The sequence below is a fragment of the Bacillus sp. SN32 genome (assembly GCF_002837495.1).
In the GTDB taxonomy this organism is placed as follows: domain Bacteria; phylum Bacillota; class Bacilli; order Bacillales; family Bacillaceae; genus Bacillus; species Bacillus subtilis.
The window spans coordinates 1-115,343 of sequence record NZ_PJCT01000006.1; the positions used below are offsets into that span (position 1 = coordinate 1).

General features: G+C 46.5%; 108 protein-coding genes and 8 pseudogenes (1 of these 116 running past the window's edge). 84 read left to right on the top strand and 32 right to left on the bottom strand.

What is annotated here, in order from left to right; translation table 11 throughout:
- The first annotated feature begins 869 nt into the window (after positions 1 to 869).
- Together CW370_RS18220 and CW370_RS18225 are read left to right on the top strand one after the other, a co-directional pair.
- The gene (locus tag CW370_RS18220; RefSeq protein ID WP_024572639.1) at positions 870 to 1,514 is read left to right on the top strand and encodes an ATP-binding cassette domain-containing protein; all 645 of its coding nucleotides are present in this window, start codon (positions 870 to 872) and stop codon (positions 1,512 to 1,514) included.
- A complete protein-coding gene (locus CW370_RS18225; RefSeq protein WP_024572640.1) occupies positions 1,514 to 2,215 on the top strand; it encodes a hypothetical protein in 702 nt (233 codons plus the stop codon). Before CW370_RS18220 ends, CW370_RS18225 begins: the two co-directional genes overlap by 1 nt.
- Positions 2,216 to 2,320: 105 nt before the next feature.
- On the opposite strand, the pseudogene CW370_RS18230 reads toward CW370_RS18225, so the two are convergent.
- A pseudogene (locus CW370_RS18230) lies at positions 2,321 to 3,364 on the bottom strand (ribonuclease YeeF family protein); the annotation flags it as partial.
- A 165-nt stretch (positions 3,365 to 3,529) separates the two neighbouring features.
- On the opposite strand from CW370_RS18230, the gene CW370_RS18235 reads away from it, so the two are divergent.
- The 36 genes from CW370_RS18235 (at position 3,530) to CW370_RS18410 (ending at position 40,392) form a co-directional block, all read left to right on the top strand.
- Positions 3,530 to 3,868, top strand: a complete 339-nt coding sequence (locus CW370_RS18235; RefSeq protein ID WP_024571793.1) for a hypothetical protein — start codon at positions 3,530 to 3,532, stop codon at positions 3,866 to 3,868.
- A 12-nt stretch (positions 3,869 to 3,880) separates the two neighbouring features.
- Positions 3,881 to 4,801, top strand: coding sequence for a DUF5655 domain-containing protein (locus tag CW370_RS18240; RefSeq protein ID WP_024571794.1), 921 nt, complete (start codon positions 3,881 to 3,883; stop codon positions 4,799 to 4,801).
- A gap of 156 nt (positions 4,802 to 4,957) precedes the next feature.
- A complete protein-coding gene (locus CW370_RS18245; RefSeq protein WP_024571795.1) occupies positions 4,958 to 6,118 on the top strand; it encodes a lysozyme inhibitor LprI family protein in 1,161 nt (386 codons plus the stop codon).
- Between the two features lie 148 nt (positions 6,119 to 6,266).
- The gene (rapH, locus tag CW370_RS18250; RefSeq protein WP_101169894.1) at positions 6,267 to 7,397 is read left to right on the top strand and encodes a response regulator aspartate phosphatase RapH; all 1,131 of its coding nucleotides are present in this window, start codon (positions 6,267 to 6,269) and stop codon (positions 7,395 to 7,397) included.
- A complete protein-coding gene (gene phrH, locus CW370_RS18255; protein ID WP_024571797.1) occupies positions 7,387 to 7,560 on the top strand; it encodes a phosphatase RapH inhibitor PhrH in 174 nt (57 codons plus the stop codon). Before rapH ends, phrH begins: the two co-directional genes overlap by 11 nt.
- A 159-nt stretch (positions 7,561 to 7,719) precedes the next feature.
- Entirely contained in the window at positions 7,720 to 8,439 is a 720-nt protein-coding gene (locus tag CW370_RS18260; RefSeq protein WP_003242611.1) for a YebC/PmpR family DNA-binding transcriptional regulator, read from the top strand.
- A gap of 133 nt (positions 8,440 to 8,572) precedes the next feature.
- Positions 8,573 to 9,010, top strand: coding sequence for a spore coat protein YeeK (yeeK, locus tag CW370_RS18265; protein WP_024571798.1), 438 nt, complete (start codon positions 8,573 to 8,575; stop codon positions 9,008 to 9,010).
- Between the two features lie 115 nt (positions 9,011 to 9,125).
- Positions 9,126 to 9,710: a TetR/AcrR family transcriptional regulator gene (locus tag CW370_RS18270; protein WP_024571799.1), complete on the top strand. Its 585-nt coding sequence runs from the start codon at positions 9,126 to 9,128 to the stop codon at positions 9,708 to 9,710.
- Between the two features lie 78 nt (positions 9,711 to 9,788).
- Positions 9,789 to 10,235 carry a nuclear transport factor 2 family protein gene (locus tag CW370_RS18275; RefSeq protein ID WP_024571800.1) on the top strand — a complete coding sequence of 149 codons (447 nt, stop codon included), beginning with the start codon at positions 9,789 to 9,791 and terminating at the stop codon, positions 10,233 to 10,235.
- The gene (locus CW370_RS18280) at positions 10,232 to 11,077 is read left to right on the top strand and encodes an NmrA family NAD(P)-binding protein (protein ID WP_024571801.1); all 846 of its coding nucleotides are present in this window, start codon (positions 10,232 to 10,234) and stop codon (positions 11,075 to 11,077) included. Before CW370_RS18275 ends, CW370_RS18280 begins: the two co-directional genes overlap by 4 nt.
- Before the next feature lie 153 nt (positions 11,078 to 11,230).
- Positions 11,231 to 11,479: a spore coat-associated protein CotJA gene (gene cotJA, locus CW370_RS18285; RefSeq protein WP_003219489.1), complete on the top strand. Its 249-nt coding sequence runs from the start codon at positions 11,231 to 11,233 to the stop codon at positions 11,477 to 11,479.
- Positions 11,463 to 11,726: a spore coat protein CotJB gene (gene cotJB / locus CW370_RS18290; protein WP_003219491.1), complete on the top strand. Its 264-nt coding sequence runs from the start codon at positions 11,463 to 11,465 to the stop codon at positions 11,724 to 11,726. Before cotJA ends, cotJB begins: the two co-directional genes overlap by 17 nt.
- Positions 11,727 to 11,740: 14 nt before the next feature.
- Entirely contained in the window at positions 11,741 to 12,310 is a 570-nt protein-coding gene (cotJC, locus tag CW370_RS18295) for a spore coat protein CotJC (protein WP_003233850.1), read from the top strand.
- Between the two features lie 124 nt (positions 12,311 to 12,434).
- Entirely contained in the window at positions 12,435 to 12,977 is a 543-nt protein-coding gene (locus CW370_RS18300) for a GNAT family N-acetyltransferase (RefSeq protein ID WP_014479097.1), read from the top strand.
- Positions 12,978 to 12,998: 21 nt separating this feature from the next.
- Positions 12,999 to 13,301, top strand: a complete 303-nt coding sequence (locus CW370_RS18305; protein ID WP_029878379.1) for a YesK-like family protein — start codon at positions 12,999 to 13,001, stop codon at positions 13,299 to 13,301.
- A gap of 114 nt (positions 13,302 to 13,415) precedes the next feature.
- The gene (locus CW370_RS18310; protein ID WP_077671623.1) at positions 13,416 to 14,045 is read left to right on the top strand and encodes a YesL family protein; all 630 of its coding nucleotides are present in this window, start codon (positions 13,416 to 13,418) and stop codon (positions 14,043 to 14,045) included.
- Positions 14,042 to 15,775 (top strand): two-component system sensor histidine kinase YesM, encoded by a 1,734-nt coding sequence (gene yesM / locus CW370_RS18315; RefSeq protein ID WP_024572019.1) that lies wholly within the window; start codon positions 14,042 to 14,044, stop codon positions 15,773 to 15,775. Before CW370_RS18310 ends, yesM begins: the two co-directional genes overlap by 4 nt.
- The gene (gene yesN, locus CW370_RS18320; protein WP_024572018.1) at positions 15,775 to 16,881 is read left to right on the top strand and encodes a two-component system response regulator YesN; all 1,107 of its coding nucleotides are present in this window, start codon (positions 15,775 to 15,777) and stop codon (positions 16,879 to 16,881) included. Before yesM ends, yesN begins: the two co-directional genes overlap by 1 nt.
- A 103-nt stretch (positions 16,882 to 16,984) precedes the next feature.
- Positions 16,985 to 18,268 carry an ABC transporter substrate-binding protein gene (locus tag CW370_RS18325; RefSeq protein WP_029946041.1) on the top strand — a complete coding sequence of 428 codons (1,284 nt, stop codon included), beginning with the start codon at positions 16,985 to 16,987 and terminating at the stop codon, positions 18,266 to 18,268.
- Positions 18,265 to 19,194 carry a carbohydrate ABC transporter permease gene (locus tag CW370_RS18330; RefSeq protein ID WP_003233835.1) on the top strand — a complete coding sequence of 310 codons (930 nt, stop codon included), beginning with the start codon at positions 18,265 to 18,267 and terminating at the stop codon, positions 19,192 to 19,194. Before CW370_RS18325 ends, CW370_RS18330 begins: the two co-directional genes overlap by 4 nt.
- Positions 19,195 to 19,197: 3 nt before the next feature.
- Entirely contained in the window at positions 19,198 to 20,088 is an 891-nt protein-coding gene (locus CW370_RS18335) for a carbohydrate ABC transporter permease (protein ID WP_015252615.1), read from the top strand.
- A gap of 15 nt (positions 20,089 to 20,103) precedes the next feature.
- On the top strand, positions 20,104 to 21,138 hold the full coding sequence (gene yesR, locus CW370_RS18340) for a rhamnogalacturonyl hydrolase YesR (protein ID WP_029946042.1): 1,035 nt from the start codon (positions 20,104 to 20,106) through the stop codon (positions 21,136 to 21,138).
- Positions 21,139 to 21,160: 22 nt separating this feature from the next.
- Positions 21,161 to 23,446: a transcriptional regulator YesS gene (gene yesS / locus CW370_RS18345; protein WP_029946043.1), complete on the top strand. Its 2,286-nt coding sequence runs from the start codon at positions 21,161 to 21,163 to the stop codon at positions 23,444 to 23,446.
- A gap of 13 nt (positions 23,447 to 23,459) precedes the next feature.
- Positions 23,460 to 24,158 (top strand): rhamnogalacturonan acetylesterase, encoded by a 699-nt coding sequence (rhgT, locus tag CW370_RS18350; protein WP_080262673.1) that lies wholly within the window; start codon positions 23,460 to 23,462, stop codon positions 24,156 to 24,158.
- A complete protein-coding gene (locus tag CW370_RS18355) occupies positions 24,151 to 24,813 on the top strand; it encodes a YesU family protein (protein ID WP_024573233.1) in 663 nt (220 codons plus the stop codon). The genes rhgT and CW370_RS18355 overlap by 8 nt, the downstream gene beginning before the upstream one ends.
- On the top strand, positions 24,810 to 25,436 hold the full coding sequence (locus CW370_RS18360; RefSeq protein WP_024573232.1) for a YesL family protein: 627 nt from the start codon (positions 24,810 to 24,812) through the stop codon (positions 25,434 to 25,436). The genes CW370_RS18355 and CW370_RS18360 overlap by 4 nt, the downstream gene beginning before the upstream one ends.
- Before the next feature lie 138 nt (positions 25,437 to 25,574).
- Entirely contained in the window at positions 25,575 to 27,419 is a 1,845-nt protein-coding gene (rhgW, locus tag CW370_RS18365; protein WP_029946044.1) for a rhamnogalacturonan lyase, read from the top strand.
- Positions 27,420 to 27,465: 46 nt separating this feature from the next.
- On the top strand, positions 27,466 to 29,304 hold the full coding sequence (gene rhgX / locus CW370_RS18370; protein WP_101169895.1) for a rhamnogalacturonan exolyase: 1,839 nt from the start codon (positions 27,466 to 27,468) through the stop codon (positions 29,302 to 29,304).
- Between the two features lie 157 nt (positions 29,305 to 29,461).
- Positions 29,462 to 30,115, top strand: a complete 654-nt coding sequence (locus CW370_RS18375) for a rhamnogalacturonan acetylesterase (protein WP_101169896.1) — start codon at positions 29,462 to 29,464, stop codon at positions 30,113 to 30,115.
- A gap of 7 nt (positions 30,116 to 30,122) precedes the next feature.
- On the top strand, positions 30,123 to 32,114 hold the full coding sequence (yesZ, locus tag CW370_RS18380; RefSeq protein WP_101169897.1) for a beta-galactosidase YesZ: 1,992 nt from the start codon (positions 30,123 to 30,125) through the stop codon (positions 32,112 to 32,114).
- 43 nt (positions 32,115 to 32,157) lie between these two features.
- A complete protein-coding gene (locus CW370_RS18385; protein ID WP_101169898.1) occupies positions 32,158 to 34,731 on the top strand; it encodes an exo-rhamnogalacturonan lyase family protein in 2,574 nt (857 codons plus the stop codon).
- Between the two features lie 121 nt (positions 34,732 to 34,852).
- A complete protein-coding gene (locus tag CW370_RS18390) occupies positions 34,853 to 36,361 on the top strand; it encodes an extracellular solute-binding protein (RefSeq protein ID WP_029317444.1) in 1,509 nt (502 codons plus the stop codon).
- Positions 36,362 to 36,415: 54 nt separating this feature from the next.
- Positions 36,416 to 37,372 (top strand): ABC transporter permease, encoded by a 957-nt coding sequence (locus CW370_RS18395; protein ID WP_014479122.1) that lies wholly within the window; start codon positions 36,416 to 36,418, stop codon positions 37,370 to 37,372.
- 13 nt (positions 37,373 to 37,385) lie between these two features.
- Complete coding sequence (locus tag CW370_RS18400) at positions 37,386 to 38,273, top strand: carbohydrate ABC transporter permease (RefSeq protein ID WP_003242715.1); 888 nt, start codon at positions 37,386 to 37,388, stop codon at positions 38,271 to 38,273.
- A gap of 8 nt (positions 38,274 to 38,281) precedes the next feature.
- A complete protein-coding gene (gene lplD / locus CW370_RS18405) occupies positions 38,282 to 39,622 on the top strand; it encodes an alpha-galacturonidase LplD (protein ID WP_046664331.1) in 1,341 nt (446 codons plus the stop codon).
- A 74-nt stretch (positions 39,623 to 39,696) separates the two neighbouring features.
- Positions 39,697 to 40,392 carry a DUF421 domain-containing protein gene (locus CW370_RS18410; protein ID WP_014479125.1) on the top strand — a complete coding sequence of 232 codons (696 nt, stop codon included), beginning with the start codon at positions 39,697 to 39,699 and terminating at the stop codon, positions 40,390 to 40,392.
- Positions 40,393 to 40,428: 36 nt separating this feature from the next.
- On the opposite strand, the gene hmoA is transcribed toward CW370_RS18410, so the two are convergent.
- From hmoA to CW370_RS18425, 3 genes are all read right to left on the bottom strand, one after another.
- Positions 40,429 to 40,755: a heme-degrading oxygenase HmoA gene (gene hmoA, locus CW370_RS18415; RefSeq protein WP_124059987.1), complete on the bottom strand. Its 327-nt coding sequence runs from the start codon at positions 40,753 to 40,755 to the stop codon at positions 40,429 to 40,431.
- 103 nt (positions 40,756 to 40,858) lie between these two features.
- Positions 40,859 to 41,221, bottom strand: coding sequence for a VOC family protein (locus tag CW370_RS18420; RefSeq protein ID WP_101169899.1), 363 nt, complete (start codon positions 41,219 to 41,221; stop codon positions 40,859 to 40,861).
- Positions 41,222 to 41,312: 91 nt separating this feature from the next.
- The gene (locus tag CW370_RS18425) at positions 41,313 to 41,855 is read right to left on the bottom strand and encodes a hypothetical protein (protein ID WP_101169900.1); all 543 of its coding nucleotides are present in this window, start codon (positions 41,853 to 41,855) and stop codon (positions 41,313 to 41,315) included.
- 197 nt (positions 41,856 to 42,052) lie between these two features.
- Between CW370_RS18425 and CW370_RS18430 the strand changes: the two genes are divergently transcribed.
- From CW370_RS18430 to CW370_RS18445, 4 genes and pseudogenes are all read left to right on the top strand, one after another.
- Positions 42,053 to 42,925 (top strand): STAS domain-containing protein, encoded by an 873-nt coding sequence (locus CW370_RS18430; protein ID WP_014479128.1) that lies wholly within the window; start codon positions 42,053 to 42,055, stop codon positions 42,923 to 42,925.
- 154 nt (positions 42,926 to 43,079) lie between these two features.
- Entirely contained in the window at positions 43,080 to 43,247 is a 168-nt protein-coding gene (locus tag CW370_RS18435) for a YezD family protein (RefSeq protein ID WP_003244522.1), read from the top strand.
- Between the two features lie 109 nt (positions 43,248 to 43,356).
- Entirely contained in the window at positions 43,357 to 44,001 is a 645-nt protein-coding gene (locus tag CW370_RS18440) for a Bax inhibitor-1/YccA family protein (protein WP_024572819.1), read from the top strand.
- 63 nt (positions 44,002 to 44,064) lie between these two features.
- Positions 44,065 to 44,206 (top strand): annotated as a pseudogene (locus CW370_RS18445) (DMT family transporter); the annotation flags it as partial.
- Positions 44,207 to 44,229: 23 nt separating this feature from the next.
- On the opposite strand, the pseudogene yetL reads toward CW370_RS18445, so the two are convergent.
- A pseudogene (gene yetL / locus CW370_RS18450) lies at positions 44,230 to 44,559 on the bottom strand (transcriptional regulator YetL); the annotation flags it as partial.
- Between yetL and CW370_RS18455 the strand changes: the two are divergent.
- Positions 44,554 to 44,763: pseudogene (locus CW370_RS18455) on the top strand (oxidoreductase); the annotation flags it as partial. The pseudogenes yetL and CW370_RS18455 overlap by 6 nt on opposite strands.
- Before the next feature lie 34 nt (positions 44,764 to 44,797).
- On the opposite strand, the gene CW370_RS18460 reads toward CW370_RS18455, so the two are convergent.
- Complete coding sequence (locus CW370_RS18460) at positions 44,798 to 45,868, bottom strand: DUF3900 domain-containing protein (protein ID WP_003233793.1); 1,071 nt, start codon at positions 45,866 to 45,868, stop codon at positions 44,798 to 44,800.
- A gap of 149 nt (positions 45,869 to 46,017) precedes the next feature.
- Between CW370_RS18460 and cypD the strand changes: the two genes are divergently transcribed.
- The 7 genes from cypD to CW370_RS18505 all read left to right on the top strand — a co-directional run bounded on the left by cypD (position 46,018) and on the right by CW370_RS18505 (position 56,879).
- Positions 46,018 to 49,203, top strand: coding sequence for a bifunctional P-450/NADPH--P450 reductase (gene cypD / locus CW370_RS18465; RefSeq protein WP_024572816.1), 3,186 nt, complete (start codon positions 46,018 to 46,020; stop codon positions 49,201 to 49,203).
- Positions 49,204 to 49,904: 701 nt separating this feature from the next.
- Positions 49,905 to 51,824, top strand: a complete 1,920-nt coding sequence (gene ltaS1, locus CW370_RS18480; RefSeq protein WP_024572622.1) for a lipoteichoic acid synthase LtaS1 — start codon at positions 49,905 to 49,907, stop codon at positions 51,822 to 51,824.
- 237 nt (positions 51,825 to 52,061) lie between these two features.
- The gene (locus CW370_RS18485) at positions 52,062 to 52,826 is read left to right on the top strand and encodes a glucose-1-phosphate cytidylyltransferase (protein WP_101169901.1); all 765 of its coding nucleotides are present in this window, start codon (positions 52,062 to 52,064) and stop codon (positions 52,824 to 52,826) included.
- Positions 52,827 to 52,832: 6 nt separating this feature from the next.
- On the top strand, positions 52,833 to 53,801 hold the full coding sequence (locus tag CW370_RS18490) for a GDP-mannose 4,6-dehydratase (protein WP_003244102.1): 969 nt from the start codon (positions 52,833 to 52,835) through the stop codon (positions 53,799 to 53,801).
- 23 nt (positions 53,802 to 53,824) lie between these two features.
- Positions 53,825 to 54,736 (top strand): putative nucleotide-diphospho-sugar transferase, encoded by a 912-nt coding sequence (locus CW370_RS18495; RefSeq protein WP_017695588.1) that lies wholly within the window; start codon positions 53,825 to 53,827, stop codon positions 54,734 to 54,736.
- A gap of 28 nt (positions 54,737 to 54,764) precedes the next feature.
- The gene (locus CW370_RS18500) at positions 54,765 to 55,943 is read left to right on the top strand and encodes a glycosyltransferase family 2 protein (RefSeq protein WP_003233779.1); all 1,179 of its coding nucleotides are present in this window, start codon (positions 54,765 to 54,767) and stop codon (positions 55,941 to 55,943) included.
- Positions 55,944 to 56,879 (top strand): putative nucleotide-diphospho-sugar transferase, encoded by a 936-nt coding sequence (locus CW370_RS18505; protein WP_015482937.1) that lies wholly within the window; start codon positions 55,944 to 55,946, stop codon positions 56,877 to 56,879.
- A 29-nt stretch (positions 56,880 to 56,908) separates the two neighbouring features.
- On the opposite strand, the gene CW370_RS18510 is transcribed toward CW370_RS18505, so the two are convergent.
- The 3 genes from CW370_RS18510 to CW370_RS18520 form a co-directional block, all read right to left on the bottom strand.
- Positions 56,909 to 58,138, bottom strand: a complete 1,230-nt coding sequence (locus CW370_RS18510; RefSeq protein WP_101169902.1) for an MFS transporter — start codon at positions 58,136 to 58,138, stop codon at positions 56,909 to 56,911.
- A 111-nt stretch (positions 58,139 to 58,249) separates the two neighbouring features.
- Positions 58,250 to 58,957, bottom strand: a complete 708-nt coding sequence (locus CW370_RS18515; protein ID WP_024573306.1) for a YjjG family noncanonical pyrimidine nucleotidase — start codon at positions 58,955 to 58,957, stop codon at positions 58,250 to 58,252.
- A gap of 92 nt (positions 58,958 to 59,049) precedes the next feature.
- Positions 59,050 to 60,435: an amino acid permease gene (locus CW370_RS18520; protein WP_029946523.1), complete on the bottom strand. Its 1,386-nt coding sequence runs from the start codon at positions 60,433 to 60,435 to the stop codon at positions 59,050 to 59,052.
- Positions 60,436 to 60,684: 249 nt separating this feature from the next.
- Here CW370_RS18520 and yfmT point away from each other — a divergent pair, with 249 nt between their 5' ends.
- The 6 genes from yfmT to CW370_RS18550 all read left to right on the top strand — a co-directional run bounded on the left by yfmT (position 60,685) and on the right by CW370_RS18550 (position 67,412).
- Positions 60,685 to 62,142, top strand: a complete 1,458-nt coding sequence (gene yfmT / locus CW370_RS18525; protein WP_014479141.1) for a benzaldehyde dehydrogenase — start codon at positions 60,685 to 60,687, stop codon at positions 62,140 to 62,142.
- A gap of 469 nt (positions 62,143 to 62,611) precedes the next feature.
- A complete protein-coding gene (locus tag CW370_RS21855; RefSeq protein WP_369888597.1) occupies positions 62,612 to 63,016 on the top strand; it encodes a methyl-accepting chemotaxis protein in 405 nt (134 codons plus the stop codon).
- A gap of 134 nt (positions 63,017 to 63,150) precedes the next feature.
- Complete coding sequence (locus CW370_RS18535; protein WP_029946247.1) at positions 63,151 to 65,040, top strand: ABC-F family ATP-binding cassette domain-containing protein; 1,890 nt, start codon at positions 63,151 to 63,153, stop codon at positions 65,038 to 65,040.
- A gap of 122 nt (positions 65,041 to 65,162) precedes the next feature.
- Entirely contained in the window at positions 65,163 to 65,609 is a 447-nt protein-coding gene (locus CW370_RS18540; RefSeq protein ID WP_003243426.1) for a YfmQ family protein, read from the top strand.
- A 124-nt stretch (positions 65,610 to 65,733) separates the two neighbouring features.
- Positions 65,734 to 66,156: a MerR family transcriptional regulator gene (locus tag CW370_RS18545; protein ID WP_014476107.1), complete on the top strand. Its 423-nt coding sequence runs from the start codon at positions 65,734 to 65,736 to the stop codon at positions 66,154 to 66,156.
- A gap of 65 nt (positions 66,157 to 66,221) precedes the next feature.
- A complete protein-coding gene (locus CW370_RS18550) occupies positions 66,222 to 67,412 on the top strand; it encodes an MFS transporter (RefSeq protein ID WP_015252583.1) in 1,191 nt (396 codons plus the stop codon).
- Positions 67,413 to 67,446: 34 nt separating this feature from the next.
- On the opposite strand, the pseudogene CW370_RS21625 reads toward CW370_RS18550, so the two are convergent.
- Positions 67,447 to 67,609: pseudogene (locus CW370_RS21625) on the bottom strand (GNAT family N-acetyltransferase); the annotation flags it as partial.
- Positions 67,610 to 67,706: 97 nt separating this feature from the next.
- On the opposite strand from CW370_RS21625, the gene CW370_RS18560 reads away from it, so the two are divergent.
- Positions 67,707 to 67,862 carry a hypothetical protein gene (locus tag CW370_RS18560; RefSeq protein ID WP_080262654.1) on the top strand — a complete coding sequence of 52 codons (156 nt, stop codon included), beginning with the start codon at positions 67,707 to 67,709 and terminating at the stop codon, positions 67,860 to 67,862.
- A 118-nt stretch (positions 67,863 to 67,980) separates the two neighbouring features.
- Here CW370_RS18560 and CW370_RS18565 read toward each other — a convergent pair whose 3' ends face one another.
- Positions 67,981 to 69,537 (bottom strand): ABC-F family ATP-binding cassette domain-containing protein, encoded by a 1,557-nt coding sequence (locus CW370_RS18565; RefSeq protein ID WP_014476110.1) that lies wholly within the window; start codon positions 69,535 to 69,537, stop codon positions 67,981 to 67,983.
- A 172-nt stretch (positions 69,538 to 69,709) separates the two neighbouring features.
- Here CW370_RS18565 and CW370_RS18570 point away from each other — a divergent pair, with 172 nt between their 5' ends.
- Together CW370_RS18570 and CW370_RS18575 are read left to right on the top strand one after the other, a co-directional pair.
- Positions 69,710 to 70,840 (top strand): DEAD/DEAH box helicase, encoded by a 1,131-nt coding sequence (locus CW370_RS18570; RefSeq protein WP_015715493.1) that lies wholly within the window; start codon positions 69,710 to 69,712, stop codon positions 70,838 to 70,840.
- A 68-nt stretch (positions 70,841 to 70,908) separates the two neighbouring features.
- The gene (locus tag CW370_RS18575; RefSeq protein ID WP_024572932.1) at positions 70,909 to 71,355 is read left to right on the top strand and encodes a GNAT family N-acetyltransferase; all 447 of its coding nucleotides are present in this window, start codon (positions 70,909 to 70,911) and stop codon (positions 71,353 to 71,355) included.
- Between the two features lie 48 nt (positions 71,356 to 71,403).
- Here CW370_RS18575 and CW370_RS18580 read toward each other — a convergent pair whose 3' ends face one another.
- The 6 genes from CW370_RS18580 to CW370_RS18605 all read right to left on the bottom strand — a co-directional run bounded on the left by CW370_RS18580 (position 71,404) and on the right by CW370_RS18605 (position 76,838).
- The gene (locus tag CW370_RS18580) at positions 71,404 to 72,423 is read right to left on the bottom strand and encodes an NADP-dependent oxidoreductase (RefSeq protein WP_101169903.1); all 1,020 of its coding nucleotides are present in this window, start codon (positions 72,421 to 72,423) and stop codon (positions 71,404 to 71,406) included.
- 104 nt (positions 72,424 to 72,527) lie between these two features.
- Positions 72,528 to 73,328 (bottom strand): Fe(3+)-citrate ABC transporter ATP-binding protein YfmF, encoded by an 801-nt coding sequence (gene yfmF / locus CW370_RS18585; RefSeq protein ID WP_003233737.1) that lies wholly within the window; start codon positions 73,326 to 73,328, stop codon positions 72,528 to 72,530.
- A gap of 12 nt (positions 73,329 to 73,340) precedes the next feature.
- On the bottom strand, positions 73,341 to 74,342 hold the full coding sequence (gene yfmE, locus CW370_RS18590) for a Fe(3+)-citrate ABC transporter permease YfmE (RefSeq protein WP_003243506.1): 1,002 nt from the start codon (positions 74,340 to 74,342) through the stop codon (positions 73,341 to 73,343).
- A complete protein-coding gene (gene fecD / locus CW370_RS18595) occupies positions 74,339 to 75,340 on the bottom strand; it encodes a Fe(3+) dicitrate ABC transporter permease FecD (RefSeq protein WP_015482945.1) in 1,002 nt (333 codons plus the stop codon). Before fecD ends, yfmE begins: the two co-directional genes overlap by 4 nt.
- Before the next feature lie 72 nt (positions 75,341 to 75,412).
- Positions 75,413 to 76,360 carry a Fe(3+)-citrate ABC transporter substrate-binding protein YfmC gene (yfmC, locus tag CW370_RS18600; RefSeq protein WP_024572848.1) on the bottom strand — a complete coding sequence of 316 codons (948 nt, stop codon included), beginning with the start codon at positions 76,358 to 76,360 and terminating at the stop codon, positions 75,413 to 75,415.
- Between the two features lie 109 nt (positions 76,361 to 76,469).
- The gene (locus tag CW370_RS18605) at positions 76,470 to 76,838 is read right to left on the bottom strand and encodes a YfmB family protein (RefSeq protein ID WP_003233730.1); all 369 of its coding nucleotides are present in this window, start codon (positions 76,836 to 76,838) and stop codon (positions 76,470 to 76,472) included.
- A gap of 242 nt (positions 76,839 to 77,080) precedes the next feature.
- Here CW370_RS18605 and CW370_RS18615 point away from each other — a divergent pair, with 242 nt between their 5' ends.
- The 10 genes from CW370_RS18615 to nosA all read left to right on the top strand — a co-directional run bounded on the left by CW370_RS18615 (position 77,081) and on the right by nosA (position 87,370).
- Positions 77,081 to 77,428 carry a general stress protein gene (locus CW370_RS18615; protein ID WP_003233729.1) on the top strand — a complete coding sequence of 116 codons (348 nt, stop codon included), beginning with the start codon at positions 77,081 to 77,083 and terminating at the stop codon, positions 77,426 to 77,428.
- Positions 77,429 to 77,619: 191 nt separating this feature from the next.
- A complete protein-coding gene (locus tag CW370_RS18620; protein WP_003244025.1) occupies positions 77,620 to 78,882 on the top strand; it encodes a pectate lyase in 1,263 nt (420 codons plus the stop codon).
- Positions 78,883 to 79,008: 126 nt separating this feature from the next.
- Positions 79,009 to 80,445 (top strand): anion permease, encoded by a 1,437-nt coding sequence (locus tag CW370_RS18625; protein WP_024572847.1) that lies wholly within the window; start codon positions 79,009 to 79,011, stop codon positions 80,443 to 80,445.
- Between the two features lie 126 nt (positions 80,446 to 80,571).
- Positions 80,572 to 82,200, top strand: a complete 1,629-nt coding sequence (yflR, locus tag CW370_RS18630; protein ID WP_024572846.1) for a two-component sensor histidine kinase CitS — start codon at positions 80,572 to 80,574, stop codon at positions 82,198 to 82,200.
- Complete coding sequence (citT, locus tag CW370_RS18635; protein WP_038427522.1) at positions 82,172 to 82,852, top strand: two-component response regulator CitT; 681 nt, start codon at positions 82,172 to 82,174, stop codon at positions 82,850 to 82,852. Before yflR ends, citT begins: the two co-directional genes overlap by 29 nt.
- A 2-nt stretch (positions 82,853 to 82,854) precedes the next feature.
- Complete coding sequence (locus CW370_RS18640; RefSeq protein ID WP_029946126.1) at positions 82,855 to 83,814, top strand: tripartite tricarboxylate transporter substrate binding protein; 960 nt, start codon at positions 82,855 to 82,857, stop codon at positions 83,812 to 83,814.
- Between the two features lie 26 nt (positions 83,815 to 83,840).
- Positions 83,841 to 83,966 carry a hypothetical protein gene (locus CW370_RS21735; protein ID WP_003233716.1) on the top strand — a complete coding sequence of 42 codons (126 nt, stop codon included), beginning with the start codon at positions 83,841 to 83,843 and terminating at the stop codon, positions 83,964 to 83,966.
- A 43-nt stretch (positions 83,967 to 84,009) separates the two neighbouring features.
- Positions 84,010 to 85,311 carry a citrate transporter CitM gene (citM, locus tag CW370_RS18645; RefSeq protein ID WP_003242978.1) on the top strand — a complete coding sequence of 434 codons (1,302 nt, stop codon included), beginning with the start codon at positions 84,010 to 84,012 and terminating at the stop codon, positions 85,309 to 85,311.
- Between the two features lie 54 nt (positions 85,312 to 85,365).
- Positions 85,366 to 86,160 carry an MBL fold metallo-hydrolase gene (locus CW370_RS18650; protein ID WP_101169904.1) on the top strand — a complete coding sequence of 265 codons (795 nt, stop codon included), beginning with the start codon at positions 85,366 to 85,368 and terminating at the stop codon, positions 86,158 to 86,160.
- A 118-nt stretch (positions 86,161 to 86,278) separates the two neighbouring features.
- The gene (gene nosA / locus CW370_RS18655; RefSeq protein WP_029946129.1) at positions 86,279 to 87,370 is read left to right on the top strand and encodes a nitric oxide synthase; all 1,092 of its coding nucleotides are present in this window, start codon (positions 86,279 to 86,281) and stop codon (positions 87,368 to 87,370) included.
- On the opposite strand, the gene CW370_RS18660 is transcribed toward nosA, so the two are convergent.
- Positions 87,361 to 87,636: an acylphosphatase gene (locus CW370_RS18660; protein ID WP_003243829.1), complete on the bottom strand. Its 276-nt coding sequence runs from the start codon at positions 87,634 to 87,636 to the stop codon at positions 87,361 to 87,363. The two genes, nosA and CW370_RS18660, sit on opposite strands and share 10 nt — an antisense overlap.
- 66 nt (positions 87,637 to 87,702) lie before the next feature.
- On the opposite strand from CW370_RS18660, the gene CW370_RS18665 reads away from it, so the two are divergent.
- A complete protein-coding gene (locus tag CW370_RS18665) occupies positions 87,703 to 88,368 on the top strand; it encodes an MOSC domain-containing protein (protein WP_024572946.1) in 666 nt (221 codons plus the stop codon).
- A gap of 40 nt (positions 88,369 to 88,408) precedes the next feature.
- Here the strand turns inward: CW370_RS18665 and CW370_RS18670 are convergent, their stop codons facing one another.
- From CW370_RS18670 to map, 4 genes are all read right to left on the bottom strand, one after another.
- Entirely contained in the window at positions 88,409 to 88,546 is a 138-nt protein-coding gene (locus tag CW370_RS18670) for a YflJ family protein (protein WP_003233704.1), read from the bottom strand.
- A 156-nt stretch (positions 88,547 to 88,702) separates the two neighbouring features.
- Positions 88,703 to 88,858 (bottom strand): hypothetical protein, encoded by a 156-nt coding sequence (locus tag CW370_RS18675; RefSeq protein ID WP_003244572.1) that lies wholly within the window; start codon positions 88,856 to 88,858, stop codon positions 88,703 to 88,705.
- Between the two features lie 106 nt (positions 88,859 to 88,964).
- Positions 88,965 to 89,279: a DUF3243 domain-containing protein gene (locus CW370_RS18680; protein WP_003242951.1), complete on the bottom strand. Its 315-nt coding sequence runs from the start codon at positions 89,277 to 89,279 to the stop codon at positions 88,965 to 88,967.
- An 81-nt stretch (positions 89,280 to 89,360) separates the two neighbouring features.
- A complete protein-coding gene (map, locus tag CW370_RS18685) occupies positions 89,361 to 90,110 on the bottom strand; it encodes a type I methionyl aminopeptidase (protein WP_003233698.1) in 750 nt (249 codons plus the stop codon).
- Positions 90,111 to 90,281: 171 nt separating this feature from the next.
- Here map and nagE point away from each other — a divergent pair, with 171 nt between their 5' ends.
- Positions 90,282 to 91,640 (top strand): N-acetylglucosamine-specific PTS transporter subunit IIBC, encoded by a 1,359-nt coding sequence (gene nagE / locus CW370_RS18690; protein WP_014479158.1) that lies wholly within the window; start codon positions 90,282 to 90,284, stop codon positions 91,638 to 91,640.
- Between the two features lie 33 nt (positions 91,641 to 91,673).
- On the opposite strand, the gene ltaS is transcribed toward nagE, so the two are convergent.
- Positions 91,674 to 93,623: a lipoteichoic acid synthase gene (gene ltaS / locus CW370_RS18695; protein WP_003233694.1), complete on the bottom strand. Its 1,950-nt coding sequence runs from the start codon at positions 93,621 to 93,623 to the stop codon at positions 91,674 to 91,676.
- A gap of 100 nt (positions 93,624 to 93,723) precedes the next feature.
- Here ltaS and CW370_RS18700 point away from each other — a divergent pair, with 100 nt between their 5' ends.
- From CW370_RS18700 to CW370_RS18710, 3 genes are all read left to right on the top strand, one after another.
- The gene (locus CW370_RS18700; RefSeq protein ID WP_080262685.1) at positions 93,724 to 93,861 is read left to right on the top strand and encodes a hypothetical protein; all 138 of its coding nucleotides are present in this window, start codon (positions 93,724 to 93,726) and stop codon (positions 93,859 to 93,861) included.
- An 18-nt stretch (positions 93,862 to 93,879) separates the two neighbouring features.
- The gene (locus CW370_RS18705) at positions 93,880 to 94,272 is read left to right on the top strand and encodes a J-domain-containing protein (RefSeq protein ID WP_024573400.1); all 393 of its coding nucleotides are present in this window, start codon (positions 93,880 to 93,882) and stop codon (positions 94,270 to 94,272) included.
- 124 nt (positions 94,273 to 94,396) lie between these two features.
- Complete coding sequence (locus CW370_RS18710; protein ID WP_015252561.1) at positions 94,397 to 95,812, top strand: alanine/glycine:cation symporter family protein; 1,416 nt, start codon at positions 94,397 to 94,399, stop codon at positions 95,810 to 95,812.
- On the opposite strand, the pseudogene CW370_RS18715 reads toward CW370_RS18710, so the two are convergent.
- The 3 pseudogenes from CW370_RS18715 to CW370_RS18720 all read right to left on the bottom strand — a co-directional run.
- Positions 95,809 to 96,082, bottom strand: a pseudogene (locus tag CW370_RS18715) (endospore germination permease); the annotation flags it as partial. The gene CW370_RS18710 and the pseudogene CW370_RS18715 sit on opposite strands and share 4 nt — an antisense overlap.
- A 48-nt stretch (positions 96,083 to 96,130) precedes the next feature.
- Positions 96,131 to 96,211 (bottom strand): annotated as a pseudogene (locus CW370_RS21370) (spore germination protein); the annotation flags it as partial.
- A 126-nt stretch (positions 96,212 to 96,337) separates the two neighbouring features.
- A pseudogene (locus tag CW370_RS18720) lies at positions 96,338 to 96,523 on the bottom strand (spore germination protein); the annotation flags it as partial.
- Positions 96,524 to 96,715: 192 nt separating this feature from the next.
- Between CW370_RS18720 and treP the strand changes: the two are divergent.
- The 4 genes from treP (at position 96,716) to CW370_RS18740 (ending at position 101,429) form a co-directional block, all read left to right on the top strand.
- Positions 96,716 to 98,128: a PTS system trehalose-specific EIIBC component gene (gene treP, locus CW370_RS18725; RefSeq protein WP_003233682.1), complete on the top strand. Its 1,413-nt coding sequence runs from the start codon at positions 96,716 to 96,718 to the stop codon at positions 98,126 to 98,128.
- Between the two features lie 70 nt (positions 98,129 to 98,198).
- Entirely contained in the window at positions 98,199 to 99,887 is a 1,689-nt protein-coding gene (gene treC / locus CW370_RS18730) for an alpha,alpha-phosphotrehalase (RefSeq protein ID WP_029946130.1), read from the top strand.
- A 20-nt stretch (positions 99,888 to 99,907) separates the two neighbouring features.
- The gene (gene treR / locus CW370_RS18735; RefSeq protein ID WP_003233679.1) at positions 99,908 to 100,624 is read left to right on the top strand and encodes a trehalose operon repressor; all 717 of its coding nucleotides are present in this window, start codon (positions 99,908 to 99,910) and stop codon (positions 100,622 to 100,624) included.
- Between the two features lie 139 nt (positions 100,625 to 100,763).
- Positions 100,764 to 101,429: an NAD(P)H-dependent oxidoreductase gene (locus CW370_RS18740; protein WP_014476144.1), complete on the top strand. Its 666-nt coding sequence runs from the start codon at positions 100,764 to 100,766 to the stop codon at positions 101,427 to 101,429.
- Between the two features lie 36 nt (positions 101,430 to 101,465).
- Here the strand turns inward: CW370_RS18740 and CW370_RS18745 are convergent, their stop codons facing one another.
- A complete protein-coding gene (locus CW370_RS18745; protein ID WP_101169905.1) occupies positions 101,466 to 105,839 on the bottom strand; it encodes a multifunctional 2',3'-cyclic-nucleotide 2'-phosphodiesterase/3'-nucleotidase/5'-nucleotidase in 4,374 nt (1,457 codons plus the stop codon).
- Between the two features lie 243 nt (positions 105,840 to 106,082).
- On the opposite strand from CW370_RS18745, the gene yfkM reads away from it, so the two are divergent.
- Positions 106,083 to 106,601, top strand: a complete 519-nt coding sequence (yfkM, locus tag CW370_RS18750; RefSeq protein ID WP_029946134.1) for a general stress protein 18 — start codon at positions 106,083 to 106,085, stop codon at positions 106,599 to 106,601.
- Positions 106,602 to 106,638: 37 nt separating this feature from the next.
- Here the strand turns inward: yfkM and CW370_RS18755 are convergent, their stop codons facing one another.
- Complete coding sequence (locus CW370_RS18755; protein WP_029946135.1) at positions 106,639 to 107,841, bottom strand: MFS transporter; 1,203 nt, start codon at positions 107,839 to 107,841, stop codon at positions 106,639 to 106,641.
- A gap of 92 nt (positions 107,842 to 107,933) precedes the next feature.
- A complete protein-coding gene (locus CW370_RS18760; RefSeq protein ID WP_010330293.1) occupies positions 107,934 to 108,149 on the bottom strand; it encodes a DUF1128 domain-containing protein in 216 nt (71 codons plus the stop codon).
- 202 nt (positions 108,150 to 108,351) lie between these two features.
- Between CW370_RS18760 and yfkJ the strand changes: the two genes are divergently transcribed.
- The 3 genes from yfkJ to CW370_RS18775 are packed head-to-tail and all read left to right on the top strand — an operon-like array spanning position 108,352 to position 110,011.
- Complete coding sequence (gene yfkJ / locus CW370_RS18765; protein WP_101169906.1) at positions 108,352 to 108,822, top strand: protein-tyrosine-phosphatase; 471 nt, start codon at positions 108,352 to 108,354, stop codon at positions 108,820 to 108,822.
- A 17-nt stretch (positions 108,823 to 108,839) separates the two neighbouring features.
- On the top strand, positions 108,840 to 109,160 hold the full coding sequence (locus CW370_RS18770) for a hypothetical protein (RefSeq protein ID WP_003233665.1): 321 nt from the start codon (positions 108,840 to 108,842) through the stop codon (positions 109,158 to 109,160).
- 23 nt (positions 109,161 to 109,183) lie between these two features.
- Complete coding sequence (locus CW370_RS18775; RefSeq protein WP_003242564.1) at positions 109,184 to 110,011, top strand: YihY family inner membrane protein; 828 nt, start codon at positions 109,184 to 109,186, stop codon at positions 110,009 to 110,011.
- 198 nt (positions 110,012 to 110,209) lie between these two features.
- On the opposite strand, the gene CW370_RS18780 is transcribed toward CW370_RS18775, so the two are convergent.
- Positions 110,210 to 111,385, bottom strand: a complete 1,176-nt coding sequence (locus tag CW370_RS18780; protein WP_029946136.1) for an MFS transporter — start codon at positions 111,383 to 111,385, stop codon at positions 110,210 to 110,212.
- 167 nt (positions 111,386 to 111,552) lie between these two features.
- Between CW370_RS18780 and cax the strand changes: the two genes are divergently transcribed.
- Positions 111,553 to 112,608 carry a calcium/proton exchanger gene (gene cax, locus CW370_RS18785; protein ID WP_101169907.1) on the top strand — a complete coding sequence of 352 codons (1,056 nt, stop codon included), beginning with the start codon at positions 111,553 to 111,555 and terminating at the stop codon, positions 112,606 to 112,608.
- 70 nt (positions 112,609 to 112,678) lie between these two features.
- On the top strand, positions 112,679 to 113,473 hold the full coding sequence (locus tag CW370_RS18790; protein WP_003233657.1) for a YfkD famly protein: 795 nt from the start codon (positions 112,679 to 112,681) through the stop codon (positions 113,471 to 113,473).
- Positions 113,474 to 113,511: 38 nt separating this feature from the next.
- On the opposite strand, the gene mscC is transcribed toward CW370_RS18790, so the two are convergent.
- Positions 113,512 to 114,354 carry a mechanosensitive ion channel protein MscC gene (gene mscC / locus CW370_RS18795; protein WP_080262689.1) on the bottom strand — a complete coding sequence of 281 codons (843 nt, stop codon included), beginning with the start codon at positions 114,352 to 114,354 and terminating at the stop codon, positions 113,512 to 113,514.
- A protein-coding gene (yfkAB, locus tag CW370_RS18800; RefSeq protein ID WP_003233655.1) for a radical SAM/CxCxxxxC motif protein YfkAB crosses the window boundary here: on the bottom strand, positions 114,355 to 115,343 show its 3' portion. Its footprint extends 133 nt past the window's final position; the window shows 989 of its 1,122 coding nt (coding positions 134–1,122); its start codon lies beyond the right edge, outside the window; the stop codon is at positions 114,355 to 114,357.

The following is a 115,343-nucleotide window of genomic DNA, read 5'->3' on the forward strand; positions in this document are numbered from 1 at the left end:
TATTAGATTTATAGTTTATATTTTTGATAAAAAGAGAGATTTAATGAGATAGAAGGTGACCTAATATTAATGTTCCTTATAAAAATATATTTATGATACTTATTCTAAGTATACTAGTTAATCTATATCAATTGAATAGCTATCAATTTTATAGTTCTACAACCAAAGACGTTGGTTTTTGGGTGTTATTAACATTCGGGTATTTAGAGCCGGATAACTTGCTAGAGATTATCCCTCTATTAGCTTGGTTTCTTCCTCAATTATTTTTGATCCTTAAACTTGGCAATTATATTGATCTTGAAATGAATAGAAATGCTGTATACATATTCACAAGAACTAACAATAAAGTTGGTTGGCTTATAAAAAGGCATGTAGAAATATTTATATATACTACTTTTTATTACTTTCTATTTTATTTATTTACTATTTTATTTAGCTTATCTATGCATTTGAATATACACCTGAATGATTTTGTTGTTATTTTGTTTGTATTCATTATGCAAATAATAACTATTTATTTCATTCTTGTAATTGTAAATACAATAACAGTATATCTTCCGACCAATTTGAGTTATGTGGTTTTTTTAGGAGGATATTTTATTCATATTTTATTAATTGGAACAGTTATCAATAAAATGCAAAATAAATTCTTTATCTCGAATATTTCACCTTTTATTAACTCGATGGTTGGTTGGCAAAACAATAGTATCATACATGACATACAAATAAAAAATTCTTTCTTTATTTTAAGAAGTTCAAATTCAGCTATTTTATTATTAATTATAGCAATTTTAAGTATAATTATAATTTTAATAAGTGCTTTATTATTTAGGCGTAAAGATATACTTTAAAATGAAGGAGTACTTAAATTGATTGAGTTAAATAATGTAAATAAAATTGTGAAAAAAAATAAAGTTTTAGATAATATTAATTTAAAAATTGAAAGTAATAAAATATACGGATTTTTAGGGAGTAATGGATCGGGAAAAACTATGCTATTCAGAGCTATATGTGGTCTTATACGTCCTACTACAGGCGAAGTTAAGATTAATAATAAAATTCTGCATAAAGATATAGAAATTCCTGAAGATTTAGGCGTTATAATTGAAACAGTTGGTTTTTGGGATAACTTAACTGGTTTTGAAAACTTGAAATTATTATCAAAGATAAAAAATAAGATAAATGATACTGAAATAAAAAGTGCACTAACAAGAGTGGGGCTTAATAGTGAAGATATAAGAACATATAAAAAATATTCCTTAGGGATGAAACAAAGATTAGCTGTTGCGCAGGCTATTATGGAAAAACCTAAATTATTAGTGTTAGACGAGCCTACCAATGCTTTAGATGAAGACGGTGTGGAACTAATAAGAAACATTATACTACAAGAGAAAGAAAGGGGAGCAACAGTTTTAATTGCAAGTCATAATAAAGATGATATTAATTTACTTTCAGACAAAAAGTTCAGAGTGAAAGATGGACGATTAACTGAAATGGAAGGAAACATAAGTTAATGAAAACAGGTATTAAGATTTTATATTTATTTACTACTCTTTTGTTTGTTTCCAGTATTATATTCGGTTTAATTATGAAAAGTTCTTTAATTGATAATGTTAATATAAAAAAAGATTTACGTGAGTTTGATGGATATACTGTGTCCCTAAATTATACACCTGAATATACAAATATATATTTTGATAATAATATCAAAAATTTAAAAGAACTAATATCAAAATCTGATTTAGTAGTAGTAGGTACAGTCGGCGAAAATAGACAAAATTATAATCAAGCGCTCAAATCAAATTTTAAAGTTGAAAAAACAATAAAATCAAAGAGTAAAGATAATTTAAAGAATGTCGTGATATATGAACCGAGCAACTTTTCCTCTGGAACTTACAACGTTGAATCTGGATATAATGTTATGGAACCAAATAAAAAATATTTATTATTCCTAAAACACCTTAAAATTCCAAGCGGTTATAAATATAAAAATAATGAGGCATTGACATATATGCCTGTCTCAAGTTTTTATGGAAAGTATACTGTGAATGAAAATAAAGAACATACTAAACTAATTGATATTAATACAATTGAAACTAAAACTTATCATAATATAAAAGAATACGAGATCTTAACTGATGATAAAAATATTTTACAGAGGTTAAATGATTTAAAAGCTGAGATTAGTAAAGAAAAATTTCAGAGTAAGAATTGAAGTCTCTCATATTATCGAAAAGGGCTCTTAGGCTGTCAAGGAATATTTGACAGCCTATTTGAATTAATGTTAATTTTTATAGTTACTTTTTTGTGCGTGCTATACTTTTTGGTATAATTCTTCGATTGCCGCTGAAATGGCTTCATACGTTTTGATCGGGTGAGCCACAGCCCCTGTAATCGCTTCAACAGTTCCGCCCGGATCTGTGATCATATCCCATAGTCCTACGACCGCGTCTTTCCCGGAATCATAAAGGCCGACGGCAACCCCTTTGAAGGCTGCTTCAAGCTCATGCGTGTTTTCAATCTGGGTGAAGTATCTCTGCTGTTCTGCTGTCAGATTTTCATAGCCGATCGTTTTTGCCATTTCGTAGAATTCATCGGCATCTGCATAATCGTAGTTTTTCAGTCTTTCTTTCAGTTTCTCAATCTCGCGTTCCTTCGCTTCCTCTTTCTTAATCTTCAAGTAAGCCTCAGCCCGCTTTTCAATGTCGTCTTTTTTCTTATGTATGTCACTCTCACGGTACGCCTTGGCGTTGTAGTGGATGGGTGTGGCGTTTTTGCCTTTGCCCGTTGCTTCTTGGAGCTTTTGGAAGTCGGATTTGATAAATTGTTCGTTTGGTTCTGACAGGGCGTATTCTGTTTTCAGGTCTTCGTCCAAGGCGTCCAATTTATCCAGTGTTTTTTTGCGTTTGTCGTTGGCATCGGCCAGCTCGTCTTTGAAGGTTTCTGTTGAAAACAGATCGAGCGGGAGGATGTCGTCGATATCGTTCAGGATGTCTTTCATCGCTTTTTTCTGTTCGGACATGATGGATTTTGATTTTTTATGGGCATTTGCCAGTTCGTGCTCCAGGAAGGATTCTTCGATGTATGCGTCTGAGAGGCCTTTGTCTTCGGCGGCTCCGGCGATGCTGTTGAAAAATGCGATTTTCATGTCGATGTAGTCGATCCATTGGTCGGTGACGCCGACGTGGTCGTGATAGAAGGCTTTGATGTTGCTGGCGCCTTTTCCTGAAAATTCGCTGTCACTGAGATCAGCTACGCTTTTTAACGCTTTTCTCAAATTTACCATTTGCGTTCTTAGTTCTTTATACTCTTTTGCACGGTCTGTCGCTTCCGAAAGCAGTGTTTTCGCTTCAAATACTTTCATGACCATTTCCCTTCTTTTGTTCACTCAATATCAAAATTTTACCACGGGGTGGGATGAGGGTGGGGTGAGAACGTGTTTTGGTGGAAAAATGAGTCATTTGGCATGTGTCTAAGTACACGGTTTTGATATGATGATGATAGATCAATTAAAAGGGGAAGAGCTCATTTGGATAAAGATTTCTTAATCATAAAGATCAAGGATATTCAAAAAGGCGACACGCTAACGAACCGCGCCTGCGGGAACTGGGATATGAAATTGTCCAGAGCAAAAGAATGTAAACTGGCAATTGTTGTTCGGAGCGGTGTGATTTTAAATGTTTACAAGATCGTTGACGCTTGGGAATCAGATGAACCCGCCAAGCTCACTAAAACGAATAATAGAGTTCGGTTTCAATTGGCAGAGTGCCGTGACTATTCTTATATGATTGGCGGTACGCTGAAAACGAAAACGCAAAATCCGGTTTCGAGTCTATCCTTAGAAACCTTAATGGAACTAGTAAAATAAAAGGAGCCCGGCATGTATCTCTATAAAGTAAACAGCCAAAACCAAATCGAAGATATTCGCGAGAAACCGTTTAAAAAAGAAAAAGAGATTCAGGATTTATGTGAAATCAATCTTCAGCGGATGTTGGGGCTCAGGTTTGTGAAATCTGAATTCAGGATCAGCAATTTCCGCATTGATACGTTAGCGTTTGATGATGAGACAAATGCTTTCGTGATTATCGAGTATAAAAATACGAAAAACTTCAGTGTTGTTGACCAGGGCTACGCCTACTTAGCGGCAATGCTCAATCATAAAGCAGATTTCATTCTTGAGTACAATGAGAATCATGATCTTCCGTTAAAGCGGGATGATGTGGATTGGTCGCAGTCGAAGGTCATTTTTATTTCACCTGTTTTTACGGTGTATCAAAAGCAATCCATCCATTTTAAAGACCTGCCAATTGAATTATGGGAGATTAAAAGGTACGAAAATGATCTGATCCAGTTGAATCAAATGAAGGCTGATGGCGTCTCCGAGTCGATTAAGACCATTTCGCAGCAAAGTGAGACCATTCAAGAGGTTAGCAAAGAAATAAAAGTGTTTACTGAAGAGGATCACCTTGCAGATAAGCCGTTTGACATCATAGAGCTTTATCAGAAGCTAAAGGAATTCATTTTTAATTTGGACGATCATATTTCAATCAAACCGACCAAGCTTTATATTGCGTTTACATCTAGTAAGCGAAACTTCGTTGATATTCTACTTTTAAAAAGCGGACTTAAGGTGTGGGTGAATATGAAAAAGGGAGAATTGCATGATCCCGAGGAGAAAATGCGCGATGTCTCTGAGACCGGTCACTGGGGAAATGGAGACTATGAGATTTTCATAAAAGATGACGAACACATTGAATATATTATGGGGTTGATCAAACAATCCTATGAGAAAAATAAGTGAGAACTTCCATTGAGAAGTTCTTTTTTATTGTGGCATAGCTAAAGAAGAATTCATTTCAGTCTCTTTCTGCCTATGTAAAAATCAAATGTACAAACCTACAAAAGACCTATAAAATAAGAAAGCTACCATGAGAGAGCAGAAGGGTGAGAAGAGACAATGAGTTATAAATTGGGTGCGCTGCTTTTATCTATTTTATTCCTATTATCGGCGTGTTCTGATAGCGGAGCTTCTGATAAGGATCAGGAAAAGCAAGCAGTGAAGAAAGCGAGCGTTGCGATGCTGACGGAGCAGGAAGTAAAATCAGCTTTGAAAAACGATATAGATTCGATCTTCAATGCATTTGATAAAGCGGGAACAGAAAACGGCTGGAGCACGGCGAATAAGGCTGATTTCAGCAAGCTGCGGCCTAGTCTGTTGCCTTATGCAACAGAGACGTTTGCAGATCAGACCTTAAAGGATTTGGCTGGGGAGTACTTTTGCGAGTGTGATGCTCCTTTTCAACCCGGCACTGATTTTGATGTGCGTTTTACATATGAACAGAACAAGAATAAGATAGATTCTACATCAATAGATCCGGCAACAGAATTAAACAACATGGGCACGTTATGGACGTTTGAATTGGTGAAGGAAGATGGCGATTGGAAGATCAACAAATGGGACAGCAAGTCGCTTCAAGGGGATGATATCAAGCTGACAAAAGAAGAAGCGAAAACGATTCTGTCTAGAAACGGTGAAACGGCGGAATTTGTGAAGTCCTATGAATCGAAGGCTGCCGGCGGAACAGCTTATCTTTTCAATGTGAAAAGTTCAAATGGGGAAAGACAGGCGGCGATCAGCTCAAAGGATACCAGTATAGTGAGTGATAATGAAGACGAGACTGAGGCTCCGGAGCAAGAAAAAGTTCAAACGGCTGAGGAAACCGAGTCATCAGATAACGCGGATACACAGAGCAGTGAGCAGGAAAAGAGAAACACAAAAGCAGATTATGCTGCCAAATTGTCAGCGACAGAACAGAAAGAAAAGCACAATGACTATCAAAGTGATTATCAGATGATTGAGGATTACGGTTACAATTATCAAATGTGGGACGGATTGCTGAACGAGATATACGGCGTGCTGCAAAAACAGCTTCCTGCTTCAGACATGGCGGCATTAAAAGTGAAACAGCGCCAATGGATAAAGGATAGGGATGCTGCGGCCCAGAAACGATATGATGAGGAGGGCGGCGGTTCATTATCCCGAGTCGTCCAAACGGAAGAGCTTGCCAAACAGACGAAAGAGCGCTGTTACGAGCTGGTGAATACGTATATGAAATAAGATTGAGATGGGACCCTTGCATAAAGGGTTCTTTTTTGCGGAGAAAAACAAATTGACAGAATGAAAAAACAATTTCTTCCTTCTATATTGTTTTCAAAATTTGGGATTGATAGAATATGACATATCTCATAGAGAAGGAGGGAAGCCGTTGAGTCAAGCCATACCGTCTTCGCGTGTCGGTGTTAAGATTAATGAATGGTACAAGATGATTCGCCAGTTTAGTGTTCCGGATGCTGAGGTTCTGAAAGCGGAGGTGGAGCAGGACATTCAGCAGATGGAAGAAGACCAGGATTTGCTGATCTATTATTCTCTGATGTGTTTTCGGCACCAGCTGATGCTTGATTATTTGGAGCCGGGACAAACATACGGGAATCGCCCTACAGTGACAGAGCTTCTTGAAACGATTGAGACCCCTCAGAAAAAACTCACAGGCCTTTTGAAATACTACTCTTTGTTTTTCCGCGGCATGTATGAATTTGACCAAAAAGAATATGTGGAAGCGATCGGATATTATCGCGAGGCGGAGAAAGAACTGCCGGTTGTGTCAGATGATATTGAGAAAGCCGAATTCCATTTTAAAGTGGCAGAAGCGTATTATCACATGAAGCAAACCCATGTGTCGATGCATCATATTCTTCAAGCCTTGGACATTTATCAAAACCATCCTCTATACAGCATTAGAACGATACAAAGCTTGTTTGTGATCGCCGGCAACTATGATGATTTCAAACATTATGATAAAGCGCTCCCGCATTTAGAGGCGGCGCTGGATTTGGCAATGGACATTCAAAATGACAGGTTTATCGCCATTTCTCTATTGAACATTGCAAACAGCTATGACAGATCAGGAGACGATCAGATGGCTGTAGAACATTTCCAAAAAGCGGCGAAAGTAAGCAGAGAGAAAGTGCCTGATCTGCTTCCGAAAGTCTTGTTTGGATTAAGCTGGACATTATGTAAGACAGGCCAAACACAGCGGGCGTTTCAGTTCATAGAGGAAGGATTAGACCGTATCACAGCACGTTCTCACAAATTTTATAAAGAATTGTTTCTGTTCTTGCAGGCCGTGTACAAGGAGACTGTTGATGAACGAAAAATTCATGATCTTTTAAGCTATTTCGAAAAAAAGAACTTGCACGCTTACATTGAAGCATGTGCCCGGAGTGCTGCCGCTGTTTTTGAAAGCAGCTGTCACTTTGAACAAGCCGCTGCGTTTTATCGGAAAGTGCTGAAAGCCCAAGAAGATATTCTAAAAGGAGAGTGTTTATATGCCTATTAAGAAAAAAGTGATGATGTGCCTGGCTGTTACTCTATTATTGGGAAGCATGTCGTTTCCAACCCTGACAAACTCCGGCGGATTTAAGGAATCAACAGATCGAAATACGACGTATATCGATCATTCCCCTTACAAACTCAGTGATCAGAAGAAAGCCCTTAGCTAGGGCTTTTTCTTGCTTTACGGAAGACGTTCCATTTTCCACATCGCGGCATTCCTTCTATTTCTAATGCAAGACACTCGAAACAACCAAACCATTTGAGGTATAATGGATAAAGTGAATAACAGTATTTAGATTGATATATATGAAAGAGAGTGGAACATCATGGGCCGTAAGTGGAACAATATTAAAGAGAAGAAGGCGTCTAAGGACGCAAATACGAGTCGGATTTATGCGAAGTTTGGCCGTGAGATTTATGTGGCGGCGAAACAGGGCGAGCCTGATCCGGAATCCAACCAGGCGCTGAAGGTTGTGCTTGAGCGTGCGAAGACTTACAGCGTGCCGAAAAACATCATTGAACGTGCGATCGAGAAGGCGAAGGGCGGAGCGGAAGAGAATTACGATGAGCTTCGTTATGAGGGCTTCGGGCCGAACGGATCAATGATTATCGTTGATGCGCTGACGAATAATGTAAACCGTACGGCGCCGGAAGTGCGTGCGGCGTTCGGGAAAAACGGCGGAAACATGGGTGTGAGCGGATCTGTTGCTTACATGTTTGACGCGACGGCTGTAATCGGTGTGGAAGGCAAAACGGCTGACGAAGCGCTTGAAATCCTGATGGAAGCGGATGTTGATGTACGTGACATTTTAGAAGAGGATGACAGCGCGATCGTGTATGCCGAGCCTGATCAATTCCATGCGGTGCAAGAGGCGTTTAAAAACGCGGGTGTCGAGGAATTTACAGTAGCGGAGCTGACAATGCTTGCGCAAAGTGAGGTAACGCTTCCGGATGATGCAAAGGAACAGTTTGAAAAATTGATTGATGCATTAGAAGATTTGGAAGATGTTCAGCAGGTATATCATAACGTTGATTTAGGTGAGTAAGGAGTGAGCAGGCTGTTATGGCCTGCTTTTTTTGTCCCGGAAATTGTTTTAGCTGTATGTAGGCGGACGCCTATACGATCTATAAGATATTCTCATACTCTGGACTGTAACCTATGTGAAGGAGAGAGTGAATATGACTGATACAAGACATATGTATGGCGGACCTGGTTTTGGTCATTATCAGGGCTTTGGTATTGGCCACCCGGGCTATGGCATGCAAAGCACAGGCTATCCGGGCTATGGCATGTATGGAGGCCACCCGGGCTATGGCATGCAAGGCTACCCAGATCACGGCATACATGGAGGAGTCGGCGGCTATCCGGGATATGGTGGGTACGGCGGTTACCCAAGCGGCGGCTATGGAGGCTCTCCGGGAGCTGGAAGCTATCCGAGCATGCACCATGAAAATGATGGACATCACCACTATTATCACCATCATCATGATGGAAAAGATAATCTTCATCACCATCATCACCATGTTGGAAAGGATAATCATCACCATCATCATGATGGTCATTATGGCCACCATCACCACCATATGGGCCACTGGGGAAAAGACGGTTATAAATAAAGAAGATGATGATAAAAAGAGGACACTCTTGCAGATCAAGAGTGTTTTTTTAACTTTTTTTCTTGACTGTTCAGTCTGGAAACTGGTAACATTTGTTTCAGGAGGTGATAGTCTTTTGGGGAGGAATAAAGAATTTGATACGGCGCTTGTTCTTCACAGGGCGATAGAGGTCTTCGGAGAGTATGGCTACGAAGGAACGTCTCTTCAGGATCTGCTCTCTCATTTAGGCATTGCGCGCCAAAGTTTGTATGATACGTATGGCACGAAGCGTGATTTGTTTTTGTCCGCTGTGAAAACGTATCTTGAAGGGAAAAACACTGCCGTTATGGAAAGGCTTGAAGCGCCAGGATCTGTAAAGGAAGCCATTCGTGATATTTTTCAAGAAGGTGTCAATGCCCTGAGGGATCCTGAACGGGCGAAGGCGTGCTATATCATTAACAGCGCGATTGAACAGATTCCGCATGACCCTGAGCTTGCCCGGTATTTTGACAGACAATCCAAGCAGCTTGAAGACGCTTTTTATCAGGCGCTTTTAAGGGCGAAGGATCAAGGAGAATTGAATGGCGAAGATACTGATATATCTGCGCTTGCCCGGTACCTGAATCAAAGCAGGCTGTCTCTGACATTTGTTGCGAAAGTGACGGCTGATATGGATCGGCTTCAGGACCATGTTGACGTGAGTTTATCAGTGCTTGATTAACATGTGGTAAAGGATTCTTTGCCCATGTATGTACTTTTTGGACTGAATAGTCTAGAAATAAAAATGAGGTGATGATGAATGTTGATGAATGAGTTTGAAAAAGCATGTGAAACATTGAGAAAGTTTATGGCTTATATGCTTGAGAAGGACATGAAGAGCTGGGTGGAGCTTTGGGATGAGAATGCTGTATTTGAGTTTCCTTATGCGCCGGAGGGATCACCAAAAAGAATAGAAGGAAAAGCGGCCATTTACGATTATATTAAGGATTATCCTAAGCAGATCCATCTTTCTTCATTTACCGCTCCGACAGTGTACCGTTCAGCAGATACGAATACGATGATTGCGGAGTTTCAATGTGACGGCCATGTGGTTGAGACTGGGCTGCCTTATCGCCAAAGTTATATCAGTGTCATCGAAACGAGAGATGGCCGCATTGTGCGTTATAAGGATTATTGGAATCCGCTTGTTGTAAAAGAGTCCTTTGGAGGATCATTTTTGCAAACAGAGGAGAGTGGAAAACGATGAAACAGAATCCGATTTTAATCACAGGCGGGACTGGCACAACCGGCAGCCGAATCGCCAGCCGTTTAATAGAGCTGGGGCACAGGGTGCGTATTGCGAGCCGGAAAAAGGGCGCGCTTGCTGATGCTGAGTATGTGTATTTTGATTGGAAGGACGCCTCCAGTTTTACGCCTGCTCTGGAACAGGTAAAACAAATCTATCTTGTTGCTCCGGTCGGTGTATTTGATCCGGCTCCCTATGTGCTCCCCTTTTTAAAGGAGGCAAAGCGTCTCGGTGCAAAGCGTGTAGTGATGCTAAGTGCGTCTGTTGTCCCTGAGAATGGCCCCGTGTTTGGCGCGATTCATCAGGCAGTGCGCGAATTTCCCGAATGGACGGTGCTGCGGCCTTCATACTTTATGCAAAATTTCATCAATGTCCAGCATCGAATGTCGATTCAAACTGAGGGGCGCATCATCACGGCTTCGGGTGAGGGAAAGCTAGGATTCATTGATGCTGATGACATTGCAGAAACAGCCGTGCGTGCTTTGACTGATGCCGTCCCTCATCAGACACATCATATCCTGACAGGACCTGAGGCGCTGAGCTATGCCGAAGCGGCAGAGATTATCGGTACAGCGGCGGGACGCCGGGTGGAGCATGTCATCATTTCTCGTTCCGAGCTGCAGAATCGGATGGAGACAGCTGGTTTGCCGGCTGATTATGCGGGATTTATGGCGGGGCTTGATGAGGCAATCAGCCATGGTGCGGAACATCGGGTAACGGATACAGTGAAGCGTGTGACGGGAAAAGAACCTCGTTCGCTGTCAGAGTTTGCGGCTGCTCATGCTGCGTATTGGAAACACTGATCTCATTCCGGACTAAATAGTCTAGAAAGACCTTCGGCGCTTCCGAAGGTCTTCTTATTAAAGATTGAAAAAGCTAAGTCGTGTTTCAGTCATAATCCTGCCTCCTGCCTCATACCTATTAAGGTCATTGTTTTTGAGAAAGGAGGAGCCGGAATGAAGGATATGCAGCCGTTTACGCCTGTCAAATCATATACGCCCTTTCACAGCCGTTTTGATCCCTGTCCGCCTATAGGGAAGAAATATTACAGAACGCCCCCTAACCTTTATATGACCTTTCAGCCTGAGCACATGGAGCAGTTTTCGCCGATGGAGGCTTTGAGGAAAGGCACCCTTTGGAAGGATCTCTATGATTTTTATGAAAACCCTTATCGAGGGGGAGACGCACATGGCAAAAAAGGTTGACGCCGAATATTATCGTCAGCTTGAGCAAATACAGGCTGCTGATTTTGTGCTTGTTGAGCTGAGTCTTTATTTAAATACACATCCTCATGATGAAGATGCGCTGAAGCAATTCAATCAATATTCCGGCTATTCAAGGCACTTAAAAAGACAGTTCGAATCCTCTTACGGACCGCTTCTGCAGTTCGGCAACAGCCCCGCGGGCAAGGATTGGGATTGGGGAAAAGGGCCATGGCCGTGGCAAGTATAAGGAGGAATGCCTGAATGTGGGTGTATGAAAAGAAGCTGCAATACCCTGTCAAGGTCAGTACGTGCAACCCGACGCTGGCGAAGTATTTGATTGAACAGTATGGCGGAGCGGACGGCGAGCTGGCCGCGGCTCTCCGGTATTTGAACCAGCGTTATACGATTCCTGATAAGGTCATCGGCCTTTTAACAGATATCGGCACGGAGGAGTTTGCCCATTTGGAAATGATTGCGACCATGGTCTATAAGTTAACGAAAGACGCCACACCGGAGCAGCTGCGTGAAGCCGGGCTTGGCGATCATTACGTCAATCACGATAGCGCGCTTTTTTATCATAATGCGGCGGGCGTGCCGTTTACCGCGAGCTATATCCAAGCGAAGGGCGATCCGATTGCCGATTTATACGAAGATATTGCCGCAGAAGAAAAGGCGCGGGCGACGTATCAATGGCTGATTGATATTTCGGATGATCCTGATTTAAACGACTCCCTGCGTTTTTTGCGAGAGCGTGAAATCGTACACTCTATGCGCTTCAGAGAAGCGGTTGAAATTTTAAAAGAAGAACGGGATAAAAAGAAGATTTTCTAATAGGCAGATTGGCCTCTCTTTCATACACCCTTTTACATACAGAGAAAATGGTCTGTTTTTGCAGTTTGGTCTGCATTATAATCAAGGTGTGTGTGCAAGCTTACTTTTTGATTGGGAGGCCTTTATGTCAGCTTTTAAGATTGAGAACGAAACGATTGCAGATGGATTTTACGCGTGTCCGGCCGTCTATGAGGATGCAGAATCGATTACCGGGTTGCTCGTCCGAACAGCTGAATGGCTCCGGGATCGGGGTTCTAACCAATGGAGCGGACTTCTGAAAGGGCAAGATATACATGATATCACGGGGTCAATTGAAAAGGGACATGTGTTTGTGTTTAAAAAAGATGAAGAGCTTGCGGCTGTCGTGATGCTGCTGCCTGAACCGAGCGAGTGGGACCGGACGCTTTGGGGAGACGATGGGCATGAGGAGTCCATTTATTTGCACCGCCTCGCAGTAAGCCGCCGGTTTGCGGGACAGGGGCTTGGAGCCCGCGTCCTTCAGTGGGCGGAGACGGGCATACACTTTCCGGAAAAAACGCGGATCCGGCTTGACTGTGTCGCTGATAGTGACGCCCTGCATTCCTTTTATCGGCGTATGGGATATGAATTCATGGGTGCTGATGCGTCCGGATATCATTTGTTTGAGAAAGAGATTACGGCAGAATAAGCGTCCTTTGCAGGGGCTTTTTTGTCTTTTCTAAAAGGGAGGGCAGGCGATGTGTGGCCAATATTATTTGTGACAGGGATTGTGACGGCTTGTCTGTTTGCTGGCGTATCCGTTTTGATGCGGATGAGATTTCCTGACAAAAGTCGGCCGGAATGGATGTTGGCCGGGCTGATCGTCCTTGGTGTGTTTGCGATCTGGTACAGCCTCGTGTATGTACGCGGCTGGGAAGGGGCTGCGCTCGGAATGCTTGGATTCAATGTCATTTTCGGAGCCATTGCCGGATATTTGATCGATAAGGCCATCCGGCGTTACAGGAAAAGATAAGGCTGCTGCCGTCTCTCATCATGTCGAAATTTTCACAGACCGGCAGGAATTTTCTTTCGAAAGGAGAAATACATATTACTTTAAAATGAAAGCGTTTTCCGAAGCGGGAAGGTGATGTTGATGATACACAGTGTGACAAATGGGCTGAATCGTTTTTGTACGTGGGTGATGAGATTGGCCTATTTGAATGTGCTTTGGATTTTGTTTTCTCTTGCAGGCCTGGTTGTGTTTGGGCTGATGCCCGCTACTGCCGCGATGTTTACAGTGGCGAGAGAATGGGCGAAGGGGAATACAGATGCCCCGGTGTTTTCTGTCTTTTTTCGGACGTTTAAAAAGGAATGGCGGGCATCACAGATCCTCGGGCTTATCGTTGTGACGGCTGCCCTGTTTCTGTTTGCGGATATGCGGATAGCGGCTCAGATGGACCAGCCTGTGCTCGTCAATGTATTCCTGAGCATTAGTTTGATTTTCGCGTTTGTTGTGCTGTATGTGTTCCCGGTATTTTCTCATTTTGACGTAAAAATCAGAGAGGTGCTGAGCATCAGCTTTTTCATTGCCTTCAGCCGTCCGGCGGTGACGCTTTTGATGGCGGCGGGCGCTGTCGGTGTGCTTTGTCTAGTTCTGCTGCATGTCACGTTTCTATTGTTTTTCAGCGGGAGTTTCCTCAGCCTGATCTTAACGAAGCTGTCCTTTAAAGCGTTTCGGTCAATGGATCAGCGGCAGGAGAAAGAAAAGGCGGCATGAAGAAAAGAGTTGCTGGCTGGTACAGGCGGATGAAGATTAAGGATAAGCTGTTTGTGTTTCTATCGTTGATTATGGCCGTATCCTTTCTGTTTGTATACAGCGGGGTCCAGTATGCCTTTCATGTGTATGATGAGCAGATTTACCGCAAGTCCTCGGAGGTGCTTCGGATGTCTTCTGAAAGGATCGAAGACGAGCTGAAGAAGATAGAGGATGTGTCATATGAAATCATTACAGACGAACAGATTCAGCGCATCCTGAGCATGCAAAATCGGGATGATACGTATGATCAATATCAAATGAAGCAGGAGCTTTGGGATCAGCTTGCGGGATATGCCAGCGATGAAAAGTACATCGATTCCATTCATGTGATTGATGCCCGCGGATCAGAGTATTCAGCCGGAAGCAGTTCTTCAGATCTTTTGCAGCAGGAGCAGGAAGAGGTATTTAAGCGAGCGAAAGCGAAAAATGGAAGAAATCTTTGGATGACGCTCGGCGGGTCAGATCCCGTCCTGATTTCAGCACGGCAGATCAGGTCCTATCACCAGCTGAGTCTGAACGGCTTGGGCATGGTGCTGATCCAGGTCAATGTAAAACAGATGATTCGTGATGTGCCGAAGGATTGGGGCGATTCAGTCGGAGACATTATGATTGCTGACCAAGGCGGGAATTTGGTGTATACGGCACATGCATCAGCGCATGTTCCTGAGGCAGCAAAAGAGACGCTGAAGCACCCCGGTTATGACTTGATAAAAAAGAATGGCAAACGTTACTTTATTTCTTATCTTCAATCATCCTACCAAAATTGGAGCTACTATAACGTTATCCCCTTTGATCAGATGTTCGCGAAAATTTCCTTTATGAAAACAGTGATCGGCACATGCTTTCTCCTCTTTTTCTGTGTGGTTTTGCTTTTCGGAAGGAAAATCGCCAACAGCATCACGGAGCCGATTGAACAGCTTGTGACCGCGATGAAGTCGGTACAGCACAGCGGCATTGAAGCAGGTGTGTCGCTTTCTCTGCCGGAACATACACAGGATGAGGCCGGCATGCTGAACCGCCATTTTACTGTCATGATGAAACGGATTAATGAGCTGATGGAAGAAAATGTGGAAAAACAGCTCATTATTAAAGAAACCGAATTGAAAGCACTGCAAGCCCAGATCAATCCGCATTTTTTATATAACACGCTCGAGTCCATCAATTGGCTGGCCAAGGCGAATCAGCAAAAGCAAATCTCAAAAATGGTGGAATCGCTCGGTTTTCTTCTGCGAAACAGCATACATATGAAAAAGGATATCGTGACCATTCAGGAGGAGGCGGACATTGTACGTCACTATATGACCATTCAGCGATTTCGATTTGAAGAGCGCCTGAATTTCACGTTGGATATTGACGATGAGGTGAAGCATTGCCTCATTCCGAAACTGACGCTCCAGCCTCTTGCGGAAAATGCGATTCAATACGCGCTTGAACCCTTTACAAGGCCATGCGCCATCCGGATTCAGGCCAAAAAGGCGAAGGGCTGTGTCTGTATTACGGTCGAAGATAACGGCCCTGGCATGGATGGACGGATTCTTGAATCAACGGGTGGAAGAGGAATCGGACTTTGGAATATTCGAGAGCGCATCAGCCTGACATTCGGAGAGCCATACGGATTGCGGATTCATAGTGAGCATGAAAAGGGGACGAGGATTGTGATCACAATACCGTGCCGAAATGAGGTGGTGTGATGTATAAAATACTGCTGGCTGATGATGAGAGGATTATCCTTGATGGAATGGCGGGAATCATTGAGTGGGAGTCGCTTGGCGCCTCATTGATCGGAAAAGCGCAGAACGGACATGAAGCATATGAAAAGATTGTACATAAGCAGCCGCATATCGTCATCACAGACGTCAAAATGCCCGGCATGGACGGGCTTGAGCTGATCAAAAAGGTGTCAGCCGTCAGCCCGTCGGTGCAATTTATCGTCCTGTCCGGGTTTGGAGAGTTTGAGTACGCAAAGGAAGCCATGAAATATGGGGTGAAGCATTATTTGCTGAAACCCTGCAATGAGCAGCAGATTATCAGCTCGCTGGAGGAAATCATTGCTGAGCTGAAGCGGCAAGATGTGCACAAAAAGAAAACAGCCCATCTAAAACACGAGCTCGACCATATCCGTTCCTTTGCAGCCGATCAATACTTGGAAGGCTTGATCGCCGGTGTGGCCCAGCTTTCTCCGCCGCCTTCACTTGCCGGAAAAAAGATCCGCCTCTTGATCTTAAAAGGGGAACAATCTATTGATGCCGCAGCCAGAGAGGCACTCGGGTCGGCACTGACAGCGGTTTGCAGCAGCGGAGAATGGACCGTACTCGCCGCAGAGGAGAACGCCGCTGAAAAGGTGGCGGAGGTTTTTGCAACCCGCAAGATGGCCATCAGTCAGGCGGGAGAACTCCGGCACGCGGGGCAGCTGTTTCGTGACACAGCTGAAGCGTCTGGTGACCTGCATGGGAGCGCAGTGATTTCAAAAATGATCAGGCTTATTGCCGACGAGCTCGGAAATCCGAATCTGTCCTTAAAATGGGCGGCGAAGGATATGCTGTTTATGAATCCTGATTATCTCGGGAAGTTATTTAAGCAGGAAACAGGCGAGAAATTTTCCCAATATGTTACACGAGTGCGTCTTGAACATGCGATGAAACAGATGAAAATGAGGCGGGATGCGAGTGTATCAGAAATTGCTGAAGAAATCGGGTTTGGCGATAATCCGAAGTATTTCAGTCTTGTTTTTAAAAAATATACCGGTCTGACACCGTCAGAATTCAGAAGAAAACAGGGAGGCGCTTCCGCAGGATAGCCATCTCTGTTTTTTTGACTTTCGCCACTGTTTTTTGAGTGTTTCGCCCTACCCGAACGCTTTAAAATAAAATGTAAGCACTTACATTAAAGGGGGGATTGGTTTGAAGAAGATTTGTTACGTGCTGTTATCGCTTGTCTGCGTCTTTTTTTTTAGCGGATGTTCAGCGGGGGAAGAGGCCTCGGGAAAAAAAGAAGACGTTACACTCAGAATTGCGTGGTGGGGCGGGCAGCCAAGGCATGATTATACAACAAAGGTAATTGAACTTTACGAGAAAAAGAATCCGCACGTCCATATTGAAGCGGAATTTGCAAACTGGGATGACTACTGGAAAAAGCTTGCGCCCATGTCTGCCGCCGGCCAGCTTCCTGATGTCATTCAAATGGATACCGCTTACTTAGCCCAATACGGAAAGAAGAACCAGCTGGAAGATTTAACGCCGTATACAAAGGATGGAACGATTGACGTCAGTTCAATCGACGAAAATATGCTGTCGGGCGGAAAAATCGACAATAAGCTATATGGATTTACGCTAGGTGTCAACGTGCTGTCTGTGATTGCCAATGAAGATTTGCTGAAAAAAGCCGGTGTGTCTATCAATCAGGAAAACTGGAAGTGGGAGGATTACGAGAAGCTGGCGTATGATCTTCAGGAAAAAGCCGGTGTCTACGGTTCCAACGGAATGCATCCGCCTGATATTTTCTTCCCTTATTATTTGCGCACAAAGGGTGAGCGCTTTTATAAAGAAGACGGCACTGGCCTCGCGTATCAAGATGATCAGCTGTTTGTCGATTATTTTGAACGGCAGCTGAGGCTGGTGAAAGCGAAAACGTCCCCAACACCTGATGAAAGCGCACAGATTAAAGGGATGGAGGACGATTTTATCGTCAAAGGCAAATCAGCGATTACATGGAACTACTCCAATCAATATTTGGGCTTTGCCCGGCTGACAGACTCGCCGCTGTCTCTCTATCTGCCGCCGGAGCAAATGAAGGAAAAGGCGCTGACACTGAAGCCGAGTATGCTGTTTTCCATTCCGAAAAGCTCTGAGCATAAAAAAGAGGCAGCGAAATTTATTAATTTCTTCGTGAATAATGAGGAAGCGAACCAGCTGATTAAAGGCGAGCGAGGCGTTCCAGTCTCCGACAAGGTGGCGGATGCGATTAAACCGAAGCTGAATGAGGAAGAAACCAACATCGTGGAGTATGTAGAAACCGCGTCAAAAAACATCAGCAAAGCCGATCCGCCAGAGCCTGTGGGAAGCGCGGAGGTCATCAAGCTGCTGAAGGATACGTCAGATCAGATTCTGTATCAGAAGGTATCGCCGGAAAAAGCCGCCAAAACGTTCCGGAAAAAGGCCAATGAGATATTAGAGAGGAATAATTGACGGGAAATGGGGCAGACGCAATGAAAAAAAGCCGGAGTATAAGAAAAGACAATCTGGCGGGATATGCTTTTATTTCTCCGTTTATCATCGGGTTCCTATGCTTTACGGTGATTCCGATGGGGGCGTCCCTGTTTCTGTCCTTCACGAGCTATGACTTGTTTACGGCGCCGAAATGGATCGGGCTCGACAACTTTAAGGAAATGTTTACGGGTGACGAAAAGTATTGGCAGTCTCTGAAGGTGACGTTTACGTATGTGCTTGCCGGGGTTCCGCTCCGCCTCGGCTTCGCGCTTTTTATCGCTGTCATTTTAAACAATGCAGCAAAAGGAACGGCCATTTACAGAACGCTCTTTTATTTGCCTTCGATCATCGGCGGGAGCGTCGCCGTGGCGATTATGTGGCGCAATATTTTTGGCAATGACGGGGTCATCAATGCGCTACTGTTTTTTGTCGGGATTGATCAAAAAATTCTTTGGTACCAGAATCCGACAAGTGCGCTGTGGACATTGATTCTGCTGTCCGTCTGGCAGTTCGGGTCGTCAATGCTGATTTTTCTGGCCGGGCTGAAAAACATTCCGTCTTCGTATTTGGAAGCGGCAAGTGTGGATGGGGCAAATCGGGTGCAGCGTTTCTTCAAGATCACGCTTCCGATCCTTACACCGATTATTTTCTTTAACCTAGTGATGCAGACGATTTCTGCTTTTATGACATTTACACCTGCCTATATCATTTCGAAGGGCGAGGGCGGGCCGCTTGACGGGACACTTCTCTATTCGCTCTATTTGTTCCAGCGGGCGTTTAACTATTTTCAAATGGGCTACGCATCGGCGATGGCGTGGGTCATGCTTGTCATTGTCGGGCTGATTACGCTCATATTGTTTAAAACATCGTCATATTGGGTTCATTACGAGTCAAAGGAGGAATGACGGATGGAGCCGGTCAACGAGCCTGTCAGAAAAGCCCCGGTTTTAGAAAGAAAAAAAGCCGGGCGCGTCAGTCCCAAACGCATACTGTTCCATGTTTTTACGGCAACGCTGGCGGTGTTACTGCTGTACCCGGTCATTTGGCTGTTTGTCAGCTCGTTTAAAGAAAGCGCCAGTATTTTTACAACCTCACATTCACTCATTCCCGACCCTTTTATTCTCAGTAACTATGCTGAAGGGTGGAAGGGTATCGCGGGACAGCCGTTTCTGACGTTTATTAAAAACTCGGCGATCATTGTCGGACTGTCAACAATCGGTGCCGTCCTGTCATCGGCTGTCATTGCGTACGGATTTGCGCGTATTCCGTTTAAGGGAAAAAAATTTTGGTTTGCGTGCATGATGGGGACGTTAATGCTGCCTCATGAAGTGTTGATGATTCCGCAGTATATTATGTTTGCGAAATTAGACTGGCTGAATTCCTTTAAACCAATTGTCGTTCCGCAATTTTTCGGGCATGCGTTTTTTATCTTTCTGATGATCCAGTTTATCCGGACGATTCCCGAGGAGCTGGATGAAGCCGCGCGAATCGACGGATGTGGGCGCTTTGCCTGCTTTTGGCGGATCATTCTCCCGCTGATTGCCCCCGCGCTTGCGACGTCTGCGATTTTCTCCTTCTATTGGAAATGGGAGGAGCTGATTCAGCCGCTCTTGTATTTGAATAAGCCGGAGCTTTACCCTGTTTCACTTGCGCTGAAGCTTTTTCTCGATACAGAGTCGGCTTCGAACTGGGGCGCGATGTTTGCCATGTCGGCCGTCTCGTTATTGCCTGTGATTCTTGTTTTCTTTTTGTTTCAGAAATATATCGTTCAGGGCATCAGTACGACCGGATTAAAATAAAAAGGAGTGTTGCAGATGGCACAGCTTATCTTTGATGAAGAAAAGGTGACGTCCGTCATTGACCGGATCGTGAAACGGACATTTCAGATGGATTTTGCGTGGGATTGGCCGGGCGGCGTCGCGTTTTACGGTGTGGCGGAGGCCTATGAAGCGACGGAAAACGAGGAATATATCAATCTGTTAAAAACGTGGGTGGATGAACAGCTGGAGGATGGGCTGCCGCCGCTTTCGATCAACGGAGTTTCCATCGGGCATACGCTTTTGTTCCTCCACAAGGTGACGGGTGATGAGGTGTATTTGGAAACAGCGGCCGAGATGGCGGAATATGTGCTGCATAAGGCGCCACGCTTTGGCGAAGGTATCCTTCAGCATACGGTGAATGCGGCAGAATACGTATTCCCTGAACAGGCATGGGCGGATACGCTGATGATGGCTGGGCTGTTTATGCTGAGAATCGGGCGGATCATGGAGCGTGAGGATTATTTTGAAGACGGCCTGCGCCAGTTTCACGGACATGAGGATGTGCTTCAGGACCCTGTCACGAATTTGTACTACCACGCCTGGGACAACAAAGCGCAAAATCATCTGTCTGGGATTTATTGGGGCAGAGCGAACGGCTGGGCGGCACTCACGATGGCAAAGGCGCTCCCCCTTATTGAGGTGACACATCCTTCCTTTATGATCATCGACGGATCGCTCAGAGACCAGCTGAGCGCGCTTGTCCGGCTTCAGGATGAATCAGGGCTGTGGCATACGATTTTGGATGATCCGGATTCTTATCTGGAGGTTTCGGCATCAGCGGGTATTGCTTCTGCTCTGATATCGAGCGGAAAGCTGTATACAAAATATGTGCAGAAATCGCTTGCCGCCATTTTGGATGCGGTGGAAGAGGACGGACGGGTCAGCAAGGTATCGGCCGGGACAGCCGTCATGAAAAATGCCGAAGGATACAAACAGGTGCCTTACAAACGAATACAAGGATGGGGGCAGGGACTTGCGCTGACGTTTCTTGCTGATGTTTTGAAAACGAAAAAACGCGTGTATCAGTAAAGACAGCGGCGGGGGGAAAGGGATGAAAAAACAGCCTCAACAGAAGGAACGGGTTTCTCGCTGGAAGGGAACGTATTTCAAAAGAAACTTTGTCTTCATTTTGCTGATTGCCTGTATTCCCGGATTGCTGACTGGCGGCGCAATCTACTTTCTTTCGATCGACAAGGTGGAGAAAGAGCTGCAAAGGTCGCATGAAACACAGGTGGCGCGTGAGGTCAGCCGAATGGATGAGAAGCTGGGAGTGCTTGAACTGGCTCTCACCCAGATGGCCTACGATTCTTCACTGATGAACGGATTGGCCGAGAGGGATTTGGAGAAAGATTATACGTTCTCCTATCAATTAACGAAAAAGCTGTTTCTTTTGCGGGATCAGCAGCCGCTGATCGAGCAGGCTTCCATCTTTCTGAACAGCCCCCGGCCACTTGTGCTGAGCCCTGAATACAGCGCTTTGACAGAACAGGAGGCGCTTCGCAAGTATCGCTCGCTGCTTGCCTCAGACCACAGCATTTATTGGAAACGGTCGGGAAATCAAGCGATGCTGATCCAGCTCATTCCGGGCGCGGCTGAGAAACCGTTCGGCGCGATCATGCTGGCGGTTGATCCGAAAGAAATGGAATCAATCCTGCAAAGCTTGTCCCCCTATCCTGATGGCAGTGCGCTGCTTTTAGATCAAAATCGAGAGGTGCTGTTTCATGAGGGGGAAAAAGATTTTGAAAAGACTTTACTTCATGAGATAAAAAAACAGCCTGCTGAGAACGGCCATTTTCAGATGGAATGGGAAGGAAAGGTGTATTCTGTCTCCTTTGGAGAAATGAACCGGATGCATCAGCAATGGACCTTTGTGTCAGCGGCGCCTCTTTCAGCTATTACAGCGCCGATGGTGTTTTTATCAAAAGTGATCATCGTGATGCTGGTCATTTGCATCGGTTTGGCGGTGTGCATGACATGGTATGCATCAAAAAAAATCTATCGTCCCATCCAGCATTTGCTTGGCTTGTTTACCGGAGGAGAGAAGAAAACATGGCAGGCGTCCGGGCAGGATGAATTCAAATGGATTGAAAAGAGATGGCAGGATCTATCCCTTGAAAGCCGGAAGCTCCAACAGCAGCTCCTGCGGCAGACGCCCCATATGAAAAAGAGTTTTTTGCAGCATCTCTTACAGGGCGATTTTTACTATGACAACGAGGAAAGCCTCAGATTGCGGATGGAGGAGGCTGGCTGGAACATCGGCGGAAACGCGTTTCATGTGCTTGATCTACAGGTGACAGGGCTCCGTTGTGAAAAAAGCATCTTCCGTGAAGGTGATGAACAGCTTGCCGTGTTTACACTGACTAATATCGCTGAGGAATTGGCGGCTAAACGCGTTTTTCAGCTCTCCATACTTGATATCGGCCGGCTTTCTGTCACCGTTCTTGTGATGAAAACAAACAGCTCTGATCTGAAGGCGTATATAACGGAGCTGGCACGCCAATTTGGAGATGTAACCGGACTATGCCTGACCTCGACATTGAGCAGCAAGACGGAGCGTGTCACGGAAATTCCTTCTTTATTTCAGGATGTGAAATGCGGCAAATCCCGCAGGAAGTTTGCTAACCGGGATCAGGTCATTGATTTGCAGGCCGACTTCCCTCAGGATGAGCAGTTCGCTCCTTATTACCCTTTTGAGCTGGAAAAACAAATTGTTCAGGCCATCCGGCTGGAAAGAAAACAGGAAGCCAAGGAACTTATAGATGGATGTATGAGGGAACTGGCGGAAAAGGCGACCATAGACAGGCATGTGCATTCCGCCCTGATTCAGCTGTTTTCCCGCATTCAGGAGGATATTTTGCATTCCGGGCTCAATCCCAGCGAACTGTTTCAGCATCGGAACCCGTTTCTTGATATTTCAGAATTGCGCGAACCTAATGAAGCGGCGGCCTGGCTGATTGATGTAGTGGTGACGCCTTACCTTTCCAAGCTTGAGGGCAGAAAAAACAGACAGCAAAAGCAGCTGGCAGAACGTGTGATTGCGATGATTCACGAACAGTATATGGCGGACATTTCATTGGAAAGCTGTGCCGATGCGCTTGGCATGAATTCATATACGTTAAGCAAGGCATTTAAGCAAGTGACCGGCATTAATTTTATCGATTATGTGACCCAGATCAGAATCGAAAAGGCGAAAGAACTGCTGGTCAATACGAATAAAAAAATTCATGACGTGTCAGAAGAAGTCGGCTACCGCCACAATTATTTCAATCGGATTTTTAAAAAACAGGTCGGCATGCCGCCGGGTGTCTTCAGGCAAATGTATCAGGAAACGCCGTGAAAGGAGAGAACATGTGATGAAGAAACCGATTCAAGTATTTTTAGCGGGGGATTCCACTGTGAGTGACTGCCCGCCTCATGAAGCGCCGATGGCGGGGTGGGGGCAGGTATTCGGGCAATTGTTTTCTGAAGATGTGCTGGTCCGCAATCATGCCAAAGGAGGAGCGAGCACCAATTCTTTTGTGGAGGAAGGAAGGCTTCAAGCAATTGCCGAGCACATCACACAAGGCGATTATTTGTTGACTCAATTCGGCCACAATGACCAAAAACCGCGGGGGACGAAGCCGTACTCCACATTTCAGCAGTTTCTTACCTTGTTTGCAGATACGGCACGCGAAAAGGGCGCGCATCCTGTGTTCGTCACATCGGTGCAGCGCCGCCGCTTTGATGAAAACGGACGGATCGAGCATACGCTCGGTGAGTATCCCGATGCGATGAAAGCACTGGCGAAGGAGCTCGATGTACCTGTGATTGATCTGCTTGCGAAAACAAAGGTGCTGTATGAAGCATACGGGCCGGAGGAGTCGAAGCGATTGTTCGTTTGGTTTCAGCCGAATGAACATCCGAATTACCCGGACGGCATTGAGGACAATACGCATTTTTCGGAAGAAGGTGCAATGGAGGTTGCGAAGCTTGTGGCAGAAGGCATTGAAGAGCTCGGACTTCCGCTTAAGGACCACCTTGTGAGCCGGGAGGGGAAAGAACATGTATAAGGAAGGCGCGTGCCTGTACCGTAATCCGCTCCGGTCTAAAAGCGATGTGAAGGACTGGCGGATGGAGGGAGGCGGACAGATCTCATTTGACGATCACAGCTTGCACCTGTCACATGTCCAGGACGAAGCGCACTTTGTCTTTTGGTGTCCGGAAACCTTTCCAGACGGCATCATTGTGACATGGGACTTCTCTCCGATCGAGCAGCCTGGACTGTGTATGCTGTTTTTTGCCGCTGCGGGTATTGGAGGCGAGGATTTGTTTGACCCAAGTCTCAGGAAAAGAACGGGAAAATACCCCGAGTATCATTCGGGGGACATCAACGCTCTCCACCTGTCGTATTTCCGCAGAAAATACGCGGAGGAAAGAGCGTTCCGCACCTGCAATTTAAGAAAAAGCCGCGGTTTCCACCTCGCCGCAATGGGGGCCGATCCGCTGCCTTCTCCAGACGACGCTGATTCTCCGTATCGTATGAAGCTGATCAAAGACAAAGGCTATGTGCACTTTTCAATCAATGGTCTGCCCATTCTTGAGTGGATGGACGACGGCAGCACATATGGGCCTGTGTTAACAAAAGGAAAAATCGGGTTCCGGCAGATGGCCCCCATGAAAGCAGCTTACAGGGATTTTGCCGTACATCAAGCGGTGAGAAGATGAAGACGACTGTAACGGACACGCTTTATGCAGGCTGCGAAGCGGTGGTGAAAATAGCATGGCTCAACGGGCTGTGGCTGTTGTTTACACTTTTGGGCGGCGTTCTTTTCGGATGGGCGCCGAGCACAGCTGCGATGTGTGCCGTTATAAGGAAATGGCTGATGGGGCAAAAGGATGTCCCGATATTTTCGTTATTTCTCGATACCTATAAAAAAGAGTTTCTCAAGGTTAATGCGATCGGATTGGCATTTTCGACTCTTTTGCTCATATTGTCTGCCAACTATCATTATTTTTCTGCCAGTACGGATTGGCTGTCCTTTGCCGTAACAAGCTGCACGCTGCTTGCAGGGCTTTTGTATATCATCGCGCTGATGTATGTGTTTCCCCTTTATGTGCATTACCAGCTCCCGCTTCGCAAATATATACCGCAGGCACTGCTGTTTGGCGCCATGAGGCCGCTGACGACCGGCTGTATGCTGATCGGGTGCGGATTTGTCCTTTATTTGCTGTATACGCTTCCTGGCCTGATCCCATTTTACGGCCCGTGTTTATTTGGGCTTGTGTTGATGTTTTTTGCTCTTAGGGGATTTCAAAAGACGGAGGCCCAGCATCATCAAGCCGGGTAACAAAAAAATGACAAATACGCAAAAAAGTGCAGTGTCCGAAATAGGCAGATGCAAAAAAGTGAAATTGAAGACAGCTCACACAGCGCATAAAATCCAATTTAAGTAAGCGCTTACAGATAAATGAGAAGGAGCTGTCTGATGATTACACGAAGGAAACGCATGTTTACCGCTATTACGTTGCTGGTCTTGTTGGTGATGGGAACCTCTGTATGTCCTGTGAAAGCTGAAGGGGCAGCGCGGCAGATGGAAGCGCTGAACCGGGGGCTTGTAGCGGTCAAGACGGACGGGGGCATTTTTGTCAGCTGGCGGTTTCTTGGAACCGAAAACGCATCTGTTTTGTTCAATGTGTACAGAGACGGGCAAAAACTGAATGCTGCGCCTGTCAAAACCACGAACTATGTAGATAAAAACGGTTCGGCGGGCTCAACGTATACGGTTCGGGCTGTTGTAAACGGTACCGAACAGCCGGCTTCTGAAAAAGCCTCCGTATGGGCGCAGCCGTATCATTCCGTCCCGCTGGATAAACCGGCTGGCGGCACGACGCCAAAGGGTGAAGCTTACACGTACAGCGCTAATGACGCAAGTGTTGGCGATGTGGATGGTGACGGGCAATACGAGCTGATCCTGAAATGGGACCCGTCTAACTCAAAAGACAATTCACAGGATGGCTATACGGGTGACGTGCTGATTGACGCGTATAAACTGGATGGCACAAAGTTATGGCGGATCAATCTCGGCAAAAACATCAGAGCGGGCGCGCACTACACCCAGTTTATGGTGTATGACCTTGATGGTGACGGAAAAGCGGAAGTGGCAATGAAAACGGCAGACGGGACAAAAGACGGCACGGGCAAAGTAATTGGAAATGCCAATGCTGATTACAGAAATGAACAGGGGCGTGTGCTTTCAGGCCCTGAATATCTCACTGTGTTTCAAGGTTCAACCGGGAAAGAGCTTGTCACCGCAAATTTTGAACCGGCGCGCGGCAATGTGTCGGATTGGGGAGACAGCTACGGCAACCGTGTTGACCGTTTTCTCGCCGGCATTGCCTACCTTGATGGACAGCGGCCGAGCCTGATCATGACCAGAGGGTATTACGCTAAAACCATGCTAGTTGCCTATAACTTCAGGGATGGAAAGCTGTCAAAGCTTTGGACGCTGGACTCCTCAAAGTCAGGAAATGAAGCGTTTGCCGGACAGGGGAATCACAACCTGAGCATCGCGGACGTTGATGGGGATGGAAAAGATGAGATTATTTTCGGCTCAATGGCTGTTGATCATGACGGGAAAGGCATGTACTCGACCGGCTTAGGCCATGGGGATGCCCTCCATACAGGAGATCTTGATCCGGGCCGGCCGGGGCTTGAGGTGTTTCAAGTACATGAGGACAAAAATGCAAAATACGGCTTATCTTTCCGGGATGCTGCAACCGGAAAAATCCTTTGGGGCGTTTATGCCGGCAAGGATGTAGGCCGGGGAATGGCTGCTGATATTGACCCGCGTTATCCGGGACAGGAGGTGTGGGCAAACGGTTCTCTCTACTCAGCGAAAGGGGTCAAAATCGGAAGCGGGGCTCCGTCCTCGACCAACTTCGGCATCTGGTGGGACGGCGACCTGCTGCGGGAACAGCTGGACAGCAACCGAATTGATAAGTGGGATTATCAAAACGGCGTATCGAAAAATGTGCTGACTGCATCAGGCGCAGCGGCTAACAACGGCACAAAAGCAACACCAACGCTTCAGGCTGATCTGCTCGGTGACTGGCGGGAGGAAGTCGTGTGGAGAGCGGAGGACAGCAGTGCACTGCGCATTTACACGACGACCATTCCGACTGAGCACAGGCTGTATACGCTGATGCACGATCCGGTGTACCGGCTTGGCATCGCCTGGCAAAATGTCGCCTATAACCAGCCGCCGCACACAAGCTTCTTTTTAGGAGACGGCATGGCGGAACAGCCAAAACCAAATATGTATACGCCTTAACTGAAAGGGGGAAGGAACGGGCTGCGCGCAGCCCGTTCCCATTAAAATGAAACCAAAAAAGAGGCAAATGGAATACCTGACCAGAGGTTTGATTGCGGTAAAGACAGAACAGGGCGTGTTTGTCAGCTGGCGTTTTCTCGGCACGGATCATGAGACGACGGCTTTTCACCTTTATCGGGATGGAAAGCGGATCACCCGCGATCCAATCGCTGAAAGCACTAATTTTCTCGATCAAAATGGAACGGCTGACTCTGTTTATCAAGTGGCGGCTGTCAATAAAGGACGGGAAGAAAAGCTTTCCAAGGAAGCTCGTGTTTGGCAGGAAAATGTCCTGGAGGTTCCGCTTGCCAAACCGGAAGGCGGTGTGACGCCGGACGGAAAGCCGTACACTTACAGCGCCAATGATGCCAGTGTCGGGGATATAGACGGGGATGGAGAATATGAAATGATCCTGAAGTGGGACCCATCCAATTCAAAAGACAACGCTCATGACGGTTATACCGGGGAGGTGCTCATAGATGCCTATAAACTGGACGGCACCTTTTTGTGGCGCATCAACCTCGGCAGAAACATCAGAGCGGGTGCTCATTACACGCAATTTATGGTGTATGACCTTGACGGTGACGGAAAAGCAGAAATCGCCATGAAAACAGCTGACGGCACAACAGACGGGAAAGGACATATCATCGGTGATGAGCATGCCGATTTTAGAAACGAACAGGGCAGAATTTTGTCCGGTCCGGAATATTTGACCGTGTTTAAAGGAGAAACCGGTGAGGCACTCACGACCGTGGAATATGAACCGCCCCGCGGCAAGCTGGAGGATTGGGGAGACGGATATGGAAACCGGATGGACCGTTTTCTCGCTGGAATCGCTTATTTGGATGGGGAGCGGCCGAGCCTTGTAATGGCACGCGGCTACTATACGAGAGCCGTGCTCGTGGCATACGATTTCAGAAACGGAAGGCTCAAAAAACGCTGGGTATTTGACTCCAACCATCCGGGACATGAAGCGTACGCAGGACAGGGGAACCACAGCTTAAGCGTGGCGGATGTCGACGGAGACGGAAAAGATGAAATCATATACGGCGCAATGGCTGTCGATCATGACGGAACCGGCCTGTACTCAACGGGGCTCGGGCACGGAGACGCGATGCATGTAGGGGATCTGGACCCGTCACGAAAAGGGCTTGAAGTGTTCCAGGTGCATGAGGACGCCACGAAGCCGTACGGACTGTCACTGCGAGATGCCGGAACCGGTGAGATATTATGGGGCGTCCATGCTGGAACTGACGTTGGCCGGGGCATGGCAGCTCATATTGATCCAAGCTACAAAGGGTCGCTCGTCTGGGGAATTGATCCGCCGGGCAATGATGGCATGTCGTATGGGCTTTTCACGGGCAAAGGCGAAAAAATCAGCGACAAAGCGCCCGCTTCAGCCAATTTCGCCATCTGGTGGGACGGTGATTTGGTCAGAGAACTGCTTGATCATGACTGGGACGGAACGATTGGCAGGCCAAAAATTGAAAAATGGGATGCTGAAACCGGCTGTCTGAAGACGATATTTCAGCCGGCCGGCGTGCTGTCCAACAACGGCACGAAAGGAAACCCGGTTCTTCAGGCCAACCTGTTCGGAGACTGGCGGGAAGAAGTGATATGGAGAACGGAAGACAGCAGCGCGCTCCGTATCTATACAACGACACATCTCACCCGCCACCGCTTTTACACGCTGATGCATGATCCGGTTTACAGGCTCGGCATCGCCTGGCAGAATACCGCCTACAACCAGCCGCCGCACACGAGCTTTTACCTCGGAACGGGAATGAAAAAACCGCCGAAGCCCGCCCTGTACATAGCGGGAAGTAAAGCGGAGGCGCCGCTGTAGGAGGACTAAGGGATAAGACGCAAAGGCTGAACGCTACGACAAGATGATTAACGAACGGGCAGGACGAACCAATGCTCAAGCGCTGTACGCACCGGTCTTTTTCAAGGGAAGAGCTATCCGTGATGGAAGCTGTATAAAAAACGAGGAGGAATGAAAAATGGCAAATCATATTTATCTTGCCGGCGATTCGACTGTTCAAACGTATGGAGACAGCACAAATCAAGGGGGCTGGGGGCAGTTTCTCGGCTCGCATCTGCCGGAGCATATTCAGGTGATCAACAGAGCGATCGGGGGAAGAAGCTCGAGGACATTTGTCGAAGAGGGCAGGCTTCAGGCGATCCTTGATGTGATTGAGCCGGATGATTGGGTGTTCGTGCAGATGGGCCATAATGACGCGTCGAAAAATAAGCCGGAGCGCTATACCGAGCCCTACACGACCTATAAACAATATTTAAAACAGTATATCGCAGGCGCGCGGGAAAAAGGCGCCCATCCGCTTCTCGTCACCCCCGTAGCCCGCTTTCACTACGAAAACGGCGTGTTTTTGAACGATTTTCCTGATTACTGCATTGCCATGAAGCAGACGGCTGAAGAGGAGAATGTCCAGCTCATTGATCTGATGGAGAAAAGTCTCGCTTTCTTTACTGAGAAGGGCGAGGAAAAAGTGTACACCTATTTTATGATTTCAGAAGGGATTAATGATTACACGCATTTTACAAAAAAAGGCGCAAATGAAATGGCGAAACTTGTGGCAAAAGGCATAAAGGAGCTCGGCCTGCCATTGACAGAATCGATCATCAAAGAAAGGTGAAAATGGGATGAGAAAACTGTATCATGGCGCTTGCTATTATCCGGAATTATGGGATGAAGAGACGATTCAGCAGGACATTGACATCATGTGTGAAGTTGGCGTAAATGTTGTGCGGATCGGCGAATTTGCCTGGTCTGTCATGGAACCTGAAGAAGGAAAAATTGACGTCGGTTTTTTCAAAGAAATCATCGCCCGGCTGTATGAAAGCGGGATCGAAACGATTATGTGCACGCCGACGCCTACCCCGCCAATTTGGTTCTCACACGGCCGGCCCGAACGCATGCATGTCAATGAAAAAAGAGAGATCATGGGGCATGGCTCCCGTCAGCATGCCTGTACGAACAACCCGTATTTCCGAAAAAAAGCCGCCCTCATCACCACAGCCATCGCCAAGGAGCTTGGCCGGCTCCCGGGGCTGATCGGATGGCAGCTAGACAATGAGTTTAAATGCCATGTTGCAGAATGCATGTGTGAGACATGTTTGCGCTTATGGCATGACTGGCTCAAAAATCGCTACGGGGTGATTGAGCGCTTGAATGAAGCTTGGGGAACCGATGTGTGGAGCGAAACCTATCAGACGTTTGAGCAAGTCCCGCAGCCGGGACCGGCCCCGTTTCTGCATCACGCTTCCCTAAGCACCATGTATCAGCTGTTTTCGATGGAGATGATCGCTTCGTTTGCGGATGAACAGGCCAAAATCATCCGCTGCTATTCAGATGCGCCGATCACGCATAACGGATCAGTCATGTTCAGCGTGGACAATGAGCAAATGTTTCAGAATCTCGATTTTGCCTCCTATGACACGTACGCTTCGCAGGAAAACGCCTCTGCCTTTTTATTGAACTGTGATTTATGGAGAAATCTGAAACAGGGACGCCCGTTTTGGATTTTGGAAACGAGTCCGTCGTATGCCGCCTCGCTTGAAAGCTCCGCTTACCCGCACGCAGACGGGTATTTGCAGGCCGAAGCCGTATCGTCCTACGCCTTAGGAAGCCAGGGATTTTGCTACTGGCTATGGCGACAGCAGCGTTCAGGCAGCGAGATTTCCCACGGCTCGGTTCTCAGTGCCTGGGGCGAACCCACCATCGGCTATCAAAATGTGCTGGCGGTTGAGCGGGCAAGAAAGGAAATCGAGCCTGTTATTCTATTGACTGAACCCGTTCAAGCCGAGGCGGCGATGACTTACTCTGACAGAGCAAAAGCATTTATTAAAACTGAGCCTCACCGGGGACTCCGGCATCGTTCGCTTGTGACGCATTTTTATGAACGTATTCTCAACACGGGGATTCACCGTGACCTTATTCCGGAAGGCGCTCCACTGGACGGCTATCGCTTGCTGTTTACGCCATTTGTGCCGTATTTGTCTTCTGAATTTATCAAAAAAGCTTCGGCATTCGCTGAAGCGGGCGGCATCTGGATCACCGGGCCGCTGACAGGAGGGCGCACATGCGAGCATACCATTCATACCGATTGCGGACTTGGCGAACTTGAGAAAACGTCAGGGATCAAAACACTTTTTACCTTTCCGATGAATGAGAACGTGAATACAGGAAAAGCGTTTGGCATCACGGCGCCGCTCGGACTGTGGAGCGCGGTGTTTGACACAGATAGCGGAAACACCCTTGGCACGGTTGAAGCAGGACCGGGGGCGGGCCATGCTTTTCTGACGGAACGGAATTACGGCGAGGGGAAAATTGTCATGCTGGGCTCGCTTCCATCCGGGAAAGAAGGGGATGCGATGCTGGAAGCGCTCGTCAGGCATTACGCGGAGGAAGCTGGTATTTCCAGCCGGTCGGATGTTACGCCCGGCACAATCGTTGCCCCGCGCAAAGGCGATAACGGCCTTGTGTGGATCATCGTGAATATGGATGGAAAAGGAGGAAGTGTGACACTGCCGGAAGCGGGAACAGATCTGTTGACGCACCGCTTGGAAAAGGCGGGGAGGCTGGCGGTCGGACCGCATGAATACCGTGTGATTCAATTTGACAATCACAGCTGATTCTTTGCATCGAATCAGCTTTTTTCTATGGAGGGAGAGACCGATGAAAAAGATCAAATGGTTATCAGAACAGCCAAAGTTGACAAGCGGCGTGACGTGGGGCATGCCATGGAAAAAAGGAGAATTAAAAAAAGGAGACCGTCTGGCGCTTATGAATGAAAACGCGGAAACGCGATATGTGCAAAGCGAACCGTCGGCCTATTGGCCGGACGGGAGCATCAAGTGGACGAAGCACGCGGCGGTGTTTGGCGGTCAGGAAAACCAAAGCTTTACAGTGCACAAAAGAGAAGTGCCGCAGCCAACTGAATCGCTCAGTATTCATGAGACAGAGCATGATATCCAAGTGGATACAGGAGCACTCGTTTGTACCATTAATAAAACAGGATCTGATTTCATTCAATCATTGCAGATCAACGGAAAGCCGATCGCCGCAGGCGGGAGGCTCGTTGCCATAAGAGAAACGAGAAAAGAGTCGGCGGTGGAAACGGTTCTATTTCAAGAAGCATCTGTCAGCTTTATCAAACGGGCGACGATTGAGCAGAGTGGTCCTGTCAAAGCAGTAGTCAAAATCGAGGGAGTGCATGTGCTCCATAAAACGAATGAAGAATGGCTGCCGTTTGTCATCCGATTGACGTTTTATGCCGGGCTGTCTGAGCTCGGCCTTGTGCACACGCAGCTGATTGACAGGAGCGGTAAACTAGAATTCGTTAAGGGGCTCGGCATCGAATTCGACCTTTTTTTGGAGGGAGAGCCGTACAACCGCCATTTCCGCTTTGCGGGAGAGAAAGGGATGTATAAAGAACCCGCCCAGCTGTTTGGCACACGTAAATTCAATGAACGATATCCGCTTTATGAAAAACAAATCAATGGCGAAATGCTGTCTCCAGATGAAGAGCATAAGGAATGGTTTGCACATGGCACACAGAATGCGGTTTGGGACGATGTCAAGCTCGTGCAGGATTCAAGCGATCATTACAGCCTGTCAAAACGGACCGGAAAAGATTATGCGTGGATCGGCATGCTGCATGGCTGCCGGGCGAAGGGGCTCTGCTATGCGGGCGGAGAAAATGGCGGTGTGGCTCTCGGCCTGCGGTATTTCTTTGAGAAATACCCTTCAGCACTGGAAATCACAGGTCTTGCCGTCAGCCGCCCCAAAATGACCGTCTGGCTTTGGCCCCCGGACGGCGAAGCGATGGATTTGCGGCATTATACAGGAAACACCCACGTGGCCAGCGCGTATGAAGGCTTTGATGAAATGCGCTCTGATCCGACAGGCATTGCGAACACAAATGAAATCAGCCTGGCGTGCTTTTCGCACATGCCGTCTGACGAAGTCCTCAATGCGCTCGCTGACAAATGGCAGGCGCCGCCGCTCATTGTATGCGAGCCGGACGTCTATTACGAATCAAAAGCACTCGGGGTTTGGAGCATCATTGACACATCCCATCCGCTCAAAAAAGAGCTGGAAGAACAGCTCGATGCGGCCTTTCTGTTTTATAAAAAGGAAGTAGAGCAACGCAGATGGTACGGTTTTTGGCATTATGGCGATGTCATGCATACGTATGACCCGATCCGGCATATGTGGCGGTACGATCTCGGCGGATACGCATGGCAAAACAATGAGCTCGTTCCGACCCTATGGCTGTGGCAGGCGTTTTTCCGCTCAGGCAGAGAGGATATCTTTCGCATGGCAGAAGCCATGACCCGCCATACGAGCGAAACGGACAGCTTTCACCTCGGTGAATACGCAGGACTTGGTTCACGGCATAACGTTGTGCACTGGGGATGCGGCTGCAAGGAAGCGAGAATCAGCATGGCCGGGCTTTATAAATTCTATTATTATCTGACGGGTGATGAGCGGACGGGAGATCTTTTGACAGAAGTGAAGGATGCCGATTATGCCCTCGTCAAAACCGATCCGATGCGCGCTTTTTACGAGAAAGGCAAGCACCCGACTCACGCCAGAACGGGACCGGACTGGGCGGCGTTTTGCTCGAATTGGCTGGCGGAATGGGAGCGGACCGAAAATCCGGAATATCTCCACAAAATCCAAACGGGAATCAACTGTCTGAAGCGGCTGCCGCTCCGCTTATTATCCGGCCCGACATTTGAATATGACCCGGCGACCTCGATGCTTCATCACATGGGAGACGGCATTGCGGGCGGATATCATATGATCATTGCCTTCGGCGCGCCGCAAGTGTGGATGGAGCTGGCTGAGTTTCTTGATGACCGGGAATGGGAAGATATGCTGAGTGAATTCGGCGAATTTTACACACTAAGTGATGAGGAAAAACGGAAAAAAAGCGGAGGCGCTCTTCATGACGGGCATTTTCACTGGCCGATGTTCGCCGCCGGTATGACAGCCTACGCCGCGAGAAAAAAACAAGATCCTCATCTCGCCGCCAAAGCGTGGAATCTTTTGCTCGATGATAAGCTCAGCCATACGCCGCTTCCGATCAAACCGGAGCGCATCGAGACATGGACGCAGCTAGAGGAGCTTCCATGGGTGACAACGAACACTGTCTCTCAATGGTGTTTAAATGTCATAGCGGCACTGGAACTGATCGGAGATTCCCTTCCGGCAAAAAAAGAAACATCGGGCAAAAAAGGATAACAGCCGGAATTTCATAGGAGAAATGGTGCAAAAAATGAAGATTGCAAGAATTTATGTAAGCGCTTTATATTGAGAGGGGCAAAGGGGAAATGCAAATTGAAAAAAGGGGGACTTACGCATCATGAAAATAAGAATGCGAAAAAAATGGATGGCCTTGCCGCTTGCTGCCATGATGATCGCCGGATGCAGCCATTCGGAAACATCCAATTCAGCAAGCGATTCGAAAGATACGATCAAAATTATGGCGCCGCTCTTATCGCCGGAAAGCCCAAGTGATAAGAGCCCTTCATTAAAAGCGCTCGAAAAATACACAGGCAAAGAGATTAAGGTCACATGGGTGCCTGATTCATCCTACAACGACAAATTCAACATCGTCATGGCTTCAGGAGAGATGCCTCACGCGATTGTCATTAAAGATAAGTCAGCCGGCTTTATCAAATCTGTCAAAGCAGGGGCGTTTTGGGAGCTGTCTCCTTATTTAAAAGACTACAAGAATTTAAGCCAGGCAGATGAAAAGATTTTGAAGAACAGCTCGGTGAACGGCGAGGTGTACGGAATCTACAGAACGAGGGATCTGATCAGGGCGTGTATGATCATCAGAACCGACTGGCTGAAAAATGTCGGTCTGGATATGCCGGAAACGCTTGATGATTTCTATGAAGTGCTGAAAGCCTTTAAGGAAAAAGATCCTGACGGAAACGGCAAGGATGATACGTACGGCATGGTCGTGCCGAAATGGATGGGACTCGGCAACGGAAGCCCATGGGATGTTCTGCAAATCTGGTTCGGCGCTCCGAACCGCTACGGTGTTGAAAACGGAAAGCTGATTCCGGATTTTACAACGAAGGAATACATGGATGCGCTCACGTTTTTTAAAAAGCTCTATGATGAGGGATTGATCAATAAGGACTTTGCTGTCATGGATTCTGCGAAGTGGAATGATCCGGTTGTAAAAGGAAAAGCGGGTGTCATCGTTGATACAGGCTCAAGAGCGTCTCAAATCCAAAGCGCGATGGAGGAGGCGGATGAGTCGAACAAGGATATCATTGATATCGTCGGCTCGCTTGAGGGACCGAATGGCAAGCGCACCTTCCCGACATCTGGTTATTCAGGCATGATCACGATACCAAAATCAAGCGTCAAAACCGAAAAAGAGCTGAAAGAGGTGCTGTCCTTCCTCGATAAGATGAATGATAAGGAAGCGCAGATTCTCACGAACAACGGAGTGAAGGGCCGCAATTACGAGCTCAAGGACGGCGTATTCACCTCACTTGAAAAAAACAATAAATCTCTCCTGTATGAGCATGAAGGCTTGGCACAGTTCAGCATGTCGATTCCGAAAAGCGAGTATTACATCGAAGACCAGAAAACCAAGCTCTTCCAGCATCGCAAGGACATCATAACCGAAGGAGAAAAAATAGCCGTCTTTAACCCGGCTGAGTCGCTTGTATCTGATGTCTATACCCAAAAAGGAGCCCAGCTTGACAACATCATCCTCGACGCGAGAACACAATTTATCATTGGAGAAATTGATGAAAAAGGGTTCGATGATGCGGTGGAGCTTTGGAAAAAAAGCGGCGGCAATGAACTGATGAAGGACTTGAACAAATTGTACCAATCGTCAAAATAAACCGATGCGCCTGCCTTTCGGCGGGCGCCCCGGTATCACGAAAGGAGAACAGATATGGAAACAGTGCCGAAGAAGGGAGATGCACCTGTTCTCACCGCTGGAAAAGGCATCAGCTGGATGGCTGCGCTCAAACGGGACAAATGGCTTTATCTTCTTCTTATTCCCGGTCTGCTTTATTTCTTGATTTTCAAATACTTGCCGATGTGGGGTGTGCTGATCGCTTTTAAAGACTATTCGCCATATCTCGGCTTCTGGAAAAGCGAATGGGTCGGCTTTGATTATTTCAAAGACTTTTTTATGAATCCGGATTTTTTCCGGCTGCTGCGCAACACCCTCATGCTGGCGAGTCTGGATCTTTTGTTTGCCTTTCCCGCGCCTCTCATTTTGGCCCTGCTTTTGAATGAGGTAAGAAAGGCCGTGTATAAAAGATGTATCCAAACCTTTATTTACGTACCCCATTTTGTATCATGGACAATTGTGGTCAGCATCACCTTCGTTTTCTTTACTGTCGATACAGGTGTGATCAACAAATTGATTATGAGCCTGACAGGTGAGCAGATTTCTTTCTTGTCGGATGCAGACTGGTTCCGGCCAATGATTGTGATGCAAAGCATTTGGAAGGAGACGGGCTGGGGAACGATTCTATTTTTGGCAGCGCTTGCTACGGTTGATCAAGAGCAGTATGAAGCGGCCATCATGGACGGAGCGGGGCGGTTCAGGAGAATGTGGCATATTACGCTGCCGGCGATTAGAAGCACTATTATCGTTTTGTTGATTTTAAGAATCGGCAGTTTTTTGAATCTTGGCTTTGAACAGGTGTATTTGATGACGAACTCGCTCAACCGCAGTGTGGCTGACATCTTCGACACGTATGTGTACATGATGGGGATTACCCAAGGGGCGTATAGCTACAGCACGGCGGTCGGTTTGTTTAAATCAGTTGTCGGGATTATCTTGATTTTTGGCGCCAATTACATTGCGAAAAAGTTTGATCAGGAAGGATTGTTTTAGAGGAGGGAGAGGTATGGCTGAAATTCACACGATGCATAACACCAAAGCCGGACGGGTGTTTGACGTCTGCAACATTCTGTTTCTCGGCGGTGTCGGCGCGATTACCATTTTGCCGTTTTTGTATATTATCGCCGGTTCCTTTGCGACAGAAGCGGAACTCGCCCAGCGGAGCTTCTTTATTTTCCCGAAAACCTTTACACTTGATGCTTACAAGTATGTGTTTTCGACACCGACGTTCCTTCGAAGCATGGGTGTGTCCATCTTCATCACCGTGGTCGGGACGGCTGTACAGCTGTTTTTCACCTTCACAATGGCGTATCCGCTGGCGAAGCGGCATGTGAAGGGACGGAATCTGCTGTTGAATCTGGTGATTTTCTCCATGCTGTTTTCAGGCGGCATGATTCCGACGTACCTTGTCGTAAAATCACTTGGCCTTTTGGATACGTATTGGGCATTGATTCTGCCGATGGCGATTAATCCGTTCAACCTTATTATTATCAAAAACTTCTTTCAGCAGCTGCCGCGCGAGCTGGAGGAATCAGCAAAAATTGACGGCTGTTCCGAAATCGGCGTCTTCTGGCGGATCGCCCTGCCACTGTCAAAGCCAGTCATAGCGACCTTTGCGCTGTTTTATGCGGTCGGGATTTGGAATGATTTCTTCCACGCTCTCTTATATATCAATGACAGTGCAAAATGGCCGCTGCAAATGGTGCTTCGCCAAGTCACGATTTTATCGGATTTAACGGCGACCAATGGCGATACGATGCAAAATGCCGTTCCGCCGGAGCAGGGAATTAAACTCGCTGTCATTGTCATAGCGACGCTGCCGATTTTGGCGGTCTATCCATTTTTACAAAAACACTTTGCAAAGGGAATGCTGATCGGTTCGGTGAAAGGCTGAGAAAGGGAGTGTTTCATATCAGTACATTAGATCAGATTAAGATTGCCTATATTGGCGGGGGGTCCCAAGGCTGGGCCAGAAGCCTGATGAGTGATTTGTCGATTGATGAACGTATGTCAGGCACGGTGGCGCTCTATGATCTTGATTTTGAAGCCGCTCAGAAAAATGAAGTGATCGGCAATCACAGCGGGAACGGCAGATGGAGATATGAGGCTGTTTCTACTTTGAAAAAGGCGTTATCAGCCGCGGATATCGTCATTATTTCCATTTTGCCGGGATCACTGGATGATATGGAAGTCGATGTCCACTTGCCTGAGCGCTGCGGTATTTATCAGTCTGTAGGTGATACTGTCGGGCCTGGAGGGATCATCAGGGGCTTGCGTGCTGTGCCGATATTTGCGGAAATTGCCCGGGCAATAAGAGACTACGCACCTGAATCATGGGTCATTAATTATACAAACCCGATGTCTGTCTGTACAAGAGTGCTGTATAAAGTGTTTCCCGGCATCAAAGCGATTGGCTGTTGCCACGAGGTATTCGGGACGCAAAAGTTATTGGCGGAAATGGTCACGGAAAGGCTGGGGATAGAGGTGCCGCGGCGTGAGGATATCCGCGTTAATGTGCTCGGCATTAACCATTTTACATGGATCACAAAAGCTTCTTACCGCCATATTGACCTGCTGCCTATATTCCGTGAATTCAGCGCGCACTATGGGGAATCAGGATATGAGCTGGAGGGGGAAAGCTGGAGGGACAGCGTCTTTTGTTCGGCACACCGTGTTGCGTTTGATTTATTTGAAACGTATGGCGCCATCCCTGCTGCGGGAGACAGGCATCTGGCAGAGTTTCTTCCCGGCCCATACCTCAAACAGCCTGAAGTATGGAAATTTCATCTCACACCTATATCATTCAGAAAACAAGACAGAGCTGAGAAACGACAAGAAACAGAACGGTTGATCGTGCAACAACGGGGCGTTGCTGAGAAAGCTTCGGGAGAAGAAGGCGTGAACATCATAGCGGCTCTTCTCGGATTGAGTGAACTCGTCACAAATGTAAATATGCCGAATCAAGGCCAGGTCTCAAACCTTCCTATACAAGCCATCGTCGAAACAAACGCATTCATCACAAGGAACCGTGTCCAGCCGATTTTGTCCGGAGCGCTTCCGAAAGGTGTGGAAATGCTGGCGGCTAGGCATATATCCAATCAGGAGGCAGTGGCGGACGCAGGTTTAACAAAGGATGCTGGCCTCGCGTTTCAAGCCTTCCTCAATGACCCGCTTGTCCAGATTGACCGCAGTGATGCAGAGCAGCTTTTCAATGACATGCTCCAATTCACCATGCAACGTTGAGCGGAGCTTTTCCGGTTTAGAAAGGAAAGCATTGACCATACTGATAGTATAATCAAGAAGTAGGTGCTATCAATATGGGAAATTATTTAAGCGTTGCGGTAGAACTGGTCTGCGGTCTAGGCATTTTATTTATCATCTTAAAGCTTCTCGGGAAAACCCAATTTTCTCAAATTACGCCGTTTGACTTTATCTCTGCTTTAATTTTAGGAGAATTGGTCGGAAATGCCGTTTACGATCATGAAATCAAAATCAAAGAAATTATTTTTGCTTCGCTATTGTGGGGCGTGCTGATTTATATTATTGAATTTATCACGCAAAAAATGAAATCATCGCGAAAGTTCTTGGAGGGCGAGCCGAATATCGTCATCCGCAAAGGGGAGCTTCAATATAAAGTATTGAAGAAAAATAAGATGGACATTAACCAGCTTCAAAGCCTTTTGAGGCAAGCGGGGAGCTTTTCGATTCAAGAAGTAGAATATGCGATTTTGGAAACAAACGGGATGGTCAGTGTGCTTCCAAAATCCGACTTTGACAAACCGACCAATAAGGATTTGCAGATTCCTTCGAAGTCCGTTTCTCTGCCGATCACTTTAATCATAGATGGAGAGATTGTCCGGGATAATCTGAAGGAAGCAGGTGTGGATGAACAGTGGCTGAAGCAAGAATTGAAAAAGAAGAACATTGATAAGACGGAGGACGTGTTATTTGCAGAATGGCATAAAAATAAGCCGCTGTATACCGTAACATACGAACAAAGCAGATCAACATGACTCTTAGAAAAAAGCTTGCAGCAAGGCGCAAGCTTTTTATTGATTGTATGTCCCTTGTTTGACAGCACGTACATGGTACATGCTCACTTCAGTGCTGATCAGATAGTCAGGCTTTGGTTTGCCTTTGTTTGCTTTATGGCCAGCGATATGCGCATCGCTTTTTTCCCATTGCTTCCAGCGATCCTCTGATTCCCAGCGAATCATGACAACAACTTCTTCATCACCGCGGCGTACATTTTTCTCAAGCACTGTCACATCAATTAAACCTTCTTGTTTTTCAATGATTCCTTCAGCGCTGAAACGTTCTATGACTTTATCTGCATAGCCTTCTTTAACCGTCATTTTTCTTAACTGTACAAACATTTGTCTCACTCCAATCATTCTCACATATGAATAATTGTAAATGAAATTCATTCTCAATGTCAAAGAAAGCGCAGGGCGGAATCGAACCGCCGTGCGCAACAGTTTATTCTTTTAATAAAAACACATTTTCGTCTTCGTCCTTAAATTGAACGAAGGTGCCCCACTCCATTTGATTGGGCTCACCGAGAAATTCTACACCGTTTGTCTTCATTTTCTCGTATGTGCCAAAGATGTCTTCGCATTCAAACACAATAGAAGCCTTCATTTGCTCTGAGCCTTTCATCATGGCTTTCGGGTAAATGACTAAACGAGTCTCGGCTCCTTTTGGCGCAACCTCCAGCCAGCTTGCTTCAGGTCCCATTGGGTGGTCCGCTGCAATATCAAAGCCTACCTTCTCTGTCCAAAATTGCTTCGCTTTCTGCTGGTCCTCGACATATACAGCAACAGTGCCAATTTGTTTGATCATAGGGAAACCTCCAAGTTGAAAAGATAATAATACTATAACCTGTTTACGGCCGAAGTAACATAAAAAAATCAGCCGGGAAACCGGCTGATTATTAAAATGAGCAGCTTACAACATCGATGTGATTTGTGTCTAAGGCGAAATAAACCCAGCGGCGCCGTGAGGAATCCCAATAAAAGCCGCCGACGGATCTTCTGCCAAGGATGATCGGGTAAAACCAAAATGAGCGGCCATTGGTTAACCAGACATAGGTAAATCGGAAAAGGCAAGGACGAATGGTGATTGGTTCAACTAACAAAACGGCTCCTTGAGAACCCTGCGGTTTTGGGGGTTTCGCTGGTATTTGGGAAGGAGGAGGTCCCTGCGGCGCACCGCCGAAGCCTGGGCTGGCACCGCTGCCAATACCAGGGCCGGAGCCGCCGCCAAAGCCTGGAACAGCGCCACCGCCAATACCAGGGCCGGAGCCGCCGCCGAAGCCCGGAACAGCACCGCTGCCAATGCCAGGGCCGGAGCCGCCGCCAGAGCCCGGAACAGCACCGCTGCCAATGCCAGGCCATGGATATCGGTATTCATATTCAAAAGCAGGCCAAGGCTCATAAAAATGCCCCGCAAACATATAAGGATCAACATAATACATGTGATAACGTCCTTTCTCATTGTAAACTGTACACTGCAGTTTATGCGGGCGGACTCTTATTGGTGCATTCGCCTAAGGATATGAAGCTGAAATGCTCTCAGAGAGCAGAATCATTTGATTTTTCTCTAGTCTTATTCACAATTCCGCTTTATCATTTTATAATGAAAGTGCTTCTATTACGAAAAAGGAGACAGACCGTGAATATCGATCAATTATTATATCAATATATCATAGACAACACTGCGGATATTACTGAGAAATGGTTCAGTTTGCGTTGCCAGCTAAAAGGCGAGCTATATTCCGCCAGCCATTTAAGTGAAGAAACGAAAACACTTTTAACCGAGCAGCATACATTTACCAATATAACAATCGCAAGCGCATTTCTGGAGGATCAAACCGATTTTCAAGACAACATGACAAAATGGGCGGAAAACGTTGCGAAAAACAGGGTAGAGCAGGATGTTCAAGTTCATGAGGTCGTAGAAGCCATATCCAATTCAAGAATCTCATTCTGGGACGCAGTCGTCACATTTATAAAAGAGAATCAGGAGATTGTGACAAATGAGGATGCAGACCGATGGAACCGCATTGTGAATCAGTCGTTCGATAAGCTGATTATTGAATTCTCTGAGCAGTACCAAAAATTCATGCTGATGAGGCTCACATCTCAGCAGGAACTGATCTCAGAGCTTGGCTGCCCGGTCATTTCCATTGCCGATGGAATCGGGATATTGCCGCTTATCGGCTCCATTGATACAAAACGGGCACAGGTCATTTTAGAAACAGTGCCGGTCCGCTGTGTCGAGAGAAAAATCACAAGCCTCGTCGTTGATCTTTCGGGTGTTCCGATTGTGGATACCATGGTGGCTCAGCAATTGTACAACCTGTCTAAAACGCTTTTCTTATTAGGCGTCAAAGCCGTATTTTCAGGGATTCGCCCGGATGTGGCCCAAACATCGATTCAATTGGGGCTTGATTTTAGTGAATATGAAACGTACGGCACGCTGAAGCAGGCATTAGAAAATATGGGTGTCCGCTGTATTGTTGAGGAATTGGAAGAAAACAAATAGGAAGTTTCCAGGCATATGATTGTCCGTCACCGGGTGATCATATGCCTTTTTGATTTGAACAGAAATCACCATTGATTTATCAAAAAAAACATAATATTATAATTCTTATAAGAATACTGTGAATTAAAACCTATTCGACAGGGGGGAAGGTCTTTTGGTTTCAAAATCAACGATTGATCCGGAAGTGATTGAAAAAATAATCAGCTCGCTGGAAACACTCGATTTCGGCACCGTTCAAATTACGGTTCATGATTCTCAGATTACCCAAATTGAGAAAATAGAAAAGCACCGTTTTTCGCTGAAAAGGAAAGAATCAAAATGATAATGTAAAGGGCGTTTGTTTTCATTAAATTCTCCTTAAAACATATACATATTTCATCCAATTTTTATATAATAGACCTTTAAGATCATTTTTTAGGAGGATTTTTGACATGCAAGCTACGGTTCACGAGAGTAAGCAATCGATCATGCAACGCATTTTGACAGTCTTTGTCTTCACTTTGCTGATCGCGACTGTCGGCCTTTTTATCGGCCAATTTGTTCCTGCCGCTTTGATGCTGCCGCTTTCTATTCTTGAAGTGGCGATGATTATTCTGGCCTTCTGGATGCGCAGAAGAAAAGCGGTCGGGTATGCGTTTGTATATACATTCGCGTTCGTTTCCGGCATTACCTTATTTCCGATCGTCAGCCATTACGCTTCCATCGCCGGCGCCTATGTCGTGCTTGAAGCCTTTGGTTCTACATTTGTCATTTTTGCCGTCTTAGGCACAATCGGCGCAAAAATGAAGAAGGATTTATCCTTCCTGTGGTCATTTCTGCTGGTTGCGGTGCTCGCCCTCGCAGTGGTAGGGATTTTCAACATTTTCAGCCCGTTAAACTCAGCGGCGATGATGGCGTATTCCGTGATCGGAACCATCGTCTTTTCCCTTTACATTTTGTATGATTTGAACCAAATCAAACACCGCCACATTACGGAAGACTTGATTCCGGTTATAGCGTTATCGCTGTACCTTGACTTTATCAACTTATTCATCAACCTGCTCCGCTTCTTCGGCATTTTGAGCAGTGATGATTAATGAAAAAGCGCCTGTCATTGGATAGGCGTTTTTTGCCATACACAAAAAGACAGGTGGAGTCGTGCGTCTGTCATGTTGTCAGGCGTGATATTGAAGGAGCCGTTTGAGCTTGTGCACACTGTGTGTCATCAGCGGCATATTTGTTACGGCCATAAAGAAAAAACAGCCGGATGCGTATCCGGCTTCAGAAGAAAAGACGCTTTAGCCTGTCCTGGTCGGACGGGTTTTTTAGTCTTTAAACACGCTCAGCCTTTCAAAAAGATCACCTAACATCTTCACGAACATGTCTTTTTCCTCGACGCTGTAGTTTTCCATAACCGCGGAGATTTTGCTGAAATGGCCGGGTAGAAATTCCTCAAGGCGTGCTTTGCCTTCCGTTGTCAGTTCAATGCTGATTTTTCGTTTATCCTCTGTGTGATGCCTGCGGCTGACAAAACCGTCCCTCGCCAGCCCGTCCAGCAGGCCTGTAATCGTCGCTTTCGTGACGTTTGACTGTTTGGCAAGCTCTGTCGGACTTAACCTATGATCCTTGGCATCAAAGAGCAGCATCAGGCGATCGAGGATGCCATCGTCCTCGCCGAAGAACTCCAAAACCACGCCGACCACGAAACAGCATTACAGGCGTACTACAAAAGAAGAGCCCCACGAGCGCTCAAAGTCCAGAACCTATCTTCAGAAATCGTCCGCCGCGGGCTGAAAGGAGAGCCGGGAGCGGAAGAACTGATTGGGGAGTGCTATGCGGTGTTGAGGGAAGGGTATTAAATAGGAAAAGTCCAGAAAGTGATTTCTGGACTTTTTAGTCTTGCTCTGTTTTATTCCTTATCCGCTCAATCACCTCATGCAGCCCCTCAGGCTTATAAAACTCCACCGGTGAACTGCCCTTCTCAAACGAAATTGTCTCGGCTTCAATCAGTGCGACATAGCGCCCGTTTACTTTGGCGAGATGAATGGAGTCGCCAAAATCCGCTAGCAATCCCTTAATCTCTGTTTCTCCGACTTTCATTTTCAGTTGGGCCTCTGGCGTGTGCTCGATGATTTGGGCGGAGGCTTCGATGACTTGATGGGTGTCGAGGCGCTCTTGGATTTCCCGCTTTTCGCTTGCTTCCCAAATCTCAATGTCGTGCTCGAACTGCTTGAGCTCTTCGCTGTTGTCTTCAAATGTCTCGTAGACGTGCTCCTGTACCATGTTCATGACCTGATTTTTCATGATTTCCGGCATCGATTCGCCGTACTCGACGAATTTCAGAAAGTCCTCAAAATAGCGGGCGTGCGAGGCCTGGTGGATTTTTAGCTCACCTTCCTCGACCATTCCTTCCTCTGGCATGTACGGGTATTGGATGCTTTTCATGTTTTTTGTCGTGATCGCCATTTCGACTTTTTTAATGAGAGAAGACGCGTCAGAGATGCGGGCGACCTTCGGCTCAAAATCACATTTCATAATAAAAACAAATGACTCGTCAAAGTATTTTCTTGGTACGGCCGAAGCGACGAGAAACACGCCGCCGCGAACCGCGCTTGTGTCAAGGTACGTGCGGACGAACTGCTCGCTCAGCTCATTGAAGTCTTCTTTTGTTTCCGCCAGACGCGCGCGGTTGAACATGTTGTAGTTTGGGTTGGAATCGAGCTCGTGGCCGGGCTCGACGATAAAATGGCCGATTTTCGTCGGGACCTGCTCGGACTGCGGATGGCGGTCTGCTTTCCGTTTGACGATTTTTTTCAGTTCCCCGTCGAGAAAGTCCTTTAGCTCGCTTTCTTCAAATTCGCCCGTATCAAGGGTCTGGAAGTGCTTGAACTGCTTGTTCGCCTGCTCATCTTTGCCTTCCACCTGTATGACATAAAAGGATAAAAACCGAATTTCAAAATCCATATATAAACTCACCTTATTCGCGTATTGTACAGCTTCTCAAGTATAGAAAAAACAGCAATCATGCGTCAATTGGGAGAACGGAATAATCATGACCATGAAAGGGAAATGTAGTCAAATAGAAGGCATCTCATACGGAAAGGAATGGTTCGATGAAGGAAACAAGCCCGATTCCTCAGCCGAAGACGTTTGGGCCGCTCGGCAATTTGCCTTTAATCGATAAAGACAAGCCGACGCTTTCGCTGATCAAACTGGCGGAAGAACAGGGCCCGATTTTTCAAATCCATACACCCGCGGGCACGACCATTGTAGTGTCCGGCCACGAATTGGTGAAAGAGGTTTGTGATGAAGAACGGTTTGATAAAAGCATTGAAGGCGCCTTGGAAAAGGTTCGCGCATTTTCGGGTGACGGATTGTTTACGAGCTGGACGCATGAGCCTAACTGGAGAAAAGCGCACAACATTCTGATGCCGACGTTCAGCCAGCGGGCCATGAAGGACTATCATGAGAAAATGGTCGATATCGCTGTTCAGCTCATTCAAAAATGGGCAAGGCTCAACCCGAATGAAGCAGTCGATGTCCCGGGAGATATGACCCGGCTGACGCTCGACACCATTGGGCTATGCGGGTTTAACTACCGCTTTAACAGTTACTACAGAGAAACGCCCCACCCGTTTATCAACAGTATGGTGCGGGCGCTTGATGAAGCGATGCATCAAATGCAGCGGCTTGATGTTCAAGATAAGCTTATGGTCAGAACAAAGCGGCAATTCCGCCATGATATTCAAACGATGTTTTCGTTAGTCGACAGCATTATTGCAGAGCGCAGGGCGAATGGAGACCAGGATGAAAAAGATTTGCTCGCCCGCATGCTGAATGTGGAAGATCCGGAAACGGGTGAAAAGCTCGACGACGAAAATATCCGCTTTCAAATCATTACGTTTTTGATTGCCGGCCATGAAACAACGAGCGGCCTGCTTTCCTTTGCGACTTACTTTTTATTGAAGCATCCTGACAAACTGAAAAAGGCGTATGAAGAGGTCGATCGGGTGCTGACAGATGCAGCGCCGACCTATAAACAAGTGCTGGAGCTTACATACATACGGATGATTTTAAATGAATCACTGCGCTTATGGCCGACAGCTCCGGCTTTCAGCCTTTATCCAAAAGAAGACACAGTCATTGGCGGAAAATTTCCGATCACGACGAATGACAGAATTTCTGTGCTGATTCCGCAGCTTCATCGTGATCGAGACGCTTGGGGAAAGGACGCAGAAGAATTCCGGCCGGAACGGTTTGAGCATCAGGACCAAGTGCCTCATCATGCGTACAAACCATTCGGAAATGGACAACGGGCCTGTATCGGCATGCAGTTTGCCCTTCATGAAGCCACACTTGTGTTAGGCATGATTCTAAAATATTTCACATTGATTGATCATGAGAATTATGAGCTTGATATCAAACAAACCTTAACACTTAAGCCGGGCGATTTTCACATCAGGGTTCAAAGCCGTCATCAGGAAGCCATTCATGCAGACGTCCAGGCAGCTGAAAAAGCCGCGCCTGATGAGCAAAAGGAGAAAACGGAAGCAAAGGGTGCATCGGTCATCGGTCTTAACAACCGCCCGCTTCTCGTGCTGTACGGCTCAGATACCGGCACCGCAGAAGGCGTCGCCCGGGAGCTTGCTGATACTGCCAGTCTTCACGGCGTAAGGACAGAGACAGCACCTCTGAACGACCGGATTGGAAAGCTGCCGAAAGAGGGAGCAGTTGTCATTGTGACCTCGTCTTATAATGGAAAACCGCCAAGCAATGCCGGACAGTTCGTGCAGTGGCTTCAAGAAATCAAACCGGGTGAGCTTGAGGGCGTCCATTACGCGGTATTTGGCTGCGGCGACCACAACTGGGCGAGCACGTATCAATACGTGCCGAGATTCATTGATGAGCAGCTTGCGGAGAAAGGCGCGACTCGGTTTTCTGCGCGCGGGGAAGGGGATGTGAGCGGTGATTTTGAAGGGCAGCTTGACGAGTGGAAAAAAAGCATGTGGGCAGACGCCATTAAGGCATTCGGACTGGAGCTTAATGAAAACGCCGATAAGGAACGAAGCACGCTGAGCCTTCAGTTTGTCAGAGGGCTGGGCGAGTCTCCGCTGGCTAGATCGTACGAAGCCTCTCACGCATCCATTGCTGAAAATCGTGAACTTCAGTCTGCGGACAGCGATCGAAGCACCCGCCATATCGAAATCGCATTGCCGCCGGATGTTGAATATCAAGAGGGCGACCATCTTGGCGTATTGCCAAAAAACAGCCAAACCAATGTCAGCCGGATTCTTCACAGATTCGGTTTGAAGGGAACCGACCAAGTGACATTGTCGGCAAGCGGCCGCAGTGCGGGGCATCTGCCATTGGGCCGTCCTGTCAGCCTGCATGATCTTCTCAGCTACAGCGTCGAGGTGCAGGAAGCAGCCACAAGAGCGCAAATACGTGAACTGGCGGCATTTACAGTGTGTCCGCCGCATAGGCGCGAATTAGAAGAACTGTCAGCAGAGGGTGTTTATCAGGAGCAAATATTGAAAAAACGAATTTCCATGCTGGATCTGCTTGAAAAGTATGAAGCGTGCGACATGCCGTTTGAACGATTTTTAGAGCTTTTACGGCCGTTAAAACCGAGATATTATTCGATTTCAAGCTCTCCAAGAGTGAATCCGCGGCAAGCATCGATCACAGTCGGTGTCGTGCGCGGCCCGGCGTGGAGCGGCCGTGGCGAATACAGGGGCGTGGCATCAAATGATTTAGCTGAGCGTAAAGCCGGTGATGATGTCGTGATGTTTGTCCGCACACCGGAATCCCGGTTTCAGCTTCCAGAAGACCCTGAAACTCCAATCATTATGGTCGGGCCAGGCACAGGAGTCGCGCCATTCCGCGGTTTCCTTCAAGCCCGCGAAGTTTTAAAACGGGAGGGGAAAACGCTCGGTGAAGCTCATCTCTATTTTGGATGCAGGAACGATCGTGATTTTATATACCGCGATGAGCTTGAGAAGTTTGAAAAAGACGGAATTGTTACTGTCCACACAGCCTTTTCCCGCAAAGAAGGCATGCCGAAAACGTATGTCCAGCATGTCATGGCTGCCCATGCGGAAACGTTAATATCAATTTTTGATCGCGGAGGCAGGCTTTATGTATGCGGTGACGGCAGCAAAATGGCCCCGGATGTGGAGGCGGCACTGCAAAAGGCGTATCAGTCTGTCCATGGCACCGGGGAGCAAGAAGCGCAAAACTGGCTGAGACATCTGCAGGATACCGGTATATACGCCAAAGATGTCTGGGCAGGAATATAGATAATGAAGACTGGAGACATCCAGTCTTTCAGCGTGTCGGCAAACCCTCGCATTCGTTGTCAGGACTGCGCTTCGGTGCTCAATGCGAAGTGGATCAACGGCTAAATTCTCAGGCGTCCTGCCTAAACGCCGTCGTCATCACATCCTGTGAATATCCGCTCCTATGCTCGTCCTTCCTAGACTTCAAGGGTTTTCAATCACGCTGAAAAGATGACAAAATCCTAAAATGAAAACCATTTTAGGTTTTTGTCAACAATCTGGAAGACTGGAGACATCCAGTCTTTTTTGTCCTATCGAAAAAATGGTGATCGCGCTAAACATTGATGCATACAATAACTTCAGTCCGCCAGAAGGGCGGGCTGTCTGCAAAACCTATTTTTCGTTTTTGCTAGTTTATGTTATTCTTATACTCGGTATCTATTTCTTTTTTCAAAGGCACACATGACAAAAGAAATCCTTTTTTTATTTCCGAGAAAAAAATGTGAAACGAAATGAAGGTTTCTTTCGTCCAGTGATTGGTTTCCAAATGGTTGTAATAAAAATGATATGGTGCGAAACATGAATATTCCGGCTTGCCGCGGTGTATTTCTTGTTGTGTGATGCCTTGATTTTGTTTGGAAAGAAGGAATTGGAAGGCAGGATATAAAGAGCAGGTAAATATGAATGAAGAACTTAAAGTGTTTAAGAAAGTAGAGGTTGCCATGAAGAAACTTTTTTCTTACAAACTTAGCTTTTTTGTGCTGGCTGTTATACTGTTTTGGGCAAAAACGTATTTATCCTACAAGACTGAGTTTAATCTTGGGGTAAAAGGCACAACTCAGGAGATCCTCCTGATATTTAACCCATTCTCAAGCGCCGTCTTCTTTTTAGGACTGGCTTTGCTGGCGAAAGGGCGTAAATCAGCCATTATTATGCTGATTATCGATTTCTTGATGACATTTGTGTTATATGCAAATATTTTATTCTATCGTTTCTTTGACGATTTCTTGACGTTCCCGAACATTAAACAGTCTGGAAACGTTGGAAACATGGGAGACGGGATTTTCAGTATCATGGCCGGTCATGATATTTTCTATTTCTTAGATATTATCATTTTGATTGCGGTATTGATCTGGAGACCTGAATTAAAAGAATACAAAATGAAAAAACGCTTTGCATCTTTAGTGATCCTTTCTGGGATCGCACTGTTTTTCATCAACCTGCACTATGCGGAAAAAGACCGTCCGCAGCTGCTGACAAGAACGTTTGACCGCAATTATATTGTGAAATATTTAGGTTTATACAACTACACCATTTATGACGGTGTACAGACGGCTCAAACAGAAACGCAACGGGCCTATGCAAGCAGCGATGATTTAACAAGCGTCGAGAATTACACGACGTCTCATTATGCGAAACCGAACGCCGAGTACTTCGGCTCTGCCAAAGGCAAAAATATCATTAAAATTCACCTCGAAAGCTTCCAGTCATTCCTGATTGACTACAAGCTAAACGGTGAAGAGGTGACGCCTTTCTTAAATAAACTTGCGCACGGCGGGGAAGATGTGACGTATTTTGATAACTTCTTCCATCAGACAGGCCAGGGAAAAACATCTGATGCCGAGCTGACAATGGATAACTCGATCTTCGGTCTTCCTGAAGGCTCCGCGTTTGTGACGAAAGGCGAAAACACTTACCAGTCGCTTCCTGCGATTTTAGACCAGAAGGAAGGCTATACAAGCGCCGTCCTGCATGGTGATTACAAATCGTTCTGGAACCGTGACCAGATTTACAAACATATCGGATATGACAAGTTCTTCGACGCAAGCACGTATGATATGTCAGATGAAAATGTGATTAATATGGGGCTTAAGGATAAGCCGTTCTTTACAGAATCGATTCCAAAGCTTGAATCTCTTAAACAGCCATTTTATGCGCATTTGATTACATTGACAAACCATTATCCGTTTAACCTTGATGAAAAAGACGCGTCTCTTAAAAAAGCGACAACAGGCGATAACACAGTTGACAGCTACTTCCAGACAGCGCGTTACCTTGACGAAGCGCTTGAGCAATTCTTCAAGGAGCTGAAGGAAGCCGGCCTGTATGACAACTCAGTCATCATGATTTACGGTGACCATAACGGTATTTCTGAAAACCATAACCGAGCGATGAAAGAGATTCTTGGAAAAGAGATCACAGATTATCAAAACGCACAGAACCAGCGTGTGCCGCTGATGATCCGCGTTCCTGGCAAAAAAGGCGGAGTGAACCATACGTATGGCGGCGAAATTGACGTTATGCCGACACTTCTGCATTTAGAAGGAATTGATTCTCAGAAATATATCAACTTTGGTACTGATTTATTCTCTAAAGACCACGACGATACGGTGGCATTCAGAAACGGAGACTTCGTAACGCCGAAGTACACATCAGTCGACAATATCATTTACGATACGAAGACAGGTGAAAAACTGAAAGCGAATGAAGAAACGAAGAATCTGAAAACAAGAGTGACCCAGCAGCTGAGTCTTTCAGACAGTGTCCTGTACAAAGACTTGCTGAGGTTCCATAAACTAAGTGATTTCACAGCCGTTGATCCGTCTGACTATCATTACGGCAAGGAAAAAGAAATCAAATAAAGATGAGAAAGAGCCTTGAGCGGGCGCATTGCCTTCGCTGAAGGCTCTTTTTTTTGGTTACATAACCAACTTCAAAAAATAGATTCTATTTGGTCACCAAGGCCGTCTTTCTCTCATATCATTACAGTAGATTTTGAAACCGGATTGAAATCGGACAAATTATCGGGGAAATGCCTTGATAGATTGTGAAGATGTACCAGGTTTCGAACTCAATATTCATAGAGATGAGGGGTAGAGATGAAAGCGGTCATTCTCTGCGGCGGAAAAGGAACGAGAATGAGTGAAGTCACGAATGACATTCCTAAACCGCTCGCCATGATAGGCGGCAAACCGATTCTATGGCATATTATGAAAATTTATCAGTACTACGGAGTAAACGAGTTTATTCTGCTTTTGGGCTATAAAGGAGAAAAAATCAAGGAATACTTTCTCGACTATGAATGGAAGCACAACAGCCTGACACTCGACAGCTCTACGGGAGAGGTACAGATGCTGGGGCAGCCTGAAACGTGGAAAATTACGTTTTTGGAGACTGGGGAAGATACGCTGACAGCCGGAAGAATCTTGCAGGCGAAAGACTTTATCGGTGATGAAACATTTCTGCTTACCTATGGGGACGGGCTGGCCAATATCAATCTTTTCCATCTCATCAGCTATCATCAGACAAAAGGTGCTGCCGCGACTGTCACCGGCATTGACAAAGTCTCGCAGTTTGGCACCTTGACGGTTGAGGACGGCATGGCGAAAACATTTTCTGAGAAGACATCAAGTGACGGAATCATCAACGGCGGATTCTTCGTTCTCAGTCCAAAGGTTTTCGATTATTTGCCGAAGGACGGGAACGCGATGTTCGAAGATGAACCGCTGAAGAACCTTGCCAAAGACGGAGAGCTTGCTGTGTACCGCCATTACGGATTTTGGACGGCCATTGATACGTATAAAAATCTCTTAGAAGTCAACAAAATGTGGAATCAAGGACAACAAGTATGGAAGGTATGGTGAAACGATTTGAGTTTCTGGAAAAATAAAAACGTATTTGTCACGGGATGCACAGGTCTTTTAGGAAGCTATTTGGTGAAAGAGCTGATCGAACAGGGCGCAAACGTTACGGGGCTTGTCAGGGATCATGTGCCTCAATCCAATCTTTATCAGGGAGAACATATCAAGAAAATGAACATCGTGCGGGGCTCTCTTGAGGACTTGGCTGTGATTGAACGCGCGCTTGGCGAGTATGAGATCGACACTGTCTTTCATCTTGCTGCACAAGCGATTGTCGGCGTGGCAAACCGCAACCCGATTTCTACCTTTGAAGCGAATATCCTCGGCACATGGAATATTCTCGAAGCCTGCCGCAAGCATCCGTTAATTAAGCGGGTCATTGTCGCTTCAAGTGATAAAGCTTACGGCGATCAAGAAAACCTTCCATACGATGAAAACATGCCGCTGCAAGGCAAGCACCCGTACGACGTCTCAAAAAGCTGCGCAGATCTGATCAGCCACACCTATTTTCACACGTACGGGCTTCCGGTCTGCATTACGCGCTGCGGAAACTTATACGGCGGCGGAGATTTGAACTTCAACCGCATCATTCCTCAGACGATTCAGCTTGTGCTGAACGGGGAAGCGCCGGAAATCCGAAGCGACGGCACATTTGTACGGGACTACTTCTATATCGAAGACGCCGTTCAGGCTTATCTTCTTCTTGCAGAAAAAATGGAAGAAAACAATCTTGCCGGAGAGGCCTTTAACTTCAGCAATGAGATCCAGCTGACCGTACTTGAACTGGTAGAGAAAATATTAAAGAAAATGAACAGTAATCTGAAACCTAAGGTGCTGAATCAGGGAAGCAATGAAATCAAACATCAATATTTATCCGCGGAAAAAGCAAGAAAGCTACTGAATTGGACACCGGCCTACACTATTGATGAGGGACTTGAAAAAACGATTGAGTGGTATACGGAATTCTTCAAAAAGTAATGTGAAACGAGGTGAACAAGACTGTGACCAGCGCGTATTGCACCGTTTTATCAAAAGGAAGATTATATCAGGCAGTCGCTTTGTTTAAGTCGTTAGAGCAAGTTGATCAAGACAGTCCCATTTTTATACTTTGCATGGATGAAGATACGCACCGCGTGTTACAGAAGCTGAAGATGAAGCAGCTGAACCTTGTGCCGGTGGCCGCTCTTGAAAATGAATTGCTGCTGAAGCTGAAGGAAACTAGAGATCAAAGTGAGTATTGCTGGACGATGAAGCCGATCTTTCTGCAAGCTGTGCTGAACAGCAATCCTGAGCTGGAGCGTGTGACGTATATTGACGGGGATCTCTTTTTCTATGCAGATCCATCGCCGATTTTTGAAAACCAGCCGGACTGCTCGGTGCTGCTTTCACGGGGGGATATTGTAATCCCTTCTTTTGAGAAAGAGCAGATTGACATGCTGCAGCGTCTTTTAGGCAGATATAATTCAGGGTTTATCAGCTTCAAGCATGATGATGCAGGCACGGATTGCTTGGAGTGGTGGAAGGAACGCTGTCTTGAGGAATGCAAAAATGCACCGGGTGAAGGGAAATTCGGTGATCAGGGCTATTTGGATTATATGTCTGAGCTGTTTCCGAATGTGTGTGACATTACAACACCCGGCGTGAACATTGGGCATTGGAATTATGGGCAGCATACGTTTTCCTGGAAAGATGGCCGGATCGTGCTGGAGGATGGCAGTCCGCTGATCTTTTATCATTTCAGCGGATACCGAATCGTCAGCATCAATGAAATCAAACAGATTCATGAAACAACCCGCACAGATCTGCCGTTTGTGCATGAACTGTATCAAGAGACACTGCCGCATATCATTCAGCACATGAAAACGTTAGACCCTGAATTTAACGGTTTTGCTTCAAAAGATGACAACAAATAAATGAGTAAATACAGGAAGTGAAAATGAAGTGAAAGCAAGCGTTATTATTCCTGCATATAATTCGAAGGAGCGTCTTTACAACAGCCTTCTGTCATTAAACCAGCAGGAGTGCGATGAAGAATTCGAAGTCATTGTAGCGGACAATGGCTCTGAGGACGGGACGCTCTCGATGCTTGAGTCATTTCAAGCTGATTTTCCGCTGATCTTTACACGGATTAAAGAAAACAGGGGCATTGCGTACGGACGAAATCAGGCGCTTCGCAATGCCAGAGGAGACATCCTGATTTTCCATGACAGCGATATGCTTGCGGCAAAGGACCTTGTGGCAAAACATATTAAAGCCCATGAGAACGAAGAGAATCTCGTCGTGTGCGGGTTGTTTTGGAAACGGATCTACAGTTTTTATTATGAACGGTTTGAAGAAGAACATAAGGAACAGCTCGCAAAGCTCACAGGTGAAATGCCGAAGAAAGACAAACAAAAGCTGCTGGAGGAAGCGGACATCAAAAACGGAAGCTTTCTTGATAAAAGCTTTGACCTCGATACTGACTTTATAGACGTGCTCAAGAAGATTTTAGATGAGTACGGCGATGACTTGAAAGGCTATCATATGCCATGGCGCTTTTTTATCACGAATAATTCCTCTGTGAAACGCAAGCATGTGGTTGACCTCGGTTTATTTGACGAAGGCATTGTGCGGTACGGGTTTGAGGATTATGACCTCGGGATCAGGCTTCATCAGGCCGGATTGACCTTCAGGCTTCGCCGCGATATTGTCAGTGTTCATCAGGAACATCCAAGCAATTGTAAGTCTGTAGACGATATTCGGGCAAACATTGCCTATATGTGCGATAAATACAATAACATCCGCTCCTTAGACGTTCATCTCGCATTTAATGGGCCGTTCCCGCCTGACATGACGAACAGAATCATGGCTGATATTCAAAAGCTGCTGGAATCACAGAAATATGATATGCTGCTGAATCTGTTTCTTGAGCTTCTGCATGTTGTTAAAGAGCGCAACATTGATCCGGATTGGCGAAAGAAATCCCCAAGGGTGACGGCGAAAAGCTTTGATTTACAAACTGTCCGCAAGCTTTTGCCGAAAGCGAAGAAAAAGCTAGGCGTGAACGATTTTGCCAACGCACTGTATGCGCTTGTCAACGATTTGCTGCACGTGGATCTTAGATCATTGGATGTGGTATAAGTGAGTACATTTCATTTTTCAACGATAGTGTCAAGGACACATATCTTTAAGCTCATGCCTATGATTCATTCTCTCCATGAGCATTGCGATGATTTTCATTTATATGTGCTGTGTGTCGACCAGAAAGCGTATGAATTGCTTCAGCACGTTCCATGGGAGCATGTCACCTTTGTGCAGCTGCATGAAATGGAAGACCCGGAGCTGCTGAAAGCGAAAAGCAACAGAACGTTTCATGAATATTGCTGGACGTTAAAGCCCGCCTTTTTGTTTCATGTGATGAGCAAGTGGGATGACGCTGAATACTTTGCCCATATGGATACGGATCTATTTTTCTTTTCTGATCCGGCGCGTATTTTTGCAGAAAACCCAACGGCGTCTCTGTATTTGACTGATCATCGTAATTCGCCGCGCTTCATGTCCTACTACGACCGAACCGGACGCTTTAATACAGGCTTTGTCGGTGCCGGTAATACAAAGGAAGCATATGAAGCGGTGTGGCAGTGGAGACAGGACTGTATTGAATTTTGCACGGTCGAAATGGATACGGAACGAAAGACATATGGTGATCAAAGGTATGTGGAGAAATGGCCGGCGCAGTTTAAAGGTGTTCATGTTGTCAAATCAATAGGAGCCAATACAGCGCTTTGGAATATCGAAAACTATAAGGTCGGGCAAAAGGACGGCCGCGTGTATATAGATGAAACGCCGCTGATTTTCTATCATTTCTCAGGGTTTACACTGGTGACAGAAAAAGAGTTTAATCTTTGCTGGTACTACCGGATTGAAGACGAAGCGACAATTGAGATGATTTATATGCCGTATATATTAAATCTGAAAAGATGGATTGATGAAATACAGTCGGCGTTTCCGGACTTTGCGGATGGCTTTATCCCGAAGCACGCAGTGCCTGACACTCATTTTATCCAGCTGGATTAAAAAACCCCTGCCGCCTGGCAGGGGTTTTTTCAGCTATGCCATTCTCTCAGCTTCTGGTCACTCGGCAATAGGAAGGCAAGGATGCCGAGAACAGGGAGAAAGGCAATGGCGATCATCGTCGGGGTCAGTCCCGCGGCGTCAATCAGAGCGCCCAGCGCCACAGCGCCGATTGCGCCCATCCCGAAGGCAAGCCCGACGGTTAAACCGGACATTGTGCCGATTTTTCCAGGAACTAGCTCCTGTGCGTAGACGACCGTTACAGAAAAGCTCGACATCAGAATCAAGCCAATCAATGCGAGCACGCCATAGGCGAGAACCGGGCCGGCAAATGGCAGCACAATCGCCAGCGGCGCCGAGCATAACAGCGAACCGAGGATAACGAAGCGTTTTCCAAAACGGTCTGCAAGCGGGCCGCCGAGAAACGTGCCGATTGCGCCGAACAGCAAGAAGACAAAAATATAGCTTTGTGCCTGCTGAATGCTTACGTGATAGGTATCCATCGCGTAAAACGTGTAAAAGTTACCGATCGCACTCGTATACCAAGAACGAGCAAAAATGAGAAATATAATAATAATAAGAGCAGATACAACAGATTTGGTGATGGCCGTGTTTTCAGCCGTTTTCTTTTGTTTGCCTGATTTCTGGGCAAGGCTGCCGAGACGTGAGGCGTACCATTTCGCAATATACATGAGAAACATAACAGCAAGCGCGGCGACAAGCGTGAACCAAACAGCGCCGAATTGCCCGAGCGGCACAAGAATCAGCGCGGTGATCAGCGGCGCCATCGCCTGGCCTGAGTTTCCGCCCACCTGATAAATCGACTGTGCGAGCCCGCGTTTTGTGCCGGCGGCCATATACGCCACACGGGAGCCCTCCGGATGGAAAATGGCCGAGCCTAATCCAATGAAAAACACACAGCATAAGATCGTTGCGAATGACGGGGCAAATGCAAGGCCTAAAATGCCAAGCATGCTGGCGGTCAAACCGACTGGCAGCGCATACGGCCGCGGCCGTTTATCGGTATACCAGCCGACAACAGGCTGCATGACGGATGACACCATGTTTAATGTGAAAGCGATGATGCCAAGCTGTGTAAACGTCAGGCTCATGGAGCGTTCCAAAATAGGGAACATGGCCGGAATCACAGCTTGAAGCGAATCGTTGAGCATATGGCAGATTCCGATAATAATCAAAATCGGATACACCGTGGTGCCTGGTTTTTGAACTGTTTTTTCTTTTAACGGGGCGGCGATAGCCAATTGAGTCTCCTCCTTACATATATAACCAAAGCATACCACCATATTATTCATAAGGTGAAGAATTTATCAAGAGGAAAAAAGACTCTTATGAAAGAAACGCCGTCAGCCTGATTAGCAGCTGACGGTATTTTCGATATTCAAAATGTGATATAGCTCTTCAAGCTTACGAATCTCATAGGTTGGTATGATCTCTGGCACATTCGGCTTCATGTCAGGGTTCATCCAGCAAGTATCAAGCCCGGCGAGCTGTCCGCCTTTGATATCAGCAGTTAGTGAATCCCCGATGATTAATGTGTGCTCTGCAGAAAATTGAGGAATCCGATCAAACACGTAATCGAAATATTCCTTCATCGGCTTTTGGAAGCCTGTGTCTTCAGAAACGAAAATGTCCTTGAAGAATGGAAATAATCCTGAATCACGGAGACGCTTATATTGTGTGTTAGACACGCCGTTTGTCACGATGTACAAATCAAACTGTTGCTGCAGATTTGAGATGAGATCAAATGCACCGTCAATAAGCTGATGTCCTTCTTCAAGAAAGCGGCGGTATTTTTGCTCAAGCAAGGCTCCGTCCGCCTCGTAACCGTACTCCTTGAGCAAAGCGGAAAAACGCGTGTTTACGACTTCATCCCGTGTCATCTTACCTTCTTCAAAGGCTCTCCAGAGACCTTGATTGATGGTTTTATACTGCGCCTTCATGTCATTTGTTAAAGGAATGTTCTGATCTTCAAACAGCAAACGCAGGGCTAAAGCTTCTGCCGCTTGAAAATCAAGGATGGTATCATCTACATCAAATAATAAAGTGCGGTATCGTTTCATCTGTGTGTCTCCCTTTCCTCATATGTATTCAAAGTATAGCACATAAAAAAAGGAAAAAGCCGGCGGGTGAGGCACCGCCGGCTAAAAAGAGATTATTTGTTTAATAAGCTGTGTTTTCTCGAATATAGGAAGTAAACCAGCGTTCCGACAGCGATCCAGATGACAAATGAAAGCCATGTGACGCCGGGAAGGCTGTACATGAACCAAATGCAGATGCCTGCGCTGATAATCGGCACAACCGGAACGAACGGCACTCTGAAGGACGCCTTGATTTCAGGATGTTTCTTTCTTAGCACAATGACAGCAATAGATATGACCGTAAACGCGGCAAGTGTTCCCATGTTCACCAGATGGGCCAGCGTTCCGAGGTTAATAAAGCCGGCGATTCCCGCTGCAACGATTCCTGTCAGCCATGTGTTGCGGAACGGGGTTTTAAATGACGGATGAACCTTTGCGAACAATCCAGGCAGAAGGCCGTCTCTGCTCATGGCAAATGTCAAACGAACCTGAGCGTACAGCAAAGCGAGCATCACCGTCGTAATCCCGATAATCGCACCGACAGAAATAATTCCGGCAACAGCGTCCTGTCCGACGAATTTCAGCGCAAAGGATACAGGATCTCCGACATTCAATTTGGCATAAGGCATCATGCCTGTCAGCACAAGCGATACCGCGATGTACAGAACCGTGCAGACAGCTAGAGCTGAAATAATGCCGACGGGCATGTTTTTTTGCGGATTTTTCACTTCCTCTGAAGCGTTAGAAACCGCGTCAAACCCAAGGTACGCGAAGAATACAGTGGCAGCGCTAAGAATGACGCCTTTCATCCCGAATGGCATAAAAGGAGACCAGTTGTCCGGTTTTACATAGCCGATGCCGACAATAATGAACAATAAAATGATCGCGATTTTCATCAGTACGATGACGTTGTTAAAGCGTGTGCTTTCCTTGACGCCTCTGCTGACAATCGCGGTGATGAGGAGAATGATCACCGCAGCTGGAAGATTAAATACGGCGCCCGCCGTGCTTCCCGGCGCTCCTGTCAGTGCAGCCGGAATATGAAGATTGAAGCCGGCAAGAAGTGATTGAAAGTATGAAGACCAGCCGGTGGCAACCGCCGACAGTGCAATGACATATTCAAGCATGAGATCCCATCCTATCAAAAAGGCGAGCAGCTCTCCAAGTGTCACGTATGAGTATGAGTACACGCTTCCCGAAATCGGAATTGAAGACGAAAACTCAGCATAACAGAAAGCAGCCAGCGCACAGGCGAGCCCCGCTAAAATAAACGATATGATGAGGGCGGGACCTGCACCGGTCGCTGCCACTGTTCCTGTAATGACAAAAATCCCTGTACCGATGACACAACCGATACCGAGCAAGGTTAAATCAAATGCGCTTAACGTACGGGCAAGGCTTTTTGACTTGCTCTGCGCACTCAATGTTTCAAGCGGTTTTTTTCTAAATAATGAACTCATCAAAAGTTCCTCCTGGAAATATTCAAAATATTCTAATCATTATATACAGTTCTTGTTGTATTATATTGTCGAAATTTGACGCAGTCAATAAAATATTTTTCTGCTTTAAATGATAGAAGCGAAACAGCGTTGTCGTATCATAGGATAGTAATTTTTACTAATCGTATATTCAATTTTATGCAAGATGAACCGATAGAAAAAATAGATTCGCCCATATTTTGATTTGCGGTTATAAAGGAGATGCTGACCATGTTTCAATATGAAGAGTTGAATAAACAGTTTATCGGCGGGAAATGGCAGGAGGGCAGCAGCCCAAATGTATTGGAAAACAAAAATCCTTATACTCAAAAAACATTCACAACATTCCGTAAAGCGACTGCTGACGATGTAGATGAAGCGTATCGGGCAGCGGCGCTGGCAAAGAAAAAATGGGATGCGGTCAACCCGTTTGAGAAAAGAACCATTTTAGAAAAAGCCGTCACGTATATTGAAGAAAATGAAGAAGCCATTATTTATTTGATTATGGAGGAGCTAGGCGGTACAAGGCTCAAAGCGGCTTTTGAAATCGGACTTGTCAAAAACATCATGAAAGAAGCGGCAACGTTCCCAATTCGCATGGAGGGGAAAATTCTTCCGTCCACAATAGATGGCAAGGAAAACAGATTATATCGCGTGCCGGCAGGCGTTGTCGGTGTCATCAGTCCGTTTAACTTCCCATTCTTTTTATCTATGAAATCAGTGGCGCCTGCACTCGGAGCCGGCAATGGCGTTGTGCTAAAGCCGCATGAGGAAACGCCGATTTGCGGCGGAACGCTGATTGCGAAAATTTTTGAGAACGCGGGAATTCCAGCGGGGCTGCTGAATGTTGTTGTCACAGACATTGCTGAAATCGGCGACAGCTTCGTTGAGCATCCAGTGCCGCGGATCATTTCATTTACCGGTTCTACGAAAGTCGGCAGCTACATCGGACAGCTTGCGATGAAGCATTTTAAAAAGCCGCTTCTTGAGCTTGGCGGGAACAGCGCCTTCATCGTACTTGAGGATGCAGATATAGAATATGCGGTCAATGCGGCGGTGTTCAGCCGATTTACACATCAAGGACAGATTTGCATGTCAGCCAACCGCGTGCTTGTTCATTCTTCTATTTATGACAAGTTCCTTGAGCTGTACCAGGCAAAAGTGGAATCGCTGAAAGTCGGCGACCCAATGGACCCTGATACGATTATCGGGCCATTAATCAACAGCAGACAGACGGACGGGCTGATGAAGACTGTAGAGCAAGCAATTGAAGAAGGCGCTGTACCAGTGAAGCTTGGCGGATTTAACGGGACGATCGTGGAACCGACGATCTTAAAAGACGTCAAACCGTTCATGAGCATTGCCAAGGAAGAGCTGTTCGGACCAGTCGTCTCCTTTATGAAGTTTGATTCAGAAGACGAAGCGGTGGATATCGCAAACGAAACCCCGTTTGGCTTGAGCGGTGCCGTACATACGTCAAATCTTGAGCGCGGCGTGGCTTTTGCGAAACGCATTGAAACAGGCATGATTCACGTCAATGACACGACTATCAATGATGAACCGAATGTAGCCTTCGGCGGTGAAAAGCAATCAGGCCTCGGCCGTTTAAACGGTGAGTGGAGCCTCGAAGAATTTACAACGCTGAAATGGATCTCGGTCCAGCACGAAAAACGCAGCTTCCCTTATTAATGAAAAGGAGTGAATGGAATTGACCATAAATACGGAAAAAGAAACCGCAGATATTCTGGACGCATTTATCAAAGTAGCCCCTTATTTAAACAGCCTGGTTCAGGATGATATTACAATCGGCATTTATGATACGGAAAAACTGCTCGTGAATATACCGGCTAAAACCTTTTCGCTGAACGTAAAAGCCGGCGATCCGCTGCAGGAAGGGGATATCATCACAGATGCCATCCGCAGCAATCAGAAGAAGACGAGCATGGTTCCGAAAGAATTGTTCGGCTTCCCATTGATCGCGCGTGCCATCCCGCTGCACGACGAGAATGGAAGAGTCATTGGAGGCGTCGGCCTCGGAACGAGCCTTGAGGAGTCGTCAAAGCTGCATGATGTCGCGGAAAGCTTATCAGCTGTCGTTGAACAAACAGCCGCGGCTATTTCCGACATTTCTGAATCAATTAACGGGTTTTCAACTCAAATGTCGGGCATTTCCTCTCAGGCGAAAAAAGTAAGCGAAAGCGCCGGTGAAATCGCCGATATTTCAGTAACTGTTAAAGGCATCTCTGACCAAAGCAATCTGCTCGGCTTGAATGCCGCGATCGAAGCGGCAAGAGCAGGGGAGTCCGGAAAAGGCTTCTCTGTCGTCGCAGATGAGATCAGAAAGCTAGCAACGCATTCAAAAGAAAATGTCGGCCAAATTGACCAGATTACGAAAAAAATCCACAGCCTGCTGAAAGGGCTCGAGGAATCCATTGAGTCGATTAACCAGCATACAGACGGACAAGCCGCTGCTGTTGAACAAATTTCCGCCACAATGCAGGAGATTTCAGGAAGCGCGCAGCATCTTGCAAAAATGGCCGAAAAAGCGCTTGAGGAAGAGTAAGAGACCGGGGACAAACATCCCCGGTCTTTTTCTTATCCTGCATTTCCATGAAATTCGTCTGACGTTTTACTAGTTTTATTCCAGCGGCTGATTTAAAATGTACACATGAACTTACGTGAGGATTGATAGGAACCATGAGCATATTAAAAGCGGAAAATCTTTATAAAACATACGGAGATAAAACATTATTTGACCATATCTCCTTTCATATTGAAGAGAATGAGAGAATCGGATTAATCGGGCCGAACGGAACAGGAAAATCAACGCTGCTGAAAGTGATTTCCGGCTTGGAATCTATCGAAGAAGGAGAAATCACGAAATCTGGAAGCGTGCAGGTCGAATTTCTTCATCAAGACCCGGAGCTGCCTGCGGGGCAAACAGTGCTGGAACATATCTATTCCGGTGAATCGGCTGTGATGAAAACCTTGCGTGAATATGAAAAAGCGCTGTATGAACTGGGGAAAGATCCCGAAAATGAACAGCGCCAGAAACACCTGCTGGCAGCACAAGCGAAAATGGACGCAAACAATGCATGGGATGCAAACACCTTGGCAAAAACCGTATTGTCTAAGCTGGGCGTCAAAGACGTAACAAAACCGGTCAATGAGCTCTCAGGCGGCCAGAAAAAACGGGTAGCCATTGCCAAAAACTTAATTCAGCCCGCTGATCTGCTCATTTTGGACGAGCCGACAAACCATTTGGATAATGAAACGATTGAGTGGCTTGAAGGGTATTTAAGCCAATATCCCGGCGCCGTCATGCTGGTGACGCACGATAGATATTTCTTAAACCGTGTCACCAACCGCATTTATGAGCTTGAAAGAGGCAGCCTCTACACGTACAAAGGCAACTATGAAGTGTTTTTAGAAAAACGCGCGGAACGGGAAGCGCAGGCTGAGCAAAAGGAAACGAAGCGGCAAAACCTGCTGCGCCGCGAGCTGGCCTGGCTCAGACGAGGAGCGAAAGCCCGCTCAACAAAACAAAAGGCGAGAATTGACCGGGTAGAGACGCTTAAAGAGCAGAAAGGCCCTCAGTCATCAGGTTCACTCGATTTTGCCATTGGCTCGCACCGTCTCGGAAAACAAGTTATTGAAGCGGAGAACGTCATGATCGCTTATGACGGCCGCATGCTCGTCGACCGTTTTAATGAACTTGTCATACCAGGTGAACGGATCGGGATCATCGGGCCAAACGGCATCGGGAAAACAACGCTGTTAAATGCCCTTGCCGGCCGTCATACGCCGGACGGAGGCGATATTACGATCGGACAGACGGTCAGAATCGGCTACTATACTCAGGATCATAGTGAAATGAACGGTGAGTTAAAGGTCATTGACTATATAAAAGAAACGGCGGAGGTCGTAAAAACGGCAGATGGCGATATGATTACAGCTGAACAAATGCTCGAGCGTTTCCTCTTCCCGCGTTCGATGCAGCAGACGTATATCCGCAAGCTGTCCGGCGGGGAAAAACGCCGTTTATACTTGCTTCAGGTTCTCATGCAGGAGCCGAATGTCCTGTTTCTCGATGAGCCGACGAACGATTTGGATACTGAAACATTAAGCGTTCTTGAGGATTATATTGACCAGTTCCCTGGCGTCGTCATCACCGTATCCCATGACCGCTATTTCCTTGACCGCGTCGTCGACCGTTTGATTGTATTTGAAGGAAATGGTGTCATTTCCCGCTTTCAAGGCTCCTACAGCGACTATATGGAGGAGTCAAAAGCGAAAAAAGCGGCCCCAAAACCGGCAGCTGAGGAAAAAACGGCTGAAGCCGAGCCGAAGAAAAAACGGAAAAAGCTTTCTTACAAAGACCAGCTGGAATGGGACGGCATCGAAGATAAAATTGCCCAGCTGGAAGAAAAGCATGAACAGCTCGAAGCTGACATCGCCGCAGCAGGCAGTGATTTTGGCAAAATCCAAGAGCTGATGGCCGAGCAGGCGAAAACTGCGGAAGAGCTTGAGGCTGCTATGGACCGCTGGACAGAATTGTCCCTCATGATTGAAGAACTGGAAAGCTAAAAAGCGTGGCCGCAGCAGGCCGCGCTTTTTTTCACATAATGGACAAAAACGAACCGGCCTGCTTATGTTAGGATAAAATTGTGTGTCAGCGGCACATGGAAAACTAACGGAGATGATGAAGTATGACATGGGCGATCGTGATGTTAATTCTCATGAGTCTGGTGAAAATCGTATTAACCTGTCTTCCTACAGGCGTCATAGAATGGCTGCTCGGCAAATTTGAAGTGCACGCCAAGCTGAGTGACGAAAATGCGAGTCTCTCTCTAGATGGAAAACGCCTCGAGGGTGCAGAGAAGCAGAAAGTGATTGATCAATTTAACGAAGCTATCTTCCTGGAAAAATATTATATCTATCCAGGTGATGAAGAGCGTTATTTACATCCGGAAAACGGCGGCACGCCGCTGGTGATAGATACAAAAAAAGGAAAAAAAGACGTGAAGCTGTTCGTGTACCGCTACGACGACCATATCGACGTCGTGAAACAGTACAAGAAGAAAGTGATCGCGTATCGAGTGCTTTCTGAAAGCCTTCAAAAAGAGTCTCTGTCAGTGGCGGGAAGTTTAGCTTAAACAGGAAAGTGAAAGACGGGTGCTTTATGCTGCTCGTCTTTTTTATTGTTTTTTAAAACTTAACGTTTACGTTAAGGTTCAAAAGGTGTATAATGGTAACAGAAACGGCGAAGGGGGATTTACCTTGGAATGGATGAAGATTGATCAAGTGGCCAAAAGAAGCGGGCTGACAAAGCGGACCATCCGGTTTTATGAAGAAATCGGCTTGATTCCGGCGCCGAAACGGACAGACGGCGGTGTAAGGCTTTATTCAGAGGATGATATGGAGGAGCTTGAGAAAGTCATCAGCACAAAAGAGGTGCTCGGTTTTTCCCTTCAGGAGCTTCAGCATTTCATGGAAACCAGCCGCCAGCTAGAGTTAAACAAAGAGGGGTATTTGTTGTCACTGGATCCTAAGGAACGGAAAGAAAAACTGGAGGAAATTCAGGAAACCCTGAATCACCAGCTGGATTTGATTGATGAGAAAATCCGCACATTCCAAAGCTTTAAAGAACGCCTGCAGGGCATGAAAAATAAAGCGGAACGCGCCATTCAATCAATCGAATGAAAAGTTTGCCAAACGCTATTTTTGTAGCGTTTCTTTTAATGGAATAAAGATGGAGGTCAGGTCAAATGGATAAGACAAAACAAGTGAATCAGAAAACAGGCTTGCTCAGCCAGCCGAAAGCGGTTTGGGCTGTCGCGTTTGCCTGTGTGATTTCCTTTATGGGAATCGGGCTGGTTGATCCAATTCTTCCGGCCATTGCCGCACAATTACATGCTTCACCTAGTGAAGTATCACTCTTGTTTACAAGTTATTTGCTTGTAACCGGATTTATGATGTTTTTCTCAGGAGCCATTTCCAGCCGCATCGGCGCGAAATGGACATTAATTCTCGGACTTATTTTTATTATTGTGTTTGCGGGGCTTGGCGGCAGCTCAAGCTCAATCGCTCAGTTAGTCGGCTATCGCGGCGGCTGGGGATTAGGGAATGCTTTGTTTATTTCAACAGCGCTTGCGGTCATCGTCGGCGTGTCAGTCGGCGGCAGCGCCCAAGCGATTATTTTGTATGAGGCCGCGCTCGGTCTCGGGATTTCTGTCGGGCCGCTTGCAGGCGGAGAGCTTGGAAGCATTTCATGGCGCGCACCGTTTTTCGGAGTATCTGTCCTGATGTTTATTGCGTTAATCGCGATTTCTTTCATGCTTCCGAAATTGCCGAAACCGGCGAAGCGCGTCGGTGTGTTTGATGCGATGAAGGCGCTCAAATATAAAGGCCTTTTAACAATGGCGGTATCGGCATTCTTATACAACTTTGGATTTTTTATTTTGCTTGCTTATTCTCCGTTCGTTCTGGATTTAGATGAACACGGTCTTGGATATGTCTTCTTCGGCTGGGGCCTTCTGCTGGCGATTACGTCAGTCTTTACGGCGCCGCTCGTGCACAAAGCGCTGGGCACAGTGCGTTCCTTGGTCGTTCTCTTTATCGCCTTTGCGGCCATTCTCGTTATTATGGGGATCTGGACAGACCATCAGACTTTGATTATTACATGTATTGTTGTCGCTGGTGCTGTCCTCGGTATGGTGAATACGATCATGACAACCGCTGTGATGGGTTCTGCGCCGGTTGAACGTTCAATCGCGTCTTCAGCCTACAGCTCAGTCCGCTTCATCGGCGGCGCGCTCGCTCCGTGGATTGCAGGAATGCTGTCAGAACATTTCACTGCAAGCACACCATATACAGTAGGCGGAATCGTCGTTTTTGTCGGCATGCTTGTCCTTCTCATGGGACGTAAACATCTTGCTGGAATTAAGGCGGGGCATTAATAACGAAAGACACTGCGCATATGCAGTGTCTTTTTTAATCGTGGAATTTCCCCATTACTACCGTATTATAGTAATTTCCGTCAGAAAGCAATTTCTCCTTTTTTAAGATTCCTTCTGCTTCAAATCCTTTCGTTTGTTTCCAGGACATTCAGTGAGATTTTTTTAATTCCGTTGGCATCCGCTTCGGTCAGGCATTGATGCGGCTGGGATTTATCTTGCAGAAGCTGAGAATGTGTCCGTTCATTTACGATTGCCATTTCAGTGATGGTTCATGCTGTAGAGGGGACGTTTGCCATGGATAAGGCAAAACCTGACGAATATGATCAGAAATGTTTAGAAACGCTCTATCAATACATACACAGCGTCATGAAAAACAGCTTTTCTCGGTCGAGTGGTTTACCGCTTGGGCAGATGAGGAGGATTTTGAGCTGTCTGCCAAAAGAGAGCTGACACTTGATGAATTCACATCTCCATTGCAGCTCATTTTAAAAGACAGAGAGCTTTTGAGAATCGTTCAGAAAAAATGGCAGTAAAAAACCCGCCCTTTAGCAGCGGGTTTTTTTATAAATTAAAGCACTTTCGTCGTCCAAGACTCGCAGTTCCACGTTTCTGTCGCAATATCCATATAAAAGTCTGGCTCGTGGGAAATGAGCAGAATGGAGCCTTTATATTCTTTCAGGGCGCGCTTGAGCTCTTCCTTGGCATCGACGTCCAAGTGGTTTGTCGGCTCATCGAGCACCAGCAGGTTTGTTTCTGAGTTGATTAGCTTGCACAATCTGACTTTCGCTTTTTCGCCTCCGCTTAATACGGAGACGCGGCTTTCGATATGCTTTGTCGTCAGTCCGCATTTTGCCAGAGCGGCACGGATTTCATACTGCGTATAAGAAGGGAATTCGCTCCATACTTCTTCGATGCACGTATTGTTGTTTGTTTCCTTGACCTCTTGCTCGAAATAGCCGGTATAGATGTGCTCACCGCGTTCTACAGAGCCTTCGAGCGGCTGGATTTCGCCAAGCAAACTTTTCAGCAACGTCGTTTTTCCGATCCCGTTTGCGCCGTAAAGGGCGATTTTTTGGCCGCGTTCCATGCGAAGGTTGAGCGGACGGGACAGCGGGGAATCGTAACCGATCACGAGATCCTTTGTTTCAAAAATCAGCTTGCCTGACGTTCTCGCCGGCTTAAAGTGGAATTCCGGCTTTGGCTTTTCTGCCGCAAGCTCGATCATATCCATCTTATCGAGTTTCTTTTGGCGGGACATCGCCATGTTTCTCGTGCTGACACGCGCTTTGTTGCGGGCAACGAAATCCTTCAGCTCCGCGACTTCCTGCTGCTGCTTTTTGTAGGCCGCTTCAAGCTGCTGTTTTTTCACCTCGTAGACTTCCATAAACTGATGGTAGTCGCCGACATAGCGTGTCAGCTCTTGATTTTCAACGTGATAAATCAGGTTGATGACGCTGTTTAAGAACGGAATATCGTGGGAAATCAGGATGAACGCGTTCTCGTATTCCTGCAGGTAGCGTTTCAGCCATTCAATATGCTGTTCATCAAGATAGTTGGTCGGCTCATCGAGAAGCAGAATTTCCGGCTTTTCAAGGAGCAGCTTAGCGAGAAGGACCTTTGTGCGCTGTCCGCCGCTCAAATCGGTGACATCTCGCTCTAATCCGATATCGCTCAAACCGAGACCGCGGGCGATTTCCTCCACCTTGGAATCAATGACATAAAAATCATTGTTTGTCAGCGCGTCTTGAATGACGCCGACTTCTTCAAGCAGCTTTTCGAGCTCGTCGGGATCAGCCTCGCCCATTTTGTTGTAAATCTCGTTCATTTCCTCTTCCATCGCAAATAAATAATGGAATGCGTCTTTCAGGACGTCGCGAATGGATTTTCCTTTTTCCAGCACGGTATGCTGATCAAGGTATCCGACACGGACATTTTTTGACCATTCGACTTTTCCCTCATCAGGTTCAAGCTTTCCGGTAATAATATTCATGAAGGTTGATTTTCCTTCACCGTTTGCGCCGATCAAGCCGACGTGCTCGCCTTTTAACAGGCGGAAGGAAACGTTATTAAAAATGGCCCGGTCCCCGAAGCCGTGGCTTAAATCCTTTACAGATAAAATACTCATGTTTACACCTCTATCGTTATCAAACACGCACAATCAGCGTGTAATATTCACCCTTTTGATTATAAAGGAGGATTCGGAATGTTGAAAGGTATAGGAAAGAAAAAGAAAAATTGCGTTCCGGGCGAGGTTTTGAGATACTATGGAATAGATTTCAGGAATTGAGGAGAACAAAATGACGCAAACTTGGCCATTTTTACATAATGCACAATCATTTATACAAGAGAATTGGAATGCTTCCGGCTTTCAAACGCCAACCCCTGTTCAGGAGCAGGCAGCCCAGCTGATCATGGACGGAAAGGATGTCATCGCGGAATCGCCGACAGGCACAGGCAAGACGCTGGCGTATGCGCTGCCGGTCTTGGAGCGGATCAAACCAGAGCAAAAGCATCCGCAGGCTGTGATTTTAGCGCCTTCCCGTGAGCTGGTCATGCAGATTTTTCAGGTGATTCAGGATTGGAAAGCGGGCTCAGAGCTGCGCGCGGCTTCCTTAATCGGCGGGGCGAATGTGAAGAAGCAGGTCGAAAAGCTGAAGAAACATCCGCATATCATCGTCGGCACGCCAGGCAGGGTATTTGAACTGATTAAAGCAAAGAAACTCAAAATGCATGAAGTGAAAACGATTGTACTTGATGAAGCGGATCAGCTTATCCTGCCGGAGCATCGCGAAACGATCAAACAAATTATTAAAACGACATTAAGAGACCGCCAGCTTCTATGTTTTTCCGCGACACTCAAAAAGGAAACAGAGGATGTGCTCCGCGAATTGGCGCAAGAGCCTGAGGTGTTGAAGGTACAGCGAAGCAAGGCGGAGGCAGGGAAAGTGAAACATCAATACCTGATTTGCGACCAGCGCGACAAAGTGAAGCTGCTGCAAAAGCTGTCAAGGCTTGAAGGCATGCAGGCACTCGTATTTGTGAGAGACATCGGCAACCTGAGTGTATATGCGGAAAAGCTGGCATATCACCACGTTGAACTCGGCGTTTTGCACAGTGAAGCGAAAAAAATGGAGCGGGCAAAAATCATTTCCGCATTCGAAGACGGAGAGTTTCCTCTTTTATTGGCGACTGACATTGCCGCACGCGGTTTAGACATTGAAAACCTGCCATACGTGATTCATGCTGATATTCCTGATGAAGATGGCTATGTCCACAGATCAGGACGAACAGGCCGGGCCGGAAAAGAAGGCAACGTGCTGAGCCTTGTGACGAAATTGGAGGAATCAAAGCTGAAAAAAATGGCGAAGAAGCTTGGTGTTGAGCTGAGTGAAGCTGTGTATGCAGGCGGAAAACTGAAGACGAAATAAAAAGGAGGGCGGAAAGCCCTTCTTTTTTGTTGTAAAATAATAGAAAAGATTATGCGCGGGGTGGGAAGATGGTTTCAATAGACAGGTTTCAAGCAGTGAAGAAGTCAGAGCTGAAAATCCTTAAACACTGGTTTGAAAATGAGGATACTAGACGGAGAATGGATGGGATGCTGCCATTAGATGAGTGGTATGCACGAGTAAATAAAGATAAACACTATACTGTCATCATGGCGTATGATGGACAGCTGCCGGCAGGGATGGCCGTTATTGAGTTCGGGGAGGAGCGGACGTATATTGGATTGATCGTCAATCCCTTGTACCGGCTTCAAGGGTACGGAAAACGGATATTGCAAAAACTGCTGACCGAACCTGATTTTACTAGCGTACGGGAATGGGTGGCATGCATTGAAGAAGACAATCGAATCAGTTTAGCTTGCTTTCAAGCAGCAGGATTCACTTTGGAAGATACGGAACCTGATGAAGATGGTTTTCTTACGCTGATTCTTCGCAGCTGACCTCATCTAAACACATAAGGAGGGCAAAAAGCCCTCCCGATTTCATCTTCAGCTCGGATCGCTGACCTTGATCAGCTGTTTCCCTTTATTTTCTCCCTTAAATAAACCGAGAAACGCGTCAGGAATGTTTTCGAAGCCTTCTGTGATGGTTTCCTCGTAATGGAGTTTACCAGCCTTCAGCCATTGGGCCAGCTGTTTTGCTCCCTCAGAAAAACGATCGGAGTAGTCGCTAACGATAAACCCTTGCATCAGCGACTTTGTTTTAATGAGTTTTGATTGAACACGAGGGCCCATGTCATCTGCTTCGCTTTCTGCGTTATAGGAAGAAATGGCGCCGCACACCGGAATGCGGGCAAATTCATTGAGCAGGTTCATGACCGCGTCTGAAATCGGTCCGCCGACATTGTCAAAATACACATCGACACCGTCAGGACAAGCGTTTTGAAGCGCTTTTTGGATATCATCCGCTATTTTGTAATTGATGGCTTCGTCAAACTGCAGCTCCTGTTTTAAGTAGTCGATTTTTTCATCAGAGCCCGCGATACCGACAACTCGAGCGCCTTTGATTTTGGCAATTTGCCCGACTGTTGAACCAACGGCTCCCGCTGCTCCGGAGACAACCACGGTTTCGCCTTCCTTCGGGCGTCCGATGTCCAGCAATCCGAAGTATGCTGTTAAGCCGGTCATTCCCAAAATGCCGAGATAGGCCGAAGCGGGAGCAAGGCTTGTATCAATTTTTCGCAAGGCAGACTCGCTCACAGCGGAAAATTCCTGCCAGCTGAGATTTCCGATGACGATATCGCCTTTTTTCAGATGATTTCCGTCTGACACAACTTCAGCGATAACCCCGCCAGAAAGCGCTTCATCTAAAGCGAACGGCTCAACATATGACTTCGTATCCTGCATACGGCCGCGCATATAAGGGTCAACCGATACATAAAGCGTTTTGACAAGCACTTCCCCTTGCTTGGGTTCAGGAACCGGAATGGTTTCAAAGCGAAAGTCTTCATGAACAGGAATACCTTGTGGACGTCTTGCTAATTGAATTTGCTGCTGAGATGCTGTCATTTTCATCCTCCTATCACTTGGTTGACACCACTGTAACATGGACAGGAGAGGAAATACAAAAGGTAAGCTGGCATACAAAAAAGGAGAGGGGGCTCCTCTCCTTTTCATTTCGCCCGTAATTTCGGGCACAGTCCCGTCGGCAGGCACATTGGCTTCTGGTCGATCGGGCTTCTCATGATGCAGCATTCCAAGCCGAAGACTTCACGGAAAAATGGCTGGGTGAACACATCTTCCGGTGTTCCGGCATTGTATATTTTTCCGTCCAGCACACTGATCAGATAGTCAGCATATTGAGCGGCTTGGTTTAAATCATGGAGCACCATGACAACGGTGCGGCCATGGTCGCGGTTCAGCTTTTTCAGCAGTTCAAGCACTTCAATCTGGTGTGAGATGTCTAAATACGTGGTCGGCTCATCAAGCAAAAGCAAATCAGTGCCTTGCGCAAGTGCCATGGAAATCCAGGCTCTTTGTCTTTGGCCGCCTGAGAGGGCATCAAGTGTCCGATCCTTCAGTTCAATCATGCCCGTTGCTTCCAGTGCCCACTCTACCATGTCATGATCCTCTTGGGTATGCTTGGATAACAGCTTTTTGTGAGGATGTCTGCCAAAATAGCATAATTCCTCTACCGTCAATCCTTCAGGAGCCTGAGGAGATTGTGGAAGAATGGCCAGTTTTTTTGCGACTTCTTTTGATGGCTGGCGGTGGATGTCTTTTCCTTCTAGTAGCACTGTACCGCTTTTTGGGGCCATCAGCCTGGCGAGCGATTTGAGGATTGTTGATTTACCGCAGCCATTAGCGCCGATGAGCGCAGTGATTTTTCCTTCTTCTATCTTTAAATCGACTCCGTCAATAATCACTGTACTGTCATATGAAAGAGTGAGCTGGTCTGCAGCCAGTTTTCCCATGGTATCCTCTCCCTACTGTTTCCTCGCTTCGAATTTCAATAAATATAAGAAATAAGGCGCGCCGATCACGGCTGTCAGTATTCCGGCAGGTATTTCAACCGGAGGCATGATGCCGCGCCCTAACGTATCTGCAATTAATAATATAATAGCACCAATCAATGCCGATGCAGGCAGTAAATATTTAGCTTTTTCTCCGGTAAGCCGTCTGGCGATATGCGGAGCAAGCAAGCCGATAAAACCGATTGAGCCGACGACGGCTACACAGCTTCCCGCCAGCGCCACCGCGGTGAAAATCAGGATGAATCTCAGCCGGTTTGCGTTTTCTCCGAGACCCTGTGCAAGCTCATCCCCGAGTGACATAAGATCCAGCTTCGGTATGAGTATGCAGACGATCGGAAAAAGAATCAAAAGCCATGGCGCAAGCAGCTTGACTTCCTCCCAGTTTCTTCCCCAGAGGCTTCCTGTCAGCCAAATGAGTGCAGCATTCACGTCGCCTGGAAACTTGACCATCATATATTGCATTCCGGCGTGGCAGACCGCGCCTAAAGCAATGCCTGATAAAGCCAGTGAAGAGGGCTGAATGCTCTTTTTTCGGGCTATCATTAATAATAGTACAGCAATAATGGCGGCTCCGGCAAATGCGGAGAACGGAAGCACGTATACCGGCGACTCAGGAAAGATGAGAATCACAGCCATCGCCGCAAGTCCGGAGCCTTTTGAAATGCCGACAACGTCCGGGGAAGCGAGCGGATTTCGGATCACACCCTGTAAAATCGCTCCGGCAGCGGCAAGCCCAGCACCGGCCAAAATCGCTAATATGATGCGGGGCAGACGATATTGCTGGATGATAAATTCAAAGGAATGATCCAGTCCCAGCAGATTCGTCACTACCGCATCAGGTGAAATGTATAATGCACCGATTCCAATGCTGATGACGGACAGAACGATCAAAATCACGGCCAATATAAGTATCGCCAGCAAGGGGCGTTTTTGTTTTCTGGTTGTTTTCTTCATTTCAGATGCCGCCCTTTCCTTGCCAAATATAAGAAAAACGGCGTTCCGATAATCGCGGTGACAATGCCGACCGGTGATTCATAAGGAAATGCAATCCATCTGGCCAGAACATCTGCGTACACCAGCAAAATGGCACCGAACAGTGCCGAAAACGGAAGCACGTATTGATAATGTTCTCCGATCAGCTTGCGGACAATATGCGGGACGAGCAGCCCGACAAAGCCAATCGGCCCGGCGACGGCTACGGAAGCGCCGGAAAGGATTAAAATAATCAAACTGATCAGAATCCGGATGCCGTTCATATTTTGTCCAAGCCCTTTTGCTGTTTCGTCTCCGAGACCGAGAACAGAAACAGAACCGGAAAATACGAGGGCAAGCCCGATGCCAATGACAGAAAACGGAGCGATGGTTATGACGTCCTGCCAGTTGCTGCCGTCGATTGCGCCTGTCATCCAGTACAGAACATCCTCACCTGACTCATTTAAAATAATGATGGCCTGTGTCATAGAGGAGAGGAACAAGTGCACGGCCATTCCTGACAGCGCCAGCTTGACAGGTGTCATTCCGCCGGATGAGGCAATCATATACACAATCGCGCCGCCTGCTGCCGCACCCGCAAAAGCGAATATAACAGATGAATAGGGCGATGCCGGCAGAATGACGAGAGAAGCAACGACAAAAAGCGATGCACCCGCATTCACACCGAAAATTTGGGGTGAAGCCAGAGGGTTTCTGGTCATAGCCTGCATCAGCGCCCCTGCTACAGCTAGGCTGGCGCCGACAAAAACGCCGATTAATGTGCGGGGAAGGCGAAGAGTAGAGATGATGAGCTGTTCCTTTGAACCGTCCCATACAAAAAGATATTTCAATGAATCTATGATGCCGATGTCTGAGGCTCCTACTGAAAGATTCAGCCCAAGCCCAAATATAAAAATAATCAGTGCAATGATGAACATCATCAGTCTTGATGATGAGCGCCGTTTGGCTGAATGATACAACAGTCTCACTTCCTTACTGCGTCTGGTTGCAAAAACGAAGAAGCAAGGATTTCCCCTCGCTTCTCATTTGTCCTATTTATTATACACTTTTTTAAGCACATCTTTGGCGCTTGTTTCACTAGACTTGATGCCTCTGAATCTTGTCCAAGTGTCACGGTCCGCATCATAGACTTGTCCATTTTTCACCGCTTTGAGATTTTTCCAGAGCGGGTTCGTTTTCCACTCGTCTACAATGGTTTTACCTTCGTTGGCTGAGATGAACAAAATATCAGGATCGATTTTGCTCAATTGCTCGAGGCTGACCTCTTGATAGGCGTTATCTGACTTCACAGCGTGTGTAAAGCCTAGCATTTTAAAGATTTCTCCGTCATAGGATGATGATGTATGAAGCTGGAAGGAATCCGCTCTTGCAACGCCGAGAACAATGTTGCGGTTTTCATCTTTCGGAAGTTCAGCTTTTAGATCGTTGATGACTTTTTTGTGATCGGCAAGCTTTTCTTTTCCTTCATCTTCTTTATTTAATGCTTTAGCAATGGTCGTAAAGCTGTCGATCGTTTCGTCATATGTCGCTTCACGGCTTTTTAATTCAATCGTCGGGGCGATTTTTTTCAGCTGTTTATAAATGTTTTTATGGCGCTCAGCGTCAGCGATGATTAAATCAGGCTTCAAGGAACTGATGACCTCAAGATTGGGTTCGCTGCGTGTGCCTACAGATGTGTAATCAATGGAGCTGCCGACAAGCTTTTTAATCATATCTTTTTTGTTGTCATCGGCGATGCCCACCGGCGTAATGCCGAGATTGTGAACGGCATCCAAGAATGAAAGCTCAAGCACAACCACCCGCTTAGGTGTGCCGCTTACTGTCGTTTTTCCTTCTTCGTCATGGATCACTCTGGAATCCTTAGACTTGCTTTCGCCGCTTCCGTTGTTATTCTGGCTTGATGAACAGCCGGATACAATGAGGCAGGCGAGCAATAAAACACTCATGATGGCAATCAACTTGTTAGAATAGGTGCGCATGTCATTCTTCCTTTTTTCAGATTTAGTAATGAGAATCATTATCACATGTAACACTATAATAGCATGGCTTATCATGTCAATATTTTTTTAGTAAAGAAAGCTGCGTTTTTTACTGCTTTCTCATGAAAGCATCATCAGACACAAATAAGTGGTATGCAGCGTTACCGTGTCTTCGAGACAAAAACGCATGGGCGTTGGCTTTAGAGGTTTCGAACATATCAGCAGTGACATAAGGAAGGAGAGTGCTGAGATAACCGGACAATTTCTTTTCTATTTCATCTGTTAGTGCAAATTCAATGTCGCCGATATTCATGATAATCGAGAAAACAAAGTCGATATCGATATGAAAATGTTCCTCGGCAAAAACCGCAAGCTCGTGAATTCCTGGTGAACATCCGGCACGCTTATGGAAAATCTGTTTGACTAAATCACTCACAATCCAAGCATTGTATTGCTGTTCTGGTGAAAAATATTGCATTAGACATACCTCCTGCTCGTACGGATAAAGGCAGCGTTTCATGGTCGTGTGCTCCGTGCAGCGGCTTCTCTTTAATTTTGACTTTTCTGAAAATGGTCCCGTTCCTATCACTTTACCATGGACGGAAAATAAATAGCTACTACCATTCTTCCTGTTTTTCTTTTCAATGTTCTGGAATCTGTTTCAGGTACAGACGATCGGGTATGAAAGAAATATAGAAAACATGAAGGAGGAATATCGACATGAAACCAGTTGTAAAAGAGTATACAAATGACGAACAGCTCATGAAGGATGTAGAGGAATTACAGAAAATGGGTGTTGCGAAAGAGGATGTATACGTCTTAGCTCACGACGATGACAGAACGGAACGCCTGGCAGACAACACGAATGCCAATACGATCGGAGCCAAAGAAACAGGTTTCAAGCACGCGGTGGGAAATATCTTCAATAAAAAAGGAGACGAGCTCCGCAATAAAATTCACGAAATCGGTTTTTCTGAAGATGAAGCCGCTCAATTTGAAAAACGCTTAGATGAAGGAAAAGTGCTTCTCTTTGTGACAGATAACGAAAAAGTGAAAGCTTGGGCATAAAGCAAGGAAAAAACCAAAAGGCCAATGTCGGCCTTTTGGTTTTTTTTGCGGTCTTTGCGGTGGGATTTTGCAGAATGCCGCAATAGGATAGCGGAACATTTTCGGTTCTGAATGTCCCTCAATTTGCTATTATATTTTTGTGATAAATTGGAATGAAATCTCACAAAATAGAAAATGGGGGTACATAGTGGATGAAAAAAGTGATGTTAGCTACGGCTTTGTTTTTAGGATTGACTCCAGCTGGCGCGAACGCAGCTGATTTAGGCCACCAGACGTTGGGATCCAATGATGGATGGGGCGCGTACTCGACCGGCACGACAGGCGGATCAAAAGCATCGTCCTCAAATGTGTATACCGTCAGCAACAGAAACCAGCTTGTCTCGGCATTAGGGAAGGAAACGAATACAACGCCAAAAATCATTTATATCAAGGGAACGATTGACATGAACGTGGATGACAATCTGAAGCCGCTTGGTCTAAATGACTATAAAGATCCGGAGTATGATTTGGACAAATATTTGAAAGCCTATGATCCTAGCACATGGGGCAAAAAAGAGCCGTCGGGAACACAAGAAGAAGCGAGAGCACGCTCTCAGAAAAACCAAAAAGCACGGGTCATGGTGGATATTCCTGCAAACACGACGATCGTCGGTTCAGGGACTAACGCTAAAGTCGTGGGCGGAAACTTCCAAATCAAGAGTGATAACGTCATTATTCGCAACATTGAATTCCAGGATGCCTATGACTATTTTCCGCAATGGGATCCGACTGACGGAAGCTCAGGGAACTGGAACTCACAATACGATAACATCACGATAAACGGCGGCACACACATCTGGATTGATCACTGTACATTTAATGACGGTTCGCGTCCGGACAGCACATCACCGAAATATTATGGAAGAAAATATCAGCACCATGACGGCCAAACGGATGCTTCCAACGGTGCTAACTATATCACGATGTCCTACAACTATTATCACGATCATGATAAAAGCTCCATTTTCGGATCAAGTGACAGCAAAACCTCCGATGACGGCAAATTAAAAATTACGCTGCATCATAACCGCTATAAAAATATTGTCCAGCGCGCGCCGAGAGTCCGCTTCGGGCAAGTGCACGTATACAACAACTATTATGAAGGAAGCACAAGCTCTTCAAGTTATCCTTTCAGCTATGCATGGGGAATCGGAAAGTCATCTAAAATCTATGCCCAAAACAATGTCATTGACGTACCGGGACTGTCAGCTGCTAAAACGATCAGCGTATTCAGCGGGGGAACGGCTTTATATGACTCCGGCACGTTGCTGAACGGCACACAGATCAACGCATCGGCTGCAAACGGGCTGAGCTCTTCTGTCGGCTGGACGCCGTCTCTGCATGGATCGATTGATGCTTCTGCTAATGTGAAATCAAATGTTATAAATCAAGCGGGTGCGGGTAAATTAAATTAAGAAAGTGAAAAACACAAAGGTTGCTAACCTTTGTGTTTTTTAATTAATTAAAATGTTTATTAACTTAGTTAAGGAGTAGAATGGAAAAGGGGATCGGAAAACAAGTATATAGGAGGAGACCTATTTATGGCTTCAGAAAAAGACGCAGGAAAACAGTCAGCAGTAAAGCTTATTCCATTGCTTATTACTGTCGCTGTGGGACTAATCATCTGGTTTATTCCCGCTCCGTCCGGACTTGAACCTAAAGCTTGGCATTTGTTTGCGATTTTTGTCGCGACAATTATCGGCTTTATCTCCAAGCCCTTGCCAATGGGTGCAATTGCAATTTTTGCATTGGCGGTTACTGCACTAACTGGAACACTATCCATTGAGGATACATTAAGCGGATTCGGGAATAAGACCATTTGGCTTATCGTTATCGCATTCTTTATTTCCCGGGGATTTATCAAAACCGGGCTCGGTGCGAGAATTTCGTATGTATTCGTTCAGAAATTCGGGAAAAAAACCCTTGGACTTTCTTATTCACTGCTATTCAGTGATTTAATACTTTCACCTGCTATTCCAAGTAATACGGCGCGTGCAGGAGGCATTATATTTCCTATTATCAGATCATTATCCGAAACATTCGGATCAAGCCCGGCAAATGGAACAGAGAGAAAAATCGGTGCATTCTTATTAAAAACCGGTTTTCAGGGGAATCTGATCACATCTGCTATGTTCCTGACAGCGATGGCGGCGAACCCGCTGATTGCCAAGCTGGCCCATGATGTCGCAGGGGTGGACTTAACATGGACAAGCTGGGCAATTGCCGCGATTGTACCGGGACTTGTAAGCTTAATCATCACGCCGCTTGTGATTTACAAGCTGTATCCGCCGGAAATCAAAGAAACACCGGATGCGGCGAAAATCGCAACAGAAAAACTGAAAGAAATGGGACCGTTCAAAAAATCAGAGCTTTCCATGGTTATCGTGTTTCTTTTGGTGCTCGTGCTGTGGATTTTTGGCGGCAGCTTCAACATCGACGCAACCACAACCGCATTGATCGGTTTGTCCGTTCTCTTATTATCACAAGTTCTGACTTGGGATGATATTAAGAAAGAACAGGGCGCTTGGGATACGCTCACTTGGTTTGCGGCGCTTGTCATGCTCGCCAACTTCTTGAATGAATTAGGCATGGTGTCTTGGTTCAGTAATGCCATGAAATCATCCGTATCAGGGTTCTCTTGGATTGTGGCATTCATCATTTTAATTGTTGTGTATTATTACTCTCACTATTTCTTTGCAAGTGCGACAGCCCACATTAGTGCGATGTATTCAGCATTTTTGGCTGTCGTCGTGGCAGCGGGCGCACCGCCGCTTTTAGCAGCGCTGAGCCTCGCGTTCATCAGTAACCTGTTCGGGTCAACGACTCACTACGGTTCTGGAGCGGCTCCGGTCTTCTTCGGAGCAGGCTACATCCCGCAAGGCAAATGGTGGTCCATCGGATTTATCCTGTCGATTGTTCATATCATCGTATGGCTTGTGATCGGCGGATTATGGTGGAAAGTACTAGGAATATGGTAGAAAGAAAAAGGCAGACGCGGTCTGCCTTTTTTTATTTTCACTCCTTCGTAAGAAAATGGATTTTGAAAAATGAGAAAATTGCCTGTGAAAAATGGTATGATCTAGGTAGAAAGGACGGCTGGTGCTGTGGTGAAAAAGCGGTTCCATTTTTCCCTGCAAACAAAAATAATGGGGCTGATTGCGGCTCTGCTGGTCTTTGTCATTGGTGTGCTGACCATTACGTTAGCCGTTCAGCATACACAGGGAGAACGGAGACAGGCAGAGCAGCTGGCGGTTCAAACGGCGAGAACCATTTCCTATATGCCGCCGGTTAAAGAGCTCATTGAGAGAAAAGGCGGACATGCGGCTCAGACGCAAGAGGTCATTGAACAAATGAAAGAACAGACTGGCGCGTTTGCCATTTATGTTTTGGACGAAAAAGGAGACATTCGCAGCGCCTCTGGAAAAAGCGGATTAAAGAAACTGGAGCGCAGCAGAGAAATTTTGTTTGGCGGTTCGCATGTTTCTGAAACAAAAGCGGATGGACGAAGAGTGATCAGAGGGAGCGCGCCGATTATAAAAGAACAGAAGGGATACAGCCAAGTGATCGGCAGCGTGTCTGTTGATTTTCTGCAAACGGAGACAGAGCAAAGCATCAAAAAGCATTTGAGAAATTTGAGTGTGATTGCTGTGCTTGTACTGCTGCTCGGATTTATTGGCGCCGCCGTGCTGGCGAAAAGCATCAGAAAGGATACGCTTGGGCTTGAGCCGCATGAGATCGCGGCTCTATATCGTGAGAGGAACGCAATGCTTTTCGCGATTCGAGAAGGGATTATTGCCACCAATCGTGAAGGCGTCGTCACCATGATGAACGTATCGGCGGCCGAGATGCTGAAGCTGCCCGAGCCTGTGATCCATCTTCCTATAGATGACGTCATGCCGGGAGCAGGGCTGATGTCTGTGCTTGAACAAGGAGAAATGCTGCCGAACCAGGAGGTAAGCGTCAACGATCAAGTGTTTATTATCAATACGAAAGTGATGAATCAAGGCGGGCAGGCATATGGGATTGTCGTCAGCTTCAGGGAGAAAACAGAGCTGAAGAAACTGATCGACACATTGACAGAGGTTCGCAAATATTCTGAGGATCTCAGGGCGCAGACTCATGAATTTTCAAATAAGCTTTATGCGATTTTAGGGCTGCTTGAACTTGGGGAGTATGATGAAGCCATTGATCTGATAAAAGAGGAATATGCGATACAAAATGAACAGCATGATCTTTTATTCCATAACATCCATTCGCAGCAGGTGCAGGCCATTTTGTTAGGGAAAATAAGCAAGGCATCGGAAAAGAAGGTCAAGCTGGTGATTGATGAGAACAGCTCACTCGCGCCTCTTCCTGCACATATCGGCTTGTCCCATCTTATTACGATTATCGGAAATTTAATTGATAACGCTTTCGAAGCTGTAGCGGAGCAAAGCGTGAAGGAAGTTTTGTTTTTTATCACGGATATGGGCCATGACATTGTCATTGAAGTATCAGACACAGGGCCCGGTGTGCCGCCAGAGAAAATAGAAGCTGTGTTTGAGAGAGGCTATTCTTCAAAGGGGATGGAGAGAGGCTACGGTCTGGCCAATGTGAAAGACTCAGTGCGTGAACTGGGCGGCTGGATCGAACTGGCGAATCAAAAAACTGGCGGGGCGGTATTCACTGTGTTTATACCGAAGGAGAAACAAAGGGGGAATCCATTTGATTCACATCGCGATTGCGGAGGATGATTTTCGAGTTGCGCAAATCCATGAGAGATTGATCAAACAGCTTGATGGATTCAAGATTATCGGCAAGGCGGCTAACGCAAAAGAGACATTGGCGCTTTTGAAGGGACACAAGGCTGATTTGCTTCTGCTGGATATTTATATGCCGGACGAGCTTGGGACCGCGTTGATTCCTGAAATACGAAGCCGATTTCCTGAAGTGGACATTATGATTATCACAGCGGCAACAGAAACCCGGCATTTGCAGGAAGCGCTAAGGGCAGGAATTGCCCACTATTTGATCAAACCCGTAACGGCTGACAAGTTCAGGCAGGTGCTGCTTCAGTATAAAGAAAAAAGGAAGCTGCTCATGTCTCAGCCGGAGGTCAGCCAATCCATGATCGACCATATTTTTGGGAACGGTGTGAAGACAGCTTTGCCGGCAGAGGATTTGCCGACTGGCATTAATTCGATTACACTGCGAAAAATTAAGGAAGCGCTTCAGACTGCGTCAGAAGGATTGACAGCGGAGGAACTTGGGGAAAAAATGGGGGCGTCACGAACAACTGCCCGCCGTTATGCCGAGTACCTTGTGTCAAAGGAAGAAGCAAGAGCCGAGCTTGAATACGGGATTATCGGCAGGCCGGAGAGAAAATATTATTTGGCGGCGGATTAGATATGAAAAAATCTATAATCCTATTGATTATTCTATTGATCTTTATGCAGGGTGATATCAGGCAGGCGGCTGCGCCGCGCCTGCCGGACGGGCCGATAGAAATTGTCGTCCCTGCCGAACCTTCTGGCGGCTGGGATGTCACAGCGCAGGCGATCCAATCTGTTTTGAGGCAGAAGCAGATCGTGAAGGGTGATGTTCATATCGTCTATAAATCCGGCGGCGGGGGAGAGAAAGGCTGGAAATATGTCAACAAAAGCAGCAAACAAACCATCAGCATGACGTCCAGCCTAATATTGAGCAATGATCTTCTCGGGCAAAGCAAATTAAAAATGGCCGATTTTACTCCGCTCGCCATTCTCTCCAAGGAATGGCAGACGGTTGCATTGCCAAAAGGATCAGCGTTAACAAATGGCAAGGATGTGCTGAATGAGATCAACATGCATCCCGGCAAGGTGAGAATCGGCTTTGCCCCGGGGTTTGGCAATGATGATCAGCTCTCGTTCGTCAGAGCGGCAGATATGTACGGCATTGACCCGTTTGACATTCAATTCTCACAGTATGACAGCAGTGAACAGCTCATTCAGGCGCTGATCAGACATGAGATAGAAGCAGCTTCCATGACCCTTTCTGAAGCGAAACCATATGAACGAAACGGCGATATCACGTTAGCCGCTGTAACGTCTGATAAAAGACTTCCCGGTTTTCCAAATGTACCGACGTGGAAGGAGCAGGGAATCCCGTTTGTTTTTTCTCATTGGAGAGGGATTTTGGGCCCGAAAAATATGTCTGAGGAAGAGATTTCTTACTGGGATCAAGCGCTAAAGAAGGTCACCTCTTCACCTGAATGGAAGCGGAAAATAAACGAACAGGACTGGGAAAGCTTTTATTTAAACAGCAGGGAAACGAAACGGTTTTTAGAAGAGCAATCTGCTTTTTATCAAAGCATCATGACAGGAAATTAAGATCCCGGCATCCCGGGATTTTTTTCATGCCGAAAATTGATCAAAAAGAACAAAACGGTTTTAAAAAATTAAAAATACAAAAAAACCAAATTATTTACTTGCGGTTGGTTTTCCCATACGATGGCAAAAAGGCAAGACAAAAAGGGGAGTAAGGGAGAAAAAAATGTAAGCGGATTCATTTAAGGGGGAATGGATGTGTTAGCAATCTTAGGCTTTCTCATGATGCTTGTGTTTATGGCATTGATCATGACAAAACGGCTTTCTGTTTTAACAGCATTGGTTTTGACGCCGATTGTGTTTGCACTTATCGCCGGATTTGGATTTACTGAAGTTGGGGACATGATGATTTCGGGGATTCAGCAAGTCGCGCCGACTGCGGTCATGATTATGTTTGCGATCTTATATTTTGGAATTATGATTGATACAGGCCTGTTTGATCCGATGGTTGGCAAAATTTTAAGCATGGTCAAAGGAGACCCTTTAAAAATTGTTGTTGGGACAGCGGTTCTTACAATGCTCGTCGCCTTGGACGGAGATGGCTCGACAACGTACATGATTACGACAAGCGCCATGCTTCCGCTCTATTTGCTGCTAGGCATCCGGCCAATTATCCTTGCGGGAATCGCGGGAGTCGGCATGGGAATCATGAACACGATTCCATGGGGTGGTGCGACGCCGAGGGCGGCGAGTGCGCTGGGGGTTGATCCAGCTGAGCTTACAGGTCCGATGATTCCTGTTATTGCAAGCGGGATGCTTTGTATGGTGGCGGTTGCGTATGTGCTTGGAAAAGCGGAACGAAAGCGCCTTGGTGTGATTGAACTGAAACAGCCAGCCAATGCCAATGAACCGGCGGCTGCGGTTGAAGATGAGTGGAAGCGGCCGAAACTTTGGTGGTTCAATTTATTGTTAACGCTTTCTTTAATAGGATGTTTAGTATCGGGTAAAGTCAGTTTAACCGTACTGTTTGTCATTGCGTTTTGTATTGCGCTGATTGTGAATTATCCCAATCTCGAGCATCAGAGACAGCGCATCGCGGCGCATTCCAGCAACGTGCTGGCTATCGGTTCAATGATTTTTGCCGCGGGGGTGTTCACGGGGATTTTGACAGGCACGAAAATGGTTGATGAAATGGCGATCTCGCTCGTGTCCATGATACCGGAACAAATGGGCGGATTGATCCCGGCGATTGTTGCCTTAACAAGCGGCATTTTCACATTCTTGATGCCGAATGACGCGTATTTCTACGGGGTGCTGCCGATTTTATCAGAAACAGCTGTCGCATACGGTGTGGATAAAGTGGAAATTGCCAGAGCCTCTATTATCGGCCAGCCGATTCATATGCTGAGTCCGCTTGTGCCATCCACTCATTTGCTTGTCGGACTCGTCGGAGTTTCTATTGATGACCATCAAAAATTCGCATTGAAATGGGCGGTTCTCGCAGTGATCGTCATGACGGCTATCGCTCTATTGATCGGTGCGATCTCTATTTCCGTATGATAATTCAGGCGTAATGACACACACTAACGGCATCAACATTCCGGAGGTGTCATTATGAGTGATCCTTATATGCCGCTGACTTCAGTCAGAAGCGGAGCGGGGTTCGAAGCGGCAAAAGGGGTGCACGGCCTGACTGTGCAAATTGCGAATGTCTATTTTATTCAGCTGCCTTCTGAACCTCACTCATTTGTTTTAATTGATGCCGGCATGCCTCAATCAGCCGGCATGATTGTCAATGAAGCCAAACAAAGATTCGGTGAAGGGTTTCAGCTGAAGGCGATTATCCTCACACACGGGCACTTTGACCATATTGGGGCAATCGAAGAGATCCTTGAGCATTGGGATGTGCCTGTTTATGTCCATTCTCGGGAAATGCCTTATGTAACAGGTAAAGAGGATTATCCTCCGGCTCGTCCTGACAGCAAGAGCGGGCTGGTCGCCAAGCTGTCGCCGCTGTTTCCGCGGCACTCCATCGATATTTCCTCACATGTCCAGGCACTGCCGGAAGACGGTTCAGTTCCTTTTCTTGACGAGTGGATGTGGATCGCGACACCAGGACACACGCCGGGCCATATTTCGTTATTCCGCGATGACGGCCGCGTGCTTGTGGCAGGTGATGCTGTTATTACAGTGGAACAGGAGAAAATGGCTGACGTCTTGATACAAAAACAGGAGCTTCACGGGCCGCCGGCTTATTTCACGCCTGACACAGAGACGGCCGCGGAGTCCATTCTAAAGCTGGCCGGTCTTGAACCGGAAGCGTTATTGACAGGGCACGGCATACCGATGACCGGCAAAAACTTTCGAAGTGACTTAACTGAATTGGCAAATCGGTTATCGTCTATTTGACACCCGCACCACGCGGGTGTTTTTTATTGTTTTCCAGGAAGTTGCAGAAAAATCATTTGTCTTGCCGCTTAAAAACGATACAATGAAAAGCATGAAGTGATGTGAAGGGGAGAGTTTGTTGGAAGAAAAAGAAATACTCTGGAACGAAGCGAAAGCGTTTATTGCCGCATGCTATCAGGAATTGGGAAAGGAGGAGGAAGTGAAAGACCGTCTCGAGGACATTAAAAGTGAAATTGACCTGACCGGAAGCTATGTACATACGAAGGAAGAGCTAGAGCACGGAGCGAAAATGGCTTGGAGAAACAGCAACCGCTGCATCGGCAGATTGTTCTGGAATTCGCTGAATGTTATCGACAGACGAGACGTCCGGACGAAGGAGGAAGTGCGTGACGCCCTCTTTCACCATATTGAAACCGCCACCAATAACGGGAAAATCAGACCGACCATTACGATTTTCCCTCCGGAAGAGAAGGGTGAAAAGCAAGTCGAGATCTGGAATCATCAGCTGATCCGGTACGCTGGATATGAGTCAGACGGAGAAAGAATCGGCGACCCGGCTTCCTGTTCCCTGACAGCAGCCTGCGAAGAGCTCGGCTGGCGGGGAGAGCGAACGGATTTTGACCTGCTGCCGCTCATTTTTCGCATGAAAGGGGGCGAACAGCCTGTCTGGTATGAGCTGCCGCGTTCACTTGTGATCGAGGTTCCAATCACACATCCCGACATCGAGGCGTTTTCTGATTTGGAGCTGAAGTGGTACGGCGTGCCTATTATTTCTGATATGAAGCTTGAGGTCGGGGGCATTCATTATAATGCCGCGCCATTTAACGGCTGGTATATGGGCACGGAGATCGGAGCGAGAAACCTCGCAGATGAAAAGCGGTACGACAAGCTCAAAAAAGTAGCGTCCGTGATCGGCATCGCCGCTGATTACAATACGGATTTATGGAAGGATCAAGCGCTAGTTGAATTGAATAAAGCTGTGCTGCACTCGTATAAAAAGCAGGGTGTCAGCATCGTTGACCATCATACAGCGGCAAGCCAGTTTAAACGGTTTGAAGAACAGGAGGAAGAAGCGGGCAGAAAGCTGACGGGGGACTGGACGTGGCTGATTCCGCCAATTTCACCCGCTGCCACTCATATCTTCCACCGCTCCTATGATAACTCAATCGTTAAGCCGAACTATTTTTATCAAGATAAGCCTTATGAGTAAACAATAGAAAATCGATGATGGCCTTCAAGGCTGCGGGATTCAGTCACAGAGATGTCGGTAACCTTTGAGAAAGGGCTTCCGTTCTTTACAGCCTCAACAAACGATTGCAGGGCGTTTTCCGGCCCCTCTGCCAAAATCTCGACACGCCCGTCATCACGGTTTTTGACCCAGCCGGCCAGTTTTCGCTTATCAGCTTCCATTTGAACAAAATAGCGAAAGCCCACACCTTGAACCCGGCCGTCTACAATGATTCGGTATTGAAGCATGTAAAAACCACCTTTTCTTTTTATGATAATCAATCATTTTACAACCTGTAAAGGGGATGTGTTTGTATGAAACAAGAGCGCTATTCAGTTCTTTCTCTTAATCTGGGAAAACCGCAGACGCTTGAATATGACGGAAAGAAAATCGAAACCGGCATCATGAAGCGGCCGGCTGAATCAGCCGTCATGCTGTATCGGGAGAATTTTGAAGGAGACGGACAGGCGGACCTCGTCAACCACGGCGGACCTGATAAGGCTGTCTGTGTCTACCCGGCGGAGCATTATCCGTTTTGGGAAGAGTTCCTTTCAAGACCGCTGTCAAATGCCGCATTTGGAGAAAATCTGACGGTCGCGGGCCTGACTGAGGAGAATGTTTGCATCGGGGATGTGTTCAGGCTTGATGAAGCTGTTGTTCAGGTCAGCCAGCCGCGCCAGCCGTGTGTAAAGCTGGCGAAAAAGTTTGGTGTAAAAGAAATGGTGCTGAAGGTCCAGCAAACCGGCTATACAGGGTTTTATTTTCGCGTGCTGGAGGAGGGCAGGGTGTCTCCCGGCGCGAACCTTGAATTGCTGTCCAGAGGAGAGAAGGGCATATCCGTCCAGTTCGCCAACTGCATCAACTACCATGATGCAAAAAATCTCACCGCCATTGAACGGATTTTAAGTGAGGCTGCACTATCGGAAAGCTGGAGAGCGTCCTTTATGAAAAAAAAGGACAGGCTGCAGCCGGTTGAATAGAAAAAAGCCGCGCATATCAACGTGCGCGGCTTTGCCATATTTAAGATTGTTTTTTCTTTGATTCAAGCAGGTTGGCAAGAAAATAGGTTTTATAGCTTTGAAGCTTTCTTCCTTCATGGTGCGTGATCCCCTGCTTTTTTAGTTCTGCCACATACCAGCCTTTACTGCCGTAATGCATGTCAGAAAACTCCTTTCCCTATCTGATTTCGAAACGATTGGCATTGTAACATCTATAAAAAGATGCTGAAAAGAGATGCGGGGAAAACTGAGCCTTTCGCACTAGATGTACGAATGTTCTTCTGTATGTATATGCGGAGCAAAAGCCGAATATGATTTAATGGCCGGTTAGTTTGATCATGACAACGCCAAATGTCATAATGGCGAAAACAATGCCGATATATGTGAGCATCCCGTTTTTTTTCTTAACGCCGTAAACGGTCATAATGATGCCTTCAATGAAAAAAATGATGCCGAAAATAATAAACCACATGCAGATAAAGGCTCCTTTCACAGACATAATAGTAGTGTAGCATATCTGAAAGAGCCGGGCTGTGACAATATCAAGAAAGCCGGGCGCATATCGCCCGGCTCATGTTTTATTGTTTATCAACCAATTTGACCAGAAGCTGTGCCAAATGTTCTTTCTCATCTTCGTCTGCAACGCTCCAAAGCTCTTGCAGCAGCATTTCTTCACCGTTTTGCGGCTCTTCATGCTTTGCGAGGTAGTCTCCCAGGATCGCAGCGCTTTTTACAAGCTTGCCGTCATCCAATCCCAGCTTTTTGCCTCGGTTGACTTGTTTTTTCAGGTAGCCTTTAAATTCCTCAAAGTCTTTTAAAATGTCTTCTTTTATTGTGCCATGCATCGCGTTCATTTCGTTTTCAATTTGGATTTTTTCTTGATCTCTGTTCATTGCAAGACCTCCTCGTGCAGAATAATGATGTTTTACCTGCTATTGGAGGAGGTTAAACCTGCCGGAAGCCCGGAATGTGTTTTACAGTTTCGTCAGGATAATCGGTTCATCTTTTGTGATGACGATCGTGTGTTCAACTTGGGCAACCATGCTTTTATCCGGCGTCTTGAACGTCCAGCCGTCTCCAGCTTCAACAATCGTTTCTGCTTTCGTTGAAATAAACGGTTCAAGCGCGATGACTGTGCCATTTTTGAACAGTGCGTTATCAAACGGATCATAATAGTTCATGATGTGATTCGGCGCTTCATGCAGGCTTCGTCCGATTCCGTGGCCGGTCAGGGTTTTGATGACGGTAAAGCCTTGAGAGCGTGCTTCATGATAAACGGCTCTTCCGATCTGGTTTTGGCGCTTGCCCGCTTTTGCCTGCTGAAGCCCCTTTTGAAAAGCGTTTTCCGCGCATTGGCAAAGCTTATGAAGGCGTTCTTCTCCTTCACCGAGCACAAATGAGATGCCTGTGTCGGAATAGAAGCCGCCAAATTCAGCGGAGATGTCGATGTTGACAAGGTCCCCTGCTTTTAAAATTTTGGATGTGCTTGGTATGCCGTGAGCCACTTCATCATTTACACTGATGCATGTCACGCCTGGAAAATCGTATTCCTTCTCAGGAGCTGAAACGGCGCCGTGCTCATCAAGCACAGCTTTTCCGATAAGGTCAAGGTCTTTTGTGCTCATGCCGGGCTCTGCCTTCCGCTTCATTTCTTCACGCGCAAGCGCGACGATTCTTCCGATTTTTTTCAGGCCTTCTAATTCTTGATCGTTTGTTACAATCATCTGTCATTCCCGCTTTCTTTTTAAATAATCTAGATTAAGCTTACCACAACTGTCTTAAAAATAGGAAACACACGGGCCTGGGAAAAAAGAAATACCCCCGGGAAAATTGGTATAGATCACTAGATATCTTATATGGTATATTTGAAAAAAAAGGGTATGAGGGGGATGGGTATGCTTTCATTTTTACAAAAACTCGGGAAGTCATTTATGCTCCCGATTGCAGTTCTGCCTGCGGTTGGAATTATCCTTGCGCTTGGCAGAGAGGATGTATTTAATATCCCGTTTGTCTATCAGGCGGGGACGGCGGTTTTTGATCATCTGCCGCTTATTTTTGCGATCGGAATTGCCATCGGCATTTCAAAAGACAGCAATGGGGCCGCGGGTTTATCAGGGGCGATATCGTATCTGATGCTTGACGCGGCAACAAAGACAATTGATAAAACAAATAACATGGCGGTGTTTGGGGGAATTATTGCCGGTTTAATTGCCGGTTACACCTATAACCGCTTCAAGGATACCAAGCTGCCTGAATATCTCGGATTTTTCAGTGGCAGACGGCTTGTGCCGATTATAACAGCCATTATTACGATCATTTTAGCGGGCATATTCGGAGTCGTCTGGCCGCCGATTCAATCTTGTATAAACTCGTTTGGAGAGTGGATGCTCGGGCTCGGCGGCATCGGGGCAGGCATATTCGGCCTTTTCAACAGGCTGTTAATTCCGCTTGGCCTTCACCATGTGCTGAACAATATTTTCTGGTTCCAATTTGGAGAATATAACGGAGTGACAGGGGATCTGGCGCGCTTTTTCGCGAAAGATCCGACAGCGGGCACATATATGACGGGATTCTTCCCAATCATGATGTTCGGTCTTCCGGCGGCGTGTCTGGCTATGGTTGTGACTGCGAAGCCGTCTAAACGGAAAGCGACGGCTGGGATGATGATTGGGTTTGCTTTAACGGCGTTTATCACAGGGATTACGGAGCCGATTGAGTTTGCATTTATGTTTTTATCTCCGCTTTTATACGCTGTTCACGCGGTCTTAACCGGGTTATCTTTATTTATCGTCAACTGGCTCGGCATCCGCTCAGGCTTCTCTTTTTCAGCCGGAGCTATCGATTATGTGCTCAGCTATGGAATCGCGGAAAAACCGCTGCTTCTGCTTTTGGTAGGTATATGCTATGCAGCAGTATACTTTATCGTGTTTTATGTACTGATTAAGGCTTTGAATTTAAAAACGCCTGGACGGGAAGACGATGATGTGGATGAAGTGCTGGATGAAAATACTGTTCAGGATGTAAATGAAAACATCATGCTGAAAGGGCTCGGCGGAAAAGAAAACCTTCAAACCATTGATCATTGCGCCACAAGGCTGCGACTGACTGTGAAGGATACCGCTTTGGTGGATGAAGCGCTGCTAAAGAAAGCAGGCGCAAAAGGGGTTGTCAAATCAGGGGGGCAATCGGTTCAAGTCATTATTGGCCCGAATGTGGAATTTGCGGCGGAAGAATTGAGAGCTGCTGTCAAATAAAAAAAGCGGAGAGGGCAACCTCTCCGCTTTTTCTTATTTATCTTCGTTATCCTTTGACGTTTCGGAAGAATCTTCGTCATGTTTTGTGTAATCATAATCAGAAGGATTCACCTTCTTAAAACCCTTCGGCTCGTAGAACCGCAGCAGGTCTCCGTTTATGATTTTATCGGACATTTCAAGTTCCTTCTTGACGAGCGAGTCTTCTGACTTGTCGACTTCGGATTCATCGAGTTCTTTTCCGGTTTTCGTGTCGTAATACTTACCGGATATTTTCGTGTACTTCGGTGAAATAAAGTCTCCGTTTCGGAACGGAATCACTTCACGGTGTTCTTTCGATAAAATATCAGAACCGGACATCAGATAGTCCTTCGTATCCACTCCGAGCAGATGCAGAATGGTAGGAGCCACATCAACGTCTCCGGCATATTTATGAACTTTCTCGCCCTTCACGCCGGCAGCGTGGATAAAGAGCGGCACCCGTTGAAGCTGGGCGTTGTCGTAATCAGTGATTTCATCCTTGCCAAGCACTTTCGCCATCGCTTTATTGTGGTTTTCAGAGATGCCGTAGTGGTCTCCGTACATCACAATAATCGATTTATCATATAACCCGTCTTTTTTCAGATCATTGAAGAATTGTTCAATGGACTGATCAAGGTAATGGGCTGACTGGAAGTAGTTATCGACGACAGAGTCACCAAAGTCTCCAGCCGGGAAGTCTGTATCCCCCTCATCCATTCCGAATGGGAAGTGGTTAGACAGGGTAATGAACTTCGTATAGAACGGCTGCGGCAGGCTTTCCAGCAGCGGCATTGATTCTTTGAAGAACGGTTTGTCTTTCATGCCGTAGTTTTTCGTGTTTTCTTCGTTCATGTCATAGTAAGCAGAATCAAAGAATTTATCAATGCCTTCCGCTTTGTACATTTCGTTACGGTTCCAGAACGTCTGCGTGTTCCCGTGGAAAGTAGCAGATGTGTAATTCTTAGACTTCAGAATCGCCGGAACGGATTGCAGCGTGTTTTGCGCTTTGTTTACGAAAACTGAACCTTGAGCCAGCGGGTACAGAGAGTTTTCCATCATAAATTCAGCATCAGATGTTTTGCCTTGTCCCGTTTGGTGGAAAAAGTTATCAAAGTAGAACGTTTCGTTATCATGTGCCAGTTTATTTAAGAACGGTGTCACTTCTTTGCCGTCAATTTTATAGTCGATGATAAATGACTGCAAAGATTCAAGTGAAACGTAAATGACGTTTTTTCCTTCCGCTTTGCCGAAATACACGTTATTCGGCACATCGTAATTGGCTTTCATGTAGTTTTCTACTTCCGTCACGTCGCTGGAATCGGCAAGCGCGCGCTGGCTGTTGGACTTGATATTCTGTACAGCGTCATAAATCGTGAAATTGTATGTTCCCAAGTATTTCACAAGATAGTTCCGGTCGAATGATCTTGTCAGCAATTCAGGACGGTCTGATTCCGCAACTGCCAGGTTGATCAAGAACACAAGAATTGAAGACGCAAAAATAATTCGGAACGATTTTTTGCTTGACGTTTCGGCAGGCTTGTTTACTTTGATCGCCAAGATGATCAGGATGATCGTATCGATAAAGTAAAAGGCGTCAGTCGGTCTCATCAGCGAAAATGCGCTGTCACCGAGTTGGCCGCCGTTTGTTTTAGCCTGCATAATGACCGGAATTGTAATAAAATCATTGAAAAATCTGTAGTACACAATGTTGGCGTACAGTAAAAAAGACATTAAAAAATGAATCACTATAATGGCTGTCTGCTGTAATTTTTTCTTGAACAAGAGTCCAAAGCCAAGAAAGAACAAGCTTGAGCTAAGAGGATTCACAAAAAGCAATATTTTTTGTATCGTGTTGTCTATTCCTAAGTTGAAGTTCAGGACATAACCGACATACGTTTTGATCCATAACAGGACGACCGCGATTAAGAAGAAGGCCAGTCCTCTTTCTTTTATAAATGTTTTCATTGTTACACTCCTTTTTTCCGATCCAGTTCGAGCGAAACGATAGAAAAAACGAACGTATCCAATATAACACGAATCAGCAGATTAGAAAAGTGAAAATCGTATGATGGAGAAAGTGGCGAAAAACGCCGTCGAATCAACGTTTCGCTTTGATATTACCAAATGTAAAACAAGGTATCTTACTAGAAATAAAGGAATAAAATGGTACATTGGGAATTGTATGATAAAATATAAGATATAGATAAAAAGAGGTGAAATGATGGATTTTTCCCATATTGTGTCTGAAGATAAAATTAAGCGCGCCATCAAAGACGGGGACTTTCAAAACCTCCCGGGAATGGGGAAGCCGCTGCCGAAGGATGACGCGGCACACTTGCCGGAATCGCTGCGCATGGGCTATCGTATTTTGAAAAACGCGGGAATGGCAGAGGACGAGGGCCCTCTCAAAAAAGAGCTTATGACCATCGACCATTTAATCGAAAAGTGCTATGACGAAAAAGAACGCGAGCAATTAATCAGGAAAAAATCTGAAAAGCAATTGCTGCTTGATAAGCTTGTCGACAAAAAAGGCATGTTTTCAAAGCCAGCATCAGCTTTTTATAAGAATAAAGTATATGACCGGCTTGGACGAAACAGACCTTCTTCCAGCTGATTTGTCTTGTCTGCAGGATGGCGATTGATAAAAGCCATCCTTTTTATGTTCCAAGTTCTATGTCAAAAGGTTTATGTTTTTCCATCTATGGGAAATGACCCATAAACGAAAAAAGGGTGATGGGATGGAACGTCTATTAGTATGGATAGAGCATATATCTGATTGGCTGTGGGGGCCGCCGCTAATCATCCTGCTGACGGGGACGGGGTTGTATTTCACAATTTTGCTGAAAGGTTTTCAATTTCGCTATCCTTTATACATTTTCAAACAGACAATCGGCAGCGTAGGAAAAAAGCCGAAGGGAGAGGGCACAGTCACACCGCTTCAGGCATTGACCTCAGCCCTCAGTTCAACGATCGGTGCAGCGAACATTGTCGGTGTGCCCGCCGCTATTATGTTTGGAGGACCAGGAGCGGTTTTTTGGATGTGGCTTATTGCCTTATTTGCCATGGCGATTAAGTTTTCTGAAAGTGTTCTTGCTGTTCATTACAGAGAAAAAAATGAGCAGGGTGAATACGTCGGGGGACCGATGTATTACATAACAAAAGGGCTGCGCATGAAATGGCTCGGCGTATTCTTCTCTGTTGCGCTGATTGTGGAGCTGATTCCCAGCATTATGGTTCAGGGAAATTCGGTTTCAGTCTCGCTTGCCGAGACGTTTTCTTTCAATAAAATATACGCAGGAATCGGAATTGCATTTTTGATTGGGTTAGTGGTGATAGGAGGGGTAAAGCGGATCGGAAAAGTAACAGAGTTTGTCGTGCCTCTTATGGCAGGGGCATACGCAGGTGCCGGTCTCCTGATTGTTCTCATGAATCTATCATCAGTGCCGGCGTTTTTCTCTCTCGTCTTTTCAAATGCGTTTACCTCTTCTTCAGCAGTTGGAGGGTTCGCAGGTGCTGCGTTGGCGGAAACCGTTCGCTGGGGATTTGCCCGCGGGCTTTATTCTAATGAAGCCGGAATGGGAACAGCCCCGATTGCACATGCGGCAGCAATGACTGATCATCCTGTGCGGCAAGGGTTTTGGTCTGTGATCGGCATTGTCATTGACACCTTGATCATCTGCACGACCACCGCTTTTGTCGTTCTTGCATCTGGTGTCTGGACAGGGAAGAACGCCTCAATTGACCCGGCAGCACTGACGACGGCTGCATTTCAGCATTATTTCGGTTCTGGCGGAGGGTACTTCGTTTCGGTTTCCCTAGTCTTCTTTGTCGTATCAACCATTATGGTTGTCATTTTTTACGGTGTAAAGCAAGCTGAATTTCTGTTCGGGCGGCTGGCAGGACACGTGATTAAATTCGTATATTTAGCGGCTATTATCATAGGTGCCGCAGGCGGAGCAAAAGCCATTTGGGGCTTTTTGGACTTAGCATTGGCTTTTATTCTCGTTCCAAATGTGATTGCGCTGTTGTTATTGAGCAGAAAGGTAAAAGCGCTGTACACCGAATTCTTTACATCTGAACAGTACTACCTGAAAGATATAAGAAAAACAAAACAGAATCCTGTTTATCAAACAAAAGAAGCTAAAAATTCCTAGTGCTTTGCTTTGGCGCCGAACAACGCTTTGCTTTTTATGATCAAATAAATGAGTAAAGGCAGCAAAATAGAAATCACTACATTAATGATTGGTTTGATTCTGTTAAAGTCGAAGCTGATTTGTATGTAAGAAGAACCAAAAGCTGCCGGTTGGTGTATACATGGCTTTCGGGTCGTTTCCTTGAGTGTAAGAGCGATAGGCTGTACCACGATACTTCACTATAATGACGGGAATCCAAAAGGCCGCGATGATCAGGTCTGAGCGATCCAAGATACAATCATCACCATGGGGCAGACACAATTTCCGCATCAGTACTGTCCCAATAACAAGAGCGCCGAGGATGCTGACCGTCTGACCAACGGTTTTCGGCAGGCGCACTCCCTCTTCACGGAGAGCCTCAGCTGTATGGCGGGGAAAGAAATCGGCTAGCGGGCAGACGCCGCGCAAAACATTATACCCTGAGGCTTTCAGTGAAGCCCTCTCTCGATCCTTTGATGGTCGATTCTGTTATTAACTTTTCAAAGTTTCTTCATAAACAATAAATCCGCACAGCCCGTTTCCAAAGTCAAATTGTCTAAATACGATGTTTGAGCAACCTTCTGTAAGCTGGGTCAGATTATCGAGGTTTTCCTTCAAATTGGGAGAGATCGGTCTGTCCTGATTGTCTTCAAGCTCTTTGATGAGCTGAAGCGCTTTGTCGCGTTTATTCATAGAGGCTCACCCTGCTTTTTAATGTCATATTCAATAAGTGCTTGTGACTTTTAGGGTAACCTTGTCTGTTTCATATAATCCAGACTAGGATGAAAGCGCTATAAAAAAGTGTTGACTACCTGTATATACAGGAATACAATATGATTATAAGTTGTATATACAAGTTATAAAAACGGATACGGAGGGGTTGGCATGGGGGAACTGAACAAATCGGCACGTCAGATTGTCGAAGCAGTCGGCGGTGCTGAAAATATTGCAGCGGCAACTCATTGTGTTACACGTTTGCGTTTTGCTTTAATAGATGAAAGCAAGGTTGACCAAGAGATGCTTGATCAAATTGATGTGGTAAAGGGATCATTCTCGACAAACGGACAGTTTCAGGTCGTAATCGGCCAGGGAACTGTCAATAAAGTATATGCTGAACTGGTTAAGGAAACGGGGATTGGCGAGTCAACAAAGGATGAAGTGAAGAAGGCCTCAGAAAAAAATATGAATCCTTTGCAGCGTGCTGTGAAAACGCTTGCAGATATTTTTATTCCAATATTGCCTGCGATTGTCACGGCGGGTCTTTTAATGGGGATCAATAACATTTTAACGGCGGAAGGCATTTTCTTCAGCACAAAATCGATTGTGCAGGTTTATCCGCAGTGGGCGGATCTTGCTAATATGATTAACCTGATTGCAGGCACGGCCTTTACGTTTTTGCCTGCGTTAATCGGATGGTCTGCCGTCAAGCGGTTCGGCGGCAATCCGCTTCTCGGCATTGTGCTCGGAGTTATGCTCGTGCATCCTGATTTGCTGAATGCGTGGGGATATGGCGCGGCAGAACAAAGCGGAGAGATCCCGGTATGGAATCTATTCGGCCTAGAGGTGCAGAAAGTCGGCTATCAGGGCCAGGTGCTCCCAATTTTGCTTGCTTCTTATATGCTGGCGAAGATTGAGGTATTTTTAACAAAACGCACACCTGAGGGCATACAGCTGCTCGTTGTCGCACCAATTACGCTTCTTTTAACGGGATTTGCCTCTTTTATCATTATCGGCCCGATTACATTTGCGATCGGTAATGTACTGACTTCAGGGCTTATCTCGGTGTTCGGTTCTTTTGCCGCACTGGGCGGTCTGTTATATGGCGGTTTCTACTCAGCGCTCGTGATTACCGGTATGCATCACACGTTTCTTGCAGTCGACCTGCAGCTCATCGGATCAAAGCTCGGCGGCACCTTTTTATGGCCGATGCTGGCGCTTTCTAATATCGCACAAGGTTCGGCAGCTCTGGCCATGATGTTTATCGTGAAGGATGAGAAACAAAAAGGCCTCTCCCTCACATCAGGGATTTCTGCTTATCTTGGCATTACAGAGCCTGCCATCTTTGGGGTGAATCTGCGATACAGATTCCCGTTTATCATTGCAATGGTCAGCTCTGGCCTGGCCGGAATGTATATTTCTTCTCAAGGTGTGCTGGCAAGCTCCGTCGGTGTCGGCGGCGTGCCGGGGATTTTCTCAATCATGAGCCAGTACTGGGGCGCGTTTGCAATCGGGATGGCTATTGTATTGATCGTGCCGTTTGCCGGAACATACGCGTATGCGAGATTCAAACATAAATAACAAATGGGGAGCGGGACGTGTTGAACGTTCCCTTTTCCCGTTTTCAATTTAAATATGGTGGTGGAGACAGATGAAAACAGAACAAACGCCATGGTGGAAAAAAGCTGTGGTTTATCAAATTTATCCGAAAAGCTTTAACGATACAACGGGAAACGGTGTCGGCGATTTGAACGGCATTATTGAAAAGCTGGATTACTTAAAAACACTTCAGGTGGATGTGCTATGGCTGACGCCGATTTATGATTCTCCTCAGCATGATAATGGGTACGATATTCGTGATTATTACTCGATTTATCCTGAATACGGAACGATGGAGGATTTTGAGCGGCTAGTGTCCGAAGCACATAAAAGAGACTTGAAAGTCGTCATGGATCTTGTTGTCAATCATACGTCAACAGAGCACAAATGGTTTCGCGAGGCGATCTCTTCCATAGACAGCCCGTATCGTGATTTTTATATATGGAAAGATCCGCAGGAAAACGGTTCTCTTCCGACGAACTGGGAATCGAAATTCGGGGGATCGGCATGGGAACTTGATGAAGCGTCGGGCCAATACTATTTGCATCTGTTTGACGTGACACAGGCTGATTTGAATTGGGAAAATGAAGAGGTCAGAAAGCATGTCTATGACATGATGCATTTTTGGTTTGAAAAGGGAATAGACGGCTTCAGGCTTGATGTCATCAACCTGATTTCTAAAGATCAGCGCTTTCCGAATGCGGAGGATGGCGGCGACGGCCGCTCTTTTTACACTGATGGGCCGCGGGTGCACGAATTTTTGCATGAAATGAACGAAAAGGTGTTTTCGCATTACGACAGCATGACGGTCGGTGAGATGTCTTCAACAACCGTAGACCACTGCATCCGGTATACGAATCCTGACAATAAAGAACTTGATATGACATTCAGCTTCCATCATCTCAAGGTTGACTATCCCAACGGCGAAAAATGGGCCTTGGCGCCGTTTGACTTTTTGAAGCTGAAGGAGATCCTATCCGACTGGCAAACGGGGATGCATGCAGGAGGGGGATGGAACGCTCTGTTCTGGTGCAATCATGATCAGCCGCGCGTTGTATCAAGATATGGAGATGATGGAGCATATAGGGTGAAATCGGCGAAAATGCTAGCTACGGCCATTCATATGATGCAGGGCACGCCTTATATTTATCAGGGCGAGGAGCTGGGGATGACGAATCCGAAGTTTTCGGACATCAGCTCCTATCGGGATGTCGAATCGCTGAACATGTATCACGCCTTTAAGGAAAAAGGAATGGCAGATCAAGAGATCACAGCCATTTTACAGGCGAAATCCCGCGACAATTCCAGAACCCCTGTTCAGTGGGATGCTACGGAGAATGGCGGTTTTACAACGGGCACACCATGGATACCGGTTGCAGGAAATTATCGGGAAATCAATGCTGAAGCGGCGCTGAGGGATCAAAATTCGGTGTTTTACCATTATCAAAAATTGATTCGAATTCGCAAAATGTATGACATTGTGACAGAGGGAACGTATGAGTTAATCGCAAAGGATGACCCGAACATTTTTGCGTATCTCAGACACGGCAGCAATGAAAAGCTGCTCGTGATCAATAATTTTTACGGGACAGAGGCGGCCTTTACACTGCCGGACTCTTTAGCGCCTGACGAATGGAAGGCAGAGGTGCTGTTGACGAACGATGAAGCAAGGGAAGGGCTTCAGAACATGACGCTTCGCCCGTATGAGTCCATTGTTTATCGTTTAACGAAACCGTGTTAAACTAAGCTGGGTGGTCCATAATGAAGGTGAATAAATTCATCACAATTTATAAAGACATCGCACAGCAAATTGAAGGCGGCCGATGGAAAGCGGAGGAGATTCTTCCGTCTGAACATGAGTTGACCGCACAGTACGGTACATCAAGAGAAACGGTCCGAAAGGCGCTTCATATGCTCGCGCAAAACGGTTATATCCAGAAAATCAGGGGAAAAGGCTCCGTCGTGCTCAACCGTGAAAAAATGCAGTTTCCCGTTTCGGGTCTTGTCAGCTTCAAGGAACTCGCGCAAACGCTTGGCAAAGAAACGAAAACAACTGTACACAAATTCGGGCTGGAGCCTCCGTCAGAGCTGATCCAAAAACAGCTCCGGGCCAATCTGGATGACGACATCTGGGAAGTCATCAGGTCTAGAAAGATTGACGGGGAACATGTGATTTTGGACAAGGATTACTTTTTCAGAAAGCATGTCCCTCACCTGACGAAAGAAATTTGTGAAAACTCCATATATGAATATATAGAAGGAGAGCTCGGTCTTTCGATCAGTTACGCCCAAAAAGAAATTGTCGCCGAGCCGTGTACGGACGAGGACAGAGAGCTGCTCGATTTACGCGGCTATGACCATATGGTCGTGGTGAGAAACTACGTCTTTTTGGAGGATACCAGTTTGTTTCAATATACGGAAAGCAGACACCGTCTCGACAAATTCCGATTTGTTGATTTTGCGCGGCGGGGGAAATGAGAGAGGCGCCTGCCTGCGGCAGCGCGCTTTTTTGTTTGGTATCAAAATTGATACTATCCAACAAAAATGTGCGTACTTTTACTTTTTATCATAATGGCTACAATAGAGATGAGAGTAACCTAAAGGAGAGGTGTTTTACATGGCAGATCTAAAGAAACAAATTCTGGATGCATACAATTTCAGGCATGCGACTAAGGAATTTGACCCGAATAAAAAAGTGTCAGACAGCGATTTTGAATTTATTTTAGAAACAGGAAGACTGTCTCCGAGCTCACTCGGCCTTGAGCCTTGGAAATTTGTCGTCGTCCAAAATCCGGAATTCCGCGAGAAGCTTCGTGAATACACATGGGGCGCGCAAAAGCAGCTGCCGACCGCAAGCCATTTCGTCCTGATTCTTGCGCGTACAGCGAAGGATATCAAATATAATGCGGACTACATCAAACGTCATTTAAAAGAAGTAAAACAAATGCCTCAAGACGTGTATGAGGGCTATTTAAGCAAAACAGAAGAATTCCAGAAAAACGATTTGCATTTGCTTGAAAGTGACAGAACATTGTTTGACTGGGCATCAAAACAAACCTATATCGCGCTTGGCAACATGATGACTGCCGCTGCGCAAATCGGTGTTGATTCCTGCCCAATCGAAGGCTTCCAGTACGATCACATTCACCGTATTCTTGAAGAAGAAGGCCTTCTGGAAAACGGAAGCTTCGATATTTCTGTGATGGTGGCATTCGGCTACCGAGTGAGAGACCCTCGCCCGAAAACAAGATCTGCTGTTGAAGATGTTGTGAAGTGGGTTTAAATAAAGAAAGCTGCTCGCATAGCGAGCAGCTCTTTTTTATGCCTGATTCGCTCTATTCTGTTTTCTCCTCTGATGTAAGTACAATGCCGTTCCGAGTGCACTAATCAGAAATCCGGCCAACAGGATCGAGTACATGGATGTGGCTGTGTCCGGAAGCAGGCCGCCAGCTGGACCGTCTGTTCCTGACCCGCCCGAACCGTTAGTCGGTTGAGTGCCGGGAGGCGTATCATTTCCTCCGTTTCCGTCAGTTGGCTGTTTTCCGCCTGGTTTGTCGGAGCCGCCGCCATGATTGCCGTCATCACCGCCTGTCGGTTGATCTGACGGGAATGCAGGCGGTTTGTTGTTCTCTCCGGAATTTAAGATCGTGTATTCGCTGAAGTGGTTTGTATATCCTGTCACCATATCATCGTCAACTGATCCGTGATCTGTCTTTATGAAAGCTTTCTTTTTTCTATCGACGTGATAAATGGCAGGGTTATGGGCTTCTTCAATATCAAACATGCGAAGCGAAAGCTGTACGGGCTCCTTGAATGATTTTATTTCTTTTCCTTTTTGCTTTACTGTAAAGTCATATACATCTGCCAGTGACACATCCAATTCTCCCGTCGAATTGATTCCGATTGCAGTGTCTGCGGTTTTAAGGTTCGCCATTGGCATCTTCATGCTGTACCAGTAGTTGAACACCGTCAATGAAGGATCTGACTCTCTTTCTTTCAAAAGTTTGACCTGATCTTTTTTTACTTTGAGATTGATAGGCTTCTCTTGTGATCCTTCATGTGTTCCGTAATAGACAAACGGCGTGTTGGCATTTTTAGCGTAAATCGCAAATTTGTCTTCATCAAGTGTCCAGCTGCCGTCCTTCTGCTTTGTCGGCAGGAATACTTCTTTGATCCGTCCTTCAAGCTTAGGAGAGACCTTGTTTCCTAGTTTTTTCAGCTGTTCGGTGAAAATCTCATAATCAACGTAGCCAAGGTCTTCACCATGGGAGGCTTCTGTAAAGACAGAATATCCGTCTCCTCCGGCACCGACAAAATTATTTGTTGCCACGCGGTAGGTATCATCCGTATTTATAGCAACTTTGTCTCCGTTAGGCGATTCAATTTTCACTTCTAACACACGGTGTCCAGGTTCGTTGTTTAATGTAAAGGTATATTCGATTCCGGCCACCTGAGGGAAAGCGCCGCCGCCATTTTCCACATTGCTTAGGCCTTGTTCAAGGGCTTCTTTAATTTGTTTTCCGGTTAAATCGGCCACGTAAAGCGTATTGCCGAACGGCATCACGTTGAGCACCTCGCCGAGTGTGATATCCCCTTTGTCAATGCCGGCTCTGATGCCGCCGCCATTTGTTATCGCTATTCTGGCGCCGGCTGCTTCTTTCGCTTTTGCCAGCATACCGTCCGCAATGAAGTTTCCGAGATTTGTTTCCTTCGTGCGCACATGCTCACGCTGGCCGTCAAGCGCCACATCCGTGTAGCCGACTTTTTCATTTTTCACGTCCTCTAATTCACTTTTGAACTGATCGAGCTCTTGTTTTGCTTCTGGGTTTTCTTCTGTATGTTCATCAATCGGCAGCACGCTCAGATTTGATTTGTCTGTTTGCACAACGCCATTTTCATCAAACGCGACATCAACGCGCCCCAAGAATTGGCCGTATTCTTTTGCCTGCGCCACGATCGTCGGTTCTTCGTTGTTTACGACCTCCATTTTGTCAACGAGGGTGTGAGTGTGTCCGCCGATGATCAAGTCAATGCCTTTTACTTTTTTGGCTAGCTCAAGATCACGGTTATGCCCGATGTGGGTTAAAGCAATAATCTTATTTACCTTTTCTTCTTCTTGAATCGCTTTGACGGTGTTTTGGGCTGTTTCAAAGGCATCATTGAATACGATGCTTTTGCCCGGGCTTGATGTGGTAGCCGTATCTTCCGTTGTCAGGCCGAATACGGCGACTTTCTCCCCGTCAACGTCTAACAGAATGTAAGGGTGGATGCCGGCCTCTTTCTCTTCACCTGCCGTAAAGGTTTGCGGCTTTTTGGCAAATGATTTCAGCTTGGGTTCATTTGACACATCTACGTTTGCACTGACAATCGGAAATTCCGGTGCTTCAAAGTGATAGCGGTTCGCCGGATCAACGGTTGCGCTGTTTCCGCTTAGAAAATCAGAAAGCACTGTCGGGCCTTTATCAAATTCATGGTTCCCGAAAGTCATGGCGTCATAGCCCATCATGTTCATCATTTTCAGATCGGCCAAACCGTTCCATTTTGTAAAATACAGATCGCCGGAAAACACATCTCCCGCATCAAGGAGAATGTTGTGATTTGTTTCGCTGCGTACTTTGTTGATTTTCGTCATTCGTCTCGCTGCATCATCGAGATGTGCGTGCGTATCATTGGTGTGCATGACGGTCAGATCCCACAGTCCGTCTTTAGGAGGATCTGGATTTGAATCATCATCGAATTGCAGCTTATACACACCATAGCCTTCATTCGCAGACTTGCCTACATAAGCGACGTCGTCTGCTTTATCGGCAAATGGCTTCGCCAAAAGCGAGGATTCAAACGTCAGATTCGTGCCGGAAACAGGCGCGATTGACCAGTTGTTGTCTGCCTTAGGATTGACTGTTTTTTGTTCAATAATGTAATCCATCAGCACCTGCCTGTTTTCAACTGCAGAGCCGTGGACAATTTTATCACTCGTCAGATGAGGGAACCCGCCGCCTCCGGACGCACGATAGTTATTGGTGACCACGAGAAATTCCTGGCTTGGGCTGATCGGCTTGCCTTCATAGGAAAGGTTGATGATCCGGGATGAATCCGCATTGATCACTTTTCCGTTCTCATTGTATTTAGCCGGTTTTGTCACATCGACCTGATATGTGACACCGTCAATCACGTCAAAATTATAGGAGCGGAAATTCTCGTTCAGCAAGGCCTGATCGCCGCCTTTGGCTGGATCAATTTGATTGAATTGGCCTGCTGACATCTCCAGCCAGTCCTTGACTTCGCTGCCTGTCAGTTTGACGATTTGAACAGTATTATCGTAAAGGTACAAGTCACCGACATTTTTAATCGCAAGATCTCCGGCTGGAATGTTTGTATAGTAATTGGCTCCGTTTCTGCCGCCTGCTTTAAACGGCGCTCCAGCGGATAAAATCGGCAGGTTCTTGTACTCGGTATCCTTCATTTCTTTTTCGGCATACCATTTTTGCGCGTCAGTCACGATCTGAATGGAAGGATCATCTTTGACCTGTGCAAAGAAGCTGTTAATATCTGCTTCGGTTTTGCCGACTGGCTTTCGGACATACTCCAGTGTGTTTTGGTGTGTTTGCTGAATGGTGTTTGTAACGGTTTCGTTTCTTGATGTGACGTTGCCAGCAATAGATTCAATACTTCCTTTGGAATCTGCTACCTTCCATGAGCCGTCCGCCTTTTCAAGCTTGAGGTCAATCACGCCTAAATATTTGCCCCAGCTGCTTGGCATGACGACAGGAATGCCGTTAATTGTTCCCTTTTCCACATCGAACTGAGCAACACCCGCATACTCGGCGGAAGGAAAGAGTCCGTGCTGATGGCCCGAGATAATCGCGTCAATGCCTTTCGTTTTGGTGGCAAGGTCAAACACGGCGTTTTCTGCACCTGATGATTGTGACTGCTTTTCAATGCCGGTGTGGGCGAGGGCAATAATGACATCTGCGCCTTCCGCCTTCATTTTCGGGATCGTTTCATTGGCGGATTCTACGATATCCTGCACCTGCACCTGTCCCTCGAGATTCTTTTTGTCCCATGTCATGATTTGCGGCGGGACAAAGCCTATGTAACCGACTTTTACTTTCTGCTCATTACCATTTTCATCAATGAGGGTTTTTTCATTAATCACATACGGCGTATAACGGTTTTCACCGCTAGTTGTTTTGACGTTGGCATTTACAATCGGGAAATCGGCTCCTTTGATTGTGCCGTCGAGAAAGTCGAGCCCGTAGTTGAATTCATGATTGCCAAGCGTTCCGGCGTCGTATTTCAGCGCATTCATGACGCTGATAATCGGATGGGTTTTCGTGCCGGAGATAATGTCGTCTTTTTGATATTTCACCGAGTATTCACCCAGCGGATTCCCTTGAATCAAGTCGCCGTTATCCACAAGCAGGGTGTTAGGGTTTTGCTCGCGGTGCTTTTGGATCAATTGCGCTGTTCTCGCCAGACCGAAATCCGCCGTTTCTTTGTCGCTGTAGTAATCGTAATCCATCATGTTGGCATGAATATCAGTCGTAGCCAAAATACTCAGATGCACCTGAGGAGCCGCGCTTTCTTCTGCATGAATGGGTGGTGTTGGGAGGATTAGGCTAAGTATCATAATTGGGGGCAAAAGAATACGGAGAATGTTTTCGACGTGTGTTCGTCTTTTCTGTATTCTCACCAGTTCTCCACCTTTCAACGAAATTTGTGTTACAGCTCCTATTGTAAGAATATTTTGTAACTATTTGTAGGTGTTTCTTTATGATTATTGTAAAAGGGAGAAAAATGAGTACTATGTAGCAGCTTCAAGCGACAAATACTGGGTATTTATGCTTATCGTTTGTCCATATTCGCAAAATGTTTATTTTAGTGTGGCTGGGGTAGAGTGTTTTATGTAGACATATAAAGCGGGAGGTTATGAACCATGGGGAAAAAAATTGCAGTTGTTTTGACAGATTACTTTGAGGACAGCGAGTACACTGAGCCTGCGAAAGCCTTTAAAGAAGCGGGACATGAACTGACTGTCATCGAAAATGAAAAAGGAAAAACAGTAAAAGGCAAGCAGGGAAAAGCGGAAGTGACGGTTGACGCGTCCATTGACGACGTAAATCTTTCAGACTTTGATGCGCTTTTGATTCCCGGAGGATTTTCACCAGACCAGCTTCGTGCTGACGATCGTTTCGTCCAATTTGCAAAAGCGTTTATGACTGACAAAAAGCCGGTATTCGCTATTTGCCATGGCCCGCAGCTTTTAATCAATGCGAAAGCGCTCGACGGCCGAAAAGCGACAGGCTATACGTCCATTCGTGTTGACATGGAAAACGCCGGTGCCGACGTTGTGGACAAGGAAGTGGTTGTTTGCCAAGATCAATTGGTCACTAGCCGCACACCGGACGATATACCGGCATTTAACCGCGAGTCATTGGCATTGCTTGAGAAATAAAGAAAAAACGGACGCCCGCGGGCGTCCGTTTTTTTGATCATAACGTGACATCAGCTTGAACAGCCGTCAGTTTCTTGTACCTGTAATACAAGAAAGCAGCTGCAGCCGTTCCGATGACCGCAATGCCGAAGTCGAATATGAAAATATGGGCGATGCCCCCCGCTTTTGCGATAAGCCCTGTTGCAATCGGCAGCAGAATCGATGCAAGGCTTGAAGCGGTCGCTACAATTCCGGTAACGGTTCCTTTTCGCTTCCAGAAAAGCTCTGTCATTAACGTAATGGTAATTTGAAACACACCCGCAGTTGAAAAGCCTAAGAAAAAGGCAGTGATGTCCAGCACAACTGGGATATGAACGGTCAGCATGACTGCGAGTGTACATAAAGTAATAATAGGATATAAGAGCGTTATGAAGACAGGTTTGACCCATCTGTTCAGCAAAACGGCTAATAATAAAACAGATGCCAGAGATCCTATACTATAATAGCTCAGCAATTGTACAGATGCTGATTCAGCTAAACCGGCTGCCTTTTGCGCGTAGCTCGGGAGCCAGATTTGAGAAACCGTAAATAAAGCCGTGGATGTAAAACCGATGATAATCAGTGCGGTGCCTTCTTTCTGAAAAACGGGTTCAGACAAGAAAACGGGAGATTCCTGTTGGCCGCTATTAGTTGGTTTCTTATGTTTTTTAGGAAACGAAAGCGTTGATAAATAAATAATATTCAGGAGATAGACCGCTGCCGGCAGATAAAAAGCAAATCCGTAAAACATGCTGTGGTCTGCTAAAAATGTGATCAAAAGCGGCAAAAGTGCGGCCCCCACAGACATAAAGGCTTTAACCAAGACATTTGCCGAACCGGAAGCAGACGGAAAGAGCTCGGTTAGGGCCGGATATGTTCCGGCATCCATGGCTGAATTAGCGACTCCGGCTAATAAAGCGAACACAAACGCCAGTTCATAGCTCGGTGATAAAGGAATACCGACTAAAAAGACGGCCATAATTCCCGCAGAAGCGACAACAAGCGGCTTTCTGCCGATTTTATCTGATAGAACTCCGGAAATGCCGTATGTCAGCAGTTTGCCAAACCCGATAGCGGCAATGACATAACTGATGCCGGTCGGATCGGTATTCCACTGTTTTGTTAATGAGGACATATTGGATGCGAGAATAATGTTGACCATCCCCAGAAAGAAGTAGTTGATATACATTCCGGATGCTGTTTTTATAGATGTCGTTTGCATGCTTGTACTCCTTCAAATCTTATTCGAACACTTTACTGTTTTGGTTTGAGGAAATGATAAAAAAGACTCGCCGAGTTTCCGGCCAGTCTCCATTATTTACGAAGCGAGGCTAATTCTTGAGCAATCGCCTGCATTTCACTTGGGCTGAATGATTCTTTTTTCATCACCATGCTGTGAAGGTACGTGAGGTCTTCAATCTTCTCATCACTGAAATCCTCCGCTTTGATTACGCCGACGTTCAGCATGTTCAGCTTTTGGGAAATCTCTTCAATCATTTGAGTTAATGTTTCTGTATTTGGGCTGGACAAATGGTTCCATCCTTTCTATGCGCAATATAGGTATGTTTTATTCTAACAGAATTCCATCAGAAAAAAACCCTATTCTAAAAGCAGGCTTTTAATTCCAAAAAAGTGAAGACATCAGTTGAAAAGGAAATGAACATCCTACTAAGATATTCATGAAGGTTTCTTTTTAGAGAAATAGGGGCAAAGAATAGGGAGGTTGCACATCATGATAAGCGTGTTATTTGTTTGTTTAGGTAACATTTGCCGGTCTCCGATGGCGGAAGCGATTTTTCGGGACCTGGCAGCCAAAAAAGGATTAGAGGGGAAAATCAAGGCGGACTCAGCCGGTATTGGCGGCTGGCACATCGGCAACCCCCCGCATGAGGGAACGCAGGAGATATTGCGCAGAGAAGGAATCGGCTTTGATGGCATGCTGGCGCGTCAAGTCAGCGAACAGGATCTGGCCGATTTTGATTACATCATTGCAATGGATGCAGAAAATATCGGAAGTCTCAGAAGCATGGCGGGATTTAAAAACACCTCGCATATCAAAAGGCTTTTGGACTATGTTGAAGATTCAGATCTTGCCGACGTTCCCGATCCTTACTACACAGGGAATTTTGAAGAAGTCTGCCAATTAATCAAATCAGGCTGTGAGCATCTGCTTGCGTCTATTCAAAAAGAAAAACAATTGTGAGTGAAAGGAGAATTTGCATGAACAACGAACGTTTAATGCTGAAAGGGATATTTCTCGGAGCTGCGGCAGGCGCGGCGTTATCACTGCTCCATAAGCCGACAAGACAGGCGTGCGGCATGAGATGGCTGACATGCAAGCATAAACTTTCACTGTACAAAAGCAACCCAGAGCTGTTAAAAAACACTGTCATCACAAAAGTGGATGAGGCCAAAAAGCTCGCCCAAACGCTTTCAAAGGAAGTCGACTTTGTGAACCAGCAGGTGAAAGAGCTGAAGAAAACAACGCCGCAAGTGATGGAACTCGTGCAAGAAACGAAAGAGCATTTTTCAAAAAAATGATCAAACATGCGAGGTGAGACGACATGAGTTTTTTGAAAGAGCTTTTCAGCAGATACACCCTTCATGAAGGACAAAGTAAATCAGCGGAGCTGGCGTATTTTTTTCTATTGTCACTGTTTCCGTTTTTGATTTTTATGCTGACGCTCACCGCGTATCTTCCGCTTTCTACCGATGATGTTTTAGGAGTCATAGAACAATATGCTCCCGCCAGTGCGATGTCACTCGTTGAATCCATTACCCATCAAACCTTAAATAATCGAAATGGCGGTTTGCTGTCATTCGGGATTATCGCCGCATTATGGTCTGCGTCTAATGGAATGAACGCGATCGTCCGGTCGCTGAACCACGCGTATGATGTGGAAGAAAACCGCTCTTTTATCATTGTTCGTCTAACCTCGATTTTTTTGACGATTGCCATGGTATTTACGATTTTAGTGGCTTTGCTTCTGCCGGTATTTGGCCGGGAGATTGGAAGGCTCGCTTCTGACTTTGTCGGCGCGTCGGATCTGTTTTTATCCGTCTGGGCCGCCATTCGCTGGGGTGTCAGCCCGCTTGTGCTTTTGATTGTTTTTTCCGCGCTGTATGTGATTGCGCCGAACAAAAAGCTGTCTCTCCGGTTTGTCATGCCGGGTGCGGTCTTTGCGACTATCGGCTGGATCATTGTCAGCACATTGTTTTCATTTTACGTCAGCACGTTTGCGAACTATAGCGCCACTTACGGGAGCATCGGGGGAATCATCGTTCTGATGATTTGGTTTTACTTGAGCGGCATTTTAATTATCCTAGGCGGAGAAATCAACGCTCTTTTACATAAACGTAAAAAGCTTCCTGATGAAAATCCCTACCATTAGCGCACCCTATAAACGAACTTCGGTTCAAAAAGAAGTCGGGGGGATATCGTGATGACCAAGCATACGAAAAAAGGCGGAAGCCATAACAAACAAAACTCGAAAAGCAAATCGAGCCATAAAACAAGCGGAAGCGCCAACGGACAAAACGGCTACCATTAGCATAAAAGCCTCCTGACATGATGTCGGGAGGCTTTTTGATTAAGAAGATGAAGAATAGGTTTCAGCCGGTGACCAGCTTTTCGGTTTGCCCAGCACAAGGGCCAGCCACACAGCGCTAAGCGTGAGAGTAATGAAGTAGAACAAGTTTGCGCTTTCAAATGTCTGCATATACCAGCCGCCGGCAACCGGGCCGAGGATGCTGCCGAGACTGAATGTAATGCCGCAAAGCAGGTTCCCCGCCGGCAGGAGGTGAGGCGGAAGAAGGTCTGTCATATAGCTGATGCCAAGTGTAAAGGTTGATCCGACTGCCATTCCTGCAATAAAAAAGCAGCCGCCGATCACGTAGGGCGAAGGAAATACACCGGCGATGAAAAAGCAAAGAGCCCCAGTCAGTAAAATCACCAGCAGCACATTCCGCCTGCCGTATTTATCGCTGAGGATGCCGAGCGGAAACTGAAAGATAATGCTTCCAATCGCAAATGCGGGAAGGATGATCGCTACTGCGTCTACTGATATCCCCAAACGGAGCGCGTACACCGGAAAGCTTCCGTTCAGCGCCGTTTCCAGAAAGCCGTAGCCAAATGTAGGCATAAAGGCAACCCACCCAAACAGCATGGCCTGATAAAATCGCCTGAAACTATTGTCAGATTTGGTTTCATGAGGACTGGTTTCCGGGTATGCATTTTGTAGAAAGAAAACAAAAAGCCACGCAAACAGACTGATGCAGCCGGACACGATAAAAGGAAGCGACGGACTCAGCTTGACAAGCGGCACCATGAACGGGCCTGCGGCAAAGCCAAGGCCAAAGGAAAGCCCATAAATAGACAGGTTTCTTCCGCGATTTTGTTTTGATGACATGGAGGTCACCCACGTTTGCGTAGAAAAGTGAAGCATGTGGTCGCCGATTCCAATGAACAGGCGAAGCAGGAACCAGACCCAAACTGACTGAAGCCAAATAAATCCGAATAAGCTTAAAATGACAATGCTTCCGCCCATGACGATCAGCGGCTTGAACCCGAGCTTTCTGAGCGGCGCTTCCATAAACGGCGAAGCCAAAAGCACACCGATATACAGCCCGGTCGCGTGCAGGCCGTTGATAGCAGCGGATTCTCCATTTGTTTCAAAAATGATTGAAATGACAGGCAGCAGCATGCCTTGTGAAAACCCGGAAATGGAAACGAGCAAGACAAGGATAAAGAAATGAAATCGTAACATCGTGTCAGTTCTCCTTATGTGGAATCTATGTTGATCGTACAACGTTTTCCAAAAGCAGGCAACCTGAAAAAAGCCTATATCACGCTATACATTTGCCCTCGTGTAATCATGAAGGTTTTTGTGAAGAATAAAAATAAAACAAGTCATAAAAAAGGAGCTATTTCACCATGAATCGTATCTTTTTTATTTTAGTGGCGGCCGGTGTTCCGCTTTCTGTGATTGGCAGTTTGATGCATTGGCCTTCCGCGGTTCTTTTTGCCGTTTATTGCGTGACGATTATCGCGCTTGCAAGCTATATGGGGAGGGCGACAGAATCACTGTCCATCATTGCAGGACCGCGTATCGGCGGTTTGTTGAACGCCACCTTCGGGAATGCGGTGGAGCTGATTATTTCCCTTTTTGCATTAAAGGAAGGCCTGACAGGAATCGTACTTGCCTCTTTAACCGGTTCAGTGCTGGGGAACCTGCTGCTGGTAGCGGGCCTATCGTTTTTTGTCGGCGGTTTAAAATATAAGCGGCAGGAATTTAATATCCATGATGCCCGCCATAATTCCGGGCTTCTGATTTTTGCCATCATTGTCGCCTTTGTGATTCCGGAGGTATTCTCTGTTGGTATGGGAAACGCCAGCAAACTCAATTTAAGCATCGGCATCAGCATCATTATGATTCTGTTATATGTGGCGGCGCTGTACTTTAAACTTGTCACGCATCGGGGCGTTTATCAGCCGAATAATGCCGCTCAGACTGAAGGAGAGGAAGAGCCGGAATGGTCAGGGAAGGTTGCGACGATTGTCTTGTTTGCGGCAACGATTGTGGTGGCATACATATCCGAAAACCTGGTCCATACCTTTCACTCGGTGGCTGAACAGTTCGGGTGGAGCGAGCTGTTTATCGGGGTCATCATCGTGGCGATTGTAGGAAATGCGGCGGAGCACGCGTCAGCGATTATTATGGCCTTCAAAAATAAAATGGACATTGCGGTTGAAATTGCAGTCGGCTCTACGCTGCAGATCGCTATGTTTGTCGCACCGGTTCTCGTCATCTGTTCTATCTTTTTTCCGACAAGCATGCCGCTTGTATTTACATTGCCGGAGCTCGTCGCGATGGTATCAGCGGTTCTCTTGATGATCGCGATTTCGAATGACGGGGATTCCAACTGGTTTGAAGGGGCGACACTGCTTGCTGCATATGTCATTATGGCGATCGGCTTTTTCCTTCTTTAACCTGAAAAAATGATGGATAACAACAAAGCGGGATGAAAAGACTAAGGGAAAATGCCATAGAAAGAGTGATATGATGAAAAAGCTATTTCATTCCACACTTATTGTGTTGTTATTCTTTAGTTTTTTCGGCGTTCAGCCCATCCACGCGAAAAAGCAGTTTAAGGTTCCTAATTCTGTCGCAAGCATTTCAAAGGAAAACACGTATCCGAATGCTTCACAGGATCAGCCAATGCTTCAGCCGAGCAAGCTGGCAAAGGAATTGCTCGATCATTCTGAGGTAAAGATTGAAAATCCGCATCTCATCAAAATGCTGAATGAATCCAACATATCCGGCACACCGCTTGCAGTAGGGTACCGGGCGACAATATTTCTCGGGAAATGGGCGCTCGGCTATGAATCAAATGAAACAGTCGCAAACTGGGAATATAAAAAAATCAATACAAACCGTGCGGATAACCGCGGCGGGAAAGAAACGGCTGAAATGCATTATGCCCAGGAACAGCAGTACAGAGTGAAGGGCGGCCTGACAGCTAAAGTTCCAAATGCTGAAGATGTCAAAAGCATGATGATGCAAAAAGCAATGAAGAAAACGAACCTTCCGCTTGCATTTGAGACGGTCATTGGGGCTGGCACAAAACGGGATCAGATTTATAAAGTCGCTCCTAAAAAAATCGGTTATCTACATGCATATGCACCGGCTGTGAATGAAAAAGGAAAAGTGACTTACGGAGAAGTGTACTTAGTGCTGAAAGGAAATAAACGAAAACTCGTCGTGAAAAATGTCACGTCACAGGGAATCGGCGCGTGGATTCCGGTTCAAGATCATGTCACGTTTGGCTTTCAGCTTTCCTCACTGCCAAGATAAATAAAAAACTGATTCCAACTCGGAATCAGTTTTTTTGTTTATTGGGTTCTCTCGATTCGGACCGCTTCCTCAAGCATTTGCACTTTGTTTTGGTAGAGCTGGCGAACGAGAACCCGTCTTACTGCAAGGCTGGCACTGAAATAATCATCATCTTTCACCATGCCTTTAACCGTAAATTCGACGCCGCGATTGATTTTATTCAATGCGGTGATGCCGTGGATTTGAAACGGTTCTGTCGGATTGCCGAATTCATCCCGCTTCAATGAATCACGAAGCTCTTCGTTCAGCATGTCACATGCCTCTTCCAACACGCTGTACACGCGGTCCGGATCTTCTTTAAAGCTGATAAGAAAGGATTCGGTAATCCGCATAAAATCAATATTATAGTTCTCTATTTGTCTGACCTCACCGTTGCTGATGGTGAGCAGCTTCCCGCTCCATTCCCGGATTTGCAGCGAGCGGAGGCCGATTTCCTCCACTGTCCCGTTGAACAAGTTGTTGACGGTGACATAATCGCCTTTGTGCAGCTGGCGTTCATATATTAAGAACACACCAGCCAGCACATCTTTGATCAGCGATTGGGCGCCAAAACCGATCACGATACCTGCTACGCCCGCCCCGGCCAATATCTTGCCGAAATCATGCACAAATAAAGAAATAACGTAAAAGATAAAACCAATTGTCGCCGTATACTGGGTGACAGAACGGACAAGGCTTTCAATCGTTTTTTCCTTTTTTTCTTCAATAAAATCCGTCCGTTTAAAAAATAGCTGTACCAGCCGGTTGATGATAAAGACACCGATCCAAAGGATAACGGCAACGAGGAGAATATCGACGATTTTATTTTGAAAAATCTCCGTAAGTGTTTCTTTCATCCGCATCTAACTCCTGGCTTGACGTTTTGTGAAGTCTGTATCCTGATAATAACTGTTTTTAACAAGAACATTCGGTCCGAGGCACCGGACATTCGGGCAGTGGCAACTCAGTTCCTTCGCAAGCTTGGTCTCTCTCCACTTTTCATAGGCGGAAGGAAGGCTGTCCGTCTGAATGTTGCCAAGCGGCGGGGTATCACCGAAATCGGTCACGATAATGTTTCCGTCGAAAATGTTCACATTCAGGCGGGATCGGCCGTCAGGGTCATTTCGCACTGTGACGTTTTTCGCCGCGCGAAGCCGGCGAAGCAGCTTTTGGTCGTCTTCGTCCGGACTGCAGGCATAAAACGGCAGCGTTCCGAACAGCATCCACGTATTTTCATCACGAATATCCAGCAAGCGGTGAATGGCCTGTCTCATCTCTTTCAGGCTGAGGGATTCAAGAGCGCTTGCGAAATCGCTTGGATACATTGGGTGGACCTCGTGACGCTGACATTTCATATCTTCTGTGATTTGGCGGTGAATATGCTCAATATGCGGAAGTGTTCGTTTGTTCAGCATCGTTTCCGCAGATACCATTACTCCTGCATCCACGAGCGTGCGGCTGTTTTCGATCATTTTTTCAAAATAGCGCGCGCGCTGTTCGAAGGTCGGTTTTCTGTCCATCATGGCAAAGCCGATTTCAGCAAAATCTTCAACTGTACCCCAGTTATGAGAAATATGTAGCACATCGAGATACGGAATGATCCATTCGTACCGCTCGATGTCGAGGGTCAGATTTGAATTAATTTGTGTCCGCACACCCCGTTCATGGGCATATTTCAATAAAGGAACAACATATTCTTTTACTGATTTCAACGAAAGCATCGGCTCTCCGCCTGTGATGCTGATGGATCTGAGGCGCGGGATTTCCTCCAGCCGTTTTAACAGAAGATCTATTGGCAGAGCATTCGGGTCTTTAGGCTGCAATGTATAGCCTACAGCACAATGCTCGCATC

Coding starts and splice junctions, on each gene's coding strand:
- CW370_RS18355 (WP_024573233.1), top strand. CDS start 24,151: ATGTATAAGGAAGGCGCGTGCCTGTACCGTAATCCGCTCCGGTCTAAA.
- CW370_RS18710 (WP_015252561.1), top strand. CDS start 94,397: ATGGAACGTCTATTAGTATGGATAGAGCATATATCTGATTGGCTGTGG.
- CW370_RS18515 (WP_024573306.1), bottom strand. CDS start 58,957: ATGAAACGATACCGCACTTTATTATTTGATGTAGATGATACCATCCTT.
- CW370_RS18520 (WP_029946523.1), bottom strand. CDS start 60,435: ATGAGTTCATTATTTAGAAAAAAACCGCTTGAAACATTGAGTGCGCAG.
- CW370_RS18460 (WP_003233793.1), bottom strand. CDS start 45,868: ATGGATTTTGAAATTCGGTTTTTATCCTTTTATGTCATACAGGTGGAA.
- cotJB (WP_003219491.1), top strand. CDS start 11,463: ATGGCAAAAAAGGTTGACGCCGAATATTATCGTCAGCTTGAGCAAATA.
- CW370_RS18650 (WP_101169904.1), top strand. CDS start 85,366: ATGAGTGATCCTTATATGCCGCTGACTTCAGTCAGAAGCGGAGCGGGG.
- CW370_RS21735 (WP_003233716.1), top strand. CDS start 83,841: ATGCCGAAAATTGATCAAAAAGAACAAAACGGTTTTAAAAAATTAAAA.
- ltaS1 (WP_024572622.1), top strand. CDS start 49,905: ATGAAGAAACTTTTTTCTTACAAACTTAGCTTTTTTGTGCTGGCTGTT.
- CW370_RS18280 (WP_024571801.1), top strand. CDS start 10,232: ATGAAACAGAATCCGATTTTAATCACAGGCGGGACTGGCACAACCGGC.
- CW370_RS18580 (WP_101169903.1), bottom strand. CDS start 72,423: ATGACAGCATCTCAGCAGCAAATTCAATTAGCAAGACGTCCACAAGGT.
- yesS (WP_029946043.1), top strand. CDS start 21,161: ATGAAAAAACAGCCTCAACAGAAGGAACGGGTTTCTCGCTGGAAGGGA.
- CW370_RS21855 (WP_369888597.1), top strand. CDS start 62,612: ATGTCGGGCATTTCCTCTCAGGCGAAAAAAGTAAGCGAAAGCGCCGGT.
- CW370_RS18640 (WP_029946126.1), top strand. CDS start 82,855: ATGAAAAAATCTATAATCCTATTGATTATTCTATTGATCTTTATGCAG.
- cypD (WP_024572816.1), top strand. CDS start 46,018: ATGAAGGAAACAAGCCCGATTCCTCAGCCGAAGACGTTTGGGCCGCTC.
- cotJA (WP_003219489.1), top strand. CDS start 11,231: ATGAAGGATATGCAGCCGTTTACGCCTGTCAAATCATATACGCCCTTT.
- CW370_RS18385 (WP_101169898.1), top strand. CDS start 32,158: ATGAAAAAGATCAAATGGTTATCAGAACAGCCAAAGTTGACAAGCGGC.
- CW370_RS18240 (WP_024571794.1), top strand. CDS start 3,881: ATGTATCTCTATAAAGTAAACAGCCAAAACCAAATCGAAGATATTCGC.
- CW370_RS18565 (WP_014476110.1), bottom strand. CDS start 69,537: ATGAGTATTTTATCTGTAAAGGATTTAAGCCACGGCTTCGGGGACCGG.
- CW370_RS18395 (WP_014479122.1), top strand. CDS start 36,416: ATGGAAACAGTGCCGAAGAAGGGAGATGCACCTGTTCTCACCGCTGGA.
- CW370_RS18790 (WP_003233657.1), top strand. CDS start 112,679: ATGATGAAAAAGCTATTTCATTCCACACTTATTGTGTTGTTATTCTTT.
- mscC (WP_080262689.1), bottom strand. CDS start 114,354: ATGCGGATGAAAGAAACACTTACGGAGATTTTTCAAAATAAAATCGTC.
- yesZ (WP_101169897.1), top strand. CDS start 30,123: ATGAGAAAACTGTATCATGGCGCTTGCTATTATCCGGAATTATGGGAT.
- yfmC (WP_024572848.1), bottom strand. CDS start 76,360: ATGCGCACCTATTCTAACAAGTTGATTGCCATCATGAGTGTTTTATTG.
- CW370_RS18390 (WP_029317444.1), top strand. CDS start 34,853: ATGAAAATAAGAATGCGAAAAAAATGGATGGCCTTGCCGCTTGCTGCC.
- CW370_RS18485 (WP_101169901.1), top strand. CDS start 52,062: ATGAAAGCGGTCATTCTCTGCGGCGGAAAAGGAACGAGAATGAGTGAA.
- CW370_RS18625 (WP_024572847.1), top strand. CDS start 79,009: ATGGCTTCAGAAAAAGACGCAGGAAAACAGTCAGCAGTAAAGCTTATT.
- hmoA (WP_124059987.1), bottom strand. CDS start 40,755: ATGTTTGTACAGTTAAGAAAAATGACGGTTAAAGAAGGCTATGCAGAT.
- yfkJ (WP_101169906.1), top strand. CDS start 108,352: ATGATAAGCGTGTTATTTGTTTGTTTAGGTAACATTTGCCGGTCTCCG.
- CW370_RS18775 (WP_003242564.1), top strand. CDS start 109,184: ATGAGTTTTTTGAAAGAGCTTTTCAGCAGATACACCCTTCATGAAGGA.
- CW370_RS18570 (WP_015715493.1), top strand. CDS start 69,710: ATGACGCAAACTTGGCCATTTTTACATAATGCACAATCATTTATACAA.
- CW370_RS18440 (WP_024572819.1), top strand. CDS start 43,357: ATGCAAGCTACGGTTCACGAGAGTAAGCAATCGATCATGCAACGCATT.
- cax (WP_101169907.1), top strand. CDS start 111,553: ATGAATCGTATCTTTTTTATTTTAGTGGCGGCCGGTGTTCCGCTTTCT.
- CW370_RS18420 (WP_101169899.1), bottom strand. CDS start 41,221: ATGATCAAACAAATTGGCACTGTTGCTGTATATGTCGAGGACCAGCAG.
- rhgX (WP_101169895.1), top strand. CDS start 27,466: ATGAAACCAAAAAAGAGGCAAATGGAATACCTGACCAGAGGTTTGATT.
- yfkM (WP_029946134.1), top strand. CDS start 106,083: ATGGGGAAAAAAATTGCAGTTGTTTTGACAGATTACTTTGAGGACAGC.
- CW370_RS18615 (WP_003233729.1), top strand. CDS start 77,081: ATGAAACCAGTTGTAAAAGAGTATACAAATGACGAACAGCTCATGAAG.
- CW370_RS18620 (WP_003244025.1), top strand. CDS start 77,620: ATGAAAAAAGTGATGTTAGCTACGGCTTTGTTTTTAGGATTGACTCCA.
- CW370_RS18740 (WP_014476144.1), top strand. CDS start 100,764: ATGGCAGATCTAAAGAAACAAATTCTGGATGCATACAATTTCAGGCAT.
- CW370_RS18770 (WP_003233665.1), top strand. CDS start 108,840: ATGAACAACGAACGTTTAATGCTGAAAGGGATATTTCTCGGAGCTGCG.
- yeeK (WP_024571798.1), top strand. CDS start 8,573: ATGACTGATACAAGACATATGTATGGCGGACCTGGTTTTGGTCATTAT.
- CW370_RS18375 (WP_101169896.1), top strand. CDS start 29,462: ATGGCAAATCATATTTATCTTGCCGGCGATTCGACTGTTCAAACGTAT.
- CW370_RS18260 (WP_003242611.1), top strand. CDS start 7,720: ATGGGCCGTAAGTGGAACAATATTAAAGAGAAGAAGGCGTCTAAGGAC.
- CW370_RS18360 (WP_024573232.1), top strand. CDS start 24,810: ATGAAGACGACTGTAACGGACACGCTTTATGCAGGCTGCGAAGCGGTG.
- CW370_RS18245 (WP_024571795.1), top strand. CDS start 4,958: ATGAGTTATAAATTGGGTGCGCTGCTTTTATCTATTTTATTCCTATTA.
- nagE (WP_014479158.1), top strand. CDS start 90,282: ATGCTTTCATTTTTACAAAAACTCGGGAAGTCATTTATGCTCCCGATT.
- CW370_RS18410 (WP_014479125.1), top strand. CDS start 39,697: ATGGGAAATTATTTAAGCGTTGCGGTAGAACTGGTCTGCGGTCTAGGC.
- phrH (WP_024571797.1), top strand. CDS start 7,387: ATGCCTATTAAGAAAAAAGTGATGATGTGCCTGGCTGTTACTCTATTA.
- CW370_RS18660 (WP_003243829.1), bottom strand. CDS start 87,636: ATGCTTCAATACCGAATCATTGTAGACGGCCGGGTTCAAGGTGTGGGC.
- treR (WP_003233679.1), top strand. CDS start 99,908: ATGAAGGTGAATAAATTCATCACAATTTATAAAGACATCGCACAGCAA.
- CW370_RS18335 (WP_015252615.1), top strand. CDS start 19,198: ATGGAGCCGGTCAACGAGCCTGTCAGAAAAGCCCCGGTTTTAGAAAGA.
- CW370_RS18300 (WP_014479097.1), top strand. CDS start 12,435: ATGTCAGCTTTTAAGATTGAGAACGAAACGATTGCAGATGGATTTTAC.
- CW370_RS18605 (WP_003233730.1), bottom strand. CDS start 76,838: ATGCAATATTTTTCACCAGAACAGCAATACAATGCTTGGATTGTGAGT.
- CW370_RS18680 (WP_003242951.1), bottom strand. CDS start 89,279: ATGAACAGAGATCAAGAAAAAATCCAAATTGAAAACGAAATGAACGCG.
- CW370_RS18705 (WP_024573400.1), top strand. CDS start 93,880: ATGGATTTTTCCCATATTGTGTCTGAAGATAAAATTAAGCGCGCCATC.
- cotJC (WP_003233850.1), top strand. CDS start 11,741: ATGTGGGTGTATGAAAAGAAGCTGCAATACCCTGTCAAGGTCAGTACG.
- ltaS (WP_003233694.1), bottom strand. CDS start 93,623: ATGAAAACATTTATAAAAGAAAGAGGACTGGCCTTCTTCTTAATCGCG.
- CW370_RS18670 (WP_003233704.1), bottom strand. CDS start 88,546: ATGCATTACGGCAGTAAAGGCTGGTATGTGGCAGAACTAAAAAAGCAG.
- yesM (WP_024572019.1), top strand. CDS start 14,042: ATGAAGAAAAGAGTTGCTGGCTGGTACAGGCGGATGAAGATTAAGGAT.
- map (WP_003233698.1), bottom strand. CDS start 90,110: ATGATTGTAACAAACGATCAAGAATTAGAAGGCCTGAAAAAAATCGGA.
- CW370_RS18225 (WP_024572640.1), top strand. CDS start 1,514: ATGAAAACAGGTATTAAGATTTTATATTTATTTACTACTCTTTTGTTT.
- treP (WP_003233682.1), top strand. CDS start 96,716: ATGGGGGAACTGAACAAATCGGCACGTCAGATTGTCGAAGCAGTCGGC.
- CW370_RS18310 (WP_077671623.1), top strand. CDS start 13,416: ATGTTGATGATACACAGTGTGACAAATGGGCTGAATCGTTTTTGTACG.
- CW370_RS18780 (WP_029946136.1), bottom strand. CDS start 111,385: ATGTTACGATTTCATTTCTTTATCCTTGTCTTGCTCGTTTCCATTTCC.
- CW370_RS18540 (WP_003243426.1), top strand. CDS start 65,163: ATGACATGGGCGATCGTGATGTTAATTCTCATGAGTCTGGTGAAAATC.
- CW370_RS18275 (WP_024571800.1), top strand. CDS start 9,789: ATGTTGATGAATGAGTTTGAAAAAGCATGTGAAACATTGAGAAAGTTT.
- CW370_RS18755 (WP_029946135.1), bottom strand. CDS start 107,841: ATGCAAACGACATCTATAAAAACAGCATCCGGAATGTATATCAACTAC.
- CW370_RS18550 (WP_015252583.1), top strand. CDS start 66,222: ATGGATAAGACAAAACAAGTGAATCAGAAAACAGGCTTGCTCAGCCAG.
- treC (WP_029946130.1), top strand. CDS start 98,199: ATGAAAACAGAACAAACGCCATGGTGGAAAAAAGCTGTGGTTTATCAA.
- yfmF (WP_003233737.1), bottom strand. CDS start 73,328: ATGGGAAAACTGGCTGCAGACCAGCTCACTCTTTCATATGACAGTACA.
- CW370_RS18535 (WP_029946247.1), top strand. CDS start 63,151: ATGAGCATATTAAAAGCGGAAAATCTTTATAAAACATACGGAGATAAA.
- CW370_RS18425 (WP_101169900.1), bottom strand. CDS start 41,855: ATGTATTATGTTGATCCTTATATGTTTGCGGGGCATTTTTATGAGCCT.
- yesR (WP_029946042.1), top strand. CDS start 20,104: ATGGCACAGCTTATCTTTGATGAAGAAAAGGTGACGTCCGTCATTGAC.
- CW370_RS18700 (WP_080262685.1), top strand. CDS start 93,724: ATGATGGAGAAAGTGGCGAAAAACGCCGTCGAATCAACGTTTCGCTTT.
- CW370_RS18665 (WP_024572946.1), top strand. CDS start 87,703: ATGAAACAAGAGCGCTATTCAGTTCTTTCTCTTAATCTGGGAAAACCG.
- yfmT (WP_014479141.1), top strand. CDS start 60,685: ATGTTTCAATATGAAGAGTTGAATAAACAGTTTATCGGCGGGAAATGG.
- yfmE (WP_003243506.1), bottom strand. CDS start 74,342: ATGAAGAAAACAACCAGAAAACAAAAACGCCCCTTGCTGGCGATACTT.
- CW370_RS18400 (WP_003242715.1), top strand. CDS start 37,386: ATGGCTGAAATTCACACGATGCATAACACCAAAGCCGGACGGGTGTTT.
- yesN (WP_024572018.1), top strand. CDS start 15,775: ATGTATAAAATACTGCTGGCTGATGATGAGAGGATTATCCTTGATGGA.
- CW370_RS18560 (WP_080262654.1), top strand. CDS start 67,707: ATGGATAAGGCAAAACCTGACGAATATGATCAGAAATGTTTAGAAACG.
- CW370_RS18575 (WP_024572932.1), top strand. CDS start 70,909: ATGGTTTCAATAGACAGGTTTCAAGCAGTGAAGAAGTCAGAGCTGAAA.
- rhgW (WP_029946044.1), top strand. CDS start 25,575: ATGATTACACGAAGGAAACGCATGTTTACCGCTATTACGTTGCTGGTC.
- CW370_RS18675 (WP_003244572.1), bottom strand. CDS start 88,858: ATGTGGTTTATTATTTTCGGCATCATTTTTTTCATTGAAGGCATCATT.